Origin of the sequence: Nisaea nitritireducens (genome assembly GCF_014904795.1) — a bacterium.
Lineage (GTDB): Bacteria > Pseudomonadota > Alphaproteobacteria > Thalassobaculales > Thalassobaculaceae > Nisaea > Nisaea nitritireducens.
The window spans coordinates 56,024-169,843 of the sequence record NZ_JACZFS010000047.1; the positions used below are offsets into that span (position 1 = coordinate 56,024).

Consider the following 113,820-nt stretch of genomic DNA (forward strand, 5'->3'; position numbering starts at 1 on the left):
AGCCGGAACCCGTCTGCCATGAAAATCCGGGAGCGCATTGCCGCTGCCGTACGCATCCGTCTGGAGCAGGCGGCCCCACACAAGGAAGCGGTGCGCCGGACGCTGGCCTATCTCGCTATCCCCGGTCATGGCGGGCTCGGTACCCGCAGTCTTTACAAGACAGTGGATGCGATCTGGAAGGCCGCGGGCGATACCGCGACCGATTATAATTTCTATACCAAGCGCGGGCTGCTCGCGGCGGTCTACAGCTCGACCCTACTGTTCTGGCTGAACGATACGTCGGATGATTACGCGGAGACCTGGGCGTTTCTCGACCGCCGGATCCAGAACGTCATGCAGATCCCGAAGCTGACCGGCCGTCTGAAAGAAGCCGGCGCAAAGCTGAAGAACCCGTTCGAGGCGCTGAAAGCCTGCGCCCCGAAACGGCGTCCTCCCTTTGCAGGCGCGCGGTAGATCGGCTCCCTGTGAGCTGAAGAGGCCGGGGCTGATTATGTTGTCGGCAGATTGTCGATGCAGAGAGTGCGTTGCATTTCTTCCAGCGTCAGATTCTGGTTTTCGTTAGGCGAGGTGGAGGAAGGATCGCTGGGCGGCAGGTAGTCTCCATGCCGTTGCTTTCTCGAATCGGGAATAGGGATCTCGAGAGGTGTCTTGTCTAGATGCGTAAAAGTACCATCGCGATAGCCTTTATAGCCGAGTGCCGAGCCCGCGATATCGTCTGCATAGATAAATGCTTGCAGCAGATCGCCTGCGGGATAGGCGAAACGGAGCACCTTGTCATTCACCGATGACATGACAGTAACGCGTTTTGCTTTGGTGGCTGCTTGCCGGTACACGGCTGGATTGCTGAGGCACGTATCGTCGACGGCTCCTGCCATCAAGCAGATCTGATCAATCGATCCGTCGAATGTTCGCGGTAAGCCTTTGATGGTTTCCAAGGCAACGCGGCACCCTTTGCTGTGAGCCGTGAACGACAATGTGGGTTTCGAAAGCCTGTCCCAGGTCTCCCTTATATAGGCGCTAAAAGATGACGCCGTATCATCGGCGTCTACACCTTCGAACGAATAACCGAGGGGGCCAAAATAGCTGTCTCCGGGCCAGAGAACGCCAACCAGGGCGTCTCTTCCTGAGGTGGCAAGTCCGTCCGCCAAACGTGAAAGCGAGACAATGCCTTCGTCCCTGCTGACGTTAAATCCATGAATCAGGAAGACGATGTCCTTGGCTGCACTCAGGTCTGCTTCTGAGCAGGAACTTTCTCCGATTGGAATGAATTCCGGTCTGCTTCTAACCGCTCCACCGACACGGCTCATCCGGAAGTCCAAGATGCATTTGACCGGGCTCATCGAAGCTGTTTCAGCTGTTTGCCGTATGCCTGAAGGCTGGAGGCTATGTCTTTTGCGACTGGCGCTATCGGCACGGCAATGAAGCCAATCAGCAGGCTCAGGAAGAAGAAACTCCAGTCGATGGAGGTGGATGTGCCGGTACTGATCCCGCTTCCAAGATATTGATTTCCGCATAAACCGATCAAGACCGAGATCAGGAGGGCGAATCCAGCCGCACTGATACGGTTGAAGGCCGTGTGATGCGCCTCTGCGAGACCGAGTAGGGCTTCGATCCGTGTGTCGACGGCTGTCTCAAAGCGGGCAAGTGTATTGCGTTCCGGATCCGTAAGCTCTTCCGACTTGGAAATTTTCCCGGCGATTAACGTAAGAGCCTTGGCGTCTATGCTCCCGAGATGCGCGGCCATCACTTTAGCTGTGTCCGGAGTGAGGCCGATACGGACGCCTTGGCGCAGCGTTTTTCCTAACTCACCCTTGGCGCGTCCGTTGAGATATTGAGCCCTGATCAGTTCTTCCGATGCTTCTCCATAGGCGTATTCGAGAGCCCCTTCCAGAAACGTCAATCGATCCTTGATATGGGTGAGGCCTCTGATGGCGAATCTGGGCCAGATCTTCAGTGCGTCCACGATCCCGAAACATGCGGTTCCGAGCGCGCCCGCCGCGAGGACGACGGTCGCAAGTATTTCCACAAGGCCCATTGTGTCGGCCATGGCTCTAATCTCCCGACGTGTTCTTTATCTCCCCTGATCCGCCAGCAGAGTATCTCAGTTTGGTTTTAAATTGCATTGTTAAATACACGTAAATAGGGAGTTCCGAGTTGCAGAATGGAAGCTTTGTTTTATGCCGGGGGGGAAGAAAAACGGCGCGGAGATTCTCCGCGCCGTTTTCTCTTATCGATGTTTAAGGGGTGGTTAGCGCGTCAGAACAGCCTCAATGCCGGCGGCGACTGACAAGGTCTTCGCATCACCCATCGTCTCGCCCATGACCATCAGGCCGACCGGTGCCGTGCCTGCTTCGTGGCAGGGCAGGGAGACGGCGGAGCGGTCGAGGAAGTTGCCGAGGGACGGGTTGCGCAGCATCAGCAGGTTCGTCGTGTGGTAGAGGTGCTCGTCGGTCTCAAGGCTGGCGATGCTCGGAGCGATTTGCGGCACGGTCGGCATCAGCACGGCGTCGTAGTCCCGCGTTGCCGCATTGGCGACGGTCTGGATCTCGACCCGGCGCCGGCTCAGGATCACATAATCTGCTGCCGTCATTTTAGCGCCGCCCTGGATACGGCTGGCCACACGCGGGTCATAGGCGCTTTCCTTGCGGGACAGCAGCTCGCGGTGGATTGCATAGGCCTCGGTCGGGGCGAAACCACCCGCCTTGTTGGAAGCCGGGATCTCCAGCAGCCATTCGAAGCTCTTCTCTTCCAGCAGCGCCCCGGCGGCCGACAGTTTGTCGAGCGCGGCCTCGAAAGCCTTGGCGACATGCTCGTCCATATCGTCCATCACCATGGTGCCCGGCACCACGAGACGCATGCCCTTGACCGAAAGCGGTGCGACCTCCGATGGCGCCTCTCCGGCCATGATCGCATCCAGCAATGCGCAGCAATCGACGGAGCGGGCCAGCGGGCCGATGGAATCGAGCGCCCATGACAGCGGGAAAGCACCATCGGTCGGCACCCGGCGGGCCGTTGGCTTGAAACCGGTCAGACCGTTCAGCGCAGAGGGGATGCGCACCGACCCGCCGGTGTCCGTGCCGATGCCCGCGGCAGCCATACCGTCGGTGACGGAGATCGCGGCGCCGGAGGATGAGCCACCCGGAATGCGGCCGGTCTCCCGGTCGAACGGGTTTTTCGGCGTGCCGTAATGCGGGTTGAGGCCGAGGCCGGAGAAGGCGAACTCGGTCATGTTGGTGCGGCCGAGGATCACCGCACCGGCGGCCCGGAGGCGGGCAACGACCGGCGCGTCCTCGTCGGCTGCCGGCTCACCCTTGCGGGCGACGGATCCGGCCATCGTGACGCGGCCCCTGATGTCGAACAGATCCTTCACCGAAATAGGGATACCCGCGAGCGCGGAGGGTACTACGCCCGAAGCGCGCAGAGCGTCGCTTGCTTTCGCAGCAGCACGGGCGGGATCGGCAAAAACATCGGTATAGGCCCTGCCGCCTTCACCCTTTGCATCCCCGATCCGGGCGAGGGCTTCCTCCGTCAGTTTCTCCGAGCTTGTTTTTCCGGCGGCAAGATCGGCGGCGAGGTCTTTCAGGGGGGCGAACATGGGCTTAACTCACAAGTGGCAGGGAATGAATATCGTAGGCGTGGGAAATCGTGGCGCCGCGAACCGGGTCCTCGATCTCCATGGCAAAACGGCTGGCGGGACGAATACCGCCGATGGCGGCGAAGGTGCCGAGCATCATGACAGAACCGGATGGCAGGGCGCCATTGGCATAAAGTTCCATCATTTCCTCCGGGCGGCGCATGGCGGCAAGCGCTCCGTCCTGATAGGGGACTTCGGTACCGTCAATAGTGGCGCGAGCCCTGAGCCGGAGATCGTCCCAGTGATCCAGCAGATCGTCGAGCGGCCAGGCTTCCCGGGCGAGAATTTTTGGGCACATCTGTTTTGAGCCGGCGACCGAATAGGTCTCGGCGGCGCGGTCTGTGTGATCGGAGCCGACGGTCACCCAGATGCCTTCATCGGTGGAGACCAGCACGGCCTCGACTTCACCCGACGTATCCGGACCGACAACCTGGATGGCGTCATCCTGCATCAGCACATTGACGGCGTTGCGATAGAACAGCGGCGTTTCGCTCGGCGGGGTGACGCCAATGGCTTTCAACTCGTCGATGTGATGCTGGAGCGCGCCCGTATCACGGCCGGTCCAGCCGCCGACGATCAGGTCGGACACTGCGACAGCCAGCATGCCGCCGTCGGGTTTTTCAAATCGAAGCGTAACCGTGGCGCCGTCGCGCATGAGCGGTTCCCCCTATATCGTCGGATCGGTAGCCGATACGGCAAGAGAAGAAACGATATCCACTTCCGGTGCGTCGGGAAAGACGGCGGCGAGCAGTTTTACAAGAGTTTCACGCAGCGGCGGTCCTGGCGGCTGACCGACGGCTGCCAGATAGTGTGTCAGGTTATTTATGCCCGTCTGAAGAAGCGGTGCCTCCGGATCGGAAGACAGGGTGCTGAAGCGCTCGTAAAGTCTGCTCTGCTGGATTTTTTCAGCGTCGAACTCAAGCGCGGCAAGTTGCTTGCGGAAGCTTGCGATGTGCTCGTCTGCGGTTTTAGGTTTCAGGTGCCGGCGGATCGCGCGCAGAGGCACAATCACCGGATCCGCCCATTCTCTGGCGAGAGCAATTGCTTGATCAGTTTGGGCTCGGTCAAGAGCGGTCCCGCGGGAGCCCAGCCAGCAGCAAAGCAGGATAAGGTTCACGTCGAGCCCGAAGCGGTCCTGCAGAGCCAGGCATCCGGCGGCCACGTCTTCCCGACTATAGGTCGCGAGGGAATAGATCCAGAATGGGGTGTCAGGCACGCTCATACGTCTTGTCTAGCATGCAAAAGCGCCCTACCAAACTATTGTGCTTTGCGATATGACAGACCGTCTCATCATACAAATTGTAACGGATTGCCTTGTTGGAACAGGACCGCGAAGAACTGTCCCGCCGGCTCGAAGAGCTGAAGATAGAACACCGGGACCTTGATGACGTGATCGCGCGTCTGGCGGAAGACGGCCCGTTCAATCAGCTCCAGATCCAGCGCTTGAAAAAACGCAAGCTGCTCCTGAAAGATCAGATGATCAGGCTTGAGAGCGAGTTGCTTCCAGACATCATCGCGTGAACCGATTGGCCCTCAGCTAACGACTTCTCGGGCGGCCTGCCGAAGGATTTCGGTGGCCCTTGCAAGTTCATCCTCTGAAATGGTTAGGGGCGGTGACAGGGTGAGAAGCCGTCCGTCGGCTGAACCTGTATTGAGGCCGAGCCTGTAGCAGGCGTCTTTCAGAGCTTTTAGCTGGCTGGGATTTGAGCAAGCAACAGCCATGGAGAGTCCGAGGCCTGTTGCGGTCTCGTATGCTGGAACGTCCTCTGTCATCCGCTCCAGCGCAGACAAAGCGCTGCGACCTTTGTCGGCAGATGCAGCCACCAGATTTTCCGCATCGAGTATCTGCAGTGTCTCGATCCCGGAGCGTGCCAGGACCGGGTTTTTCTGGTGCGTGTAATGGCCGATCCCAAGATGACTGGCGACGTCAAGCTCGGCTCTGGCAATCACCGCCGAGAGCGGCAGAACGCCGCCGCCGAGGGACTTTCCAAGCACCGTCATATCCGGCGCGATGCCGGTATGCTCGCTGGCGAACTGCCGTCCGGTCTTTCCCAGACCTGTTGGTATCTCATCGAAGATCAGCAGGGTTCCGGCCTGGTCGCAAAGAGCCCGAACGTCCGGCCAGAACCAGTCCGGTGCGGTCTGCCCGGTGGACCTGACAGGCTCTGCGATGAGCGCGGCGATCTCGTTGCTTTCAATGATTCGCTTCAGGCCGTCGAATGAGCTCTGGGCGCAGATCTGCGGATCTTCCCCTCGTCGGCGAGGCCAATAGGATGGAGCGTGATGGCAGTCTTCAAGCGCCGGCAGGCCAACTCTCTCAGCGGCCGTTCCTCCAACCGAGAGCGCGCCGAGAGCGGCACCATGCCAGCTGCCGTCAAAGGCTACCGTGCCGGCCCGGCCGGTTGCGATATAGGCGAGCTTGAGGGCCATTTCGATGGCATCGGCACCAGAGGTGCCGAGCAGCACCTTTGCCGGGCCATAAGGCCAGCGGGCGGCCAGCATCTCTGCCAATTCGACTGGTGGTTCAGAGGTGAAGAGCCTTGGCGTAAAGCAGAGTGTATCGAGTTGTTCTTTCAGGGCGGCGATCAGTTTTGGGTGCCGGTAGCCTATGTTGTGGCAAGAGTTGCCATGAAAATCGAGGAAGCGATGACCGGTTTCGTCCGTCGCCCAGGCGCCCTCGCACGAGACGAAGGTATGGTCGACGGGGGTGGAACCTGCCTGATGCAGAAAGGCCGCTGCATCACGTATTTCCAATGTCGTCATTGCGCCTGCCTCCCCAGGATATCAGGTGCCGGGACTGAAGCACGAAGCCGGGGCGTGTGGAAGCGGTCAGTCCATGCTTGTAACTGCAAGCGCCGCTCCTATAATGCGGCGCTTCTTTGGCCTGCCCGGCCTGGCCCGGGGACCGGGTCGTGACGGAAGCAGGAATGCGTATATGGCCAAGGCCGGGACACCTCTTGTCGGTATCATCATGGGCAGCCAGTCTGACTGGGAAACCATGAAGGAAGCCGCACTCATTCTCGAAGCCCTCGACGTCCCGCATGAAACCCGGATTGTCTCTGCTCACCGGACTCCGGCCCGGATGGCGGACTATGCCGCGACGGCACGGGAGCGGGGGATCAAGGTGATCATTGCTGGCGCCGGCGGCGCCGCGCATCTGCCGGGTATGGTGGCCGCGCAGACCACGCTCCCCGTGCTGGGCGTTCCAGTCGAGAGCAAGGCTCTCAAGGGGATGGACAGTCTTCTCTCTATCGCCCAGATGCCCGGCGGTATTCCGGTCGGCACGCTCGCCATCGGCAAGGCGGGTGCGAAGAACGCGGGCTTGCTTGCCGCTGCGATCCTGTCGAATGAAGACGAAGCTTTGCATACCCGGCTTGATGCCTGGCGCAGGGCACAGACTGACTCCGTTGGTGACGTCCCGGTGGATGCCTGATGACTGACGTACTGGCTCCCGGTTCCGTCATCGGGATCATTGGCGGCGGTCAGCTCGGCCGTATGACGGCGCTGGCAGCGGCACCGCTCGGCTATCGCTGCCATATTTTCACGCCGGAAGAAAACAGCCCCGCTTCACAGGTGGCCGAGAAGACCACTGTCGCATCCTATGAAGACGAGAAGGCGCTGGCTGAATTCGCCGCAACCGTCGATGTCATCACCTATGAATTCGAGAATATCCCTGTCGATACGGTGCAGCGCCTTTCGAAACTGGCGCCGGTGCGGCCACGGCCGAGTGTGCTGGCCGTCTCGCAGCACCGCGTTGCCGAAAAGGATTTCGCGCGCGATTCGGGAGCGGCTACAGCGCCCTACAGGCATGTCACCGGTCTTGACCAATTGCGCGACGCTGTGTCGGAAATCGGCCGTCCCGCCGTCCTCAAGACATGCCGCTTCGGCTATGACGGAAAAGGTCAGGTCAAGATCACGGCGGAGACGGATCTTGCGGCGGCTTGGGCGTCGTTGAAGACAGACGATGCGGTGCTTGAAGGCTTCGTCTCCTTCGACAAGGAAGTCTCTGTCATTGTGGCGCGCGGCGCCGACGGTACAGCTTTGGCTTTCCCTGTGGCCGAAAACCATCATGTGGATCACATCCTCAGCACCAGCACCGTGCCGGCGAGCATTCCCGAGGCGACGGAGAAAGCTGCCCGGGCCACGGCCGTTGCTCTGGCGGAGCGGCTGGAGTTGGTCGGCCTTCTGGCTGTCGAAATGTTCGTGACCACAGAGGGCGAGGTTCTTGTGAACGAAGTTGCACCACGTCCGCACAATTCCGGACATTGGACGCAGGACGGCTGTGCCACATGCCAGTTCGAGCAACTCGTGCGCGCGGTAACGGGGCTGCCGCTGGGCCCGGTGGACGTGTTGTTCCCGACTGTCATGCAGAACCTGATTGGCAATGAGGCAGATCAGTGGCTGGATATCGCCGCCGAGCCGCACGCGAAGTTACACCTCTATGGCAAGGCGGAAGCCCGTCCGGGCCGCAAGATGGGCCACGTGAACCGGATCAAGGTTTCCTGATCGGAAGTTTTCCGTGTTGGAGGAAATAGCGGATTGCTTCACCCATCCGCTGTGCCCGGTCCGGAACAATGGTTGGGGCGGACCGCGGCTTCACCGGGTAAAGGTTCGGGAACAAAATGTCCCGTCCGTCACCGACAAATAAATATGATTTCTGCAGCCCGATGACCGGAATGCCGACCGAACACGCCAGAGCGAGCGCTGCCGTGCCGGGAGATACAGCCAGATCTAGGCAAGACATCAGCGCGGCGACGCGGTCCAGTTCCTTTGTCTGGTTCAGATCGGGAAAGTCATGAACTGTAATACCGGTTTTTTCCTGAAGCTCCCTGATTTCATCTGATGGGTCGCCGTATTGCAGATTTATCAGGGTGAAGCGTTCGGTCGGTATTTCCGCGATCAATTCCTCAAGGGTTAGATAAGCGATTTTTCGATGGTCTGTGATCAAGGTTCCGCTGCGCCAGCAGAGGCCGAGATATGGTGCGGGACCGCATTCCCTCAGGCGCTTTTGCCATTCCGACTGCATCATCCCATCGGCCTTGAGATATCCGTTTCGCGGTTCGGATTTAAGTGATCCGTGGCGATAGAGAGCCGGCAGGTCTCCGGATATCAGGCTATGGGTGAACCGGTGCTCGCTCTGAGCGTTTTGATAATTGTGAGTCGTCTCGCCATTTGGGCTGGGCTGTAATTGTTTCTCTATGAGATTCAATTTTGGAAAGCTGCGTTTCAAGAGGGGAAACAGGCGGGCGTCGGTCTCGACGGTCACTTGCTCGACCTCGTCCAGCAGATCAGGCAGGCAACTGAGATGTATGATGTCGTCGCCGATTCCCTGTTCCGACGCCACCAGGAGATGGCCGGGCTCGTCTTCGTTTGGAGTCCAGTGCATGGGCAGGTGGAAGCGTTTCGCGGCCTTGGCCATGCTCAGCCGACTTGGCCAGTATTTCCATCCTGTCTCGATATCGCCGATACTGAACGCCGAAAGGCTCAGGTTAAATCCGATGTCTCCAAACTTCGGCGAAACATTGAGGCCGTAGCGGGAGATGCGAATGGAGCTTTCGAACTGTCCGAGGTGATAGGTGGCCGTGGCAAGGGAGTTATAGGGGCCGATGAGTTCCGGGGTTAAAACCGCACCACGTTGAGCCGCCCTGGCGACGGACGCATATTTCAATTCGCTATAAAATTCGGCTGCGAGTTGTTCCCAGACCTTCGAAGACGAAGGCTTTACGATGGTCGCAAGTCGTTTTGGGAACAGGCCTTTCCAGCTGGTGGCTTGCTGGATATCGCCACCACGAAAATGGGCATAAAACTCGTGTCGACCAGGATCAAGCAGCATTCCCTGTTTAGCCACTTTGTCCGCAGCAGCGGTGTCTTTCAGGGCAGTGTGGGTTCTCTGCAAATGGAAATAAGGCTCGACGGAGTCTGGAGCCATTTTGCGAGCCTGACCGAAAGCCTCCAAGGCCATTTCGTATTTGTTGGTCGTGTAAAGGGCGGAGCCGAAGCGTAACCATGCTTCCGCATTGCCGGGCATGAGGCGAACCGCTTGCCCGGCTCTCTCCACTGCCTTGTCGGGGCGCCCTGTTTCCAGCGCAACAATGGCTGAATTCAGGAAGGCGGAACCCGATGCAGGATTGATAATGCATGCGTGTCCATAGGCTTCTTCTGCGCGAGCCAGATCGCCGGTGCTGCGGACGGCACTGCCGAAATGATCATGGTATGAAGCTGCCTCTGGCCGCTGGAGAATGGCCAATCGGATCAACCGGGCACCTTTTGTTGCGGCTCCCTGCTGAAATTCAAGAGTGCCCAGAAGGTGCAAAATGTCAGGGTTTGGCCCAACGGACGTAAGGAGTCTCTCGTAGATCGGCCGCGCTTCATCAAGGCGTCCAGCTTCATGCTGGGCGATTGCTTCGGTGAACAGTCGCTCGAGATTTCCGTTTTCCTGATTCACCGTGCCTGCTGCCGGTGTCATCGATAAGGAGCCCTGTTATTCTTCGCGTTTGAATACCCACCAGTTTGAATCACCAAACCCGGTCAGTTTATCCCAGAAGAACCCGGCTTCGACGGGGCGCCAGCCGGGGTTCCGCTCCATGAAGAGCTCGCCGTAGTCAGCTTTCCAGAGCATCTCGTTCTGGCCGCGATACTCCACCTCCTGAAGGTGTTTGGAATAATACTCCGTCATCAGCACGTACTTGTTCGCGACACGTCCAAGTTCCGAAAGGGCGGTATCCAGGGAATCCGGTTCTACATGGATCAGGACGCCCGATGTGAAAGCCATGTCGAAATGCCGGTCCGGAAACGGGATCGATTGCAGCCACCCTTCGACGATGTTGCCTTTGGCGGTTACGCCAGCAGCAATCGCTTTGGCACGAGCCTTTGCATTCGGCTCGATAGCATGCAGTTCAGCGGAGGTGATGTTCGACAGGGCGCGCAGGGCGATACCGACATTACAGCCGCATTCCAGAATGGTCGCGGGCGGATCGGCAGCCATGCACTCCCACATTTTTCCGTATGCGCGGGTGTAGTCGCGCACGCGTTCAGCTGTCGCTGAGTTGCGCTCGGCGTAGATATCGCCGAATCTGCCCCGCCATGTATCAAGCTGCGCCGTAATTGTTTTCTTGTCCACTGGACTCACTCCTGGAAACACCGAAGAATTCAAGGGCTGGTATTGGCTCACGATGGCCTGAACGAAGAATCGCTCCGGCCTGTTCTCCAGCATTTAGTAAAATGTCTACGATCGACATAAAGCTCAGGAAGCCAGAACCGCATTGTTGATAGATCGGGTGATCGTAGCGCTGGAATACTAGATTGATGCCCGCTTCCTCAAAGCACTTCATGCCGTCCAGGCCAATATAGTCGGCGGAGCCTGGAACGCTGACATAGGTATCTGCGCCGAGGAAACGGCAAATTTCGATCAAGCGCATAACCCGCCCATCGAAATTGGGCAGAGATTGAGCGCGGACTGTTTTCGTTGTTATCTTTAAACGCTCCATCGCAAAATGAATGAAGTTTATATTCATTTCTGCCAGGCTTGCGCCGTCGGAAATGCCAGACAAATGCTCTGCCAAGACTGGAAACTCGACTTCAAATGCTCGCGCGCTCGAATACTCCTGGCGCAAGGTTTTTAGGAATTTCCGCATGCGATGTTCTGGGTGGACAATCGCGGTATTGAGATTGGAATCTTTGCTGAAACGGGCGGAAACAGGCAGCGAGATCCATTTGCTACCCTGGCTGGTCTTGATTCGGTTGCGGCAGTGCCAGGATCGCTTAGTGAATTGAACGGTATCGAGAAAAACGAATAGATCGACTTGGTCGATCAAATCGAAATATCCCATCCAGGGGAGCCAAGTCGGTTGCATGATCGCAACACGCATCTTCGTCTCCTAGGCGCGCCTGCCTGCGATAAACATTGTTCGTCCAAATCCGGCTTCTCCGAAGGCTTTATAGAGGCGCCTGCGAACTTCGGTCGGGACAGATCGCTCGAACGCTACGCGTCTGTTGTGACAATCGGCGCCGATCGAACGATCCGAAATATAATCAAAGCCAAGCAAAAGCCATAGCTCCATCGGGAATTCGCCATGCCGATGAAAGGGCATGATCCCGACATCGTGCATCATGGCCTCAACGGCATCAAAGGTGAGGTAATTGATGTGCCCTGGCGGTGAGACCCACCATTCTTCCAGGCCGAGAGAATTGACCGCCGCCATCTGCAAATCGTTGAAGTCATTTCCGCTGCGGACCATCAGAACTCCGCCAGGCTTCAGTATTTGGGACGCGACCTTCAGATTGTGTGCCGGGTCATGTGTAAATTCGAGAACATTGTTGAAGATGATCGCATCGAAGCTTTCGGGCTTGATCGCGCCATTTTCAAACAGGCCGTCAATAGACCCTTCGAGAGCTTCCAATCCTTTGGATTTCACAGCTTTAACGGCATCGCCGGCCAGATCAATGCCGAGCGGTTCAAGCCCTGCCTGTTTCATGTGACCGACAAGTTCGCCGAGCCCGCACCCGACCTCTGCAACCCGCTTTCCGGGAGCGAATTCCAGAAGAATGTCGATAATGTCTTTATGGACGGTTTCCTGGAGCCAGTTCTCCTGGTCGGCCGCCTCGTCTCCGCCGCGGCTGGATCGCCCAATGTCGGGGGCAACCTTACCTTCGTTTACGAGGTTGTAGTACTGCTCAGAATAAAACCGATCGAGATCTTCCCGCGTCGGAAGCGGGTCCAGAACTCTATGACCGTATTTTGATGCCGGTTTTGTACCGTATTTTTTCAATCTTCTGAGCCTTTCATTTCCAAACCGTTTGGGCCGGAGTTGATTGCCTATTCTAGGCTTAAGCCATGGCTATTTTACGCAAACTTACGATTGCGATACCAGATTTGTTTTGAACAGGTTTACTCAAGAGTTGGCAGCTCCGTCGTTCAGTTCCGTGCGTAAAGCCCGTCCAGTCTTTCCCAGTATGTCTCGCGAATCTTGTGTCGCCTGATCTTCAGGGTTGGGGTCATCATCGCATTTTCCGTCGTGAAGGGTTCGGACGCGATGACGAAACGGCGGACTTTCTCGAGTTGAGACAGGCGGCTGTTGGCACGCTCCAGCGCAGCGCCCAAAGCCTTGCCGAACGCGTCGTTTTTCGACAGATCGGCAAGGTTTGCTTCTACACCTGAAGACTTGGCCCATTCTTCAATGAAGCTCTGTTCCGGAACCAGGACTGCGACGAGATAGGGGCGCTTGTCGCCATAGGTCATCGCCTGACTGATTTCCGGTTCGATCGTCAGCTCACCCTCGACTTTGGCAGGCGCAATATTGTCCCCGCCGGAATTGACGATGATGTCCTTCTTCCGGTCGGTGATGACGATATAACCGTCCTCGTCGATCTTCCCGATGTCTCCGGTATGCAGCCAGCCGTCGACTATGGTTTGCGCGGTAGTCTCGGGGTCCAGCCAGTAGCCTTTCATCAGGAGCTCGCCGCGTATGAGGATCTCTCCGTCCTCCGCGATTTTCACTTCGACACCTTTCAGGGGCGGCCCGACCGAGTGGATCTTGATCAGGGAGCTTCTGTTGCAGCTGACGACAGGAGAAGCCTCTGTCTGCCCATAGCCTTGCAAGACGGTCACACCGAGCGAAAGGAAGAATGTGCCGATATCGGGATTGAGCGCCGCCCCGCCGGAGACAAAGGCTTTCAGTCGTCCTCCGAACCGTTCCGCTACCTTGCGGCGAACCGCTATATCCAGGAGCCTGTTTTCCGCCCGCTCCAGCAATGTCAGGCTATGCGGATCTTTATAGGCCTTCCGGCCGAGGGCAACAGCACGGCGAAACAGTTTCGCGCTGAGACCTCCCTTGGCCTCGACACCGCGGCTGATACGATCGTGCAGCACCTCGTAAAGCCGGGGGACAGCGGTCATGATCGTCGGCCGCGCTTCGGTCAGGTTCTGCGCGACCTTCTCCGGGCCCTCCGCATAGTAAATCTGGGCGCCGATGGAGATCGGAAAATGCAGGCCACAGAGATGCTCGTAAGAGTGGGACAGCGGCAGAAGGGAGAGAAAAACCTCATTCTCCAGACCACAGCCGCGCAAGAGATCGTGCGCCCCGTCGCAGTTCGCGAGCAGAGACCCATGGGTCAGCATGACGCCCTTTGGCCGTCCACCGGTCCCCGACGTGTAGATGAAACAGCAAACCTCGTCTCGTTGCAGGGTCGCTGCCCATTCGACGGGATTGCCTGACTCGTCAGCACCCATTGCTGCGATCGCGTCCCATCCCAACACCCGAACCCCGGCCTGAGTCTCTGCGCCGGGAGCATCGATGGAGATGACCGTCTCGCAGGCGTCTGCGCTCCGCGCCGCCGGCAGGAGCTTGCGCGCCAGCTTCTCGGTTGAGACGACGGCGGCATTGGCGCCGCTATGGTCGAGAATGTAGAGAATATCGTCGGTCGTACTTGTTGTGTAGGCGGGGACCGCGACGGCGCCGATGGTAATAATGGCCAGTTCGGCGATCACCCATTCGGGCCGGTTCTCCGAGAGGAGAAGGACCCGGTCCCCTTTTGCAATCCCGAGCGCCCGGAGGCCTTTCGCGATCCGCTGCACCTCCGCGCCGACTTCTGCATAGCTCTGACTCTCGTATGTGCCAGAGCGTTTCGCCCAGAGAAACGGCCGGTCGGAATAGGTCTCGGACTGATCGAAGAACAGCGTTGCGAGATTTCGTACTGCCTTGTAGTCCATTATTAGTGTTTCCTCCCGTGGTCGCTCGTTTCTTGGCGGCTCTGGATAAGTTTAGCAGACGAACGATCTGTTGAGTGTTCGCGCTCACATTAATGAAACGAATGGATAAACAGATGGCCGAAGCCGCACAATCCGAACTTGGCGTTCTCCCCGAATGGGATCTTTCCGATCTTTATCCCGGGCCGGAGTCGGAGGCCCTGAGCAAGGATCTGGATAAACTTGCCGCGGACGCGAAGGCTTTCAAGAACCAGTATGCCGGAAAAATCGCTGGTCTGGGCGGCACCGAACTTGGCCGCGCCATCCAGGCCTATGAGAAGATGGACGAGATCACGGGGCGCATCATGTCCTATGCCTATCTCGTCTATGCCGGGGACATGAGCAGCGCCGAGAATGGCCGTTTCTTCCAGTCCATGCAGGAGAAGGTCAACGCTGCGGGAACGGACTTGCTGTTCTTCACGCTGGAGATCAACCGGATCGAGGAAGCCGCTCTTGAGGCCAGTCTGAAGGCGCCGGAACTCGCTTTCTACAAACCCTGGCTGCGCGATGTCCGGGCCTTCCGCGATCATCAGCTCTCCGACGAGATTGAGGAGAAGCTGCACGAGAAGTCCGTGACCGGAAAATCCGCCTGGGTCCGGCTTTTCGATGAGACCTTCGCCCGCCTGCGCTTCCCGTTCGACGGCAAGCAGCTCACCTCCGCCGAGGTGCTGGACAAGCTCAGCCACAAGGACGGCGCCATCCGGAAGAAAGCGGCTAAAAGCTTCGCCGGTGTGCTGAAAGAGAATATCAGCCTCTTCGCGCTGGTCACGAACACACTCGCCAAGGACAAGGCCATTGATGACAAGTGGCGTGGTTATGCCCAGCCAATTTCGGCACGCAACCTCGCCAATCAGGTCGAGGACGAGGTGGTGCAGGCATTGTCCGATGCCGTGACCGGCAGCTATCACCGATTGTCGCACCGTTATTATGCGTTGAAGGCGAAATGGTTCGGTGTCGATGCGCTGAACTATTGGGACCGCAACGCGCCGCTGCCGGATGATGACGACACGACGATCCCCTGGGCCGAAGCACAGAAAACAGTGCTTGAGGCCTATGGGAGCTTTTCAGCTGATCTCGCCGAGGTCGGCCAGCGTTTTTTCGACAATGCCTGGATCGACGCGCCGGTACGGCCAGGCAAGGCGTCTGGTGCTTTCGCGCATCCGACGGTGCCGAGCGCGCATCCCTATTTGCTGCTGAACTATCAGGGCAAGACCCGGGACGTGATGACGCTGGCCCATGAACTCGGCCACGGCGTGCATCAGGTTCTCGCCGGCAAGCAGGGCCAGCTTCTGTCCGACACGCCGCTCACTCTTGCGGAGACGGCGTCCGTCTTCGGCGAGATGCTCACCTTCCGCGCCGTCCTGGCCTCAAAAACCGATCCGAAGCAACGCCGCACCATGCTCGCCAGCAAGGTCGAGGACATGCTGAACACGGTGGTCCGGCAGATCGCCTTCCACCAGTTCGAGACCAAGGTTCATGCGGCCCGCAGCAACGGGGAGCTGATGCCGGAGGATCTCGGTAATATCTGGATCGAGACCCAGACCGCCAGCCTCGGTCCATCCATCAAATTCGACGACGACTACCGGACTTTCTGGTCCTACATCCCGCACTTCGTCCATTCGCCGTTCTATGTCTATGCCTATGCATTCGGCGACTGCCTGGTGAACTCGCTCTACGCGGTCTACCAAAACGCGGAAGAGGGCTTTGCGGAGAAGTATCTGGAGATGCTTTCCGCCGGCGGGACACTGCGCCACAAGGAACTGCTCGCGCCGTTCGGGCTGGATGCCAGCGATCCGGCCTTCTGGTCCAAGGGCCTGGATGTGATCGACGGCTTCATCACCGAACTTGAAGGTATGGAATAATGCGTGCGCCGGACGCGCTGCAACACCGATTGGATGGTTTTCCGCGCGTCCGGCTCGGACATTTCCCGACGCCTCTGGAGAAGATGGACCGGTTGGCCGGGCATTTATCGGAGGAGCTTGGCAAGCCGGTGCCGTCGCTCTGGGTGAAGCGGGACGATTGCTCCGGCGTTGCCACCGGCGGCAACAAGGTGCGCCAGCTCGAGTATTCCTTTGGCGCCGCCCAAGCCGCCGGGGCCGATACGGCGGTGATCACCGGGGCGGTGCAGTCGAACTACATGCGCACGGCGGCCGCCTTCGCGGCGAAGCTCGGCATGGAATGCCATGTCCAGCTCGAAAACCGGGTCGAGGGTATGGGCGAGGAATATCACAAGTCCGGCAATGTGTTGCTGGACCGGATGTTCGGTGCCCGCATGCATCACTTCCCGCTTGGCGAGGACGAGAAGGCGGCGGACACGAACCTGTCCCGCATTGCCGACCGTTTGAAACGGGAGGGCAAGAAGCCATATCTTTTCACCCTCTCGGCAGACAGCAAACCGACCGGTTCTCTCGGCTACATGCAATGCGCCGTCGAACTGCTTCAACAATCGGCCGCCAATGACATGCAATTCGATGCCGTAGTGGTGCCGAGCGGCAGTGCGGCGACCCATGTAGGCACTCTGCTAGGCCTGCGCCTCGCCGGATATAGCGGGCCGGTACACGGTATTTGCGTGCGCCGGGACGCGAAGAGCCAGACAGAGCGTGTCCTCTCCATCACCCGGCTGGCCGAAGACATGCTCGGCTGCGGCGAGGTCGTCCCTGAGAGCGATGTAATGTGCCTTGATGACTGGCTTGGTCCAAGCTATGGCAAGATGGTGGAGAGCACGCACGAGGCTATTGATCTTGCAGGTCGTCTCGAGGCGCTGATCGTCGATCCGGTCTATACGGCGAAAAGTTTGGCCGGTCTGATCGGCCTCACCCGCGCGGGCGCGTTCGAGGACATGGGGAACGTGCTCTACATTCACACCGGCGGGCTCCCCGCGCTCTTCGCATATCGTTCCGCGCTCTATCCGGACGGGTAAGCTAAGACTGACCGGTGAATCTACCTGTCCATTCAGAACCGCGCTTGATCACTCGGGCCCGGGCTGCGATGTTTTCTGCAGCGCCTTCTTGGCGTCCTGTCCGCGGAAAGGGCTGCGCCCATCCTGACTGATCGATAACAGATCGATTTCCTTGCCTGTTGGCGGACACAGGCGATACGCGACGAGGGAATCGTATGTCTGAAGTTAATGAGCCGGCAATGGCCGGTCCGCGGGATTATTTCGGCGGGCGGCTCAATCTCGAACAACAGAAAAAGCGTGCAAAAGAGCTTCTGAAAGCTGTCCGCGACGGCGATGCGGACGCTGTCGCACGATGGCAGGCGCATCATCCGAATGGCGTTGCCTCGGAGCGGCTGCTTGCCGATGCGCAGCTTGTCATCGCGCGGGAAAACGGCTTTCCGAGCTGGCCGCGCATGAAGGCGCATATCGACACACTGCGCATCGCCCGGCAGCGCATGGAAGCGGGACGCCCGCTGGTGCCTGACAGTCCCGACATGGTGCATATCCGCTGTGGAGAGGATATCCGTCATAGCCTCAATGTCGCGGGGTTCGCCGGTGCATTTGCAGAATTCTCCGACCCCTATTGTCAGGGGCCTGTGCCGCGCCTCGACCGGGCGGCTTTTCTGGACAAGCGCTCTGAATTCATTGTGTCCGCATATGATCGCCCGTTGAAAGAAACGAGGGTCAAGCTGGAGGCCGAGTACGACACGGTGGACGCGATCGGAGCGGGAGGTCGGGTAACGCTCTGGTTCGAGCATGACAGTTACGACCAGCTGATTCTCGCTCGCCTGCTGGCGAATTTCTCCCGCCTTGATGCCAGGCCGGACCTTCAGATGATTTGCGTCGGCGAGGTGCCGGGCGTGCAGGGCTTTGTCGGTCTCGGCCAGTTGCATCCCGAAGTGCTGCTCTGGCTCTGGGAGAACGAGCGGAAACCCGTGACAGAAGAGCAACTCGCGCTCGGTGCTGAGGTCTGGGGCGCTATTACCGATCCGGACCCTACCAGCCTTGCCCGGATTGCGCGCGACGGCACACCAGCGCTACCGCTGATGGCGCCGGCGCTGCTGCGGCACTTGAGGGAGCTACCTTCTGTGCGCACGGGGCTAGGCATGACCCAGGAGCTGGCGCTGTCGATTTTGGCCGAGGCCGAAGGGCAGAGCCTGCCGGCGGGCCGGATCTTTCATGCACTGATGACCCGACATGAGCCGCTGCCGTTCCTCGGCGACCTCATGTTCTGGCATGTCCTGAAGGATCTCGCTGACAGCACGGAGCAGGTCATCGAGCCGGACCCGGAGACAGCGGGTTTTCCATGGCCAAAACGCGGTTATGCACTGACGGAGGCGGGACAGAGGGTGCTGGCAGGTGAGTTGGATCGTCTGGGCATCGCGGGCGCGCCGCGCTGGGTCGGCGGTGTCGAAATTCAGCCGCGTGCACCGACATGGCGCTGGGATGAGGGGCGCTCCACTGTCGTCATGACCTGATCGTACGGTGCAGGGAGGCTCGTCCTTGGAACGGGCCTCCCGTGCCGTTACCATCGCCGGATGATCCGCGAATGTCTCACCTACCTCACAACGCCGTGCCCCGCGCCCTTCCGACGCATGGGCTATCTTCAGGAATGCGTCGGTATCGAGAGCCGGTACCGGCGGAACCGGGGGGCATGGGCATCGCATCTGGAAGAAAGCCGCCAGCTGATGCTGGAGGCGGCCGGACAATGCGCCGAGCGGGACACGGTGCTGATCTTCGGTGCCGGGCTGCTCCACGACATTCCCCTGACGGATCTGCTCGGCATGTTCCGGCGCGTCATTCTGGCGGATATCCTCTTTATGGCGCCTGCTCGCCGGGCGGCGGAGAGAGAACAACGGTTAGAGCTGGTCACGCTTGACGTCACCGCTTCGCTCACATCCCTCGCCGAAGGAAAGACCGAACTGACGCAACCGACCGCCTATCTGGACGACCCGTCAATCTCGCTGGTGATCTCCGCCAGCATCCTGTCCCAGCTTTTCGTCGTCCCGAACGCTTACCTCGAAAAGCACTTCGGGCAAGGTGATGCGGAAAGCGAAGTGTTGGGGCAGGCACTGGTCCGCGCGCATCTTGCCTATCTCGGCGCGTTCGAGTGTCCAGTGGCACTGATTGCCGACGAGACGCACATCATTCGCGACCGATCAGGGGCGGAAACCGCAACAGCGTCCGCCCTGCATGACGTGCCGCTGCCACTTGGCGGCAGGTCCTGGGACTGGGACATCTGTCCGCTTGGGGAGATCGACCGGGATCATGCGGTGATGCATCGGGTGCGGGGGTATCAGGATTTTCCGAAAACCTGAACCGACTTCACTTCTCGAAAACGGCTCTCGCGCTCTAGTATGATCCCCAATGAAAAAAGCGGGGAGCATCGACCAATGAAACTGATCGGAAATTATCTTTCACCCTTCGCCCGGCGGGTGGCGATCAGCCTCAATGAGCTCGGTATTGCTTACGAGATGGAAAACGTGATGGTGAGCAAGAACCCCGAAGCGGTTTCGGGGCACAACCCGCTCATCCGGATCCCAACGCTCATTCTCGATGACGGCGAGGTACTGGTCGAGAGCTTCGCTATTCTTGATGCTATCGACGAGATGGCGGGGGCCGAGAAGGCTCTTGTCCCGGCATCCGGTGCGGACCGGCGCCGTATCCTCAAGATCACCGCGATCGCGCTCGGAACCATGGATAAGACTCAGTGGGCCGCTTACGAGGTTACGTTCCATCCGGCGGAGAAAGTGCACCAACCCTGGATCGACAAGAATGAAAATCAGGCCTGTGGTGGCCTGGCCTATCTGAACGAGCTGGTCGAAAAGGCGGGAGATGGCTGGCTGGGCGGGACGGATCATATCAGCCAGGCTGATATTTCGGCCGTTGTCGCTTTCAGTTTTGCGCGGAAGATTCGCCCGAATCTGGACGTTGAGAAACGCTTCCCGGCGCTTGCGGCCTTTGCAGAGCGTTGTGAGGCGCGGGAGACCTTCAGAAAGGCGCCGGTACCGGGTTGATCAGGAGGCTTCCTCTGTCTTCAGGTTTGCAGCGACAAAGGCATCGCGTTCCGCGTCATCGACGATACCGGCAAAATCGCCGATCCCGCCCATGGTGCGCATGTAGGCGCGGCGGCTGGTTGAATAGATCCCGAAGAGGCGGCGCAGTTCAGTGACCGGTTCCGGGTGGTCGTCGACGCGGATGTCGGCTTCGGCATAAGGCTCGCTTCCCTGGATGAGCAGGGCCGCCGATTGCTTGCCGCGTTTGTCGCCGCCAGCGGCTTCCCCGGCCTCCAGAGCCGTCAGCAGGCGGTTGCCGAATTCGAGGCCCGCGTTAGCTTCGAAGCTGGCCAGGGTGTCGGCGACCACGGCAGGGCCGGCCAGCATGTTGCCGGCGACGGTGAAGTTCTCTCCTGTCAGGTGACCGCACCAGTCGACACAGTGCGCGCCGGTATGGGCGAAGGTGTTGCCTTTGGCGTCGACGCCATGCACCTGGCGAATCTCCCGGCCTTCGTCGTGGGCCAGCGTCATGGCGAGGGCTTCGGTAACAGGCAGGCCGCGCGTCATCAGGTCAATCGCGAGCGGGCCGTGCAACGGGTTCGTATGAGCCTGGGTGGAAATGGCTCCGACACCGGCACGGGACCAGGGACAGATGGCCCCGACGGCGAAGGCGCAGGTGGAGACGGCGATGCCGAAGCGGCCGCTTTTCGGATCGCGTGCGACGATTGACCACGTCATGAGCTGTTCCCGTTTTTGTCGATTCAGCCGAGATTGCGCCTATATTCTGTGCTTGGTCAAATTCGCCGGATGATAGGCAATGCGTAACGTGATCCTTCTCGCCCTGGTCCTCTTCAGCCTGCTCGCGGGCGCCCTCTGGGGTGTTTGGGAGGTGTGGTTCGCTGTCGAGGATGTCGAGATGAGCATCCATGGATTTATCGCGCTGGCCTTGGGGGCCTTCTTCACATTGCTGCTTGGCGGCGGTTTGATGTGGCTCGCCTATTACAGCTCCAAGCATGGCTATGACGAACGGACGATCCACCCTGAGGACGAAGGTTAATCCAGTCATCCGGAGGATGGGGGTTAATCCGGTGCCCGGTAGGGTATGGTCTCCACCGGCTCGTGGCTGGTGGCGCAGCATTTTTCGTGATCCGACAACACGTTGATCGCCCGGCAGTCGGCAACAGTTCCGTGTGAGCAGCTCTCCAGCATCCGTCCCAACTCACCTTCCAGGGCCTGTAGTCTGCCGATGCGCCGGCGCACCTCGCCCAGATGCCGGCGCACGATCTCGTCGGCCTCCACGCAAGACGCGGCGGGCCGGTCGGTCATGTCCAGCAACTCGCGGATGGCATCGAGGGGGAAGCCGAAATCGCGGGCGTGTTTGATGAAGCCCAGCCGATCAAGCTGATCCTGTCCGTAGACCCGCTGGTTCCCGGCGGTGCGGGCAGGCTGCGGCAGCAGGCCGATGGATTCGTAATAGCGGATGGTCTGCACCTTTGTACCGGTCTGGCGGGCGAGATCGCCGATCGGATAACGCGGCGTGGTGGTGTTCGTGGCGGCTTCCGTCATGGCATTCCCGAATTCTCTGTCGTTTGTCCTTGAACCTACAGTCGCTGTAGCTCCCATATTTGGGCTCGATGAGTTGATTTGTCGAGGAGCGCGCCATGGCCGGCTGTTGCGGTCACGATCATGAAAATGTGGTTTTCGAAGGAATGTCAGCGGCATATCGCCGGGCGCTCTGGGCCGTAATCCTGATCAACGGCGTGATGTTCGTCGTCGAGATGGCGGCAGGGTTCGGAGCGGGGTCTATGGCCCTGAAAGCGGACGCGCTGGATTTTCTGGCCGATACCGCGACCTATGCGCTCAGCTTTTATGTCATCGGCAAAGCGGCCCGGGTTCGGGCGAGTGCTGCTTTGTTCAAGGGGATCTCGCTCGCCCTGATGGGGCTCTGGGTGTTTGCCTCCACCGCCTATCAGGTGCTTGTGGTCGGTGTGCCGGAAGCAGTCGTTATGAGTTCGGTCGGTGTCCTCGCCTTCATTGCCAATATGGCCAGCGTTGGACTGCTCTATCGCTTCCGTGACGGTGACGCGAATGTCCGCTCCGTCTGGCTCTGCTCGCGCAACGATGCGATTGGAAATGTTGCCGTGGTCATCGCCGCGGGCGGTGTCTGGTATACCGGAACCGGCTGGCCTGATCTTGTCGTCGCTGGGGTGATGGCCGGCCTGTTCTGCTGGTCTTCGTTCCAGATTATCCGGCAGGGTTTAGGCGAGATGCGGGCGGCGTGCGCGACCTGATTGCGAGGCACCTGCCCACGCGATTAGTGCCCCCTCATTACGATAATATTTCGTGTTCCACGATGTGGATTCATTGACTCGTTCATGGTGCGATGCAAAAAATACTCGCTCCACACTAGGTAACAGACGAGGTCAACCTCGCGTCTCACCTAAAAATACGGAACAGGGATATTGATATGATTCGTTGGACACGACGCAGCCTGATGGCTCTCGCGGTCGTGGCCCTGCCTTTGGTAGGGACCCCGACTTTGGCGAGCGCCGAAACGGTTCTGCGGGTAATTCCGCACGCGGACCTGAAGAACCTCGATCCGATTTGGACGACGGCCTACATCACCCGCAACCACGCCTATCTCATCTATGACACGCTCTTCGCGATGGATGAGAGCTTCAAACCGCAGCCGCAGATGGTCGACACTTGGGAGACCTCTTCCGACGGCAAAGTCTGGACGTTCAACCTGCGCGACGGGCTGAAATTCCATGACGGCGCGGCGGTCACTTCCAAGGACGTCATCGCTTCGCTGAAGCGTTGGGGCGCCCGTGACGGCATGGGCCAGAAGCTCATGGAACAGATGGAAGAGATGGTCGCCGTCAGCGACAAGACCTTCCAGTTCAAGCTGAAGGCGCCGTATGGATTGGTGCTGGAGTCGATCGGCAAGATCTCCTCCAACGTGCCGTTCATCATGCCGGCCCGCATTGCCGCGACTGATCCGTTCGAGCAGATCCCCGAGCATATCGGCTCCGGCCCGTTCAAGTTCGAGGCGGACCAGTGGGTTCCGGGTTCGACCGTGGTCTATACGAAGTTCGAGGACTATGTCCCGCGCTCCGAGGCACCGTCTGCTGCCGCTGGCGGCAAGATCGCCAAGGTCGACAAGGTGATCTGGACCTACTTCCCCGATCAGACGACCGCAATGAACGCTCTGATCGCCGGCGAAATCGACTTCTTCGAACAGCCGTCCACCGATCTGATGCCGCTGCTTTCCGCGGCGGAAGACGTGACTGCGGAAGTTAACGATCCGCTCGGCTCCATCGGCTTTGCCCGCTTCAACCATCTGCTGCCGCCGTTCGACAATGTCGAGATCCGCAAGGCGGCGACTATGGCTATGAAGCAGGAAGATTACCTGGCCGGTGCCATCGGTGCTCCGGAGTTCTGGAAAACCTGTTTCTCGATCTACCCCTGCGGTACGCCCCTGGCGACCGAAGTGGCGGCCGAGACCATGAAAACCGGTTCCATCGAAAAAGCCGCCGCTGCCCTGAAAGCTGCAGGTTATGACGGAACGCCCGTCGTGATCATGCACCCGACGGACATTCCGGTGCTTTCCGCTTTCACCCTGATCTCCGCCGAGAAGCTCCGCAAGGCTGGCTTCGAGGTCGATCTGCAGGCGATGGACTGGTCCACCCTGACTTCCCGCCGGGCCAAGCGTGACCCGGTTTCCGAAGGCGGCTGGAACATCTTCCACACCTGGTGGATCGGTGCGGACGTGATCGACCCGATGTCCATCGCCTTCTCCGGCGATCCGGACAAGGGCTGGTTCGGCTGGCCGACTGATGAAGCGCTCGAGAAAGCGCGTGCCGACTTCGCCGCAGCGACAACGGCGGAAGAAAAGCTCACTGCTGGCAAGAAGGTGCAGGAGCGGGTCTGGAGCATCGCAGCCTCTGCCGAGCTCGGTCAGTTCTTCGTTCCGGTTGCTTACCGGAACAATGTGAAGGGCCTGATTAAGTCTCCGGTCCAGTTCTTCTGGAACATGTCGGTCGAGTAATCTCGCCCGTCAGAAAGCCGTCCGGATCGCCTGGTCCGGACGGCTCCTCTGCAATGCTCTGCCCTCGGGCCGGTAAAGGCCCGTACTGGCGACAGACGCCTTGAGGAGCTTACCTCTCCATGCTGACCTATGTTTTGAAGCGCGTGCTCTCGACGATCCCCGTGATGGTGATTGTCGCCGTGCTGGTTTTCCTGCTTCTGCGACTTGCACCTGGCGATCCGGCAGCTGTGATCGCAGGGGATTATGCGACGGCTGAGGATGTCGAGCGTATCCGCACTCAGCTCGGACTGAACGATCCGATGTTGGTGCAGCTCTGGCGCTGGATCCTGCAGCTCGCCTCGGGCGATCTCGGCACCGCCATCTTTTCCAAAAAGCCGGTTATGGAACTGATCGGTCAGCGGATCGAGCCGACCCTGCTGCTTTCCCTCTGCACGATTGTGTTCGCGGTCGCCGTCGCGGTGCCGCTCGGAACCATCGCTGCCTGGAAATCGGGGTCTCTGATTGACCGGTTCGTCATGTTCTTTTCGGTCGGCGGCTTCTCGGTGCCGGTCTTCGTCCTGGCCTATTGCCTGATTTATGTATTGGCGATGCAGCTGAAGATCCTGCCGGTCCAGGGCTACAAGTCTCCGTTCGACCACGGACTTTTCACCTTCCTCAGACATATGGTCCTGCCGGTTCTTGCGCTCTCGGTGATCTTCATCTCGCTGATCGCGCGCATGACGCGGGCCTCGGTCATGGAAGTCCTTGAAGAGGATTATGTCCGGACCGCCCGTGCAAAGGGCCAGTCCGAGTGGAAAATCCTGATGAAGCACGCTGTTCGCAATGCGGCGGTGCCGATTGTGACTGTGATCGGCGTCGGCATCGCACTGCTGATCGGCGGTGTGGTGGTCACTGAATCGGTATTCAACATTCCGGGCCTCGGACGGCTTGTGCTTGATGCGGTTCTGGCCCGCGATTACCCGGTGATCCAGGGGCTGATCCTGTTCTTCAGCTTCATCTACATCCTGATCAACCTGCTGATCGATCTTTCCTACACCCTGTTTGACCCGAGGATCAGGTACTGATGACAGCGACAGATCCTCAACAGATGTCCGTGGACGACGTCCTTCCGGAAAAGCAGCAGCCGTCGACATTCGCGCTGATGATGCGGAACAGGTCGGTGTTCTGGGGCGGTATCCTGCTGCTGATCATGGCGGCGATCGCACTTATCTGGCCGTTCTTCACCGGATCGCCGACCGAGCAGAACGTAATCAGCCGGCTGAAACCGCCGTCGGCGGATTTCTGGTTTGGCACGGATTTTCTCGGCCGCGATATTTTCGTCCGGGTCGTCCATGGCGGGCGGATCTCGCTCGTTGTCGGTATTTCCGTGGCGGCCATCGCAACCGTGATCGGCCTGTTCACTGGGCTTCTCGCTGGTTATGTGCGCTGGCTCGATGCGCCGGTGATGCGGGTGATGGACGGCTTGATGGCGATCCCGGCAATCCTGCTGGCGATTGCCATGATCTCGATTTCAGGCGCGACGCTGACCACGGTCGTCATTGCCATCACCATTCCCGAAATACCGCGGGTCGTGCGGCTGGTGCGCGCCGTTGTGCTGACGGTGCGGGACGAGCCCTATGTGGAAGCGGCGATTGCCTCCGGCACACGGCTTCCGGCGATCCTGATCCGGCATATCCTCCCAAACACCATCGCTCCGATGATCGTGCAGGCCACTTATATCTGCGGCGCCGCGATGCTGACCGAGTCGATCCTCGGCTTCCTCGGAGCCGGCATCCCGCCGGAAATCCCGAGCTGGGGGAACATCATGTCCGAGGGGCGGACCTATTTCCAGCTCACCCCCTGGATCATTTTCTATCCCGGTGTCGCTCTCGCGCTGACCGTTCTGGCCGTCAATATTGTCGGCGACGGACTGCGTGACACGCTTGATCCCCGTATTGCCCGGAAGATGCGCGCATGACCGATACACAAGTCGCAGCGAAGACGACGGGGGCCGCAGCGGCCACGCCCGTCCTTGAAGTCCGCAATCTCTCGGTGGCGCTGCCCAAGGGGGCGGACCGCCCGTTCGCCGTCGAGGATATCAGCTTCACCGTCGGGGCGCGGGAGATCGTCTGCGTGGTGGGGGAGTCTGGTTCCGGTAAGTCCGTGACCGCTTTCACCACCATGGGGCTGAACCCGAAGGAGGTGAAACCGGTCAGCGGTGAGATCATTCTTCAGGGCGAGGACTTGCTGAAGAAGTCGGATGCCGAGATGCGTCGCCTGCGCGGCGAGAAAATGGCGATGATCTTCCAGGAGCCGATGACGGCGCTGAACCCGGTCATCAAGGTGGGTGATCAGATCCGTGAGATGCTGGAGATCCACACCGACCTCTCGGCGGCCGAGCAGAAAGAGCGTGTGCTTGAGGTCATGGCGGACGTTTCCCTGCCGGACCATGTGAAGATGTATGACAGCTACCCTCACCAGCTTTCGGGCGGGCAGCGTCAGCGCATCATGATCGCCATGGCACTGGCGCTTGAGCCGGGGCTGCTGATCGCCGATGAGCCGACAACCGCGCTCGATGTGACCACCCAGGCGCAGATCCTCGACCTGATCAAGGACATCCAGCGCCGGCATGGTTCGGGCGTGCTGTTCATCACCCATGATTTCGGCGTGGTGGCGGAAATCGCGGACCGCATCGTCGTCATGCAGAAGGGCAAGATCGTCGAGCAGGGCACGCGGGATGAGATCCTGCTGAAGCCCCAGCATCCTTACACAAAGATGCTGATCGGTTCCGTGCCTTCCATGACACCAAGCCACCGGGTCGAGATCGACAAACGCTCGCCAGCCCTGATCGCGCAAAAGGTCAACAAGGTCTATGGCGGGACCGGACTGTTCCGGAAGAGCCGTGAGGTGCACGCCAACAAGGATGTGAACCTCGTGGTGCACCGGCGGGAAACCCTCGGCGTGGTCGGTGAATCCGGCTCCGGCAAGTCGACACTGGCCCGCTGTATCGTGCGTCTGCAGGATCCGACGTCTGGCCATATCGAAGTGGAAGGTGCGGATATCGCGACCATTTCCGAAAATGCGATGCGGCCGCACCGGCGGGATATCCAGATCGTCTTCCAGGATCCATACCGGTCGCTCAATCCGCGCCGGACGGTCGGGCAGTCGATTGTCGAGGGGCCGATGAATTTTGGCGTGAGCGAGGCCGAAGCGGATAGCCGGGCGCGCGAGCTGATGGAGATCGTCGGCCTCAGCCCGGATGCGCTGGATCGCTTCCCGCACCAGTTCTCCGGCGGCCAGCGTCAGCGTATCTGTATCGCCAGGGCGCTTGCCATGCAGCCCAAGGTGCTGATCGCGGACGAGGCGGTCTCGGCACTGGACGTCTCAGTGCAGGCCCAGGTGCTGGACCTGCTGGACGATGTCCGAGAGCGCTACGATCTCGCCATGCTGTTCATCACCCACGATCTGCGCGTCGCGGCGCAGATCTGCGACCGGATCATGGTCATGCAGAATGGTGTCGTGGTCGAGGAAGGCGAGACGGCGAAGGTTTATGCCGATCCGAAGCACGAATACACCCGCTCGCTGCTCGCAGCCGCGCCGGGCCGGGATGTCGCCTTCGCGAAGTGATCCGGATCAGGCTTCGTCAGAGCCAGCAGCACCATCGCCTGGTGCTGCTGTGGCATTTCTGAAACCTTGCTGCGCGAGCATTCCTTTGGGCTGCTAAGGCGGGGTATCAGCCGGCGGAGGTCACCTTGCTGATCAGTGCCTTGTAGGTGCCTTCGCCCATGGCGATCAGAACACCTTCGGGGCTGTAGACCTCGCAGCTGGCGAAGAATACCGAGCGTCCGCCGCCGCGCCGTTTGGCGGTGGCGTAGATTCGGCCTTCCTTGGTCGTCCCCATGAAGCTGGTGGTCAGCGACAGGGTGAGGGCGCGCTTTTTCTCGGCCCCTTCAGGCACCCAGACACCGCAATAGCCACCGACCGCGTCGATGATCGTGGCGACCACGCCGCCATGCAGGATGCCGCTGCGGTTCAGGTGCTTTTCCGTCAGCTCCAGCTCCAGCTTCGCATAGCCGTCCGCCCACTCTGTGAGGCGGAAGCCGAGGTCGGCATTGAAGCCGAGCATGGTTTCAAGGGATTGGGGCTGATCGGATGCGGAAGCGTCGGCCGATTGACTCATGGAAAGACATACCTTAGAACAAATCAAGAACATTTAGGTGGTCGAATGGGCGATCCTAAGCGCAGTAACGGCGTCGGGCAACGGGCCGATTTGGCATCTCTGCGTGCGCAGGTGCGGGCTATTGAACGCGGCACTGACGCTGGGGATCGGGCGGCGCGCTGTCCGCTCGGCCTGGAGGGTCTGGATCATCATCTTGGCGGTGGCCTCGCCCTTGGCCGTATTCATGAAATCACCGGCGAAGCGCGTACCGAAGTAAGGGACGCGAGCGTCTTCGGTTTCGCTGCCGCCATGTCGGTACGCCTGCTGGGAGCTGCGCGTGGCGGGGATATCCTCTGGTGCCTTCGGGATGCCAACATGTTTGGCGGTATGGCCTATGGCTGCGGGCTGGCGGCTCTCGGACTCGATATGGACCGGGTCCTTTTCGTCGAGGCGCGGGACGAGGCGCAACGGCTCTGGGCCATGGAGGAAGGATTGCGGTGCACCGGTCTTGCCGGGGTCGTGGGCGAATTCGGCCCGGCACATGCCGGGGAGGCGGCGCGGGTCGCCGAGCGACGCCTGCAGCTCGCGGCGGAAACAAGTGGCGTCACCGGCTTTCTGCTCCGGAGCGTTGCAGGAGAGACGGCAGCGGGAACGGCAGACAGCCGCTGGTCCGTCAGGGCCGCGCCTTCAGGCGGTGATCCGCGGCCGCTCTGGTCGCTTTCTCTCGACCGTTTGCGCGGGGGGCAACCAGCCGCTTGGCGGTTGTTCTGGGATTCGCGTGATGGACGATTCCGAATGCCGGAGGAGCGCCCGGAAGTGAGCCCTGTGTGGCCGGAAACGAGGAGCTTTGCGGCATCGGGTGCTGCCGCGTAGCCCTATATGTACTTTTTGATATTCCTCGTTAACATTACGCACACTGCTTGGTGCTGTGCCGGATCACTCTTTTGCCTGGTTGACGTAAAGATCATCCTCCGCAGCCGAAATGGCAGCAGTCGTGTACACTGTTGCCAAAGATGAAGGGGCTGACGAATGAATGCTGTCGCGGAGACAGTGATCGCTGAGGAAAGACGCAGGCACGGACGGTGGTCTGTGACTGGCGCCTATGCTTCGGTGGAAGGGCGTCGGCTTCCGCTCATTGATATTTCCATCGGCGGTTTTCTTGCCCGCCTGCCTGAAGACGGGCGGGATATCGGAACCCCTCTTGAAGGCACGATCTACTGGAAAGGTCGTGAAGAGCTGATCGAATTTCCGTTCAGTGCGGATATCGTTCGTCGTCTGCATAACGGGCAGAGTATCGCCGCGCAATTCCAGTCGCTGGCAGGCGAATCCATCGACAATTTGCTGCGTTTCCTCAGTGCCATTGAAGCGGAACGGCATCAGCGCATCGAGACCCAGCAACGCGCGGCGGAACGCCGGATCCTGTTCCGCCGGCTTGGTCTTTGGAGCGTCGTTGGCGGCAGCGTGCTGATTGCTCTCTATCTCTTCTGGCTGTTCGGCCTCTCCGGCCACTGATCTCATTTTACGAGACGCCTGTTTTCGATCGTATTGACAATGAGAACAAATAGTGAACAAATAAGGTCAACTCATTACGGGGAGACGGTTCATGGCACGGCGATTTCTGTATCTCTTCATTCCGGATTTTACTTTCGACTGGCGCTGCAACGGCGACAGCGGCCTTGCCTCGGGTGACCGGCCCCTGGTCATGACCAGACGTGTTGGGGGGGCTGAAATTATCGCTGCGGCAGGCAGTGCTGCGGTTCAGCAAGGAATACAGGTCGGGCGTTCTCTTGCCGATGCCAGGGCGATGCTGCCCGGTCTGAAGGCTTTTGAAGCCGATACGGGAGCCGATCGCAAACGGCTGGAACAACTCGCTGCCTGGTGCCAGCACTATACGCCGATGGTCGCGGTGGATAGCAGCGCGGCACCTTTCAATGGGGAAGGCGGCAGTGCTGGCCTCTACCTCGATATCACCGGTTGCGCGCACCTCTTCCGGCGGGACGGGGCGGAGGACACTCGAACGGAGGAACAGGCGCTTGGGCGCGATTGCCTCGCGGCCTTGAGCCGGTTTGGCTTTGCTGCCCGGCTCGCGGTGGCGGATACCCCTGACGCCGCCCGTGCCATCGCCCGTTTCTCCCCTTCTACCCTGACGTTGGTACCGCCGGGGAAAACCTCCATGGCGCTTGAGCCGCTGCCTGTAGCGGCGCTTGGCCTCGTGCCGGCCACAGTCGAGGCGCTCGATCGGGTTGGCTTGCGCCGTATTGCCCAGATCGTCGGCAAGCCGCGGGCCCCACTCGTGAGCCGGTTCGGCGCCGCGATGGTGGAAGCGCTGGACCGTGCCCTCGGTCACCGACCGGCCGCGCTCGACATGCGCCTGCCGGAAGTACCTTTCCGGGAACGGCTGGCCTTCGCGGAGCCTATTGCCCTTCGGGAGGACCTGGAGCGTGCGGCCCGGCAATGTCTTGCCGGTCTCTGCCGACGTCTGGAACGCGAACAAGCCGGCGCCAGGCGGGTGCGGATCCGTTTCTTCCGGGTCGATGGCACTGTGCCGCAAATCACCGTCGGCACCAGCCGGCCCTGCCGGGATGCGGATGTGCTGTTCCGTCTTCTGATCCAGCATTTCGATAAACTCGACCCGGGGTTCGGTATCGATGTTGCCGTGGCCGACGTCATCGAAAGAGATATGGCGGGTGGCGTGCAGGCTGCGCTCGGCGCTACTGCGGGACAGGACCGTGATGCCGTGGCCGATCTCGGCGACCGTCTGGCCAACCGACTCGGGGGTGAAGCGATCTACCGGTTGCAGCCGACAGAGAGCCATCGGCCCGAACGGGCGGAGCGGCGGGGGGATATCCGTCCGTCCGGCAAGGCACTTCACTGGAGCAATCTGCGCCCACTGACGCCGGAACGGGCCCGGCCTGTGCGGCTTATGCGGCGCCCGGAGCGGGTAGAGGCAACGGCGCTTTTGCCGGATCATCCGCCAGCCCGGTTCCGCTGGCGCGGCGCAGAGTACCGGGTTGCGGAGGCTGCCGGACCGGAGCGGCTGGCACCGGAATGGTGGCGTGCCGGTACTGAAGCCGCGACAGAGGTGGATGCCATGACACGGGACTATTTCCGGCTGGAGGATCAGGACGGTCGGCGTTTCTGGCTCTATCGCGAAGGTCTGGCAGAGCGGGGCGAGAAGCCGCAATGGTATCTGCACGGCCTGTTTTCCTGAGGGCTCGTATGGACCCATGGCCGGATATGCCGAGCTTCAGGTCTCCAGTAACTTCAGTTTCCTGCGGGGAGCCTCCCACCCTGAAGAACTGGTGGAGACGGCAGCCCGGCTGGGTCATGCGGCCATTGCCGTCGCCGACCGGAACAGCCTCGCCGGTGTAGTCCGGGCCCATATCGCAGCCAGGGCACATGGCATAAAGCTGATCGTCGGCGCGTGCCTCGACCTTGAGGACGGCACGCGTCTGATCTGTCTGCCGACTGACCGGCCTGCTTATGCCCGTCTTTCCCGTATGCTGAGCGTCGGCAAACGCCGCGCCACAAAAGGGGAATGCCTGCTCACCCGTCAGGATGTGATCGAGCATGGTGAAGGCCAGCTCTTTCTGCTGCTGCCGCCACCCCGTCTTCCGGAAGACTATGCTGCGGATCTCAGGTTCTGGGCGGAGGCTTGTCCCGCAGCCTGTCACCTCGCCGCCAGCATGCTCTATCACGGAGATGACGGCCGGAGACTGCGAGCGCTCGCCACGCTCGCTCGTGGAGCCGGTCTGCCTTTGGTCGCAACCAATGACGTGCATTATCACGTACCGGAGCGCCGCCCGCTGCAGGATGTATTGACCTGTATTCGCGCGCATTGCCGGATAGACGACGCGGGCTGGTGGCTCGATGCCAATGCGGAGCGTTACCTGAAACCGCCGGGAGAGATGGCGCGGCTGTTCCGGGACTTGCCCGACGCCGTCGCCGAAACTGTTCGTATTGCCGACCGCTGCCAGTTCTCACTGGACGAGCTGGCTTATGAATATCCCGACGAGATTGTCCCGAACGGCCGGCCGGTACAGGAAGAGCTCGAGGCGCAGACCCTTGCCGGTGCTGCCGAACGCTATCCCGAGGGCATCCCGCAACCGGTGCGGGCTCAGCTTCGGCACGAGCTGGATCTGATCGCCCGGCTCGACTACGCCCCCTATTTCCTGACCGTTTACGACATGGTCCGCTTCGCCCGAAGCCGGAATATCCTCTGTCAGGGGCGGGGCTCGGCGGCGAATTCTGCGGTCTGCTACTGCCTCGGCATCACCTCGGTCGATCCATCCCGGGCCGATCTGCTGTTCGAGCGATTTGTCAGCGAGGAACGCGACGAGCCGCCCGACATCGATGTCGATTTCGAGCATGAGCGGCGCGAGGAGGTCATCCAGTACATCTATCGGAAATACGGAAGGGAGCGTGCGGGTCTGGCGGCCACAGTAATCAGCTACCGTTCCCGAAGCGCGTTGCGGGATGTGGGCAAGGCGATGGGATTGTCTGAGGATGTGGTCGGCCTGTTGTCGTCTCAGGTCTGGGGGCGGCACGGAGATGGTGTCTCGGACGACCGGATCCGCGAGGTCGGTCTCGACCCGGCAGACAGGCGGCTTGCCATGGCGATGAATCTCACCCGGCAACTGATGGGCTTTCCGCGCCATCTCTCCCAGCATGTCGGCGGCTTTGTCATCACTCGCGGGCGCCTGGACGAGTTGGTGCCGATCGAGAATGCGGCGATGCAGGACCGCACCGTGATCGAATGGGACAAGGATGATCTCGATGCGCTGGGAATGCTCAAGGTCGACGTTCTCGCCCTTGGCATGCTGAGTTGCGTACAGAAGGCATTCACCCTGCTGCAGCGCCATTACGGGCTCGAATACGATCTCGCCTCCGTGCCGGCAGAGGACCCAAAAGTCTATGACATGCTGAGCCGTGGAGACAGCCTCGGTGTCTTCCAGGTGGAGAGCAGGGCCCAGATGGCGATGCTGCCTCGCCTGCGTCCGCGGAATTTCTATGACCTTGTCATCGAGGTGGCGATCGTCCGGCCGGGGCCGATTCAGGGCGACATGGTGCATCCGTATCTTCGCCGCCGAGATGGGATCGAGCCGGTAGAGTTTCCGTCCGAAGAGTTGCGGAAGGTGCTGGGCAAGACGCTCGGCGTGCCGCTCTTTCAGGAGCAGGCGATGAAGATCGCCATCGTCGCGGCCGGGTTCACGCCCTCGGAGGCGGACCGGTTGCGCCGCGCCATGGCGACTTTCAAGAAGACCGGTCAGATCGGCCAGTTCCGCGACAAGATGATCGAAGGCATGGTGGAGAGGGAGTATGAGCGCGACTTCGCCGAACGTTGCTTCCGGCAAATCGAGGGGTTCGGCAATTACGGGTTCCCGGAAAGCCACGCCGCCAGTTTTGCTCTGCTGGTTTATGTCTCAAGCTGGTTCAAGTGCCGGTATCCGGCGATGTTCGCCGCGGCGTTGCTGAATTCGCAGCCGATGGGTTTTTACGCCCCGGCACAGATCGTCCGGGATGCGCGCGAGCACGGCGTCACCGTGCTGCCGCCGGACGTCAATCGCATTGGCTGGGACTGCGATCTTGAGCCGGATGGAACGGGCCGTTTTGCACTCCGTCTCGGGCTCCGGCAGATCAAGGGCATGCGTGAGGAAGATGCCGACATGATCGCGGCCTGCCGGGGGCAGGGATACCGCGATCCCGGTGAGCTCTGGCGCCGGGCCGGGATCACGCCTCCGGTGCTGGAAATGCTGGCGCGGGGCGATGCCTTTGCTTCAATGGGGCTGGCCCGGCGCGAGGTGTTCTGGGCTGTCCGCGGCCTTGCCCGTGCTGTGACCGGCCCGGTCCGGTCGGATCGGGACCCGGGCGGCTTGCCGCTCTTCCTTGCAGCCGAAGTCCGGGAGCAGGCACATATCACGCTGCAGGAAGCGGCGGTGCATCTCCCGGCGGCGCCACTCGGGGAACAGGTGGTGGAGGATTATGCCGCGCTCCATCTGTCTCTCAAGGCGCATCCAATATCCTTGCTGCGCTCCAGTCTTGATGGCGATGACTGTATTCGCTGCGAGGATCTCGGCCGGATGCGCGACGGCAAGCGGGTCCGGCTTGGCGGTCTGGTGCTGGTGCGTCAGCGCCCCGGTACGGCAAAGGGTATTATCTTTATCACTCTGGAGGACGAGAGCGGCGTCGCAAATCTGATCGTCTGGCCAGACCGGTTTGAGCAGTTTCGCCGCATTGTGCTCGGCGCCAAGTTTCTTGGCGTCACCGGGCTGGTACAGCGGGAAGGGCGGGTGATCCATGTGGTGGTCGAAAAGCTGGAGGACCTGACCTACAGGCTCGGGTGGCTCACCGACGGTACCGTGGACGAGGCCGGGTTTAACGGGGCCATTGCCAATGCGGACGAGATCTCCCGGCCGCAGGAAGATTACCGTGAGAAACCGCCGCGTCCGAAACTGCCGCTTCACCCGGCGCCGAACCCGGAGCAGATCCGTCCGTCAAAGCCGCTCCACACTCATCCCCGTAATATGAAACCGGACCTGAAGGTGGTAAGCCGGGATTTCCATTGACCGGCCTCGTTGGCCTGGCCGATCGAAGGCCTGATGGTTCAGGAAGGCATATGAAGGCGACGCGATACATCATCTGGCGACGGCTGGATGAGCCGGGCACGGACCTTTGCCGCATCATGCGGAGCGAAGACGCGTGGCATCTCAAGGGCACCGCAACCGGGCTTCACGGCGGAATGCCGTTACATCTCGATTATCATATCGCCTGCGATAGCGACTGGGTGACCCGGAAAGCGCGTTTGCTCGGATGGGCGGATGGCCGCCGGATTGATCTCATTATCCGGCGGGACGATGACGGAGGCTGGACCTGCAACGAAAAGCCGGTCCCGGCCGTTATGGGGGCGTCGGACATTGACCTCGGCTTTACCCCGGCAACAAACACGGTTGCTGTCAGGCGGAGCTGTCTGGCCCCTGGCACTGCCGTTGAAACCACAGCCGCCTGGCTCGACGAGGCTGACTGGAGTCTGAAGCCGCTCCGTCAAATCTATCGCCGCGTGACGAATGACCGGTTTGAGTACGTATCACCCGCCAATGGCTTCAAAGCGATGCTGCTTCTGGATGAAGCGGGGCTGGTTCGTAACTATCCGGGCCTTTGGGCGGCCCTTGATCGTCGGGGCGAGGTTGCCGACGGGAGCAGCACCTAAACGCAGGCAGGCTCCCTGTCCTGGCTGATCAAGTTCCGGCTACTGTCACGGTGAGCGTGTTGAGCAATGTTGCCATAGCACTTTCGTAGTCGTCGCGGCGGGCGCCTTGTGCGATGGCGAGTGCTGCACGATCGAACGAGGCGGAGAGCAAATCCGCAAGGGCCTGCATTTCCGGATCCGGAGCCCGGCCGAAAAGTGCGGCGAGTCCGTCCAGCAACGATCCGCCGCCGGTCTCCCTGTCGATACGGGACATCTCCTCCGGACCGAGCACGGCCGGCCCGTCGAGCAGAAGCAGACGGGCCCGGCCTTCTATGGCCATCGCATCGAAATAGGCATTCGATCCCGATATCAGCGCATCTAGAGGCGTTGCGGCGGCGCAGGCGTTCCGTTCGATTTCCGCGCCTACCGTAGCCGCCTCCCGTTCGACGACAGCGCGGAACAGGTCTTCCTTGTCCCGATAATGGTGATAGAGCGCACCGCGTGTGACGTTTGCTGCCTTGACGATCTCTGGCGTGCCTGTGTCGGCATAGCCATTCTCGATGAAGAGGGTCCGCGCCGCCGAGAGCAGGGCCGCGCGAGTTTCCTTGGTGCGCTCGCGATTGGAGCGGTGGCCGGAATTTTCTTGCATACATACAGCCTGTATGTTTATTGATTTTTACATGCACACTGTATGTAAATGCGAGAGGGAGCGAAAGGGATGAAATGTACGCAGTTCTATCCGGTTATCCTGACAGGCGATGTTCCTGGAACAGTGCGGTTCTACCGGGAGCACTTCCGCTTCGAGCCGGCTTTCGAGAGCGATTGGTACGTCCATCTTCAGTCAATGGAAGACGAGTCTGTAAATATCGCCGTGCTTCAGGGCGACCATGAGACGATCCCCGAGAGCGGTCGTGGCCGTACGGTAGGGCTGATCCTCAATTTCGAGGTACCAGATGTGGATGCGGAATATGCGCGGGTTGAGGCGGCGGCGCTGCCGGTATTGCTGCCGCTGCGGGATGAGCCGTTCGGGCAACGCCATTTCATTACGCAGGACCCGAACGGAGTGCTGATCGATGTCATCACACCGATCGCGCCAAGCCAGGAGTTTCTGGCTCAGTATGCGCCGGAAGCGGTACCGTCCTAGAGGGCAGGGATTAGCAACCCAATCCCGGAAAGCCCAAGCATCCAGAGCAGCACTTTCTTGAACTGCGCGTCATTGATCCGGCGATAGAGCAAAAACCCGAGCGCGCTGCCGAGGATCAGGGCCGGGGCGGAGGCGCCGAGCAGCGTCAGAACATTGTCCGGCAGCCTGTCCTGAAGGACATAGAGGGTCAGAGTGGCGCTGTGCATGGCGGCGTTGAATAGCTGGAAGGTTGCCCGCTGCTTGTCCTTCGGCCATTTCATCAGGCTGCACCAGATCGTCGGCAACACACCGGAGAGGCCGGCGAAACCGCCCATGATACCGCCGCCAAGGCCAACCAGACCGTTCAAAAAAGGATGCTTGCCGGTGATGGCGGGAAATCGGCCGCTCAGCAGCAGGCCACCGCAATAGAGGATCAGTGTGGCGCCGACGAAGATCCGGAAGGGACCGGGATCGACCAGGGGCAGCAGGGCGACGCCGGCAGGAACACCAATCAGGCCGCCCAGGATAAACACCCAGGCCGAGCGGAAATCGATAGAGCGCCAGATCGCCGCGAAGGTGCTGAGCAGCACCAGAAGAGAGCAGATCACCACCATCGGCGCCGCTTCCGCCGGGCTCAACACATGCGCCCAGATGCCGAGCGAGGTGATGGCGAAAGCAAAACCGGCGAGCCCGGAAGCGAGTGCACCGGCAAAGGCGCCTAGTGCAATGACACCGTAGTAGAAGAGTTCGTTTTCCAAGATCAGAACCGCTCCTCGCCACGCTGGCGCTGCGGGTCCGGGAAATCGCGGTAGAGCGTGAAGCGGACGTTCTGGACCTTCGAGTTCACCGCATGATGAAAGCTCTCGACCGGCTCGCTGCGGGTCGAGACGTGGTTGAAGGCGGCATCGAGTTGCGCCAGGTCCTTCGTCTCGAGCCACATATGGAATTCGGTCCCGTCGGCGGGGCCGAGCCCGAGCTTGCGACGGGTAATCCGGGAGCCCTCGATCAGGCCTTCCTGCTTCAGGTGCGCGAAGTAGCTCTGGACGGAGTCTGCGAAATCCATGTCAGACACGTCCGGCTTCAGGTCGCAGTAAATATGGTAGAAATCCATAAAAGTTCAGTCCCAGATAAATGCCGCCCGGGAACCAGGTGCCAGAAAGGGGCGAAAATGGGAGCTGGCGAGATTAGATAACTCTGCTCCAGCCTCTGGTTACGGTCTGTTTGGATCATCCGGACGACCTAGCGTGAAGGCAACCCGTCAGTGAGAATTGATCAGTCTGTTTTGGTCTCAATTCTATAAATGAGCATACCGAAACTGTGTCGGAACCTTGTCGGACGTTGATTTTTCAGTTTTTCGAGCGATGAACAGGATAGTCCAAACTCCATCGCCCATTTTTCCATACAAATGATCTGTTGGGTTATCATAAGTATTGTAAGGTTGAATTGAAATTTTTGAATGACCGTCTTTTCCTGAGCTCTTAATTAAAGCGCAATTCAATATTTCGTATTCATTGGCTCTGTAATAGTCGAAAAAAAGAGTGGGTGAAAGTTGATAAAATCCATGATCAACAGTGTTGTTTGCTGGTCCCGCGTGAATTACTACGCCGTTTGGTTTGAGCAACTCGTGGCAGGAATTCAATGCATTTGGCACGTTGAATACATGCTCTATCGTGCCATTGTTGTAGACGACGTCGAACTGGCCAATCCATTCGGGTGGCGGGGTCGGCTCGTTGAGATCATGAATGACCTCAGACGCTTCATATGCCGATTTGTCCGAAGACAAAGCCTCGTCATATCCGAGGCATTCGAAGAAGAGGTGGTCAGGTACCGGCTCGTCCCGAGGGTGATCTTTCAGCTGCTTTGGAATGTCGAGGCCCGACGCGGAAAGTCGTTGTTCTAGATAATCGGCAGTGAGGGAAGAAGGCGATAGACGACCAAGCGCCAGAAAACGACCGCCTAGCTTAAATGTGGTCGAGCAATGGACCAACATATCACATGTAAACGGAGCGAGAGGGATGGCCGCCTCCTATTGCTTATTATGTGCTCGGAAAGGTGCTTTTGAGCGGAACCTGCTGTCGACGGTATCGAATTCTGTTTGCTTCGCACAGAAAAAACAGGCCGCCCTAAGGCGGCCTGTTTGTCGTTCTTGGATGTTGAGACTTGTTAGCCCATCGCCTTCTGCAGGTTCTCGTCCAGTTTGGACAGGAACTGCTGGGTTGTGAGCCAGGGCTGGTCCGGGCTGATCAGCAGCGCCAGATCCTTGGTCATATCGCCGGCTTCGACAGTGTCGACACAGACTTTTTCCAGAGCTTCGGCGAACCTTGCAACTTCCGGCGTCTCGTCGAACTTGGCGCGGTAGGCGAGGCCACGGCTCCAGGCAAAGATCGAGGCGATCGGGTTGGTCGAGGTTTCCTTGCCCTGCTGATGCTGACGGTAGTGACGCGTAACGGTGCCGTGGGCGGCTTCCGCTTCGACCGTCTTCCCGTCCGGGGTCATCAGCACAGAGGTCATCAGGCCGAGCGAGCCGAAGCCCTGGGCCACGGTGTCGGACTGCACGTCGCCGTCATAGTTCTTACAGGCCCAGACGAAACCGCCGGACCATTTCATTGCGGCCGCGACCATGTCGTCGATCAGGCGATGTTCGTAGATGATGCCCTTGGCTTTGAACTTCGACTCGAACTCTTCCTCGAAGACTTCCTGGAACAGATCCTTGAAGCGGCCGTCATAGGCCTTGAGGATGGTGTTCTTGGTCGAGAGATAGACCGGCCAGCCAAGATCGAGACCGTAGTTCAGGCAGGCCCGCGCGAAACCGCGGATCGACTCGTCCAGGTTATACATGGACATGGCAACGCCGCCGCCCGGGAAGTCGTAGACTTCGTGGGTGATGGCTTCGCCGCCGTCTGCCGGCTGGAAGGTCATGGTGAGCTTGCCCGGACCCTTCACCACCATGTCGGTGGCGCGATACTGGTCACCGAAGGCGTGACGGCCGATGACGATCGGCTGGGTCCAGCCCGGGACCAGCCGGGGCACGTTCTTGCAAATGATCGGCTGACGGAACACGGTGCCGCCGAGGATGTTGCGGATCGTGCCGTTCGGCGAGCGCCACATCTTCTTCAGGCCGAATTCCTCGACCCGGGCTTCGTCCGGCGTGATGGTCGCGCATTTGACGCCGACGCCGTATTCCTTGATCGCATTCGCGGAGTCGATGGTGATCTGGTCATCCGTCTCGTCGCGCTTTTCCATGCCGAGATCGTAATATTTGAGATCGACATCGAGGTACGGGAGGATGAGTTTTTCCTTGATCATCTCCCAGATGATCCGGGTCATCTCGTCGCCGTCGAGCTCGACGATAGGATTTTTGACCTTGATCTTCGCCATCTAGCTGGCTCCCTTGTGGATGGATTTCTTGAGCTGCGGCGGCAAAATATCAGCTAGGCGGCGCAATGCAAGATGCGCGCGCCGGGCCTGCTGCCATGATGCCGCGTTGTTAAGGAAGTTCAGACCCACTTTGAGTCGACACTTCCGTGTGTCACGGGAACGGCCGCGACCAATGGGAAGACCTCTTCCACGCTATTCGCGACCTGGATGATCGCGCGGTTCTCTTCCCGTGCGAACCCTGTCGCGACGAGATGGTCGACCAACGTCAGGAGCGGATCCCAGAAGCCGTTGATATTGGCGATCACCACCGGCTTTTTAGAGAGGCCGAGCTGTGTCCAGGTCACAACCTCGAAGGTCTCGTCCATGGTGCCGAGGCCGCCGGGCAGGATCACGAACGCATCGGAGCGCTCATACATGATCCGTTTACGGTCATGCATGTTGTCGGTGACGACCAACTCGTTCAGTCCCTCATGGCCGACTTCATAATCCTGCAGGAATTTCGGGATCACGCCGAGGACCGAGGCGCCGGAAGCGAGTGCGGCGTCCGCGGCAATGCCCATCAGGCCAACATGGCCGCCGCCATAGACGAGATCGTACCCTTTCTCGCCGACAAGGGTGCCGAACTGGGTTGCTGCCTGCCGGAAGGCCTCATCGACTCTCCCGGAGGAACCGCAGAATACGCAGATGGATTTTTTCTCTTTCATAAGATCGTCTATCTCACCCTCTCAGGATCCGGTCAAGCGGCAAGAAATCACAGTTTTCCGCTGCATTGCGCCCGCGATTGTAAGAGTTTATTGTTAACGAACCGCGTGTTGGAGCCCCGAAGTATGTTATCGAAGCCGTATCTGATCGGCGCTGCCGGAATCCTGGTACTCGCCTCGGCCGTGGGGCTGGTTTATTGGACCACGGATGAGGGCGGTTTGCCGCTTCCGGTGGAGACGCCGGCTGTGACAAACTCCGCCGTCGCGCCAGCGCCGAAAACGGCTGCAAAAGCGCCGGATACAACGAGTCCGCCGGCTGTCGCCGAGACGCCAGCACCTGTGGCAGAGAAACCGGATCTCGCTGAGCCGAGTTTCGACGTTGTCCGTGTCGACCCCGAGGGCAACACGGTTATTGCAGGAAAGGCGAAGCCGAACGCGAACGTCCGGATCATGGACGGTGAGCGGAAAATCGGCGAGGTGCAGGCTGACGACAAGGGGGACTGGGTCTTCCTTCCGGAGCAGAAACTGCCGTCGGGCAGCAGCGTTCTGACTCTCGAAAGCGATACCGGCACGGATACGGAAGCGCCGTCCAAATCTGATAATGCGGTGGTCGTTGTGATCCCGGAAAAGGGCAAGGACATCGCCGGGCGCGAAACCAAGGCGACGGAAAAGCCGTTGGCCATGGTGGTACCGCGCGATCAGGCTTCCAGCGCGCCGACCAAGATATTGCAGGCGCCGCAGCCGAAACCCGAACCTGCCGGGGCGGCGACAGAAACACCGAAGGTTCAGTCCTTCCCCGAAACCGAAACGGCGAAGGCGGATGGCACAGCCTCCCCGGACGCCGAAACCGATGTCACGCTTGACGTGATCGACTATGACGACACAGGCGCCGTCGTCTTCAGCGGCAAGACTGCGCCGGACACTGAAGTTCAGATTTATGTCGACAATAAACTGGCGGCGCGGGCGACGTCCGACGCCGACGGAAACTGGTCGGCGAAGCCGGAACAGAATATCGAAACCGGAACCCATCAGGTGCGGGTCGACAAGGTGACGACGAGCGGCCAGGTGGTTGCTCGTATCGAGCTGCCTTTCATCCGCGCCGTGCCGATCACGGGATTGCCGAAAGACTCGGTGGTGATTATACAGCCCGGCAACAATCTCTGGCGGATCGCCAGCCGGGTCTATGGCTCCGGCTTCCGCTATACCGAGATCTATCAGGCGAACAGCGACCAGATCCGCGATCCCGACCTGATCTATCCGGGCCAGGTCTTCGGGTTGCCGACAGTCAACTAACCGGACGGAAAACGAATGTTAAATCAGCAGGACGATGGCGTTCTGAAGGGCGTGCTGGTCCCCGTGGCACGCGAAGGGTACCCGTTCATCGCCGCTTTTGCGGTGCTGACACTGCTGCTCTACGCCGTGTGGGAGCCGCTTGGCTTTGTTGGCCTGGTGCTGACGATGTGGTGCATCTACTTTTTCCGTAACCCGGACCGGGTGACCCCGAGCCGCGAGGGACTGGTCATCACGCCCGCCGACGGCGTTGTCCAGATGATCGTCGATGCGCCGCCGCCGAAGCAGCTCGACATGGGCGACGAGCCGATGTGCCGGGTCAGCGTCTTCATGAATGTTTTCGACTGCCATGTGAACCGCATCCCGGTCGATGGGCAGGTCTGCAAACTGGCTTATGTTCCCGGCAAATTCGTGAACGCCGCTTTCGACAAGGCGAGCGAAGAGAACGAGCGTCAGCTCGTTGCCGTCGAGATGAAGGACGGGCGCAAGGTCGCCTTCGTGCAGATCGCCGGTTTGGTCGCGCGCCGTATCATCTGTTATCTTCAGGAAGATCAGGCCGTGCAGGCGGGTGAGCGGTTCGGTCTGATCCGCTTCGGCAGCCGGGTCGATGTCTATCTTCCGAAAGGCGTTAATCCTCTGGTCGCGGTCGGACAGCGCGCTGTCGCGGGCGAGACCGTGATTGCCGATCTGAATTCCGCCGAGGCGGCGCGTAAGGGCGAGATCCGCTAGGTACTGGCGGTTCCGACAACTGGACACGGATAAAAGCACCATGATCAGGGGCAGACGGCGCCGGCTTCCGGTGATTTCGATCAGCAAGCTGATTCCGAACATGATTACGGTCATGGCGCTGTGCGCCGGGCTGTCCGGGGTCCGGTTCGCCCTGAACGAGCAATGGACGCTGGCCGTCGGCGCCATCGCCGTCGCCGCCATCCTCGATACGCTCGATGGCAGCATGGCAAGGCTCCTGAAGGGGCAGAGCAAGTTCGGCGCCGAGCTCGACTCGCTCGGCGACTTCATCAGCTTCGGCGTCTCACCGGCGCTGATCCTGTTCCTCTGGTCGACCCAGGAGCTGAAAAGCTTCGGCTGGATGGCGGCGCTGTTCTTTGCCACCTGTATGGCGTTGCGTCTGGCCCGTTTCAACACGAAGACCGAAGACCCGACCCTGCCGCCCTTCACCTACCGCTTCTTCACCGGAGTCCCGGCTCCGGCCGCCGCCGGCCTTGGCCTGCTGCCTCTTATCCTGAGCTTTGAGGTGGATTTCGGCTTCCTGCACCAGCCGCACTTCCTCGCGATCTGGCAGGTCGTTGTCGGTTTGCTGATGGTCTCGCAGGTCCCGACCTATTCCTTCAAGGGCGCCCGGGTGCCGCAGAAACTGGTGCTGCCGCTCCTGATTGTGGTCGGCGGCTGTGTCGCTTGGCTGGTCAGCGCGCCCTGGCAGTTCTTTGCCGCCTTTATCTTCACCTATCTGCTTTCACTTCCGCTCAGCTACCGCTCCTATCTGCGCCTACAGCGTAAGGTGGATGTGGAGGCGGACGAAGAGAGGGATGCTGGTCATGAATCCTCCGGTCCGAGTGAGAATGTGACTCCGATTGAGAAATCTAAGAGAGAGAAATGAAATTCTTCTTAATTGGTCTTGTTTTTGTTAAATAAAAAGTGAAACCCTTAGTGCTATAAGGGAGGGTGTTTGAGTGTTTGTGAGGTGAGTGCGATTTTGGAGTTTTTTAATTTCATTCAAGGGTTTGTGTTTAGTAAAGAGTTTCAGATTTCTCTTTGGTCGGCGATTTTTTCTTCAGTTATTGTCTCTGTTTTCATTGCTTTGATTGTGAATTATTACACGAATTTCTTTAAATCTCCTGACATAACGATGTTGGTAAAACAAGGCGATGAGTACAGTGACAAATTAATGTTTGTGGAGGCGCCGAATGGAAAATATGAAGCGACCTTCAAATTTTCCATAAGAAATAAAGGCACGCAGGTTTTGAAGCCAGAAGAGGGGTATTGGCACATTTATCTTCCAAGTGGTTGGAGGATTAATGTTGATGAAGAAAAGGGAGTTCCAAGTTACATTGATCCAGGTGCGCCAAATCATCTTAGAGAATTAATTCGCCTTCCAGTGTATCCAAATTCATTCACCGATTTGGGTGAGTATTTTACGTTTTCGATAGAAAAAGTGCATTTCAATTCTCCGGAGATCCATTTCTTTTTTGAAACGAATTATGGGTTTTTTCCGGATCGTATCAAAAGAGATCGGAAAACAGGGCTTATTAAGTTCGATGATTTTGGAAAAATTAAAATTTCTGTAAGGTGAAAAATATATTTCTCCTATTTTTCTCGTCGACATGACTTTTTTGTAAAATATTCAAGCTTTTCTTGTGCAAGTGATAGTTGTTGTTTTTCGTTTGTGATTATTATTTTTGATTGGCTGTGTTTGTGTTTCCAGATTAGGTTTCCCGTGTTCGCGAATTTTATTCGGAGCTTTTGCGCGCGAGGTAGACCGTCTGCGTGAAGGGGCGGTCCTGCAGCGGGTTGTGGAAAGTCACCGGCTCGGCCCAGGCTCCTGCGAACGCACCGGATAGCCTTTCGGTGAAGGCCGGATCGGGTTTGTCGTTTGACCAGAGACCGAAGATGCCGCCGGGCTTGAGATGCGCGGAAAGCGCTCCCAGACCTTCGGGGCCGTAGAAGCCGGCACTGCGGTCGTCGAGCAGTGCTTCCGGCGAATGGTCGATATCGACCAGAATGGCGTCGAAGCGGCGACCGGGGTCGTCGGGATCGAAACCGGCTTCGCTCGCGGCTCCTGCAAAGAAGTCACCCTGGACCAGTTTGCAGCGCGGATCGTCCGCCACCTCCGTGCCGAGCGGCAGCAGCCCTTCGCGGTGCCAGTCGATCACCGCCTCCAGCATGTCGATCACCAGCAGAGAGCCGACGCTGTCATCCTCCAGGACGGCCTTGGCCGTGTAGCCGAGGCCGAGCCCGCCGACCAGGATGTCGAGCTTGTCACCGGTAAGCGGAGCAAGCCCCAGCTCGGCGAGGGCGATCTCCGAAGCCGTGAACAGGCTCGACATGAGATGCTCGTCCCCGAGCATGATCTCGAAGACATCGACGCCGAGCGACAGCTCGCGCCGCCGCCGGAGACTGATGGCGCCGATTGGCGTGGGCCGGTAGTCAAGTTCCTCGAAATACAGGCTCATACGGCTCGCGATCCTTCTCGGGCCAGCGGCTCCAGTCTGACCTGACCGGATTAATCCGGTGTGTTGGCGTTCCCGTCACCCAGCTTCTGTGCCAGTGAGGCTTCCAGGAACTGGTCGATATCGCCATCGAGCACGGCCTGTGTCGCGGAAGTCTCCACGTTGGTCCGCAGATCCTTGACCATCTGATAGGGCTGCAGCACGTAGGAGCGTATCTGATGGCCCCAGCCGATATCGGATTTCCCCGCCTCAATCTCGGTTGCCTCATCTTCGCGCCGTTGCAGCTCCGCCTCGTACAGACGCGCTTTCAGCATGTCCATGGCGGTTGCCCGGTTGCGGTGCTGCGAGCGGTCATTCTGACACTGTACGACGATATTTGTCGCGATATGGGTGATCCGAACAGCCGAGTCGGTTCTGTTGACGTGCTGACCACCAGCACCAGATGCCCGGTAGGTATCAACCCGGATATCCTTGTCTTCAATCACGATATCGATGCTGTCATCGATCACCGGATAGACCCAGATACTGGAAAAACTCGTATGGCGGCGCGCGGCGCTGTCATAGGGCGAGATCCGCACCAGACGATGTACGCCACTCTCGGTCTTCAGCCAGCCATAGGCATTATGGCCGTTTACCTTGATGGTGGCGGATTTGAGTCCGGCTTCTTCACCGGCGCTCTCTTCCAGCCAGTCGACCTTGTAGCCGTGGCTTTCGCACCAGCGCGTATACATGCGCAGCAGCATCGAGGCCCAGTCCTGAGCCTCTGTACCGCCGGCACCTGCGTGGACTTCGAGGTAGCAGTCGAATCCGTCCGCCTCGCCGGAGAGCAAACTCTCGATCTGGCGTTTGGCGCAGACTTCCTTCAACCCGAAAATCGTCGCCTCGGCTTCGGCGATGATATCGGAATCCTCTTCCATCTCACCCAGTTCGATGAGTTCGATGGCGTCGGCAAGGTCCTGTTCGAGCTGCTTAACGCCGTTGAGGTTTTTCTCAAGCTGGGTCCGTTCGCGCATCAGTTTCTGTGCGCGGTCAGCATCGTCCCAGAGGCTCTGATCCTCGACGAGGGCGTTCAGTTCCGAAAGGCGGACATGGGAAACATCCCAGTCAAAGATGCCTCCTCAGCAGCTCTATCGACTGCTTGATCTCTTCGGCGGTCGCGGTGATCTCGGCACGCATGGCCGACGCACTCCCTGATTGGATTGGAAAGACGTGGGCGCTCTTAATATAGGCCGGAGCCGCGTCCCGCAACCGGAGCCGTGTTACCGGGGCCTGTCGAGTCCCATCCGGCGGTATCGCCGCCGAACACGATCTCGCTTTCGCCGGTCGGCTCGGTGCCGCTCTTGAAGCTCTCTACCATGACGTCCCGGTCGCCCGGCTGGGCCAGGGCGCCGGTCGCGACATTGATCCGGACCTTGCGGACACCCGGCGGAATCCGGAAGGGGATGGAGGGCTGATCAGCCAGCGCCTTCTCCATGAAATGCTTGAAGAGAGGCGCGGCGACGTTGGAGCCGGTATCCCGCGGTCCCAGCGTTTTGGGCTGGTCGAAGCCGACAAAAGCACCGACCGCAAGGTCGGGGGTGAAGCCGACGAACCAGGTGTCGATATTATCGTTCGTGGTGCCCGTCTTGCCGGCGAGCGGCTTGCCGATGGTGGATATTCGCCGGCCAGTACCGCGCTTCACGACGCCTTCCAGCATGCTGACCATCTGATATGCCGAGGCCGGATCGGCGACCTGCTCGCGCGTGTCCGGGATAGCCGGGACCGGCTCGATCCGCCAACGGGTGGCGATGCAGCCGTTACAATTCCGCGCGTCATGACGGTAGATGGTGCGACCGTTGCGGTCCTGCACCCGGTCGATCAGTGTCGGCACGACACGTTTTCCGCCATTCACCAGCATGGAATAGGCGGTCGTCATTCTGATCAGGGTGGTTTCCCCGGCACCGAGCGCCATCGAGAGATGTTTCGGCATGTCCTCGTCGATGCCGAAGCGCCGGGCATAGTCGGTAACGAGATCCATACCGATGGTCTGGGCGAGGCGCACCGTCATCAGGTTCCGCGACTTTTCGATACCGAGCCGCATCGGGCTTGGGCCGTAGAACTTCTTGGTGTAGTTCGCGGGCTTCCATTTCCCGAGGCCGGGACCCTGATCGATCACGAAGGGGGCATCCAGGATACGGGTCGCCGGCGTGTAGCCGTTATCGAGCGCTGCCAGGTAGATGAAAGGCTTGAAGGCAGAACCGGGCTGTCGGGAGGCCTGGGTGACCCGGTTGAACTGGCTGTCACGGAAGCTCCAGCCGCCAGAGAGCGCCAGCACGCGGCCCGTATGCGGGTCCATGGCGACGAGACCGCCATCGACATTCGGGATCTGGCGTAGGGTAAAGGTGTTCGGCGGGTATTCCTTGCCGTCATCGTCCTTGGCAACCGCCTCGACGAAGATCACATCGCCCGGTGCCAGGACATCGGAGGCTTTCTTTACGCTGTTGCCAAGCCGCTGCTTCTCACGCCATTCCCGTGCCCAGGTCATCTCGCCGAGAGGGATCATGCCGAAGGATCCATCCTCGAAGCCGATCTGCACATGCTTTTCCTCGACGATCAGGGTGAGCGCCTTGCGCCAACCGGGCAAAGCACTTTCAGAGACCTGGAACTCCCCGAGGGCGTCGCCCCAACCGGCCACGACATCGATCTGGCCGAGTGGGCCACGCCAACCATGCCGGCGGTCGTAATGCATCAGTCCCCAGTGCAGGGCCTCGTCCGCGATACGCTGCAGCTTCGGATCAAGTGTGGTGCGGACGGAGAGGCCGCCTTCATAAAGGCCGTCTTCGCCGAACCGATCGACCAGCCAGCGCCGGACCTCTTCGGCGAAATAATCGGCCTGTGCCACCTCGGTCACCGTCCGCTTGTGTGTGGCGAGCGGCTGTTCCCTTGCCGTCTCCGCATCTTCGGCAGTGATGAAGCCGTTTTCCTGCATCTGACCGATCACCCAGTTGCGCCGGGCGATGGCGGCGTCATGTTTGCGGTCCGGATGGTAGTTGTTCGGGGCCTTTGGAAGAGCGGCAAGATAGGCGGCCTCGGCGATGCTCAATTCATCCAGGCTCTTGTCGAAGTAATTCAGCGCGGCGGCGGCGACCCCGTAGGAGCGCAGGCCCAGATAGATTTCATTCAGATAAAGCTCGAGTATCCGGTCCTTGCTGATCGCGCGCTCGATGCGCAGTGCCAGAATGGCTTCCTTGGCCTTGCGTTCGATGGAAACCTCGTTGGTCAGCAGGAAGTTTTTCGCGACCTGCTGGGTAATGGTCGAGGCCCCGCGGGGGCGTCGGTTCTGGGCAAGGTTGCGCACATTGTCGACAACCGCCTTGGCGAGGCCGATGAAGTCGATACCGGGGTGGCTGTAGAAATTCTTGTCCTCGGCCGAGAGGAAGGCCTTGATGACCCGGCGCGGCATGGCATCGATCGGCACGAAAACCCTGCGCTGGCGGGCATATTCGCTGAGCAGGCGTCCGTCACCCGCATGCACGCGGGTCATCACCGGAGGCTCGTAATCTGCCAGTTGCTTGTAGTCCGGTAACCCGCGGCCGAAATGGTGCAGGCCCCACAGGACACCGCCCACGGCGATCACGCAGCCGATCAGAAACGTCGAGAACAGAACTAAAACCCAGCGCATGCGCCGATTAATGCCTCCGGTTGCGCAGCCGACGGGCTGCATGCCAAGCGCACAATACCATTTTCAATGTGACACAATTGTGCGCGATGTCATGTGGCTATCACGTGAAGGAATATCACGGGCGTTTTTGAAATTAGTTCGCGCGGGCCGCCGACTGAACGAGGTCGAAGTAATTGTCGATGGAGCGGCGGAGCGCCCCTGCGACACGCTTCAGGTGCGCATTGGAGCGCAGCAGCTTCTCGTCGTGATTGTTGGACAGAAAGCCAAGCTCGACCAGAACCGACGGGATGTCGGGGGCTTTCAGCACGGCAAACCCTGCAAACCGATGCGCGGTCTTGAGCAGTTTGACCTCGCCACGCATCTCGCGGACCAGCATGCCGGCGAAACGGGCCGAGTGGTTCATGGTCTCACGCTGGGCGAGGTCGATCAGGATGCTGGTGACTTCCGGTGTCTCCGTGCCGAAATCCATGCCGGCGATGATGTCCGACTTGTTTTCATTCTCCGCCAGCAGGTTCGCCTCCTTGTCCGAGGCTTTTTCGGAAAGCGTATAGACAGAAGCTCCGCGCAGCTTTCGGTTCGGGATTGAATCGGCATGCAGGGAGACGAAAAGATCGGCCCCCGCGCCGCGCGCGACCGCGATCCGCTCCCGCAGACGCAGGAACACGTCGCGATCCCGGGTCAGCAAGACCTTGTACCGCCCCGTGCGTTCCAGCTCGCTCTTCAGCACGCGGGCGGCATTCAGGACGATCTGCTTTTCATAAACGCCGGAGACCCCAATGGCGCCGGGATCGACGCCGCCATGTCCGGCATCGATCGCCACCAGGACTTTCTCGTTTGCCCGGCGTTGAGGACGGGTCAGCAGGGGCGGGGCCGCCGGTTTGGGTGCGGTAAGAATGGGGCGTCGCGCGGCCTGGGCCGCTGCCACGGATTTGGCCGATTCCGTAAGGAAGGCGGCCCGGGTCGTCGGCTTCAGGTCGAGCACGATGCGCGGGCCCTGATCGCCTTTGGCCGGAAGCGCAAAAGCAGCGGCGATCGAATAGGGTTGCGCGGTATCGATCACCACGCGTGATGTGCCGGGGCGGAACAGCCCGAAACGGAAACCCTTGATTGCTTTGGGACGCCGGTCTTTCGGATGTGCGCCGCGGGAGAAGGTGACTTCGGGTAGATCGACAACCACCCGGTAAGGGTCCGCCAGGCTGAAAACCTTGAAATCGAGCGGCCGGGAAACATCCATGACGAAACGGATCTTGTCGGGATGCTGGCCGATGCGGATATCTTCAACCGTTCCGTCGACGGCCATGGCTATTGGTGTGGCGCCGAGAATGCCAAACAGAACAAGCAGAAGTGTCGTGATCCGATTTTTCATATATGCACCGGTCCGCGCCCGCATATGCGTCCATGCCACAATCCTGACTATTTTTAACCATTGCCGATTCGCATTGCAATAAAATCTCTACGAATCAGTCTTTTGAACGGGACTTCTTGAGCGTAACTTTAATTTCTGCGAGGTTTGAAGGAAATCATTGTTCCGAAAATCCAAAGTGACTATGTTACGTGAGTGCCGGTCCGTAGCGGACAGCGCAGATTTCTGCCCCGTAACTTTCGGAAACGTTGTGCCGGGGCGCCCTAATGGCGCGGGAATGCGCCTACATTCTACACAACGGGACATGTTCCGATCGTGATCCACGCTGGTTCAAATCCGATTATTCCTACGCAGAGCCGCCTGACGGTTCCGTGTGGTGAGGTCGTGGACGAGCTCTTCAGAACGGATCGAATGAACAGGGTTCCTGCTATCGAACAGAAACGCGGCGTTGGTGGCCATTGCGCTCCTGCCCCCGTTTCGCTCTCAGAGAACATGCCCGCGGACGCGGCGCCTGTACGCATCGGGAGACTGAATCCCGACGTACGGCGCGCGACACGCGTGGCCCAGGAGTCTACCTTTAATGTCAAAAAGCATGTTGATCGACGCCACACAGGCGGAAGAGACCCGAGTGGTCCTTCTGAGTGGCAATCGTGTCGAAGATTTCGACTTCGAGACAGAATCCCGAAAGCAGCTTAAGGGAAATATCTATCTCGCTCGGGTAACCCGGGTAGAGCCCTCCCTGCAGGCCGCTTTCGTGGAATATGGCGGGAACCGTCACGGCTTCCTCGCCTTCAGCGAAATCCATCCCGATTATTACCGGATCCCCGTCGAGGACCGTGAAGCGCTGCTCGCCGAAGAGCGCGCGGAAGACGAGGTCGCGGCAGCTGCTGCGGCGGGCGAGGATGTCCCCGCTCCGACGCCGGAAGAGCGGGCAGAAGCCCGGGCCAGTCACGCGACCGGAGATGAAGACGAGGACGGCCCGCCGGCCCCGCCGCCGGAAAGCATTGGTGGCGATGATACGGACGGCGACGACGATGATGTTCGTCCGCGGAAAAATATCAGCCGTCGTTACAAGATCCAAGAAGTCATCACCCGCCGCCAGATCATGCTGGTTCAGGTGGTCAAGGAAGAGCGCGGCAACAAAGGCGCGGCGCTCACCACGTACCTGTCCCTCGCCGGCCGCTATTGCGTGCTGATGCCGAACACCGCACGCGGTGGCGGGGTCTCCCGCAAGATCACCAATATAGCGGACCGCAAGCGCCTGAAGCAGATCGTCGAGGGGCTGGAATTGCCCGAGGGCATGGCGGTGATCGTCCGTACGGCCGGCAGTCAGCGCACCAAGACCGAGATCAAGCGCGACTATGAATATCTGCTCCGGCTCTGGGACCAGATCCGCGAGAAGACACTGACCTCCTCAGCGCCGTGTCTGATTTACGAGGAAGCCAACCTGATCAAGCGGTCGATCCGCGATCTCTATACCCGCGATATCGACGAGGTTCTGGTCGAGGGCGAGGACGGCTACCGGATCGCCAAGGATTTCATGCGCACACTGGTGCCCAGCCATGCGAAGCGCGTGCAGCCCTACAAAGAACAGACGGTTCCGCTTTTCCACCGCTATCAGATCGAAGGCCAGCTCGACGCGATCCATAACCCGGTCGTGCAGCTGAAGTCCGGTGGCTATCTGGTGATGAGCCAGACCGAAGCGCTGGTCGCTGTCGATGTGAACTCCGGCCGCGCCACGCGGGAACGGAACATCGAGGAAACAGCGCTGAAGACGAACCTCGAGGCGGCGGACGAAGTCGCGCGCCAGCTCCGTCTGCGCGACATGGCCGGCCTCGTGGTCATCGATTTCATCGATATGGACGAGCCGCGCAACCAGCATGCCGTCGAACGGCGCATGAAGGATGCGATGAAGAACGACCGGGCGCGTATCCAGCTCGGCCGGATCAGTCATTTCGGTCTCATGGAACTGTCCCGTCAGCGGCTGCGCCCGAGCGTTTTCGAAGCGTCGACCCAGGTTTGCGTTCAGTGCGCCGGCAGTGGCCGTGTCCGCTCTACGGACTCGACGGCCCTGCATGTGCTGCGTGCGATCGAGGAAGAGGGCATCAAGCAGAAGGCCAGTGAAATAGCTGTCTTTGTGCCCTCCGAGGTAGGCTTCTATATCCTGAACAAGAAGCGCGATGCGCTGGCCACTATCGAGGAACGCTACGGTTTCCGGGTCTTCCTGGAAGCGGATGACAGCCTTGTGCCGCCGGATATGCGTATTGAACGCATGCTGCCGAAGTCGGCCAGCGAGCGGATTGATCTCGCAGCCCCGATCGTCGCCCCGCACGTCGAGGAAGACGATGAAGAGGTCGAGATTGAAGCTGACGCCGAGGAGCAGGAGCGCGACGAAGAGCGTCGGCCCAAGCGCTCCCGCCGCCGTCGCCGCCGCGGTGGCGAAAAGCGCGCTGCGGAGCAGCAGGATCAGGGGGACAGTGTCTCCGAAGAAGCCAAAGACGCGGAACAGAGCGACGAAGAAAAAGCCGCTGCTGCTGATGGTGAGGCTGCTACCGGTGACGATGAGGACGGCAACAAGAAGCGCCGTCGTCGTGGCAAGCGCGGTGGCCGCCGCAGGTCCCGCCGTGGAAACGGTGAAGAGGGCGCCGCAGCGAACGAGAATGGCGAAGGTGTAGAGCAGACCGGCGCGGATGCGTCCGAAGGCCAGGACAGCCAGGTGGCGTCGTCCACCGAGCAGGGTGAACAGGCTGATGCTGTGACTCCTGAGGTGACCGAGGCTCCGGCCAAAGTCGAGGATGCCGCACCTGATGCCGTACCGGTTGAGGCTGCTGCGAGTGCTGAAGCCCCTGCCGTTGAGGAAGAAAAGCCGAAACGCAAACCGCGGGCCCGACGCAAGAAGGTTGTTGAGGCCGAAGCTGCTCCCGCTCCCGCGGCCGAAAGCGATGAGAAGGCTGAGAAGGCCGAAGAAAAGCCTGCAAAACCGCGTCGCCGTAGCCGGGCCAAGAAAGCTGTCGCGGCCGAGGCTGTTGATGAGGCGCCGAAAGAGGATGCCGCTCCGGTGAAAGAGACTCCGGCGGCTGCCGCTGAGGAAGTTTCTTCCGGGAACGGGTCTGACAAGATCGCTGAAACCGCTTCGCCAGAACCGGAAAAAGCGCCTGACGATGGCAACACGGTCGTCGATGTCGACAGTCCTGCCAAGGAAGGCAAGACACGCCGCGGTTGGTGGAACCGTCTGATTCCGTCTTAAGGCGGTAATCGAGATCACAAGAAAACGGGGCGCCTGACAGGCGCCCCGTTTTTGTTTCTGAAAGAGACCTCAGTGCTGTGCGGCTACTGCGCGGGCAAGGGCGCAAAATTCCTCGACGGTCAGCGTCTCCGGACGGGCTGTCGGGTCGATTCCGATGGCTTCGAGGAATTCAGCGCCGCCATAGCTTTTGAGCGAGGCCCGCAGCATTTTCCGGCGTTGCGAGAATGCGGCGGCGGTGACCTGTTCGAGCAGATCCGGGTCCGCCTCGGCCAACGGCTTTGGACGCGGTTTCAGACGGACGACCTGTGAGGTGATCTTCGGTGCGGGCGTGAAGGCGCGCGGCGGAATGTCAAACAGGGGGAATACCTCTGCGCGCCACCGTGCGGCAATGCTGAGCCGTCCATATTGCGGTGTGGACGGCGACGCCGAGATCCGCTCCGCTACTTCCTTCTGGAACATCAGGGTGAAGCTTTCGAACGCTTCGGCCCGCTTCAGCCAGCTCAGCAGCATCGGCGTGCCGACATTGTAGGGCAGGTTGGCAATCACCCGGCGCGGTGCATCTCCCAGAGTCGTGAGATCGATGTCCATCGCGTCCGCTTCGATGATCTCCAGCCGTCCGTCCGCGGCATCCACGAGGTCTTGCAGGGCTTCGATAGCGCGACGGTCCCGCTCGATGGCAATGACCTTTCGGGCCCCTTCCAGCAGCAGCGCGCGGGTCAGCCCTCCCGGCCCCGGGCCGATTTCGATGCAGGTGCCTTCGGCCAGATTGCCCGCCGCTCGGGCAATGCGCCGGGTCAGGTTGAGATCGAAGAGGAAGTTCTGGCCGAGCGATTTACGGGCGGAAAGTTGGAAGCGGGCGATGATGTCTCGCAGTGGCGGCAAGGCTTCGACTGCTGCGATGACCGGATCAGTCATTATACATCTCCCGGGCGCGTGCCATGTCACCCGCCATGGCCAGAGCGGCAATCATGCTGTCCGCATGGGCGCGTCCCGTGCCGGCCAGCTGCAGCGCTGTCCCGTGGTCCGGCGAGGTTCGGATAAAGGGCAGGCCGAGCGTCACATTTACGCCGCCCCAGAAATCCAGGGTCTTGATCGGGATTAGTGCCTGGTCGTGATACATGCATATCGCCGCATCGTAGCTCTCGCGCGCTTCGGCATGGAACATGGTATCGGCGGACAAGGGGCCGAAGGCCGCGATGCCTTCGGCTTTAAGGGCTTCCACCGCAGGTGCGACGATATCCCTGTCCTCGGTTCCAATGGTGCCATCCTCGCCAGCATGCGGATTAAGCCCGGCGATGGCCAGCCGTGGGGACCTGCAACCGAAATCCCGCTTCAGGGCCTCGGCGGTGATTCGGCTCTTGGTGACGATCATCTCGGTTGTGAGGGTCTCCGGGACCTGTTTCAGCGGGATGTGAATTGTCACCGGAACAACACGGACCGCTGGCGCTGCGAGCATCATCACGGGTGTTATGTCCGGGCCTGCAAGCGCGGCCAGGAACTCTGTATGACCTGGATACTTGAAGCCCGCTTCGTACAGTACGCTTTTCTGGATCGGATTGGTCACCACGCCGGCGGATCGCCCTTCGGAGGTGAGCTGCACAGCGCGCTCAATCCCCGCGATGACCGCGCCGCCGTTTGCCGGGTCGAGTTTGCCGGGAACTGGCGGCGTGGAAAACGCGATAGGCAGAACCGGGAGAGCTCGTTCGAAGACCCCAGCGGCGTCCTCGGGCTTGTCTATGGCCCGGACCGGTACATCCGCCCCGATCAGTCTTGCAAGCCTCTCCAGCCGCTCCGGATCATCCAGCAAGAAGAACGGGGAGAGGAGATTGCGGGCTGAGGACCAAGCCTTGAGGGTGATCTCCGCTCCAGTGCCTGCGGGCTCTCCGGGAGTGACCGCGAGAGGAAGGATGTCGGGGAGACTGGATTTCGTTGTCACTGCCCCGGCCTAGATGCGGGTATCGATGAATGCGTCCCGGCGGATGTCGCGCAGATAGCGCTGGGCAAAGGTCTCGAACTTGATGGCCCTTAGCTGACCGGCGATTTCATCGCGGCCGGGGAGGTCGCTTTCCGGCTCTTCACGGGCGCAGACCATGATGGTGCTGAACCCGCCGGGTAGCCGTACCGGTTTGGAGAGTTCTCCAGTCTTGAGATTGATAACGGCTTCACGAAGCAACGCCGACAATTGGCCGATTTCCAGAGTTCCGAGATCGGTTCCCGCCGGCGATTGGAGTTCGGCCGCAAGAGTGTCCATGTCCTCGCAGTTTTGCGCGGTTTCGGACACAGCTAAAGCGATGCTCTTCTGGCTGACTTCAGCTTCCGGGCTTGAGCCCGGCGGCACCGGTATGAAAACCTGTTTGAGAGTGACTTTGGCCTTTGCCGGATTGGCCTCGCTAAGGATACGCCGGTTCGTCAGCTGGATGATCTGATAGCCGAAAATCGTCTTGATCGGGTCGCTGATCTCGCCGGGCTGCAAGTTGTCGACAGCGGCTCCGACTTCGTCACCAAGCTGTTCTCTGGTGGTCCAGCCGATATCGCCGCCGGTTGCCGCCGTCGCGCCTTGGGAGAATTCACGCGCGATCGCATCGAACTCAGCTCCGGACCGCAACTGATTGACCAGACGTTCCGCGACTTCCTCTTCATTGACGGAGGGATCGCTTGAATCGAGGAGGATTTCCCGGATCCGGAACTGGGGTTCGCCCCTGTTCCGCTCCAACCGGTTCAGAGCATCGTCAATTTCGTCGGTCGTGACTTCGACGGTACTTTGGAACCGCCGCCGCACCAGTTTCACCCAAGCGATGTCGGCCCGCATCTGCTCCAGTACCGTTTCGCTTTGGATACCCTGGCTCCGAAGAGAGCTGTCGAACGATCCCGGCGCCAGCTTGTTCCGCTGCTCCATCGACCGCTTCGCGCGCTCAAGCTCATCGGGGCTGACATCGATTGAGAGCCGCTTGGCTTCCTGAAGCTTGAGCTTTTCATCGACGAGGCTGCGCAGGACTTGAGGCCAGATGCGCTGAAAGGTCTGGGCGTTGCGCGGCAGGTTAGAAACGGTGATGACCATCCGCACGCGGGCATCGAGATCCCGGACCGAAATGATGTCGTCATTGACAATGGCTGCGATCCTGAGCGCGTCCTGTGCCAGAACTTTCGTGCCGCCCAGGCCAGATGCACCGGCAGTGAGCACAAATGCCGTGAGGGCGATCCGCATCAGGGTCGGATAATGCCACTTCATGAATCTCAATCCAGATCTCGCCATCTTGGTTCGATGTGTACCCGTGGTTCATATGCGTCAGTTGCTGGAGAAGCCGCCGAGATGTTTGAAGGCAATTCGCAACATGACGGTTTGTTCAGGTTCGATATCGTCGTCTTCCAGCTCGCTTCTTTCATAGACAAGGCCGAATGTGAAGCACTCATCGGCATAAACCAGTCCCGATGATGCGATCAGGGTGCGGTTGGCGCCATCCGAGAAGTCCTGCACGATCCGCCCATTCGCACTCCAGAACTCGCTCAGTCTCAAGGAGCCGGAGATATCGAGCTGTTCCCTTTTCAGGAAACTGGTCTCACCCGCGATGTCGTCGGAATTGGTTTCGTCGTCAAGAAGCACATAGTCAGCATTGATCGAGAAGAGCGGATGCTGATAGCGCATGCCGATCTCGCTGCGGCGCGGGGTGAAGTCATCCTTGTCGAGCCGGAACCGTAACAGGACGTCGAGATCTTGGTTCGGACTGACATGCACCCGGCCGACATAGTCCGAAAGATCGTCATCCAGGCCCGATCCGGCCTCAAACGGGCCTTGCCCAAAGAACTGGTAACTCTGGCCGAATAGCAGGGTGGAGGAGCCGCCTCCATTGCCGTAGACGCCCGTCTTGAAGCCGTAGTCTACACGGCTGCCGCTGGTCACCAGATCGCTTCCGGTGAACCGGTTCATGCGAAACAGGTTGGTGTCGTCGAACAGGAATGACTGGCTGTCCTCGTTGGAAATCTCGTCCGGATTGCCGCCATTGGGGGAGAGCACGAGATTGACGATCGGCTCGACGGTCTGGTGATAGTTTTCCCCGGCCCGGGCCAGCGGATAGCGCCAGTTCAGCCCGACTTGGGGGAACAGCCGGCCGGTGTCTCCACCCTCGCCATTTTCAAGGTCGTCTGTCTGGTAGAAGTCGCTGTCGAGTGTCGCGGTCAGGGTGTAAATGTCGCCGGCTGGAGCGATATAGGGCAGGGACCAGCCGCTGCGTATAGCGATCTTTCTACTGTCCGCACCGGTCTCCCTGGTGAGCGACATGGCCGTTGCATCCAGTTGGAAACGTCCGCCTGCCGGGTCCGGTTCGCCAACAAAATTATATTCGAAAAGCGGTGCGACTGTCGGGGACTTGTCTCTGGAATCGCCCGGGTTGAGGCCCTGGAATTTGAGCGCTTGAACAGACGTGTAGTTGCGGCCTCTGAAGCCTTCGGCGTATGCCCGGGTGGTCAGGACTTCGCGGCTGTCGAGGCGATAACGGCGCAGATATGTGCGGCCGCTGGATTGCTCGAGATCGAAGCCGCCACGCCATGTCCGGTCGAAATCGAAACGTCCTTCAAGATCGATGCTGCCTTCGGGATCCTGCTCGCCGGTCTCGATATTGTTGTCGCGTTGATCGAGAAGCCCTGCCGTGCCCTGAAAGTCGATGATCCCGTTGACGAACCGTTGCCGGTATCTCGCCTTCAGTACCCCGCCGTCTTCGGAATAGACGATGGGCATGAGTTCCAGATCCTTGGACTCATCAATCACCTGGTAGTAGGGCTGGCCGTAGATGAAACCGAGCTCGTCCGAGGTTCCGATCAGAGGTGCGAGGAAGCCGCTGCGCCGATCCACCGTCGGATCCGGATGCGCCAGATAGGGAGTGTAGAGCACCGGGATGCCGAACATCTCCAGGGTCGCATCGCTATAGATGATGTCCTTGGCGACCTCGTCATGCACGATTTTCCGGGCCTTGATCTGCCAGAGTGGCGGCCGTGACGCGTCTTCCTTGCAGCTCTCGCAAGGTGTGAAGACGGCGCGTGACAAGATTTTGCGCTGATCGTCGGTGCGTGTTCCCCGGTTCGCGGCAAAACGAGAACCGTCCGTCATGCGGAGGCGAAGATTGTCGATGACGCCGGTCTTCAGTTCGTTTTGCAGCTCCGCATAATCACTGAAGATGACTTCTCCCGTCGGCTCCAGAAGGGAGATGTTGCCGGTGGCGATAACCGTATCTTCGCGCTGGTTGTAGGTGACGCTGTCAGCCAGCAGAACGCGCTCGTTCTGCGAGAGTTCAACATTGCCGCGCGCGGTGATGGTCCCAAGCTTTTCGTCATGAACGAGTTCATCGGCAACCATCAACACCGGGCTCTCGTCGATGGAGAATTCCTGAGCGATTGCCGGGCCGGCCTTTGGAGCCTGCGCGCTAAAACAGACAGCGGCGACCAGGACATGCCAGCAGATGGTCCCGAGATGGCGGCGTGTCCGGTTCCAGAAACGAAGGCCCAGGATCATTGATCAACCATCCTCAAGGTGAAGCAGACTGGCGCAGCCGAGCAGCGCGGTCACGGTCGCCGGTGTCCAGGCGGCAAGCACTTCCGGAATCCGGGCGGACAATCCCAGAGCGAAAACCAGATCGGACGCGAAATAAAGAAAGAATCCGGTGAACAGGCCGGCGCTGACCCAGACCATGGTGCCGCCGCGCCGGGTCAGACGGAGCGAAAAGGTCGCCGCAATCAGGACCATCGCGCAGAGCAGCAGCGGCGAGGCGAGCAGGGCATGCCAGTAGAGCCTGTGCCGCACAGCCGAAAAGCCTGCGCTCTCCAGAATCGAGATGAATTTCGGCAACTCCCAGAAGGACATGGTCTCCGGAGGGGAGAAGCTATCCTGAATGTTCTCGAGCGTAAGCGCGGTTGGAAGACGGTATACCCCGCGAGTGTCCGGAATGGCGTTCTTTGTGGTCAGAATGACGTTGTTCATCTGCCAGAAGCCGGATTGCAGTGTTGCTTCTGCTGCGTCGACCCTGGCTTCGAAATTGTCCTCGCCTTCAAAGAACAGAACGGTCAGGCCGGAGAGGCTGGCTCCGTCCGATGCCACGCCCGTGGCGTGCAGCACGAAATGGCCTGTGCTGGTCTGCTCCCGGAGCCACAGACCGCCATCTGTCAGCGCCATGAAGTTTCCCTTATCTCGCAGGATCTTGTTCTCGAGCGCTTCGTATTTGGCGGTCATCACGGAAGCGACCGGATTGAAGACGGTGATCTTGAAGACCCCGATAAGGAACGCAATCATCAGGGCAGGCAGCAGGAACTGCCAGACTGAAACCCCTGCCGCGCGGGCCACCACAAGTTCGTTCGAACGCGTCATCCGGGTAAAGGCCAGCATGGCGCCGAACAGGGTGGCGAAGGGCAGAATGGTCTGCCCCATCTGGGGGGCTTTCAGTGCGGCCATCTGCAGCATCAGGGTCAGGGTCGCAAGCTCCTTGTCAGAGCCACGTCGCAGTAACTCGATGGCATCAAGCAGGTAAACAATCCCCATGATCGCGAGGAAGGTGCCGAGTACCCAAAACAGGAACTGTTTGCCGAAATAGAGTGAGAGCGTACCTGACCACTTCATGCGGGCGTTCCCTCGACGGGGCTCTCGGGCGCTCTCGGGCGGCGCAACTTCTGACGGGCGAGAATGACCAGGCAGATCAGGATTGGCGCAATCGCGCTGCCATACATCAGCGGCAGCAATCCGAACTCTTTGGCGGCCGCGTATTTCGAGCCGAGAACGGCTGCCTGTACCAGGCCGACCAACAGGATCGCGACAATCAGACGGCGGCTCTGTCCCCGGCGGGAAAATTCACCTTTGAGAATGACGACCAGCCCGATCAGCGGCAAGGCGAGACCGAGCAGGGGAGTGATAAGCCTGCTGTGCCCCTCGGCCCTGTATTTGGTGAAGTTGCGGGGCTGGGTGATCTGCTCCGTTGGGTTCAGAAGATCATCTACGAAAAGCTCGTTCTGATCGCGCGCGGTACGTTGCGCGGCATCGCCGATACCGCCGAGATCAACCGTGTAACGGTCGAAATAGAGAATGTTTATCCGGCCGGTCGCATTGTCGCGTGCTTGCCGGTTTCCGTTGACCATCAGCACCTTTGGATCCTTGCCATCGAGGATCAGGGCGCCGCGTTCGGCCAGCAGGGTGATCGATTCATTCTCTTCACGGTCGTCCTGAACGATGATTCCGGCGAGTTGCCCGTCCGGCTGGCGGGCGCGCACGAAAACCGTCACATCGTTGCTTATCGAGTTGAAGACGCCTTCGCGCAGCAGGACGTTGGTATAATTGTGCCGGATCTGGAATTGCAGCTCCTTGAAGCCCCGGTAGGAGACCGGGACCAGGTAAAGGCTGAGCAGATAGCCGAGCAGAGTGACGATGATGGAAACGATTATAGCCGGGCGGGCGAGCCCCATCGGCCCGAGGCCGGACGCGGTGAGCACCACCAGTTCGCGGTCGCTCGCCATCCGGCTATAGACAAACATTGTCGCGGCGAAACAGGCGATGGGCAGCACCAGCGAAAGCCAGGTCGGCATCAGCAGTACCGTGAAATAGATGAATGTCGCGAGCGGCAGGCCCCGGTTCACGATCATGTCGATGAAACGCAGGGACTGGCTCAGCCAGATGACGCAGGTCAGCGAGACCACAACGATGATCATCGCGGCCACTATCTGGCGAATGACGTAGCGGTCGATCCTCATGATCCCGTTTGGCTGGTCGTGCCCAGGCGGGTTCTTGCGCAACCCGCGTCGAAAGGCGCATGATAGCGATGTTTCAAGTGTTTCCAATCACGAACTTAATCAGGATGTGAGCAGCACAGGTTCGTTACCCGCGCATGCAGGGCTATCCGGCGGCACAGCGCCCGCGGAAGTCTTCCGGTCGGCACACCAGGCACGTATGCGCCTGATCGGCGCGAGCCTTTGCTCAGAGGGAGAATCGGAATGAAAATAGGTTTTCAGAAACTGGCCTTGCCGACCAAGGGCGCGGTCGTCGTCGGTGTCATGGAAGGCTGCGTTCTGCTGCCGCTCGGCACCGCACTTGACGAGCAGCTCGGCGGCCTGCTGTCGCGGGCAATGAAGGCCAACAAGTTCACTGGCAAGCCGAACCAGACGCTCTCCGTGTTCGGAGAGACGGGTACGGTTCTTCTGTACGGCCTTGGCGACGGTAGCAAGATCGACGAGCTTTGGTCCGAGAATGCCGGTGGCTCCATCGTCGGAGCTCTGCTTGGCACGGGCGACAAGGAAGCGGCTGTGCTGTTCGAGCCGCATGGTGCTGATGGCACGGCAGATGAAGGCGCTGCGGCACGAGCCGCCCGGCTGGCCTTTGGTGGCCTGCTGCGCACCTACCGTTTCGACAAGTACAAGACCAAGCAGAAAAAGGAAGACCTGCCGGTTCTGCAAAAGCTGACGGTTCTGACCGATGAGGCGACAGCGGCGAAGAAGGCTTTTGCCGGGCTGAATGCCGTCGCGGACGGTGTCTTCATGGCCCGTGATCTGGTGAGCGAACCGGCGAATGTGCTCTATCCGGTTTCCTACGCAAAGCGCTGTCAGGAACTCGAGGATCTCGGCGTGAAGATCGAGGTGCTGGACGAGAAGCAGATGACGAAGCTCGGCATGGGCGCGCTGCTTGGCGTTGGTCAGGGCTCCGAGCGCGAGAGCCGGATCGTCATCATGCGCTGGGAAGGTGGGCCGAAGAAGCAGCAGCCGATTGCCTTTGTTGGCAAGGGTGTCTGTTTCGACACCGGCGGTATTTCCCTGAAGCCTGCCGGCGGCATGGAAGACATGAAGTGGGACATGGGCGGCTCGGCCACGGTCGTTGGCCTGATGAAGGCGCTGGCCGGGCGGAAGGCGAAGGCCAATGTCATTGGCATCGTCGGCCTGGTCGAGAACATGCCGGACGGTAATGCCCAGCGGCCGGGCGATGTGGTCACCTCCATGTCGGGGCAAACCATCGAGATTATCAATACGGATGCTGAAGGCCGGCTCGTCCTGGCGGATGTGCTCTGGTACACGCAGGATCGGTTCAAGCCGCAATTCATGCTCGATCTCGCCACCCTGACCGGCGCCATGATGGTCGCCCTCGGCCAGGTCAATTGCGGGTATTTCTCGAACAATGACGAACTCGTCGAGAAACTCGAGGCTGCAGGCAAGATGTCCGGCGAGAAGATCTGGCGGATGCCGCTTGGCGACGAATACAACAAGATGATGGACAGCGACATCGCCGACATGAAGAACGCCGGCGCGCGCTGGGGCGGCAGCATCACGGCAGCCTGTTTCCTGGAGCGGTTCGTCAACGATCTGCCTTGGGTGCACATGGACATTGCCGGCATGGCTTGGTCCTCCAAGGCATCCGCGACAGTGCCGAAGGGCGGTACCGGCTGGGGCGTGCGGCTGCTGAACGATCTGGTGCAGGCCAACTACGAATCCTGACCGGAACAGCGCTCCTTGTGATGACAGACATCAACTTCTACCATCTGACGGCGCGTCCCTTGGAATGGGCTCTACCGAAGCTGCTTGAAAAGTCGCTTCAGGCGGAGGCCCGCGTCGTCGTGATTGCGTCGAGCGAGGAGCGCGTCGCCGACCTTAATGCCCATCTCTGGGCGTTCGATCAGGATAGCTGGCTGCCCCATGGCAGCGAAAAGGACGGGAATGCGGAGCTGCAGCCGATCTGGCTGACAGTTGCAGACGAGAACCCGAACGAGGCGTGCTTTCTGTTTCTGACGGATGGCGCGACTTCGGAGCATGTGAGCGATTACGAACGCGTGTTCGAGCTGTTTGACGGCCGCAACGATGAGGCGGTGAAGGCGGCGCGGGCACGCTGGAAGGACTACAAGGCCGCCGGTCATACGCTCGCCTATTGGCGGCAGACCGAGAGCGGCGGTTGGGAGAAGGCCGGCTGAGTGCGGGTCTTGGATGAGATAAGCGAACCCTGGAGCAACAGGTGAAATACGATTTCGATCAGGAGATCCGGCGCACCGGAACCAATTCGGTCAAATGGCAGATCTATTGGCGCGGCGACAAGCGCGAGCTTTGGGAAGGTACGGACCCCGACCTTGGCGCCGATCGGACTCTTCCGATGTGGGTGGCCGACATGGATTTCCCGATCGCCGAGCCGATCCGCGAAGCCATGCGGAAGCGCATCGATCATCCGATCTTCGGTTATGTGGTTCGCACGCCTGATTATAACGAGGCGATTACCGGCTGGATGGAGCGCCGCCACGGCTGGAAGGTCGATCCGGAATGGATCGTCAACACGCCTGGCGTGGTTCCGGCCCTGAACCTGCTGGTCAGGGCTCTGACCGAGCCAGGCGACAAGGTGCTGATCCAGCGCCCGGTTTATTATCCCTTCACCTACGCCATCGAGAATAACGGGCGCGAAGTCGTCTCCAACTCGCTGGTGATGGAGAACGGCGTCTACCGGATGGATTTCGACGATCTCGAAGCCAAGACGGCGGATCCGAAGGTGAAACTTTGCGTTTTCTGCAGCCCGCACAACCCGGTCGGCCGGGTCTGGACCGCCGAAGAGCTGAAGCGCTTTGGCGAGATCTGCAAGAAGAACGGTGTGGTCGTCATCGCCGACGAAATCCATGGCGATCTGATGTTGAACGGCTCCACCTTCGTGCCGTTCGGCACGCTCGGCGCTGACATGATGGACAATGCGGTTGTCTGCACCGCGCCGTCGAAGACCTTCAACCTGGCCGGTCTGCACACGTCCAACATGATCGTCTCGAACGAGGCGCATCGGAAGGCGCTGAACAAGGAAATCGCCGCCTCCGGCATTGGCGGCATGAACAGCTTCGGCCTGGTTGCCACCATGGCGGCCTATAACGAAGGTGAGGAATGGCTGGCCCAGGTGCTCGATTACCTGAGCGAGAATGCCAATTATCTCGAAAGCTTCGTGGCAGAGCGTATTCCGGAGATCAAGGTGATCCACCCGGAAGGCACCTATCTGGTCTGGCTCGATTGCCGGGGGCTTGGTCTCGACAAGCTGGAGCTTGAAGCCCTGATGCATGAAGAGGCGAAAGTCCTGTTCGACGAGGGCTATGTCTTCGGCGTGGAAGGCGAGGGTTTCGAGCGCATCAATATCGCTTGCCCGCGCTCTATCCTGACCGATGCGTTGGAGCGGATCGAGGCGGCGGTGGCGAAACGCCGCGCCTGATCAAGCTTTTGGAGTAAGTGTTCGGGGCGAGGCAGGTCATCGCGTGGCTTGCCCCGTTCCGCGCGCACCGCTATAAGGCGCGCGCCGGGCGCTTTTGCGCCCGCTTAGCTTTTTCAAACGCATCGCGCGGATGGCTCCAGCCGTCCAGCGGAACCAGAAGAGAGATACAATGGCCATTCAGCGCACTTTCTCCATCATCAAGCCGGACGCGACCGAGCGGAACCTGACCGGTGGCGTCAACAAAATGATCGAAGAAGCGGGCCTGCGCATTGTCGCGCAGAAGCGCATCCAGATGACGCAGGCTCAGGCCGAAACCTTCTACGCCGTTCACAGCGAGCGCCCGTTCTTCGGTGAGCTGGTTGAGTTCATGATCTCCGCACCGGTCGTCGTGCAGGTTCTGGAAGGCGAAAACGCGATCGCTACCTACCGCGACGTGATGGGCGCCACCAACCCGGCCGAAGCCGCCGAAGGCACCATCCGGAAGGCATATGCCAAGTCCATCGGTGAAAACACCGTGCACGGTTCCGACGCTCCGGAAACCGCCGCGATCGAGATCGCGCAGTTCTTCAGCGGCAACGAAATCGTCGGCTGAACCACTGCTGCCGAATAGAAAAAGGGCCGGTCAGATGACCGGCCCTTTTTGATTCCGCCTTGCGGCTGGTTTGACCTGTTGCCGGTCAGACCAGGAAGATGGCCATCAGAATCAGCAGAACGACGACGCCTATGGTCGACCATTTCAGCATGCCGATGAACCACTCGTAGTTACTCTTGTATTCCGGATAATTGCTGTCCGTGGATCCGTTGCTCGCAGCCATATCGCCTCCGTAGGGATGTCGTGCCGGGCTGAACCCGGTTCGTAACTTAAGAAACTGTATAATTCAGCCGGCCCGGGGCGCCAAGCCTCTATCGTCAGTCGGCTTGCTCCGGTGCCGGGTTTAGCAGTGCGGCATCCGGCGGCGTTGCGCCGTCAAGGAACACGCGCTCACCCTCGATCCGTACCCGCCGTTCCGCGATCCAGCGCAGGCTGGCCGGGTAGATCCGATGCTCCTGCACCAAAATCCGTGCAGCCAGCGTATCGCCGGTATCGTTCTGATGAATAGGCACCACTGCCTGCTGGATTATCGGGCCAACATCCATTTCCGGCGTAACGTAATGCACTGTGCAACCGGAGAACCGCGCGCCCGCATCGATCGCTCGCTGCTGCACGTTGAGGCCCTTGAAGGAAGGCAGCAAGGACGGGTGGATATTGATCATCCGCCCGCTCCAGTGCTCGACGAATTCCGGCGTCAGCAATCGCATGAAGCCGGCAAGGCAGATGAACTCCACGCCAGCTTCATCGAGCGCTTTCTGCATGTCGGCGTCGAATGTCGCCCGGTCGGCATAGAGCTTGTGATCGATTGCCATTGCCGGAATTCCAGCCGCCTCGGCCCGATCCAGGGCGCGGACGCCGGGACGATTCGATAGCACCAGCACGATCTCTGCCGGATGGTCTGGTGCGGCGCAGGCATCGATCAGTGCCTGCAGGTTACTGCCGCTTCCCGATACCAGAACGCCGACCTTGAGTTTTCTTTCGCTCACGCGGGCCAGGTCCCAAGTCCCTGCAGTGTGACGGACGGGGCGCCTTCTGCCCGGTCAGTCAGTATTCCGATCCGGAACACGGTCTCGCCGGCTTCGGTCAGGATTTCAGTCACCGCATCCGCCCGGTCGGCCGAAACCGTCAGGGTCATGCCGATGCCGCAATTGAAGGTCCGTGCAAGTTCCTCTGCCGGCACGCCGCCGGTTTCTGCCAGCCACTTGAAGACCGGCGGAAGTGTCCAGCTTTCGACATCAATCTCCGCAGCGAGATGTTTCGCGAAGGAACGCGGTGGATTGTCCAGCAGACCACCGCCGGTGATGTGGGCAAGGCCGGTGACACCGCCGCTTGCGAGGGCCGCGAGGCAGGATTTCACGTAGATCCGTGTCGGAGTCAGTAGCGCGTCGCCGAGGCTCTGACCTTTGGCGAAGGGAGCATCGTCATCCCAGCCGAGACCGGAGCGGTCGACGATCCGGCGGACCAGCGAGAAGCCGTTCGAATGCACACCTGAAGCGGCGAGGCCAAGAATCACGTCGCCGGCTTCGGCACGCGGCTCCAGGATCAGGTTCTCGCGCTCGGCTGCGCCAACGGAGAATCCGGCAAGATCGAAATCGCCGTCCGTATACATGCCGGGCATTTCCGCCGTCTCGCCACCGATCAGGGCGGCGCCTGACTGACGGCAGCCCTCAGCGATTCCGGCAACGACAGTGCGGGCCGCTTCGACATCGAGTTTGCCGGTGGCGTAGTAATCGAGGAAGAACAGCGGCTCGGCGCCCTGCACGACCAGATCGTTCACGCACATGGCAACAAGGTCCGTGCCGACGCCGGAATAGTTTCCGGTATCGATCGCGAGGCGGAGCTTTGTTCCGACGCCATCGGTCGCTGCGACGAAGACCGGATCCTTGAATCCGGCAGCTTTCGGATCGAAGACGCCACCGAAGCCGCCGATTGCGCCATCGGCGCCCGGCCTGACCGTCGACTTGGTCAGCGGCTTGATGAAATCGATCAGCCGGTCCGCCGCATCAATGTCAACGCCCGCTTCCTTGTAGGTAAGGGGGCGGTTGGGTCTATCGGGAGCTGATATGGTCTCCTCCTCAGCCTTCCGGTATAAGGGGCGGGCAGTGTCTGCAATGCCATTGTTCTGCCCGGTTCAGGGTGTATGACGCAGGGACGTGGACCGCAAGCGTATTTGGCGGACGGCAACATAGTTCAGGGAAGATCGTGCTGATGGGTATTGGGGCTGAAAGCCGCGCGCGGGATACAGAACGGACAGCCGGAATGCCGGATGTCTGCCGTCTTTCGCTGTTTGTAATCATGCTGCTGGCCCTTACTTTCTCGGGGAACGTCGTCCGGGCGCAATCGGATACGGACCGGATTTTCGAGGTGCGCGGCGTTTCGGTGGATGCACAGGCTGCTACCGCCGCGCAGGCCCAGGCTCAGGCTATCGGGGAGGGTCGACGCCAGGCGTGGGGCCGTCTGATCAACCGTCTGGTGCCGAAGGCACAGGCCTCGGCTCTGCCGCCGCTGTCCAGCGATCTGCTTGTCGGATTGACGGTCGGATATGAAGTCGCACGGGAACGAACCTCCGATGTCCGTTATCTCGGATCGCTGAATTTCCGCTTCAATCCGCTGGCCGTACGGCAGTATTTCGCGTCTCTCGGTGTCGCCTACGCCGAAGTCGCCTCCCAGCCAATGCTGATACTCCCGGTCTATAATAACGGCAGTAAGCCGCTGCTTTGGGATGAGGAAAGCCCATGGCTCGCGGCCTGGCTTGATCGGCCCAATGCGAACGGTCTGGTGCCGGTTGCGGTGCCGTACGGGGATCTTGCGGATATCCGGGATATCACAGCAGTGCAGGCGGTTCTGGCGGATCGCGAAGCGATTATGACAATAGCCGCGCGCTACGGCGCGGAACAGGCGGTGGTCGTGAGCGCCCGTCCGATCTCCTCCGGATCGGCGGGACAGGCCATCGAACTGAACCTGACCTATGTTGGCGGCATTGCGGACGGTCAGTCCCTGGTACGGACCGTAACGCCCGATCCGGCCAACCCGGACGCGGACCTGTTGTCGGTTGCTGCACGGACAGCAACGTCGGAGATCCAGGAAGCCTGGAAGACGGAGAATCTGATCAGCCCGGGATTCGAGACGCGGGTTACTGTCATCGTGCCGATTACTTCATTCGACAATTGGCTGGAACTCCGCAAGGGATTGGATCAGGTCTCGTCTGTGTCCCGGCGCGAACTGTTACGGATTTCCCGCAACGAGGCCCTGATGGATGTCTGGATCAATGGTGACGTGGACCAGCTTGCATTGGCGTTGAAGCAGAAGGATTTCATCCTGATGGAATCGCAGGATGGCTGGCTGTTCTATAAAGAAGGAACTGATCTGCCGGAGCGCTACCTTCCCGAGCCTTCTGCCGCTCCCGTGCTTATGGAGCCGGCGGCGCCGCCTGCCAGCGTAGCGCCGCTCGTTCTGCCGCCGCTGGTGCAGTGATGCTCCATAGCAATTTCATGCCGATTTCTTGCCGGAAACGGGGAGCAAAATGACGCAGCGTGAACGCCTGACATTCTGGGGCGCGCTTCTGGTCGCTCTTGTTATTGCTCTCTATGTGCTGAAAGGCGTGCTGGTTCCGTTCGTGGCCGGCATGGCGATCGCCTATTTCCTGGATCCTTTGGTGGACCGCTGTGAGCAGGTTCGCATGTCCCGGACAGCCGGAACCACGGTCGTGCTGCTTGGCTTCTTCTGTACCGGGCTCGGCATTATGCTTCTCCTGGTGCCGCTGATACAGGCGCAGGCGGTTCTGCTCGCCAAAACGCTCCCGGGCTATCTTGAACGTCTGCTGGCCTTTGCCGATCCGATTGTCGGTATGGCCAAGGTCTGGCTCGGCAATGGCGGCGCCGAAGAGATCAATCTCTCCGCCATCGCGGCGAAGGCCGGGGAATGGCTTATTTCCGTTGCCGGACAGGTTCTGAGCGGTGGGGCGGCACTGGCCAACCTCGTGTCGTTGCTGGTTATCACACCGATCGTCGCCTTCTACCTGCTGCGGGACTGGGACCGTATCGTCGCTGCCGTTGACGGCTGGCTGCCGCGGGCGCAGGCGAAGACGATCAGGGAGCAGGCCCGAATCATCGATGAGACGCTCGCCTCCTTCGTGCGCGGGCAGGGCTCTGTCTGTCTCATTCTCGGCGGCTTCTATGCTGTGGGGCTGACGCTCGCGGGGCTCGATTTCGGTGTGATCATCGGGCTGTTTTCCGGCCTGATTTCCTTCGTGCCCTTCGTAGGGTCGATTTTTGGCGGCCTGCTCAGCATCGGCCTTGCCGCCATGCAGTTCGATTCCCTGACACCCATCGCCATTGTCGCCGCCGTTTTCGTCGCGGGGCAGGCTATTGAAGGCAATTTCCTGACACCCAATCTGGTTGGAGAGGCGGTTGGCCTGCATCCGGTCTGGGTGATTTTCGCCCTGCTGGCGGGCGGGGCGCTGTTCGGTTTTCTCGGCATTCTGATCGCGGTCCCGGTCGCGGCTGTGATCGGCGTGCTCACCCGCTTTGCTCTGTCGCGGTACCTTGTCAGTCCGCTCCATCTTCATGGCATACCGCCATCGGACGATGAGACGGATACTGAAGGACGCTGAGATAGGACCGACGGGCTATTATGATTGAACAGAACAACGGATCGCGTCTGATCGGCGGCGAAGGCGGGCAGCTGCCCTTGTCGCTGGAGCATCGCCCGGCCTTTGACCGAGGCGAATATCTCGTCTCCACCTGCAATGAGGCAGCAACGGCTTGGATCGATTCCTGGCCGTCTTGGCCGGAGGCGACATGGGGACTGAACGTGCACGGGCCCGAAGCCTCGGGCAAAAGTCATCTGGCGGAGGTCTGGGCCCGCAAAGCCGACGCCATCATGCTCCGTCCGGCGGACCTGGATGTGGATCGGCTGCCAGCGTTGCTCGGCGAGGCCCGCTATATCGTATTGGACAATGTCGACGAGAGCCTGCCGGGCGTGCCCGCCTTTCATCTCTACAACATGATTGTCGAGCGTCGGGGCGCTTTGCTGGTGTTGTCCCGAACGCCTGTCTCGCGTATGGAACTTCACCCGGCGGATGTGAAATCGCGCTTCTCTGCGTTGCCTGCCGTGGCGATCAGCGATCCCGATGATGCATTGATCTCGGGAATTATGGACAAACTCTTTCGCGACCGGCAATTGTTCGTTGCTGAAGAGGTTCTGGCCTTTCTGGTCGGGCGCATGGAACGATCGTTTTCGGAAGCGCGGGCGCTGGTCGAAACCATCGACGCCATGTCGCTTGCCGAGGGGCGCCGGATCACACTGCCACTTGCACGCCGCGCGCTGGAAGCGCGGGCTGCGGGATAGCACCGGGACTGCTAACGAAAAAACAAACAAACGGAGCACTATCCATGGATCTGGGAATTAAAGGGAAGAAAGCCCTCGTCTGCGCGTCGAGCAAAGGGCTCGGCAAGGCATCGGCGATGGCGCTTGCACAAAACGGCGCGGATCTGACGATCTGCTCGCGGACGCCTGAAGCGATCGAGGCAACGGCCGAGGAAATCCGGTCGGCCACCGGCGCGACCGTGCATGCCATCGCATGCGACATCACCACCGACGAAGGCCGGGCGAAGGCGCTGGCGCCGTTCGACTCCAAGCTCGACATCCTCGTGAACAATGCGGGCGGCCCGCCGCCGGGCAACTTCCGGGACTGGACCCGCGACGACTGGATCAAGGCTGTCGATGCCAACATGCTGACCGCCATCGAGCTGATCAAGGCGACCATTGACGGCATGATCGACCGCAAGTTCGGCCGTATCGTGAACATCACCTCCGGTGCCGTGAAGTCGCCCATCGCGATCCTCGGGCTTTCCAACGGAGCCCGCACCGGCCTGACCGGTTTCTGTGCCGGCATTGCCCGTGAAGTCGCCAAGGATGGCGTCACCATCAACGGTCTGCTCCCCGGCCCGTTCGACACCGACCGGCTGCGCGGCAACATGAAGCTGCATGCGGAAAAGGCCGGCGTCGATTTCGAGACCTATTATGCGGAGCAGGCTGCACAGCACACTGCCGGCCGGTTCGGTTATCCGGACGAGTTCGGCCAGACCTGTGCGTTCCTGTGCAGCGCGCATGCCGGCTATATCAACGGCCAGAACGTGCTGATGGACGGCGGGGCCTTCCGCAGCACCATGTAGGCGTTGGATGACGGTATTCGTCATATCGGACGGAAACCGTCATCGAACTGAAACGCGACAGGATTACGGTCCGGCCCGGGATATTCCATATCCCGGGCCGACCTGTGTTATGACAGCGACAAGCGCTGTTGGCGCTGCGAGGTCCAGCAATACAGTCATGACGAGGAGACGGCCCCGTGAGCGAGAGTCAGGCGGAAAGCACGACGCGTATCGACGCGGCATCGCCCGAGCGGTTCTTTAACAGGGAGCTGTCCTGGCTCGGGTTCAACGCACGCGTTCTTGAAGAAGCGAACAATCCCGCACACCCGCTGCTGGAGCGGCTGAGGTTCGTATCCATTTCAGCGTCGAACCTGGACGAGTTCTATACGGTTCGGGTAGCTGGCCTGAAAGGCATGGTGAATGCGGGCGTAACCACGCCCAGCGCGGACGGTCTCTCCCCCACCAATCAACTCATCGCCATTGCGGAAAAGGCGGCGGAACTTATCGCCGTGCAGCAGCAATATCTTTCCATGCTGCTGGGCGAATTGCGCTCGGTCGGGTTCCACCTGATCACGGCAGCGGACCTCACAGCAGTGGACCGGAAGTGGCTCGACGGCCATTTCATAGACCAGATTTTCCCGCTGCTGACTCCACTCGCCATCGACCCGGCGCACCCGTTTCCGTTCCTTCCGAATGGCGGTGTCTGTCTCGCCATGCAGCTCACGGATGCCTCGAACGGGATAGACATGGAAGCGTTGCTCCCGCTTCCGGCGCAAGTTGGGCGCTTCGTGCGCTTGCCGGGTCAGGATATCCGCTTCATTGCCATCGAGCAGGTGATCATCGAGCATGTCGACCAGCTGTTCCCGAATTTCACCGTCACCGGCAACGGAGTGTTCCGTGTGCTGCGGGACAGTGAAATGGAAGTGGACGAAGAGGCCGAAGATCTCGTGCTGTCGTTCGAGTCGGCCCTGAAGCGGCGGCGGCGGGGCAATGTTATCCGGCTCTCCATGAACCGGGACATGCCGGACGATCTCCGCGACTTTGTGGTCGACGAGATGAAGGTCGCCGCCGAGGATCTCTTCACTCTGGACGAGATGGTCGGCCTGGCCGATCTGTCTCAGCTGATTGTCAGTGAGCGGCCGGATCTGCTCTGGAAGCCCTTCAATCCGCGTTTCCCGGAGCGTATCCGGGACTTCGGCGGGGATTGCCTAGCGGCTATCCGAGCCAAGGACATTGTCGTTCACCATCCCTATGAGAGTTTCGACGTCGTCGTTCAGTTCTTGCGCCAGGCGGCAGCGGACCCGGCGGTGGTCTCGATCAAGCAGACGCTCTACCGAACGTCCAAAGGCAGTCCGATCGTCAATGCCCTGATCGAAGCGGCGGAAGCCGGCAAGTCTGTCACCGCGATGGTCGAGCTGAAAGCGCGCTTCGACGAAGAAGCGAATATCCGTCTTGCCCGTGATCTGGAGCGCGCGGGTGTTCAGGTGGTTTACGGTTTCGTCGATCTGAAGACCCACGCAAAGATCTCACTGGTGGTCCGGCGCGAGGGCAACGGCCTCAGGAATTACGTGCATTTCGGGACCGGCAACTATCACCCGATCACGGCGAAGATTTACACGGACCTCTCCTTCTTCACCTGCGATCCGGTTCTGTGCCGTGATGCTGCGCGCATGTTCAACTACATGACCGGCTATGCCACGCCACAGCAGATGGACAAGCTGTCGCTCTCGCCGTTGACCATGCGCGAGAAAGTGCATGAGCTTGTGGATACGGAGATCGAGTTCGCCCGGCAGGGCAAGCCGGCAACGATCTGGGCGAAGATGAACTCGCTGGTCGACCCGGACCTGATCGACCTGCTTTACAAGGCGTCGAACGAGGGCGTGAAGATCGAGCTGGTGATCCGCGGAATCTGTTGCCTGCGTCCGGGGATTCCGGGCCTTTCCGAGAACATCCATGTGCGCAGCATTGTCGGCCGGTTCCTTGAGCACTCCCGGATATTCTGTTTCGGTAACGGGCGGAAGCTTCCCTCGGATCAGGCGAAAGTGTACATGTCCTCCGCCGACTGGATGACTCGCAATCTGAACCGTCGGGTCGAGCATTTTGTTCCGATCGAGAACAGGACTGTGCATCGTCAGGTTCTTGACCAGATCATGGTGGCGAACCTGAAGGACGAGACCAATTCCTGGATCGCGGAGCCTGATGGACGGTTTGTCCGGGTCGCGGCCGATGCGGGCGCGTTCTCGGCGCATAAATATTTCATGACCAATCCGAGCCTGTCCGGCCGCGGCAGCGCTCTGAAGAGGTCGAATGAAATGCCCAAGAAGCTGAGCGGCACGGAATAACGTTTGTCAGTTCCCTTTTCTCAAGACGGCTGGATCTCCAACAACGGGCCGGATCATAGCGGCCTCGTTGGCGTCCTGGATATTGGCTCCAACTCCATCCGTCTCGTCGTTTTCGAAGGCGACGGGCGCATGCCGATCCCGCTTTTCAACGAGAAAGCGCTCTGTGGCCTCGGAACGGGGTTGCAGGAAACCGGGCACCTGTCTGAGCAGGGTGTGCGTTCGGCGATGGAAAACCTGGAGCGCTATTTCACCATTGCCAAGGGTATGGGCGTTTCCGAGGTCCGCGTGCTGGCAACGGCGGCGGTCCGCGATGCCCGGAACGGGGACGAGTTCGTCTCCGCGGTCGAAGGCCGCTTCGGAGCCCGTGTAATGGTGCTGTCAGGGGATGAAGAGGCCCGCTTGTCCGCCCTTGGGGTGATCAGTGCGTTTCCCGATGCCGATGGTGTGGTCGGGGATCTTGGCGGCGGAAGTCTTGAGCTCGTCGATGTCCAGAACAGCAAAGCGCGCCGCTTCGAGACCACGCCCCTGGGGCCGCTCCGGCTCGGCGAACTCTCCCGGCAGAACCGGGACGAGGTGACGGACAAGATCGACGCCAGTCTGAACGGGGTGCTGTGGCTTGATGCCATGTCCGACCGCGATCTGTTCGCTGTCGGTGGCGCCTGGCGCAGCCTTGCCCGCGCACACATGGAGTTGACCGACTATCCGCTGGCGGTAATTCACCATTATGCAATTGGTGCCGAGGAAGCGGTCCGTTTTCTCGACGAGATCACCCGCATGGGCCGGAAGGATCTGCGGGCTCTCGATGCTGTCTCAAAGCGCCGTGTCGAGAAATTGCCGGTTACGGCTCTGGTTCTGAAACGGGTGATCGAGCTGGGGCGTCCGCGTCAGGTCGTGTTTTCGTCTTTCGGGTTGCGGGAGGGCTGCCTCTACGACCGGCTGCCGCAGGGAGAGCAATCCCGCGATCCGCTGGTTGACAGCTGCATGGATATCGCCCGCAAGAGCAGCCGTTTCAGCCCGCACCCGGAAGTCCTTGAGCGCTGGATTGCTCCATTTTTCGAAGGTGTTCCCGCTGCGGAACAGCGGTTGATCCGGGCGGCTTGCATTCTCAGCGATTTCGCCTGGGGAGAGCATCCGAGCTATCGCGGCGAGCACGCCTTCATGCGGGTTCTACGGTTGCCGGTGGTCGGCATGAACCACGCCGACCGGGTGTTCCTCGCCTATGCGATCCTTGCCCGCTACACCGGCGGTATCGAAGAAGAGGGAATGCTGCGGGTCCGCAAACTGCTGTCGATCCGGCGGCGGGATCTGGCCTACCGGGTCGGTCTTGCCTTGCGGCTGGCATTGACCCTTTCCGGCGGTGCGACGGAGCTTCTGGAGAGCGCCCGGCTCGAGCGTGAGCGGGACATGGTGGGAGAGCGCGGCTTTGTCATCAGTATGCACGGCCATCAGGGCGGGCTCGGCGGTGACGTGGTGACGCGAAGAATTGCCGCGCTGTCAGAAGCGTTGGGTCAGGAAATCCGGATTGAGCATTAAGAAGCGATGCGGCTCTGTCAGAGCCGCATCAGTTTGATTTTTCCGGCTTCGGCGGTCAGCCCGATGCGGCCGTGTTTCAGATTGACGGCATCGGCCCCGAACAGGTCGCGGCGCCAGCCCGTCAGGGCCGGGACGTCCGCATCGTCATCCAGTGCGATGGATTCGATGTCGGCCGCATTGGCGATCAGGCGGGCGGCGACCTTTTCCTCATCCGAGCGGATTTTCAGCAACACCTTCAGGAGCTCGACAATAGGGCCGGGCGCCTCGCGCTTGTCGTCCTTTGTCGGAAGTCTGGGGCAGGCATCTTTCGGTATCGAGAGGCCTTTGTTGACGACTTTGATGATTTCCTGACCCAACCGACCGTTTGCCACCTGGGCGTTGAAGGTTCGGGTGCGGGCAAGTTCTTCCGGCGTTGTCGGCGCGTGCGCGGCTATATCCATCAGTACGTCGTCACGCAGGATCCGGTTGCGCGGAACATCCCGCTGCCGTGCCTCGCGTTCCCGGAAGGCCGCGATCTGCTGCAGCACGGCGAGAAATTTAGGCTTCCCACTGCGGACTTTAAGGCGCTGCCAGACGGTTTCGGGTTCCGGATCGTAAAGCGCCGGGTCGGCCATTTTAGCCACTTCGTCCGCAATCCAGTCCATGCGGCCGGATTTCTCGATGCTGTCCATCAATGCTCGATACACCGGGCGCAGGTGGATGACGTCGGCGAGCGCATAGCCGATCTGCTTCTCACTGAGGGGGCGATGGGACCAGTCAGCGAAACGCGAACTCTTGTCGAGTTGAACCCCGGTCAGGCTCTGCACCAGCTTGTCGTAGGAAACGGAATCGCCGAAGCCGCAGACCATGCCGGCAACCTGGGTATCGAAAATCGGCGCCGGCAGCTCTCCGCAGAGATGATAGAATATCTCGAGATCCTGGCGGGCGGCATGGAAGACCTTCAGAACATTTTTGTTCTTCAGCAGCTCAATGAGGGGCGCAAGGTCAAGCCCGTCGGCAAGGGTATCGACGGCGACAGCCTTGTCGTCGATCCCTAACTGAACCAGACAAAGCTGGGGATAGTAGGTCTTCTCACGCATGAACTCCGTGTCGATTGTCACGAAGTCTTCGGTCGCGAACTCGGCACAGACGGCGGAGAGCGCAGCGGTATCGGTAATAACGGTCATAGGGTTCTCATACACGGAAAACACCTGTAGCGGAATGCTGCCTTTGGAGCAAAACAGTCTCCTGATTTCAATGTCATAGGCGATCAGGTAAAGACACGGTAATTTAGAGATAAAATCGGAACCTTGCCTATTTTTGAGATATCGCTAAAATAAAACTACATAAGCTATTGATTCTTGCGGGGGAATCAGATGAAACGTGGTCTTTTGGCTGCGATGTTGCCGATTTTGTTGGGTGGTTGCCTTCCGGTGATCCCTCCGGCAATCAGCCTTGCGACCACCGGATTGTCCGGTCTTGCGCTCCTTGCCACCGGTAAAACTACGGCCGACCATGTCATTTCCGCTGCAGCCGATGAAGATTGCTCGATGCTGCGCGTTGTCTTCGGTGACGAGCCGTGCCGCGCCTATGATGGCGATAACACGAAGCCTCTGACGGAACTCGTGGCGCACTATCCAGGCGATTCAGACGATTGGGTGGATCGAAATTCGATCCCGGTCGGATCTGTTACGGGCACGACGATCCTTACGGCGCGGGCCGATAGAGATCTCGATGTCGAGGGACCCGCTGCATCGCCTTCTACAATACTTCTGGCCGAAAGTGCCGTTGACGAGGATCGGCTGGAGGATGTTCCGTCTTCTATTCGCGCGAGTCTGTTGCCGCTCAAGGGTGTGAGTATCGCCGGTTTTGCGCCGTTCGATCCCGGTCACACTCTGGAGCCGATAGAGCTGAAAGGCATTGTCTCGAAAGACGAACAACTTGACCTGCAGATCTCTTCTCTGGGGAGCTGGAAAGAGACGCCTGACGTAGATCGCGTCGAGCACAAGCGGAGCATGAGCCCTGCTGGCGCCGCCGAAATGACGGTTCTTCCGTTGCAGAGGCCGATCCATCGCGCTGCGATGCGGCCAGGTACTGCGCAGCCTGCGGACCATTTCGTGATGCTTGGTTCTTTCCGTGACAAGAGACGGGCGGAGCATCTGAAAGAAACGGCGCCGGACTCAGTTGGCTCGGTTCCGGTCATCATGTCGGTGCATGTCAGGGGGAGCCTGTGGCATCGGGTTGCCGTCGGGCCCTTTACTGGCAAGGACGCTCTGCACATGGCTTCCGCGCTTGGGTCGGTTTCCGGCAAAAAGCCCTGGGCGGCCAAAATCACGAACTAACCGGGCAGCGGCCTTACTGGCCGTTCCCGATTGAAGAAAACCGCACCCGGCTTTCAAGCCGGGTGTTTTTCAATGTCCGGTGCTTTTCGAGAAGAGATGAATGACCGTGACCCCGACCACGATGAGCAGCAGGCCAATGATGGCCGGAAGGTCCGGGACCTGCTTGTAAATTAAAGCTCCGGCTACGGTTACCAGCACAATCCCGCTGCCAGCCCAGATGCCGTAAGCGATGCCGACGGGAATCTCGCGGAGACAAAAGCTCAGCAGAACAAAGGCGGCGGCATAGGCGACCAGCACGACGGCCGATGGCAGGAAGACCGTGAAGCCGTTGGTTGCCTTCAGCGCCATTGTGCCGATCACTTCGGCGAAGATGGCGAGGGCGAGAAAGAGGTAAGCCATTGGGCCTGCTCCCATGAACACTCTGAAACAGCGGCTTGCCGAGCGGACGCCCGGTGCTGTAGGCGAGCAGAACCTAGGCTTTCCGATCTGTCCGGGCAACCGGAGGCATGCCGGGGCGGAAAGAAAAAAAGGGAGCTGATTGCTCAGCTCCCTTAGGTTTGCTCTGGGTGCTTGCCGACAGAGGAGGCAAATGCCCGTATCGACAAGTAGGTTGCAAGGCAGGGGCGATTACAGTGCCGAAAACGGACTGTTCTGCTTCCGCGCGTACATTGCGCGGTCGACCCTGTCGAGCAATTCGGTTTCGGTGTCGTCCTGACTGTAGGCGTCGTGACCGACACTCGCATGAAGGTGGATGGAGGACCCGTTCCACTGCAGGGTCCGCGTATTCAGTTCCTCGTCGAGCGCCGCAATCCGTGCGGCTGCTTCGTCGTCATTGGCGCCCGGCATGATGACCGCGAATTCGTCGCCGCCAAGGCGGGCGATGCTGTCGGTCTCGCGGGTTCGCGATTGGAGAATTCTTGCGACTGTTACCAGCAGTGCGTCACCGGCCATGTGGCCATAGGTGTCGTTGACGGCTTTGAACTTGTCGAGGTCGATCAGCAACAGTGCACCGGTCAGCCCCTGACGCTTCGCAGCGGCGAGCGCGCTCTGCAGCCGATCGCTGAAACCGCGCCGGTTCAACAATCCGGTCAGCTCGTCCGTGACGGAAAGGCCTTCAAGGAAGGTGATCCGCTTTTCCTGCCGCGCGATCCGGTTCTCCGCCTCGGTCATTGCGATCATCGCAAGACGGAGCGCGATTTCGGTATCGTTCAGGTCCTGATCTCGTACGATCTGAGAGGCACGATGCGCGATATCTGCCGGCATGCGGGAGAGGAGATTGCCAACGTCAAGATTTGCGAAAGCGCTCGTCAAGCTCGTGTCTTCCAGTTCCTGTGTCTGCGGGTGCATGAGGTTCGACATGTCACACCACCTAATTGTTGTTTCTCGCTCCCTAGGGAGTGCATGGGGCGTGCCATCGAGTGGCTATTTTGGAAGTGATTGAAATTAATCAAATATTTCTCTCGAAGCCCGGTTACAATTTCCTGGCGCGACGCCATATTGATGGACAGGCGGAAGGAATTGCCGGGCATGGGGCAAGCTGTGCCGGGTAAACCCCGCGACAGTGACCACCTGGTTCCGCCAGAGCCGAGGGAGGATTGTTTGAAAGCCGTTCTGAAACTGACCGCATTCGTTTTCGCTGCCGTTGTGGTGCAATGGGCTACCCCGCTTCCAGTCGACGCGGCGACCGCAAGCCAAATCGTCCCGCACAAGGCGCTTTACCGCCTTTCCCTGAAAGGGGCGCCGGGGAGTAACGATGTTTCGGCTGTCGGCGGTCAGATGGCTTTCGAGTGGCGGGACGCTTGCGATGGCTGGGCGATCAATCAACGCAATCTGATGATCCTTGAGAGCGCAGAAGGTCTGACGCGCAGTGTCGATTCCACGATGACGACCTGGGAAGCCAAGGATGGCTCGTCGTTTCGGTTCATTGTGAACAAGGATTATGGCGCCGGTGGCGGCGAAGCCCTGGAAGGTCGGGCGCAACGGACTCCGTCCGGCGCTGTAACGGCGATCTTTACGGCACCGGATGAGGTCGAGATGGAGTTGCCGGTCGACGTTATGTTTCCGAGCCAGCACACGATTGCCTTGCTCGACAAGATAGCTGCCGGCGAGAAGTTCTTTTCGGCGGCGCTGTTTGATGGCTCGGAGTTTGAGCCGGCGGGGTTTGTCTCCGCCGCCATCGGACTGGAGGTTGTTCCCGAGGGGGAGGAGGAGCCGCTGATCTCTGGGCCGTACTGGCCGGTCAGGCTGGCTTTTTACGGGCCGGAGAACAAGACCGAGTCACCGGACTACGAACTGGCCGTCGACCTGCATGAAAACGGTATCGCCCGCCGGCTCGAAATCCACTTCAAGGAATTCACGGTGGATGTCGCCTTGCAGCGCCTTGAAGGCCTTCCTCGGGATGGCTGCTGAGCAGGAGCGGCGCGCGCCGTTCAGCTGTCACCTTCTTTCTCTTCAGGCATGTGGGCATTTTCTTCGGACATGCGGGCGCTGATGCCCTGCTTCTCGACGGCTTTCTTGAAGCCGCGCCCTTTCTCGATCGCCTTGGTGCCGAGTTTTGCCCGCACGGCATCCATCGCATGTTCCACTTTCCGCCGATGCTCCATTTCAGGGTCCGCGAGATCCGGCAGGTCCGCGCCGTCAGGATCTGCCAGGTCGGAAACACCTATGCCCATCAGGCGGAACTTCCGGCCATCGGTTTCGCGTTCGAGCAGGTGCTTGCCTGCCCGATAGAGTGTATCCGCCATCTGGGTTGAGCCGTGGTGGTGAACCTGACGGGTGATTCCCTTGAAATCAGACGTCTTCAGTTTCAGGACAATGGTTTTGCCACTGAGGGCTTTGGTTTTTAGGCGCGTCGAGAGCTCCTCGCAGAGGCGCCAGAGAATGGGGTCAAGCTCGCCGAGCTCCGATATGTCATCTGCAAATGTGGTCTCACAGGAGACGCTCTTGGCGGGCGAACGCGGCTCGATCTTGCGGTCGTCCCGGCCGTGGGAGAAACGGGCCAGACGCATGCCGATGCCGCCATAGCGGCGGATCAGGGCGGCTTCTTCCATGCCCTGCAGATGGCCGACCGTTTCGATGCCGTCGCTCCGCAGTTTCTCGTGCAGGGATTTTCCCACGCCCCAGATTGTCGTCACGGAGCGGTTTTTCAGAAATTCGGTTGCCTCTTCGCGGCCGATTGCGGCAAAGCCCCGCGGCTTGTCGAGATCGGATGCCACCTTGGCGAGGAACTTGTTGTAGCTGAGCCCGATGGAAGCGGTGATCCCTGTCTCTGCTTCGATCCGGGCGACCAGCCGGCACAGGGTTTCCGAGGGCGGGGCATGATGCAACCTCTCGGTGCCGGTGAGATCTAAAAACGCCTCGTCGATGGAGATCGGTTCGATCATCGGGGTGACGGACAGCATCAGCTCGCGGATCTGTTTGCCGACACGACTGTATTTCTGCATGTCGGGTTTGATGACGACGGCGCTGGGACAAGCCTTGAGAGCCTTGAACATCGGCATCGCGGAGCGAATGCCGTAGGTCCGCGCGACATAGCAGGCGGCAGAGACCACGCCTCGGCGCCCGCCGCCGACGATGACCGGTTTGCTCCGCAGCTCCGGGTTATCGCGCTTCTCTACGGTGGCATAAAACGCGTCGCAATCGATATGGGCGATGGCAAGGGCGCGGAGCTCGGGGTGGCTGACCATGCGGGGCGAGCCGCATTTCGGGCAGCGTGCATCCCCGTGCTTGGCTGTTTCTGGCAGCCACGCAAAACAATCCCGGCATAAAACCGGGCTATCGGGCGCCTGCTCGGTCATGCTCGTTGTCCCGTCGCAGCCATTGCGGCCGGCCCTTTCCTAAAGCGAGGGCGGCCAAAGCCACGCAGCTCCCCGGACACCGCTTGAGTCGCCATGCATGGGAGGGCTCAATCTCGTTTTTACACTATCCGAAAACACGTGAGGCTCCCATAGCGTCGGGACAGTGTCATAGAGCCTGCGGATATTGGACAGGCCGCCTCCAAGTACAATGACGTCAGGGTCCAGGATGTTGATGACAGAGGCGAGGGCCCTTGCGAGCCGCTCCTCATATCGTCTCATGACGGCGTCCGCGCGCGAGTCCCCGGAGGCTGCCAGCGTTTCAATTTCATGGGCGCCAATCTCCGTGCCACAGGCTTCGGCATATTGCCGCTCGAATGCCGGGCCGGAGAGGAAGGTCTCGATGCAGCCGTGCCGGCCGCAATAGCAGAGCGGCCCCCGGCGTTCGTCGTCCATGGGGGCGGGCAGCGGATTGTGCCCCCATTCCCCGGCGATCGCGTTGCGGCCTTCGAGGCATTCGCCACGAATTGCAATCCCGGCTCCGACGCCGGTGCCGAGGATGACCCCGAACACAATCTCGGTGTCCTTGCCGGCGCCGTCGATGGCCTCTGACACGGCAAAGCAGTTCGCATCGTTCTGTAGTCGGATGGGGCGCTTCAGGGCCTCTTCGAGATCCTTCTGGAGGGGCTTTCCGATCAGCCAGGTCGAGTTGGCGTTCTTCACCAGCCCGGTTTCCCGCGACGCCGCGCCAGGCATGCCGATTCCGACCGTGCATGTCTGCCCGATTTGGTTTTCGGTACGGGTCACCAGGCCGGAAATCGTCGCGATTGTGGCCGCGTAGTCGCCCTTGATGGTCGGCACTCTTTCCTGCGCGACAACGTCGCCGGAGGGGCTGAGTGCAACGGCCTCGGTTTTCGTTCCCCCGAGATCAATCCCGATCCTGAAACCGGATGGCCCCGACTGCCTCATGCCCAGCTCCGCTTAGTTCATTGGTCACTTGCGCTGGAAGGGTTTAGACTGTTTATTCATTTGTAAGATATTCTTTTTTACCCTGCGCCTGTGGCATAGAGGGTAGCTGGGCGACAAGCTCGAATCAGCGGGTCGGATGGAGGACGTAGTGACGGCAGAAACGTCGGTCGAAAAAACAGTGCTCATCGTTGAGGATAACGAGCTCAACATGAAGCTGTTTCACGATCTGCTGGAGGCGCACGGATACAATATCCTCGGTACGCGCGACGGCATGGAAGCATTGAAGATCGCGCGCGAGAAGCGTCCGGACCTCATTCTCATGGATATCCAGTTGCCTGAAGTGTCAGGGCTGGAAGTCACGAAATGGATCAAGGAAGACGACGATCTGAATGCCATTCCCGTTATTGCCGTCACGGCTTTTGCCATGAAGGGCGATGAGGAAAAGATCAGGGAAGGCGGCTGTGAGGCTTATATTGCCAAGCCGATTTCAGTGAGCCATTTCCTGGAGACCGTTCAGAAGTTCCTCGGATAGACCGCGATGCCCGGACGCGTACTCGTCGTCGACGACGTCCTGCCGAATATCAAACTCCTCGAAGCCAAGCTGATGAGCGAGTATTTCGATGTTCGAACGGCTACAAATGGCCCCGATGCCCTGGAAATCATCCAGTCGGATACGCCTGATATCGTGCTGCTCGATGTCATGATGCCTGGCATCGACGGCTTCGAGGTCTGCAAGAGAATCCGGAGCAATCCGGCAACCGCACATCTTCCGGTGGTCATGGTGACCGCCCTCAGCGATCCATCCGACAGGGTTCGGGGACTGGAAGCGGGGGCGGACGATTTCCTGACAAAGCCGGTCGACGATACGGCCCTGTTCGCGCGGGTCCGGTCCTTGCTGCGTCTGAAGGTCATGGTCGATGAGTGGCTGCTGAGGGAGCAGACATCTGCCCATTTCGGGGTGCTGGAAACCGGCGTGAATGGCTTGGCCATGGACTATCGGGCCGGGCGCATTCTTCTGATTGAAGACAACCCGATCGACGCGACCAACACGCAGAACATCCTGAACAGGGATGACAACATGGTCTTCACCTGCCCGGGTGCCGAACATGCGCGCGAGATCGCTGCGGGTGAGGATATCGAACTCATCGTCTGCAGTCTCAATCTGGAGGACGAAGACGCGCTGCGGCTGGTGTCCCAATTCCGGTCGACAGAACGGACGCGACAGATCCCGATTTTGATGACCGGCGAAATAGACCAGATCGACAAGCTTGCGAAGGCACTCGATCTCGGTGCGAACGATTACATCATGAAGCCGCTGGACAAGAACGAGCTCGCCGCGCGTTCCCGCACCCAGATCCGCCGCCGGCGCTTCCAGGACCGGCTGCGCGAAAGTTATGAGCGTTCCCTGTCCATGGCGCTGATCGACAGCCTCACGGGGCTCTATAACCGGCGCTATCTGGAAACCTATCTGAAAGGCCTGATGGACAACGCGGTCGAGCGCCGCAAGCCACTGGCGCTCCTGATGCTGGATATCGACCATTTCAAGGCGGTCAACGATACCCATGGGCACATCGCTGGCGACAAGGTCCTGAAGGCGGTCGCGGAAGCTCTGATCAACAGCCTTAGATCCGTCGACATGATCGCGCGGATCGGGGGTGAGGAATTCGTGGTGGTGATGCCGGATACCTCGGAAGAGTTCGCGGAGGCTGTGGCCGAGCGGCTGCGCCGGCGGGTCTCCGAAACCAATGTTTCCTGTGAAGGGGTCGAAGATCCGGTCACGGTAAATATCAGCATTGGCCTGACCATGCGCACCGGCGAGGACAAGACCGTTGAGGACCTGATGAAGCGCGCGGACAAGGCGCTTTACGGGGCGAAGAACGCTGGACGAAACCGAGTCGTCTCCGATATTCCGGAAATCAGCTGAGTCCGGAAACTCCCTTTTATACCTGAAATGCAAAACGGGCCGCCAAGGCGACCCGTTCAAGAAACCGTCAGCAGGCGATGCCTACTTGATCTTGGATTCCTTGAAAAGCACGTGCTTGCGCACAACCGGATCATACTTCTTGAGCTGAAGCTTCTCGGTCTGCGTACGCGGATTCTTCTTCGTTACGTAGAAGTATCCGGTGTCAGCGGAGCTGACGAGCTTGATCAGAACTGTCGCGGGCTTGGCCATGGCCGTTCCCCATCGGTCAAAGTGAATTAGAAGGCCGCAAACATATCCATATAACAGGCGCTGTCAAGCGGAGATCAGTCGGCCTTTTTCAAGCCCCTTTATTGGGCGTTCGACGGCCATTGCGATGCGATGAGTGAGGCTTCGAAGGCGCGGTCGAAAAGACTGCGCTGTCCCAATAATTTCAAAGCGAGCGCGAGATCCAGGTCATTCCCGTCTGTAGCGGGCTTCCGGTCGCCGCAGCGTCCGAGCAAGGCCTCCTGGATGCTGTCATCGAGATCCTGGGCTATCCGCCTCAGTCGAAGGAGTTCACGGGCACGTATAGCCGCTACGCGGGCTGTGCCGGCAACCTGCTGTAGCGACGGGTCTTCAATTTCGTCCGTGCAGATCGTCGGATAGACCCCGAACGGCCCAATCGGGTAGCCCGACGGCGTATACATACGGGCCCAGGTGATGATCAGCTCGCCCTCGTTCGGCAGGTGAACAATCATCTGCACGGTGCCCTTGCCGTAAGTCCGGCTGCCGATCAGGACCGCGCGGCCGCTGTCCTGCAACGCACCGGCGACAACTTCCGACGCCGACGCCGAGTCATGGTTGATCAGCACGATCAGCGGCATGCCGGCCGCTATGTCGGGTTTGTGTGCGGTGAATTCCTTGATCGAGCGCGGGTGCCGGCCCTTGGTCAGGAGGATACGCCCGTCCCGGATGAAGAGATCGGCGATAGAGATGGCATCTCTCAGGACGCCGCCCCGGTTGTTCCTGAAATCGAGGACGATGCCGTTCATGGACGGCCCGACCTTCGCTGCCACTTGACCCAACTTGCGGGAAAGGCTGGCTGCAGTGTCTTCATTGAAACTGCGGATCTCGAAATAGGCGGTATCGCCCTTGCTGGTCGCATACACGGTCTGTTCGATCACCGGGGCGCGCGTGACAATCGCGGTTCTGTGGATTTCGTCGCTTGTTGTCGTCACCCGGACGTCGCTGCCGCTGGGACCGCGCAGCAAATCCGACACGGCAACGGCGTCAAGTCCGCTGACGGTCTTGCCATCGATCGTGACGATACTGTCTCCGACCTGAAGGCCGCTATCGGCTGCGGGGCCATCCTCGTAGACTTCTTCGATGTAGATCGTGCCGCGATTTTCGAACAGCAGGATGCCGATGCCTGAATATCCGCGGCGATGTGCCCGGTTCCGGCTGGCTGCAGCGGCGGTCGTGTATCTCGAGAAGCGGTCGAGGTCTCTGAGGGCACCCTTGAAGATCGCGTCGTAGAGGGTCTCGGGCGGTGCCTCCCGGAGCGTGTTGGATACACGGCGCCCGCTATCGACGGCGGCCGCCATAAGCATGCTCCAGCGAGCCACATCGTCGGCATCGGGGACGGTGAGGGCGGCGACTTCATGCCCGTTGTGGGCGACGACGATCAGATCCTCGCGGTCCATGACGCTGATGCCGTCGTCCAGGGTTTTCAGCCCGGTGAGACCGGCGACGGCGAGTGACGGCAGATCCGTCTCTTCGATATAGAAGCTGGTGATGCCTTCGAAGCCGGCGGAAAAGACCGCAGCCGCATCGTCGCGGTTGAACGCCTTGGGGTCTGATGGAGAATAGGGCGCGGCGCAGGCCGTGAGCAGAGCCAGGAGCAGACCACAAAAGACCACAACGATCCGGGGTTGTGCCCGCCGTTTTGGAGCACTTGGGCTCCGCTGCATCTTTTGGCTCAATGACTTATCGTTCATTTTGCCACTATAGGCGTAAAAACCGCACACGTCAGCGGGGCTTCTTGGCGCGCCCTTTTGAGTTTCCGCCATTGCGTTTTGCCGGTCCGGACCGGTTCTTCCGCTTCGAGCCCTGCCGACCCATTCCCCGGCGTTCGCCCGGTGTTCCCGGAGTACCGCCCGAGACATAGTCCAGCAGAACGCCGCCTGTCAGCGGATCGGCATCGACAAGTTTGACTACCACCGTGTCGCCGATCTTGAAGGTCAGTCCGGTCGCGCGACCGGCGAGAGAGTGGCGGTGCTCGTCGATATCGTAGAAGTCGTTGGGCAGGCGCTTCATGGGGAGCAGCCCGTCGGCACCAACACCGGCAAGCGCCATGAACATCCCGGCGGAAGCAATGCCGGACACACGCGCCTCGAACTTGTTGCCGATCTGCTCACTCAGGAAGGCAGCAACATAGCGGGCAATCGCCATGCGTTCAGCGGCTGCGGCGCGCCGTTCGGTCATCGATATATGGGCTGCCGTCTCGTAGAAAGCTTCGGTCTCTAAATCGCCCAGACCGTCTTTCCCGAACCCGTGAGCATCGATCAAGGCGCGGTGTACGAGCAAATCCGAATATCGTCGGATCGGCGACGTGAAATGAGCGTAACGTCTGAGGCCGAGACCGAAATGGCCGAGATTATCCGGGCTGTAGACAGCCTGGCTCTGGCTCCGCAGCACCAGCTCATTGACGGCGGTTTCGTGCACTTCGCCACGCACTTTTGCGAGCAGCTCATTGAAGGTCTGCGGCCGGATCACGCCGGATGTGCCGAACGGAATTTCGAGCCCCTTGAGGAACTCTGTCAGCGCGGCGATCTTCTCCGGGTCCGGTGTTTCATGTATCCGGTACATGCAAGGCCGCTTTTTCGCTTCCAGAGTTTCGGCGGCCGCCACGTTCGCCAGCACCATGAATTCTTCGATCAACTGGTGGCTGTCCAGGAGCTTCCTGAGTTCGATTGATGCAATTTTACCATCGTCCCCCAGCACCACCTTGCGTTCCGGGAGATTGAGATCGAGTGCTCCGCGCTTCTTGCGGGCGTCGAGCAAAAGTCGGAACGCGCCGTAAAGGGGCTCGATGATACCGTCCGGTACAACCTCGACATCCCCGCCATCAGCCGCTGCCTGCACCTCTTCGTAGGTCAGGCGCGCTGTGGAGCGCATCAGTCCGCGCATGAATTTATGGCCGGTTTTATGACCACGGGCGTCGATCACCATCTCGACCGCGAGACAAGCGCGATCCTCATTCGGGCGGAGCGAGCAGAGCCCGTTCGAAAGGGCTTCCGGCAGCATCGGCACGACCCGGTCCGGGAAGTAGACAGAATTGCCGCGTTTGCGTGCTTCGTTATCCAGTGCGTCGCCGGGCCGGACATAGTGTGCGACATCGGCGATGGCGACGATGATGCGATAACCGCCTTTGTTTTTCGGATCGGTATCGGCTTCGGCATAGACCGCATCGTCGAAATCGCGGGCATCGCTGCCGTCGATGGTGACGAGCGGGACATTCCGGAGGTCTGTCCGCTTGCCCAGGGTGACAGGCTTGGACGTTTCCGCCTGGACCGTGCAGGCATCGGGAAAAACAGCCGGTATCTCGTTTTCGGCGATGGCGATCAGGCTGACAGCGCGCGGCGCATTCGCGTCGCCCAGCACTTCCGTGATCCGGACATGCTGAAGGCCCATCCGCCCGCGTGGCAGGATTTCGGCCACGACCAGCTCGCCGGGTTTTGCCTCCGAGAGGTCGCCCGGTTCCACCACATAGTCGCTACGTGCTCTCCGGTCGGATGAGACGATCCGGTAGCCTCGGCCTTCCCGCTTCAGCTGTCCAACGACACGTTCGCCGGAGCTTTCGAGGCGGCGCATGATACGGCCGCGATAGCGATCCTGGTCTGTGCGCTCCAGTTTCACCAGCGCCCGATCCCCGACCCCGACAGACGGTGTACGGGAGGAGAGTGGGATGGTGATAGCCGGCGGGGCGTTCTCTTCCCGCCATGTCAGGGGGCGTGCGGACGCATTACCATCATCGTCGATGGCAGTGATGGCAACCACGGTCACCTCCGGCAAAGTGCCGGGCGCTGCCACGCGTCTATGGCGGCCGAGATCGATCATGCCTTCCACGGCCAGCTCTTTAAGCATGGCTTTAAGGGGAATGCGGTCGGCGCCTTTTATGTTGAAGGCGCGTGCGATTTCACGGCGTCCGACCGGGGTCGGGCTGTCACGAATGAATTCGAGTACCGCTTCGCGACTGGGCAGGCCGGGCGGCATCTTGCGTGGGGCCACGCGCGCCGCCGTCCTAGTCGTTGCCGGCCGCCGCGGCCGGCTTCTTTGCTGCAGGTTTCTTGGCGGCCGCCTTTTTTGCCGGAGCTTTCTTGGCCGTTGCCTTCTTCGCAGCCGGCTTCTTCGCTGCCGCGGCTTTCTTCGCCGGAGCCTTTTTCGCCGGTGCTTTCTTGGCGCCGCCGGACTTCTCCACCTTGGCCTTGATCAGATCGATAGCCTGTTCCAGCGTCACCTCTTCCGGCGTGATCGATTTCGGAATCGTCGCGTAGGTTTTCAGGTGTTTTACATAGGGGCCGAAGCGGCCGGCGCCGACGGTGATCTGCTTGCCTTCGTATTCGCCAAGCTCGCGGCCCGGGCTCTTTTTCTTCGGATTATTCGCGATCAGGTCAACGGCGCGGTTGATGCCGATGGTCAGCACATCGTCCCCTGCGGGGATCGACACATAGGTGCTGCCAATCTTCAAATAGGGGCCGTAGCGACCGATCCCGGCGAGGATGATCTCACCGCTTTCCGGATCCGGGCCTACCTCGCGCGGCAGAGCCAGCAACCCCAGAGCGGTCTCAAGCGTGACGTCTCCGGGATTCATGCCTTTGGTCAGCGATGCCCGTTTCGGCTTCGGCACTTCGTCCGTCTTCTCGCCGAGCTGCACATAGGTGCCGTACGGGCCCTTGCGGATCGAGACATCGAGACCGGTTGCCGGGTCCTTGCCGAGAATTTTCGGGCCGTTCGCGAGATCGGCGGTGCCGTCCTCACTCCCGTCGCCGGCTTGCGTCATCTGCCGGGTGAACTTGCATTCCGGATAGTTGGAGCAGCCGATGAAAGCGCCGAACTTGCCGAGCTTGAGGCCGAGACGGCCATCGCTGCAGGTCGGGCAGGCCCGGACGGTCTCGCCGTTTTCGTCGACCGGGAAGAAGTGCGGGCCGAGTTCCTCATCGAGGGCGGTCAGCACGTCGGAGATTTTCAGGTCCTTGGTCTTGTCAACCGCTTCGTGGAAGGCCTTCCAGAAGTCGGTCAGGACCTTCTTCCAGGCGATAGTCCCTTCGGCGATATTGTCGAGGGCGTCTTCTAGCTCGGCCGTGAAATTGTACTGCACGTAGCGGGTAAAGAAGTTTGACAGGAACGTGGTGACCAGACGTCCCCGGTCTTCCGGAATGAAACGGCGTTTGTCGAGAACGACATAGTTCCGGTCCTGCAGCACCTGCAGGATGCTGGCATAGGTCGAGGGGCGGCCGATGCCGAGTTCCTCAAGCCCTTTCACCAGGCTCGCTTCGCTGTAGCGCGGCGGCGGCTGTGTGAAATGCTGTTCCGGCTTGGGCTCGTCATGGGCCAGCGCTTCACCTTCCGTCATGGAAGGCAGCAGACGCCCGTCCTCATCTTGCTCACTGCTCTGCGCAGGTTCGTCCTTGGTTTCCTGATAAAGCTTCAGGAAACCGTCGAAGGTGATGATGGAACCTGTGGCGCGGAATTCCGCCCGACTGTCGGCGGCCTGGATGGTCACCGTGGTCTGGTCCAGCTCGGCGCTGGCCATCTGGCAGGCGACGGTGCGCTTCCAGATCAGCTCGTAGAGCCGGGCCATGTCCTTGTCGAGCCTCGCCGCCATTTCGCGGGGGTGGCGGCGCACATCGGTCGGCCGGATCGCCTCGTGGGCCTCCTGTGCATTCTTCGACTTGTTCTTGTACATCCGCGGGCTGTTCGGCAGATACCGGTCGCCGAAATTCTTGCCGATATCGTCGCGGATGGCGAAGACGGCATCCTGGCTGAGCTGCACACCGTCGGTACGCATATAGGTGATCAGGCCGACGGTCTCGCCGCCGAGATCGATACCCTCATAGAGTTTCTGTGCGAGCTGCATGGTGCGCGACGCGCCGAAGCCGAGCTTGCGCGATGCTTCCTGCTGCAACGTCGAGGTGGTGAACGGCGGATAGGGATTGCGCTTGGTCTGCTTCTTTTCCAGAGAGCGGACCGAATAGGCCCCGCCCTGGATGCGCTCCACAGCGGCTTTGGCTGCCGCTTCGGTGTTGATAGAGAACTTCTGCAGCTTCTCGCCGTCGAGATGGGTCAGGCGAGCTGTGAAATTCTTGCGCTCCTTGGTCCGGAACGCCGCGTCGATGGTCCAGTATTCTTCTGACCGGAAGGCCTCGATCTCGGCTTCCCGCTCGCAGATCAGACGCAGGGCAACGGACTGCACCCGGCCGGCGGACCGGGAGCCGGGCAGCTTGCGCCACAGCACTGGCGACAGCGTAAAGCCAACCAGATAATCGAGGGCGCGGCGCGCCAGATAGGCGTCGACCAGATCCTGGTCGAGTTCGCGCGGGTTATCGATGGCGTCCAGCACGGCGCGCTTGGTGATCTCGTGAAAGACCACGCGCTTCACGTCGACGCCCTTCAGGGCCTTACGGTCGGAAAGCACATTCTGCACATGCCAAGAAATCGCTTCACCTTCGCGATCCGGGTCAGTTGCGAGAAACAGACTTTCGGCGCCTTTGACGGCACTGGCGATTTCCTTGATCTGCTTTTCCGCCCGGGGCTGGGCTTCCCAGATCATGGCGAAATCGGCATCCGGATCGACCGATCCGTCCTTCGAGGGCAGATCGCGGATATGCCCATAGCTGGCCAACACCTTGTAATCACTACCAAGGTACTTATTGATCGTTTTGGCTTTGGCCGGCGACTCGACAACGACGACTTTCATGGGCTACCGGAAGTCCTTTCCTTGTGGCGGTGGCTCCGGTCCTGGCGTCGAAAACCCCTCAGATTATGGAGGGCTGTAGCGTCGCGCCACTCTGTTCCCCGGATGCCGCTCGGCTTCACCAGCCAACTCTGCTTCCAAGAGGATGGTTAGGACCACCGGCGGTGACAATTGGCATTGGCGGATGATTTCGTCAACTGCTAGAGGCGTTGCATCCAAAATGGAAAGCACCTGGGTTCGCGCTTTCTCGTCGATCTCCTCGACGGGTTGAGGGGAGAAACCGGAGATGCCGAAGAGGTCGGAGAACGGTGGCTCCTCACGGACTCCGCCGCGCAGCAACATGCTCAATATGTCATCGGCGCGTTCGATCAGATGAGCGCCATCGCGGAGAAGTCCGTTGCTCCCGGCACAGCGCGGGTCCATCGGCGATCCGGGCACCGCACAAACCTCCCGGCCCTGATCGGCGGCGAAACGGGCGGTGATCAGGGAGCCTGAGCGTTTCGCCGCTTCCACCACCAGTGTGGCGCGGGTCATACCGGCAATGATCCGGTTTCGGGCGGGGAAATGGCGGGCAAGCGGCCGGGTGCCGATCGGGGCTTCGGCGATCAGGGCGCCTTCGGCTGCAATGCGAGCGTGCAGCGCCGCATTCTCGGGCGGGTAGATGACATCGGCACCGCCAGCGACCACGGCGACCGTGCCGGTCTCAAGGGAGCCCGTATGCGCGGCAGTGTCGATACCGCGGGCAAGACCGGAAACCACGACCACGCCCCGCGCGCCGAGATCGCGCGCCAGCCTCTCGGTGAATCGCACGGCATTGCCGGAGGCATTGCGGGCGCCGACGATGGAAACAGACGGCTCCAGAAAGAGGTGAGCATGTCCAAGAATGGAAACTGCTGCCGGGGCGCCTTCTATCTCGGCGAGCATGGCCGGATAGTCCGGCTCTCCGATCACCAGCAAGCGGGCGCCTGCCTGCTCGTTGGCCGCAATTTCTTTTTCGATATCGGCTGACGCCGGAATTTTCAGTTTCGCGCGCCGGCCGCCTCGACGGGCAAGGTCAGGCAATTGTTCGAGTGCCGCCTGAGCTGAGCCAAAGCGGCTCAGCAGGTGCTGGAACGTTACCGGTCCGACATTTTCCGTGCGGATCAGGCGAAGCCGGGCGAGCCGTTCGGTCGCATCCGGCGCTGCTGATGTCTGGTGTCCTCTGGCCATCGTGATCCTCCCGTCTCATCCATGGACGGGACGGGAGGATTTCTGGAAGGAGGTGCCGGTTTCAGCTCTTCGGCTTGTCCTTGGAGAATGTGATCCGGCTTTCCTCGCCCTTGATCAGGCGCCGGATATTCCCGTGATGGCGGAAGATGACGAGCAAGGCCATGAAGAGCGCGAGTTCCGCATGCTGCCTGTCGACGAGCCACTCCATATAGAACGGCGCCGCGACGGATGCGACGAGTGCGGAAAGCGAGGATATGCGGAAGATCACCGCGATCGCGAGCCATGTCAGGCCCGTCAGTCCGCCGACCAAGGGGGACAGTGCGAGCAAAATGCCGAAGGCCGTCGCGACGCCCTTGCCGCCCTTGAATTTCAGCCAGACTGGAAAACAATGGCCGAGCATCGCGGCGCCCGCGGCGATAACGGCCATGTCCGGGCCGTACTGGCTGGCGAGCAGAACCGCTACAGCCCCTTTGCCGCTGTCGCAGATCACCGTGGCGATGGCCAGGGGTTTGCTGCCGGTCCGGAGTACGTTCGTTGCCCCAATGCTGCCGGAGCCGATGGAACGGACATCACCAAGCCCGGCGAGACGTGTCAGGACGAGGCCGAAGGGGACCGAGCCGAGAAGATAGGCGGCGAGGGCACAGGCATAGAAGGGCCATGTGTATTCGAGCGGACCCAGAAGATCAGGCATCGGGGAATCTCCGCCGCTCGGGAACCGGTGAGGTCTCGATATCGAATACCAGATTGCCGGCCCGGTAGGTCCGTTCGACGCGGCCCTGCACAGGTCGCTCGTCGAACGGCGTGTTCCTGGATTTACCGCGCAACTCGTCCCTGTCGATCCGCACGGCCCGGTTCGGATCGAACAGGATGAAGTCCGCGAGATGCCCCTTGCGGAGCCGCCCTGCCGGAAGCTTCAGCAGATCGGCGGGGGACTGGGTCAGCGCCTTCAGAACCGTCAGGAACGGCACCTGGTCGTTATGCACAAGCTCCAGAGACACGGAGAGAAGAGTCTCCAGTCCGACGCCGCCGAAATCCGCCTGGGTGAAAGGCAGGCGCTTCTGGTCCCGGTCGCCCGGGATGTGGGCGCTGACGATGGCATCGATGGTGCCGTCGGCAAGGCCTTCTATAACTGCCAGGCGGTCTTCCTCGGTGCGCAGCGGCGGGGACAGCTTGGCGAAGGTGCGGTAGCCGACCACTGCGGACTCAGTGAGCGAGAAATAGGGGGGGGCGGTGTCCGCCGTTACTCGCAGCCCGGAGGCCTTCGCCCGGCGCACGGCTTCAACAGCCGCTGCGGTCGAAAGGCAGGAGAAATGCAACCGGCCACCAGTCAGCTCAACCAGCCGGAGATCCCGCTCGATCATCATGACCTCGGCCGCTGCCGGAATGCCGGGCAGACCAAGACGTGTTGCTGTTTCGCCTTCGTTCATAACACCGCTGCCGACCATCTCCGGCATCTCCGGATGCTGGATGATCACGGTATCGAACAGTTGCGCATAGGAGAGCAGGCGGCGCATGACGAGGGGATGCGCAATCGCCTTGCCGCCATCGGTGAAGCCGGCCGCGCCGGATTCATGCAGCAGGCCGAGTTCTGTCATCACCTTGCCGCCGAGCCCCTTGGTGGCGGCGGCATAGGAATGGATGTTCACCAGTCCGACATCGCGTCCCAGACGTTCGACGAACTCCAGCACCGCGACATCGTCGACGATGGGGTCGGTGTTCGGCAAGCAGGTGAAGGTGGTGACACCGCCGGCGACAGCGGCCTGGGCTGCCGTCGCCAGGGTTTCGATATGCTCGTTCCCCGGCTCGCCGGTGGAGACCCGCATGTCGACCAGCCCCGGGGCGAGGCAGAGGCCCTTGCAGTCGACAACATGCACATCGTCCTGGACGGCATCGACAAAGACATTCGGGCCGATATCGAGGACCCGCGCCCCATCCACCAGCATGGCGCCTTGCGCGTCCAGACCGGACTCAGGGTCGAGCAGGCGGGCATTCTTGAAAAGAGTACGGCTCACTGATTCTTCGCCCATGGTTCGAGCTGCGCTTCCGCCAGAACTTCGAGACAGGCCATGCGGACGGCAACACCCATCTCGACCTGCTCACGGATCAGGCTGCGGTCAATATCGTCCGCCACGTCCGAATCGATTTCGACGCCACGGTTCATCGGCCCCGGATGCATGACCAGCGCGTCCGGCTTGGCGACGGAGAGTTTGTCGTGATCGAGGCCGAACAGCCGGTAATATTCGCGGACGGACGGCACGAAGCTGCCTTCCATGCGTTCGTTCTGCAGCCGCAGCATCATCACGATGTCGCAGTCGGCAAGCCCGGTGCGCATGTCGTGATGTATCTCGACGCCGAGCCGTTCAAGGCCGGGCGGGATCAGGGTCGGCGGGGCGCAGACCCGGACCCGGGCGCCCATGATCGAGAGCAGATGGATATTGGATCGGGCAACCCGGCTGTGGGCGACATCGCCGCAGATCGCAACCTGCAGGCCGGCCAGGTCGCCCTTGCGGCGGCGGATCGTCAGCGCATCGAGCAGGGCCTGGGTCGGATGCTCGTGGGTGCCGTCGCCGGCATTGATGACGCCGCAATTCACCTTCTGCGCCAGCAGGTGCACCGCGCCCGAGTCGCCGTGCCGGATGGTCAGTACATCCGGATGCATGGCGTTCAGGGTGACTGCCGTGTCGATCAGGGTTTCCCCTTTTTTCACCGAACTGGTGCCGACCGACATGTTGAGCACATCGGCGCCGAGCCGCTTGCCCGCCAGCTCGAAGCTGGTGCGCGTGCGGGTCGAGTTCTCGAAGAAAAGGTTGATGATTGTGCGGCCGCGCAGGCTCGACATTTTCTTGTCCGCGCGGCGGTTGATGTCGACATAGCGGTCGGAAAGATCCAGGAGCGCTTCAATGTCGGGGCGCGATAGGCCTTCGATGCCGAGCAGGTGTCGGAGTCGAAGCGCGGGCGCGTCACTTTGGGGCGAGGGCTGAGTGCTAGTCATTAAAGGCTTCTTATACGGGCCGGGCGCGGGGGGCGGCAAGGACGTTCGCGGGTACTTTCGCCTTATTAGCGCGGAGGTGGCGGATCTCCTGCCGGACAGTCAGGTGTCGGCCTGACGATTTGTGCTTGTCGGAGCTTCCGCGCGCCCGGCCGTGTGGGGGAATCGGGTGCGACTCAAAGCTCGGTTTGAAGGCTGCTTCCCTATACAATCGCGGAAGCATTGGCTAACTCTGTTTCACGAGACATATCGCCAACTGACGGGCGGCCAGTCATGAATGAACACATTCCACGGACAACAATACGGGTCGTGATTTCTGGCCGGGTTCAGGGTGTCTGGTATCGCGGATGGACTGTGAGCGAGGCGAGTGCCGCCGGTCTTGACGGTTGGGTCCGTAACCGGAGCGACGGCACGGTCGAAGCGGTCTTTTCCGGCCCGTCCGCGAGTGTCGACGCGATGATCGAAGCCTGCAGCAACGGCCCGCCTGCAGCCAAGGTAACCGGCATCGAGTGTATCGATGATGCCGATCCGCCGGGCCATTCCGGCTTCCATCAGCGGCCGACGCTCTGAGATCGCAATGCTGGTTTTCGGAAATGCTCTGCCCTCCTCAAGCGAGATGCAACGGAGACTGGATTGGATCCGTTCGCTGATCGATCGGGAGAGTCATGGCGAAGGCCTGAGCCTCTCGCCGCAGGCCGAGGCGCTTTTTGACGAGATGAGCCGTTGCTTTGCTGCCGGAGCCTGGTTGGCGGCGCTTGTTTTCGCGCAGGCGGCGCTGGATGCGGAACTGAATCAGGGGGATATCGACGGACTGATGCTGAACGAGGCCCGGTTTGGTCCCGGCTATGTCTGGCTGCGCAACAGGCGGAATCATCTACTCCACGCGGACGACCCGCGTCCGGCCGTGACGGTCTCTGATCTGGAGCAGGAGGGCCGGCGCCTTGAGCAGGAGGCACGCCGTGCGATCGGCCTTATGGTGAAAGCGGTGTTGGCTCGTTAGTCAGGTTTTTTGACTGCATAGGTGCGGTATTCCGGCTCTGCCAGAAACCAGACAGCAGCCGGATTGATCTGCAAAAAACTGTACCCTTTGGTCTCGACTTTTTGTAACAGGCGCTTTTCGAGAAGGCCGACAAGGAGATCCGCAATCGGTGTGTCGATGCGGGCAACGAATTCTCCGATGTCTTCTGATTTCGACGGATTGTAGCCGTCCAGAATCAGGTCGAACACCTCGCACTCGTCAGGCGACATCTCGCGAACAACGTCCGCTATGTTGGTTTGGTGACGCATCATTCGTAAAACAAATCGTTTGGATGAATGTCTCCATATAGTATCGATTTAATATCGTTAAGTTAATGTGAATTTTCTTTAAAATGCATTTCAGCCGTGATTCGTTTCTGGGTTCTGGCGCTGTGTGGCTGGCACGATTTTGTCCGGACGGCCGAATTGTTGGCCCGGTCCAAACACGGTCTCAAACGCGGCGTGTAATTCCAGATCCGCTTCCGCCATTGAGACGAGTTGCCCGAGATCGTGCAGGCTGGTGACGCCATGCTCGCTGATGCCGCAGGGCACGATCCCTTCGAAATGAGAAAGTTCGGGCTCCACGTTGATCGAAATTCCGTGCATTGAGACCCAGCGTTTCAGCCGGACACCGATGGCGGCGATCTTGTCTTCCCTAAGAGGCGTCCCGATATCGCCGCGTGTCACCCAGATCCCGACCCGGCCGTCACGCCGCTCTCCCTTTACATTGAAGGCCGCGAGTGTACGGATGATCCAGTCTTCCAGCGCTTGCACGTAGGCGCGGATATCCTGCTTGCGGGTTGTCAGATCGAGCATCACGTAGGCCACCCGCTGACCGGGGCCATGATAGGTGTACTGTCCGCCGCGGCCGGTCTGGAAGATCGGGAAGCGCTGGGTTTCGAGCAAGTCCTTCGGGTCCGCGCTGGTGCCGGCCGTATAGAGCGGCGGATGTTCCAGCAGCCAGACGAGTTCCGGCGCGGTTCCCGCGCGAATGGCCGCCGCCCGGGCGTCCATTTCAGCTAGAGCGTCCGGATAGGCGACCGGCTCGTCGGATATCCGCCATTCCAGATCCATCACCTTAGTCTCTCCCGGCGGATAAAGTTTTTTCACGTCCATGCTCTTTTCGGCACAATGATACTTGATCCCGTTAAAGGGATTTGCTACTCCCCCGCATCCCGAAGGCGCAAGCCTTCAGATGTCACTACATGTGCGGTCGTGGCGGAATTGGTAGACGCGCAGCGTTGAGGTCGCTGTCCTGGAAACAGGGTGGAAGTTCGAGTCTTCTCGACCGCACCATCTCTCTCTGTATCATAATGACTTAATTGCCTTTCGGCGCCACTTCAGCTGTGGCGTTATAAGGCTATGCGGTCTATCCAATGACCGGTACGGACGTGATCGGGGAGAGCCATCGTGGCTGAGGGACTGAAGGAAGCGGCACTTTATTTTCATAAGCACCCGAGACCGGGAAAGCTGACGGTCGAAGCGACCAAGCCGCTTGCGACGCAGCGCGACCTCTCTCTTGCCTATTCTCCGGGCGTTGCCTACGCCTGCATGGCCATCGTCGATGATCCGAACGAAGTCCGGAACATGACCGCCCGCGGTAATCTTGTCGGCGTGGTCACGAACGGTACTGCTGTACTTGGTCTCGGCAATATCGGCCCGCTTGCCTCCAAGCCGGTGATGGAAGGCAAGGCCGTCCTCTTCAAAAAGTTCGCCTATATCGACGTGTTCGATCTTGAGGTCGATGAACTCGACGTCGACAAGTTTTGCGATGTCGTGGCCGCACTCGAGCCGACCTTCGGGGGTATCAACCTCGAAGATATCAAGGCGCCGGAATGCTTTGAGATCGAGGAAAAGCTTCGCGCCCGGATGAACATCCCGGTTTTCCATGACGACCAGCACGGCACGGCCATCATTGTTGCGGCCGCAATCCTCAGCGGCCTGCGTTGTGTCGACAAGAAGCTGGAAGACATCAAGCTGGTCACCTCCGGCGCCGGAGCGGCGGCGCTGGCCTGCCTGAAGCTGCTCGTCTCCATGGGTGTGAAATACGAGAATGTTACCGTCACTGACATTGACGGCGTGGTCTACAAGGGGCGTTCTTCAATGAATCCGCACCTGGAGCCGTTTGCCCAGGAGACCGATGCTCGCACGCTGGGAGAAGTCATCGACGGTGCCGATGTTTTCCTTGGCCTTTCCGCGCCGGGCGTGTTGAAGCAGGACATGGTGAAGAAGATGGCGAAGGACCCGCTGGTTCTCGCTCTTGCCAATCCGGATCCTGAAATCCTGCCGGAAGAGGTGCGCGCGGTTCGCCCGGATGCGCTGATTTGCACCGGTCGCTCGGACTACCCGAACCAGGTGAACAACGTTCTCTGCTTCCCGTATATTTTCCGTGGCGCGCTCGATGTCGGGGCGACCACGATTAACGAGGAAATGAAGATCGCGGCGGTTGAGGCGATCGCCGATCTGGCCCAACAGGAAGCCTCCGACGTCGTCGCGAGCGCCTATGGTGGCGAAGCACCGTCCTTCGGGCCGGAATATCTCATTCCGAAGCCGTTCGATCCGCGCCTGATCCTGGAAATCGCGCCGCGCGTTGCCAAGGCCGCGATGGACAGCGGCGTGGCCACCATGCCGATGGAGGATTTCGACTGGTATCACGAAAAGCTGAGCCAGTTCGTTTATCGCTCCGGTCAGGTCATGCGCCCGGTGGTGCTATCCGCCAAGCAGGACCCGAAACGCATTGCCTTTGCCGAAGGCGAGCAGGAGCGCATTCTGCGCGCCGCCCAAAGCATTGTCGATGAGGGTATTGCGCGCCCGATTTTGATCGGTCGGCGCGATGTGATCGCCGGGAAGATCGAGGAACTGCATCTCCGTCTGAAGCCGGATGCGGATATCGAGATTGTCGACATGCAGAATGACGACCGGCTGGATTCCTTTGCTGCCACGTATCACGAAATGATGGCCCGGCGCGGGGTTTCGCCGGACCGGGCGCGGCAAATCATGCGCAACAGGCCGACCGCAATTTCGTCGATCATGGTGTCTCAGGGTGAGGCTGATGCAGGTATCTGCGGGGCGATTGGGCGCTGGCGCGATCATCTGGTTGAAGTCATCGATATCATTGGCCCACGTACCGATGTGCATCGCTGCACGGCGCTGAGCCTTTTGATCATGCCGCAGGGCCCGATCTTCATTCTCGATACCCACGTCAATCCGACGCCGAGTGCATCGGACCTGGTGGAGATGGTGGGGTTGGCGACGACGGAAGTGCGCAGCTTCGGCATCGAGCCGAAGGTCGCCCTGTTGTCGCATTCCAATTTCGGCTCGTCGAATCTCGAGTCCGCTGTGCGGATGCGGGAATCGGTTGCCGCGCTGAAAAAGGCTTATCCCGACATTGAGATCGAGGGCGAGATGCATGCGGACGCGGCGCTCAGCGAGGCAACTCGTGACCGGGCTTTCCCGGGCGCCGGTCTCACCGGGGCTGCGAACCTGCTGGTCATGCCGGGGATCGATGCAGCCAATATCTCTTTCAATCTGTTGAAGACGCTCGGCCGTGGTCTGTCTGTCGGACCGATCCTGCTCGGCACCGCTTATCCCATGCATATTCTGACGTCGTCGGTCACCGTGCGCGGAATTATCAACATGGCGGCCGTTGCCGTTGTCGACGCGCAGGAACATCACCGTATCCGCGCCAAAAAGGGGTGAATCAGTGAGCGTCGAAGGCCCCAAAGATCCCGTGCAGGAGCCGGTGGATTCTTTCGGCGCTCAACAGCTTTCCGGCGATGATGCGGCCGACATCCAGCGCAAGGCGCGGGCCAAGCGAAAAAAGAAAAAGCTGAAGCGGCGCATCCGGTCTCTGGAAAAAGAACTCGCGGTCTATGACAGCGTCGCGGCCTCAAAGCTCTACGGTCTGACACCGGAGCTGGAGAAGGAAGTCGCGCAGGCGCTGGCCGGCGACAAGCCGCGACAGCTCTACCGGCTCGTCCGGCCGCTGCATGCCGCGGACCATGCCGACCTGATCGAGCGTTATTCGGGACGTAACCGGGAAGCGCTTGTCACGGTTCTCGGCCGTTATTTCGACCCGGAAACCCTGACTTATCTCGACGACAAGGTGCGTGAGGAAATCATCCCGCTGCTGGATGATGAAGTTCTCCGGAACGCCATGCACATGCTCGAATCCGACGATGCCGTCGAGATTCTGGGCGAGTTGGACGATGAGGATCAGGCCCGTCTGCTTGACGCTATGCCTGATCGCGAACGTGCAATGATCGAGGAAGGGCTGACCTACGACGAGGCCAGCGCCGGCCGTCTCATGCAGCGTGAGCTGGTAACGGTGCCGGAGCACTGGACTGTCGGCCAAACCATTGATTTCCTGCGCACCACGGAACAGCTGCCGAATTATTTTTACGATATCTACGTTGTCGACCCGGCTCATCACCCTTTTGGGAAACTGTCGCTCAGCCGTTTACTGCGGAGCAAGCGGCCGGTACGGGTAGCCGACATCATGAGTACGGACTTCCACAAAGTGCCGCTCGTGATGGACCAGGAAGACGTCGCCATGATGTTCCGGCAATACGGGCTTGTCTCCGCGCCGGTTGTGGACGCCGACGAGCGGCTGATCGGTATGATCACGGTGGATGACGTGGTCGAGGTCATGAACGAAGAGGCGGAGGAAGACATCCTGCGTCTCGGTGGTGTGGCGAATGACGATCTGCATGGCAGTCTGTTGAGCACCACCCGCAGCCGGTTCTCCTGGCTGGCGGTCAACCTGGTGACGGCGATTGTCGCCTCCGGCGTGATTGGTGCCTTTGAGACCACGATCGAGAAGATCGTCGCCCTCGCGGTGCTGATGCCGATCGTTGCTTCCATGGGCGGCAACGCGGGGACCCAGACTCTGACCGTCGCGGTGCGGGCATTGTCGATGCGTGAGTTGAGTTCCACCAACGCCTTCAAATTCGTGATGAAGGAAATGACGGTGGGATCCCTGAACGGGATAATGTTCGCACTGATCGCGGCCGGCGCCTGCTGGGCCTGGTTCGGGGACCCGAAGATCGCGGCGGTGATGGCTTCCGCCATGGTGATCAATCTTTTTGTCGCGGGTCTTTCCGGTACGCTGATCCCGATCACACTTGAGCGGTTCAAGATCGATCCGGCCGTCGCCTCCACGGTATTCCTAACCACAGTGACGGATGTGGTCGGCTTCTTCACCTTCCTCGGGCTTGCGGCGCTGTTCCTGATATAACCGGTTTGATTGACGTTAGCGTCAATCGGTGATTTCCTTTTCCGATGCTGAAGGAAATCACCACGGCGGATCTTGCCCGCGAGTACGATCTGACAACACGGGCGATCCGGCATTATGAGGCTCTGGGGCTGATCTGCCCGGCCCGGCGCGGTCGCACGCGGATTTTCAGCCAGCGAGACAAGGTGCGTGTCGGTCTTATTGCGCGGGGGCGAAGGCTTGGCCTCTCCCTTGAGGAAATCCGCGAAATCATTGACCTCTATGATGCCGAACGGGGCGAGGAGCGGCAGATCCTGCTGCTCCTTGGAAAGCTCCGGGCGCGGCGCTCCAAGCTGCAGGAACAGGTGCGTGAGATGACCCTGATCCTGGACGAACTCGATGCCGTCGAGGCGAGTTGCATTGAGTCGTTGACGGATCTGGCCAAAGACGGGAATGATTGACGTGAACGTCAATGAAGGTCCGATGTCCAGATTTCAGACACCCAATCCAGATTTTGCCGGTCGTGTGCGGGAAAGCTTCGCGCGGCAGGCTTTCATGGAGCATATCGGTGCCGTGCTTTCCGATGTCGCGCCGGGCCGCTGCGTGATTGACCTTCCCTACAGGGAAGAATTGACCCAGCAGCATGGTTTCTTCCATGGCGGTATTATTGGCACGCTTGCGGACAATGCCTGCGGCTATGCTGCCTTTACGCTGGCGCCGGCGGATGCGAGCATCCTGACCGTCGAATACAAGATGAATATCGTCTCGCCCGGAGATGGGGAGCAGCTGGTTGCCAGGGCTGACGTTGTCAGGCCCGGACGCTCGCTTGTGGTCTGCCGGTGCGACGTTCTTGCGGTGAAGAACGGCACAGAAAAACTGGCCGCGACCGCGCTTGCCACAATGATGCTCATGCATGGTCGCGAAGACGACCGAAGCGGCAACTGACGCCGTAAAAATGCAAAGCGGAGGAAACAAGAATGATCCCGAATGATATCCCCTCGCTGAACTACGATCTGGGCGAGACCGCGGACATGCTGCGCGATGCGGTGCGTTCTTTCTCGGCGGACGAAATTGCGCCGCGTGCGGCGGAGATCGACCGGTCGAACGAGTTCCCGATGGATCTCTGGCCGAAGCTCGGCGCGCTCGGTGTGCTTGGCGTGACCGTGGACGAGAAGTACGGCGGCGCCGGGATGGGCTATCTCGAGCACTCCGTTGCCATGGAAGAGATCAGCCGGGCCTCCGCGTCGGTCGGTCTCAGCTATGGCGCCCATTCCAATCTCTGCGTCAACCAGATCCGGCTGAATGGCACCGAGGAGCAGCGGCAGAAATATCTGCCGAAGCTAATCTCCGGGGAGCATGTTGGCGCGCTGGCCATGAGCGAGCCCGGCGCCGGCTCTGACGTCGTGTCTATGAAGCTGCGCGCGCAAAAGAAGGGTGATCGTTACGTCCTGAACGGCACCAAGATGTGGATTACCAACGGCCCGGACGCGGACACGCTGGTGGTTTATGCCAAGACCGATCCGGACGCGCATCAGCACGGCATCACCGCTTTTCTGGTGGAGAAGGGCTTCAAGGGATTCTCGACGGCGCAGAAGCTGGACAAGCTCGGCATGCGCGGCTCGAACACGTGCGAGCTGGTGTTCGAGAATTGCGAAATCCCGGAGGAAAACGTTCTCGGCCAGCTGAATGGCGGCGCCCGGGTGTTGATGAGCGGGCTCGATTACGAGCGCGCGGTGCTGGCTGCCGGATCGCTCGGCATCATGCAGGCCTGCATGGATATCGTCGTGCCCTACATCCATGAGCGTAAACAGTTCGGTAAGTCGATCGGCGAGTTCCAGCTCATGCAGGGCAAGATCGCCGACATGTATGTGACGATGAATTCGGCCAAGGCCTATGTCTATGCTGTGGCCAAGGCCTGCGACCGGGGAGAGGTCACCCGGAAGGACGCCGCCGGCGCGATTCTCTACGCTGCCGAAAAGGCAACCTGGATGGCGCTTGAAGCAATTCAGTGCCTCGGCGGCAACGGGTACATCAACGACACCGCGACCGGGCGGCTGCTGCGCGACGCCAAGTTGTACGAGATCGGCGCCGGTACCAGCGAAATTCGCCGGATGCTGATCGGCCGCGAACTCTTCAAGGAAACCGCCTGACCGGGAGGGCCACGTGGCCATCGATCATGAAAACGGCCTGATTCATGAGGCTGACGGCAAGCCGCGCTGCTGGTGGTGTGCCGGAGACGATCTCTACCGTCACTATCACGACACCGAATGGGGCCAGCGGGCGCGGGACGACCGCACGTTGTTCGAGAAGATCTGCCTTGAGGGCTTCCAGTCCGGTCTTTCCTGGCTGACGATCCTCCGCAAGCGCGAGAACTTCCGCGCGGCCTTTGCCAATTTCGAGATCGAGAAGGTTGCTGCTTTCACCGACGCGGATATCGAGCGTTGTGTGCAGGATGCCGGGATTGTCCGGCACCGGGGCAAGATCGTCTCGACGATCAACAACGCAAAGCGGGCCATTGAGCTGATCGAGAAGGAAGGCTCCCTCTCGGACTATGTCTGGGGTTTCAGGGCGGAGCATCGCGGACCGGAGCGGCTCGACTTTGCGACACTGCAGACCATGGCAACCACGCCGGAATCGACGGCGCTTTCCAAAGATCTGAAAAAACGCGGCTGGAGCTTCGTCGGCCCGACCACGTGCTACGCTTTCATGCAGGCTATGGGCATGGTCGACGATCATGTCGAGGGGTGTCACGTTACTGTCGGAGAGCGACGGTAGAGGACGGCCAGCAAGAGCCGGAGGGAGGACAAATGATCGGAAAGCGCATCTATTCAGGATCGCCGTTCGAGGAAATGGCCGGATATGCCCGTGCCGTTGTCGATGGCGACATGGTCTATGTCTCCGGCACGACAGGCTTCAATCCGGAGAGCATGAGCTTCCCGGATTCGGTCGAGGAACAGGCCGAGCTGTGTTTCCTGAACATCCAGCGGGCGCTGCTTCAGGCGCACAGTAACCTTGAAAACATGCTCCGCGTCCGGGTCTTTGTCGCCAGCCGGGAAGAGTTCGACCGGATCAAGCCGATCATCAAGAAATATTGCGATGCCGCCCGTCCGGCGAACACGACGATCATCTGCGATCTTGCCGAAGAGCAGATGCGTGTCGAGGTCGAGGTGACGGCGAAAGCCATCCTGCGGCCTGGCAACGAACGCTGAAGGAGGCGAAAATGCCGACAGTTCTGATTACCGGGGCAAACCGGGGAATAGGTCTCGAGCTGGCGCGTGCTTACGCGGCGGATGGTTGGTCCGTGATCGGCGCCTGCCGTAACCCGGACGGGGCCACGGATCTCGCGGTTATTGAGGGGGTCGAGCTTTGCCCTCTGGATGTGAATGACGCGGCCAGCATCGCGGCCATGGCTGAACGCTACAAGGGTCGTCCGGTTGATGTTTTGCTGAACAATGCCGGGATCATCGGCGGGCGCGGCATGCTGGCAGAGATCGATTACGCGGCCTGGGCCGACACGATGGAAACCAACCTCTTCGGCCCGATCCGTATCGCCGAGGCGATGAAGGACAATGTGCTGTCCAGTGATCGCAAGCAGATGGCCTTCATCAGCTCGAAGATGGGCTCACTCGCGGAATGCACCGGCGGATCCTATATCTATCGGTCCTCCAAGGCCGCCCTCAACATGGCTGTCAAATGCCTGTCGCTGGAATTTGCCGGAAACGGGCTCACCGCCGTGATGTTCCATCCGGGCCATGTGCGCACCGATATGGGGGGCGCGGCGGCCCCGGTTCTTCCGGTGGAAAGCGCTACCGGCATCAAGTCGGTGATCGATGGATTGAGCCCGTCCGACAATGGGCGGTTCTTCAACTACGACGGGACGGAATTGCCGTGGTGACCGGCCACGGAGTTAAGGGAGCGAAACAATGACCGAGAACGGTACGGGCGGAAGCCCGATCATCTTTTATTACGACTATTCCTCGCCATTCGCCTATCTGGCGGCCCACAAGATCAACGATCTGGCGAAACTTTATCACCGGCAGGTGGATTGGCGGCCGACCTTGCTGGGCGCGGTCTTCAAGCTGAACGGTAACACACCGTTGATGGACCAGCCGCTGAAGGGAGCATATTCGCGTCGCGATCTTGACCGCTGTGCCCGCCTTATGGGGCTTCCCCTGAGTTTTCCGGAGAGCTTTCCGTTTCTTTCCGTAGCGGCGGCACGGGCAACCTGGTGGCTGAAAGGCAAGGACGAGGCTCTGGCGCAAAAAGTCGCGCTGGCCCTGTTCAATGCGGCTTTTCAGGAGATGAAAGCGATCAACAATGCCGAGGCGGTTATCGAGATTGCCGCCGCGAACGGTGTCGATCCGGACGAGCTTCGTGCTGCTCTCAACGATGCGGACGTAAAAGAAAAGCTGAAGACCGAGGTCGATGCATCGATCGAGGCCGGGGTCTGTGGCGCACCGTACTTTATTGTCGATGGCGAGCCTTTCTGGGGCGCCGACAGGCTGGATCATGTCGAACGGTGGCTCAGCACCGGCGGTTGGTAAGGGTATTTCAATGACGGTTATCAAGACTGCCCCCGTGGGCCGGGACGAGACTTTCCAGCGCAATGCGGAGCGTATGCGGACGCTGGTCGCAGATCTGCAGGAGCAGGTCGCCGGCGTCAAACTGGGGGGCGGTCAGCGCAGTCAGGAGCGGCATGTCGGCCGCGGCAAGCTGCTGCCGCGTGACCGGGTCAGGACCTTGCTCGATCCCGGCGCGCCGTGGCTCGAATTCTCCCAGCTTGCTGCCCATGGCATGTATGGCGGTGATATCTCCTCCGGCGGCATCCTGACCGGGATTGGCCGGGTCATGGGCCAGGAAGTGATGGTCATTGCCAATGATGCCACGGTGAAGGGCGGCACCTACTTTCCGGTTACCGTGAAGAAGCACCTCCGGGCGCAGGAAATCGCCTGGCAGAACGGATTGCCCTGCATCTATCTGGTGGATTCCGGTGGCGCTTTTTTGCCGGAGCAGGATGAAGTCTTCCCGGACCGGGATCATTTCGGGCGGATCTTCTACAATCAGGCCAACATGTCGGCGGATGGTATCCCGCAGATCGCTGTGGTCATGGGCTCCTGCACGGCAGGCGGCGCCTATGTCCCCGCCATGTCGGACGAAAGCATCATCGTCAAGGAGCAGGGCACCATCTTCCTCGGCGGCCCGCCGCTGGTGAAGGCGGCGACAGGCGAGGTGGTCAGTGCTGAGGATCTGGGCGGTGCGGACGTGCATTCCCGTATCTCAGGCGTAACAGATCATATCGCCCGGGATGACACCCACGCCCTCGGACTGGCGCGACGTATCGTCGGCAATCTCAACCGGGTGAAGCGTCCGACCCTCGCCGTGCGCGAGCCGGTCGAGCCGCTTTACGATGCGGAAGAAATCTATGGCGTTGTGCCGGAGGATACCCGGACGCCCTATGACGTCCGCGAGATCATTGCCCGCATCGTCGACGGCTCCGAATTCGACGAGTTCAAACCGCTTTATGGGACAACGCTCGTCACCGGCTTTGCCCATCTCTGGGGCTATCCGGTCGGTATCATCGCCAATAACGGCATCCTGTTTTCGGAATCCTCCCTGAAGGGCGCTCATTTCATCGAGCTTTGCTGCCAGCGCGGCATTCCGCTCGTGTTCCTGCAGAACATCACCGGCTTCATGGTTGGCCGGAAATACGAGTCAGGCGGTATCGCCAAGGACGGTGCCAAACTTGTCACCGCTGTGGCCTCCGCCCGGGTGCCGAAATTCACCGTCATTATCGGCGGCTCATTCGGGGCCGGAAATTACGGCATGTGCGGACGCGCGTACGGTCCCCGCATGCTCTACATGTGGCCGAACTCCCGAATTTCGGTGATGGGCGGTGAGCAGGCAGCGAGCGTTCTGGCCCAGGTGCGCCGGGACGGTCTGGAAGCACGCGGCGAAAACTGGCCCGAAGACGAAGAGGAAGCGTTCAAGGCGCCGATCCGCGACCAATACGAGACCCAGGGGCACCCCTATTACGCCAGTGCCCGGCTCTGGGACGACGGGGTCATAGATCCGGCCGATACGCGCACTGTGCTCGGCCTTTCCATTTCCGCTTCTCTCAATCGAGACATAGAGCCGACGAAGTTCGGCATTTTCCGGATGTAAGCGATGCATAGCGAATACACACCGAAGCGCCCGGAGAGCCTGATTGTCGAGGATGCGGACGGCATCGTGACCGTCACGCTGAATCGGCCGGACATCCATAATGCGTTCGATGAAATCCTGATCGGGGATCTGCACGGGTTGTTTCGTTCTCTGGCAGATCGGGCGGATATTCTGGCCGTGGTCCTGACTGGCGCCGGAAAGAGTTTTTCCGCCGGAGCCGACCTCAACTGGATGAAACGGGCGGCGGACCATACGCAGCATGAGAATTTCGAGGACGCGATGCAGTTCTCGAACATGATGGATGCGCTCTATGCATTACCCATGACGACCATCGCCATGGTCAACGGCACAGCGATGGGCGGGGGACTCGGACTCTGTGCCTGCTGCGATATCGCGGTGGCGGCGGATACGGCGCAATTCGCCCTCTCTGAAGTTCGTCTCGGGATCATTCCGGGCGTGATTAGCCCCTATGTCATTCAAGCCATCGGTATCCGGGAATCGCACCGCTGGTTCCAGACCGGGGAGGGGTTCGGCGCGGTCGAGGCATTGCGCATGGGGCTTCTGCATAAGGTCTGTGCGCCGGACGTGTTGGAGGAAGAGACCGGAGCTATCCTCAAGGAAATTAAAAAAGGCGGCCCTAACGCCATCCGGGCCTCGAAAACCCTGTTGCGGGAGGTGGCCGGGCGCGAGCTTGATGATACGACCCGGCGGGAGACTGCCCAGCGGATTGCCGGGCAACGGGCCACGCGCGAAGGCCGCGAAGGGCTGTCGGCATTTCTGGAAAAACGCAAACCGGACTGGATCGCCTGATGACGGAGATGCGCACTATCCGCACATTGCTGATCGCGAACCGGGGCGAGATCGCCTGCCGGATCGCCCGTACGGCCCGTTCGCTCGGCATCCGCACAGTCGCTGTCTATTCGGAAGCGGATGCCGCTGCGTTGCATGTTGCCGCCGCCGACACGGCCTGTCCGATCGGCCCGGCATCAGCGGCGGAATCCTACTTGCGGATTGACCGGCTGATTGAGGCAGCAAAAGCAACGGGAGCGGATGCGATCCATCCCGGCTACGGCTTCCTTTCCGAAAACCCGGAACTGGCGCGTGCCTGTTCCGCGGCCGGCATTCTGTTCATCGGACCGGATGTTCCGGCCATTGAGGCCATGGGCTCCAAAGCGGCCGCCAAGGACATCATGGCAAAAGCCGGGGTTCCTCTTGTGCCGGGCTATCACGGTGCGGATCAAAGCATGGATACGCTGGAAAAAGCGGCCGCAGGTATCGGTTTTCCGGTGCTGTTGAAGGCAAGCGCCGGTGGTGGCGGCAAGGGAATGCGCGTGGTCGAGAGCGCGGACACTCTTGCCGACGGTATCGCTGCCGCCAAGCGCGAGGCAGCGGCGGCCTTTGGCGATGACCGGTTGCTGATCGAGAAATACCTGACCCGCCCGCGTCATGTGGAGGTCCAGGTTTTCGCGGACCGGCACGGCAACGCGGTGCATCTCTTTGAGCGGGACTGTTCTGTTCAGCGCCGTCACCAGAAGGTCGTAGAGGAAGCACCGGCGCCGGGGCTCGACGAAACCGTACGCTCGGCCATGGCGAAAGCGGCGATCGATGCGGCGAAGGCGATCGACTATGTCGGTGCCGGCACGGTCGAGTTCATCATGGATGAGGATGGCGCTTTCTATTTCATGGAGATGAATACCCGGCTGCAGGTGGAGCACCCGGTGACCGAGGCGATCACCGGCGAGGATCTTGTCGCCTGGCAGATCCGCGTGGCTGAAGGCGGTACATTGCCGCTTACGCAGGATCGGATATCCGCTTCTGGCCATGCGCTTGAGGTGCGGATCTATGCCGAGGACCCCGAGCGCGAGTTCCTGCCGCAGACAGGGCGGCTCGGCCGTTTGGCGTTCCCGGAGCAAATGGATGGTGTCCGGGTGGATACCGGAGTTGCCGAAGGCGATTCGGTCAGCGTTCATTACGATCCGATGATCGCCAAGCTGATTACCCAAGGAAGGGATCGGGCGGAGGCATTGCGCCGGATGTCGCGGGCCCTCGCGGAAACCCGGATCGCCGGGTTGGCGAACAATGTTCCCTACCTCAAGCGGATCGTGGAACATCCGGCTTTTATCGCGGGCGGTGTCGATACGCGTTTCATCGAGACCTATCGTGACGATCTTGCGGCCACCGCAACGCGGGACGCGGAGACCGTGCCGATGCTGGCTGCCGCAGCGATTCTGGAGGCGGAGCGCCTGGACGTGTTGCGGCAAGCCCGCCTCGGAGGTGACCCTTATTCGCCATGGGCGATGGCTTACGGCTGGCGTCTGAATGATTCTCCCCTGCATGGACTGACCCTGTTGCACGGCGCTGACGAAGTGTTGCTGCGGTATCGTCTCGCGGCCGGCATCTACGTATTCGAGCAGGGTGAGAGCCAGGTCCGGATTACCGTTGATCTTCATGAGGACGGCAGATTGGAGGCGCGGATCGACGGGATAGCCGTGCGCGTCGAGGTCGCCTTCGAAGTCGAAGCCGTGACTGTCTTTTATGACGGTACGGCGCATCGCTATGTTTTGAAAACGGCACTGGCTTCCGGGGCGGAGGCCGGTGAAGATTCAGGTCACGTCACCGCGCCGATGCCCGGAAAACTGATCGCGGTCCATGTTGCCGACGGGGCGGACGTCGCCAAGGGCGATCCGTTGATGGTGCTGGAAGCCATGAAGATGGAGCATGTGATCAGGGCCCCTGATAACGGTATTGTCACGGCAGTGCATTTCGCGCCCGGCGATCAGGTCGAGGAGGGGGCGGACTTGCTACTCTTCGAGGCGCATGTCGCTGACTGACTGGTGCGGGGCCGGTCGGCTGACCAATTCACGACGGTCCCGCCTGTAAAACTGAAGAGTTTGCCTCGATGTCGAATCTGCAACCCCGCCACCTGATTCTTTTACCGGTTTTCGCTCTTGCCGGCTGGCTGGCGCTCCTGCCGCCGTCGGGCATGCCGGACGGTGCCGCTCCGGCGGGCGCGCTTGTGGTTCTCTGTATCGGACTCTGGGCGACCGGCGCCATCACCGAGCATCTGGTGGCGATGCTGCTTTTCTTCCTCGCCATGGTGTTTTCCGTGGCACCGCCGGAAACCGTGTTCTCCGGATTCGCCTCAGGTGCTTTCTGGCTGGTTCTGGGCGGTCTCATTATCGGGGCGGCGGTGGATGTCACGGGGCTCGGCAAGCGCCTGGCCCGGGCCATCACCGCGCGTATCTCCGGCGGCTATGGATCGGTCATTGCCGGGATCGTTATCGTCTCTGTGGTACTGATCTTCCTGATGCCGTCGACCTTGTCGCGAATCGTGCTGTTGATGCCGATCATGACCGCTCTGGCCGATAGGCTCGGCTATCCGGCCGGCAGCAAGGGCCGGAACGGCATGGTGCTGGCGATGATCCTGACCTCCTATCTCTGCTCGGTCGGCGTGCTTCCGGCGAATGTGCCGAACAATGTGCTGGTGGGCGCGGCGGAAACGTCGCACGGCGTGCATATCCGCTATTTCGACTATCTGCTGCTGCATTTCCCGGTGCTTGGTGCCGTCAAGGCGGTGGTGATTGCCGTTCTCTTGACCTGGATGTTCCGCGAACCGGGCCATGCCGATGCGACAGAACAGGAAGACACGCGCGGGAACTGGTCCGGCATGAGTTTAGCCGAGCGAAAGATGGCGCTCTATCTCGCCGCTGCGCTGGTTTTCTGGGCTACGGACGCGGTCCATGGCGTCTCGGCCGCCTGGGTGTCGCTTGGTGTGGGGGTGCTTTGCCTGATGCCCGGGGCGGGGCTGGTTTCTGCCGAAGTCTACCGGCAGAAAATATCTCTCAACCCATTGATCTATATCGCCGGTATTCTTGCCGTTGGAGCGCTCGTTTCGCAGTCGGGGCTAGGCGGCTGGATTGGAGAGAAACTGATCGCGACTGCCGGTCTCGCGCCAGGGCAGCCGGCACAGAATTTCGCGACCATTGCCGGGATCGGCACTCTGATGGGCATGATTTCCACCATGCCGGCCGTGCCGGCAGTCCTGGCCCCACTCGCGGATCAGGTGGCTGAAGCCAGCGGTTTTCCTGTGTTCCTCGTGCTCAACATGGTCGTGGTCGGCTTTTCGACCGTGATCCTGCCGTATCAGGTGCCGCCATTCATCATCGGTATGCAGCTTGGCGGCGTGCCGATTCGGGTCGGTGCGCGGGCGTGCCTTTTTCTGGCTATCGCGTCGCTCGGCCTGATCCTGCCGCTGGACTTCGCTTGGTGGTGGTTGCTTGGCATGTTCGGGTAGATCTCTGTGACAGGCACGCATCAAGACCACGAACCCGGCGGACAACAGCCATGCCCCTCAATCTGATCAAGCTCTGCGTCGGGATCGAGACGGTGGAGCAGCTTGAGCAATACCGCGCTGAGCAGGTCCGTCATGCCGCAGCATCCGGTGCGGAGCCGGTCAGCATACACAGGACGCGGTCTTTCCCGCGCCGGGCGAACGAGATTCTGGAAGGCGGTTCGCTCTATTGGGTCATCAAGGGGCAGGTCCGGGCCCGGCAGAGAATCGAACGTCTGGATGAAGTCGAGACCGGGGAAGGGCGGCCGCACTGCGGCATTGTCCTCGATCCCGAGGTCGTCAGGGTCGTGCCGCGCCCGCATCGCGCCTTTCAGGGGTGGCGCTATCTGGAAGAGGCGAAAGCCCCGCAGGACCTATACGATGCGGGAGGCGATATCGATGCCGAGATGCCCGACGAGATGCAGGCGGAGTTGCGGCGACTCGGTATTCTGTAAGGCTCCGAACGGGACGTATGCTGGCTAGCTCTTGACCATAGCTCCGGCAGACGGCGCAGGAGAACGCGGGGTCGGCAGCATGCTGCTCTTGTTGGCCAGGGGGTTGGCCGGAGCGACGGTAAAGTCGATCGCGGTGCCGCCAATGGTCCGACTCTGCAGGGTTACGGTCGCGATACGGTCGCCTCGGGAATAGGTCATGGTGCTGATCGCCGAGCGGACGCTGGTGATCTTGATCCAGCCGAAACGCGGCATCTCCCGTTCGTAGAAGGCGTACATGTCCGGCATCTTGTAGCCGGACGTCAAAGCCAGCCGGCCGATCCATCCATCCTCGGCGCCAAGAACGAGAAGATTGTCGAAATCGATTTCCGCATTGGCCGGAATCGGCACGTCGCGGAATTCCGCAAATTGCGGGCCCTCGCTGCGGCTCTGTGTTTGAGCGCCGGTTTGATTCGCATCCTTCTTTGACGGCGCACCGGTCGAGGCCGATTGCCCGAAAGAGGGAAATTCCCCGGGAACACAAGCGCCGAGCGCCAGCATTGACACGGTCGCCAGCACGGCCAGCGGGCGCGCGGTCGAAAAAATTATGCCGTGACGCTCTGTCTGCATCTCGATTTTATCCATTTCAGAAACCCGAGCAATGGCGCTTTCTGGACCGAAACACCCTATAGAATGTTTTTTTGCGCCGTTTTTATGCTATATATAGTGCCATCAATTTCGGAGGCTGTCAGGCTTTTTCGCTGTTGACAGCCCCCGGCCCGAGGTCCTATACACCGGCCCACTTCGCGGCGCCGCAGCGCTGACGCGCCTCTCGAAAGAGGGGCTTGCATCCAGCAGCGGCCTCGCCTATATTCGGGTTTCGCGAGACGTTGATCGTCCTCGCGGCTTCCACAGACGAGGAATATCCGGGACCGCCGGTAAGGCGGAACAGGGTTTCATTGTCTCTCCTCTCCGGAGGAGAAGCTCTTTGACATTGTAGATATAGGAAAGGGATGCGCAGGCGGCGGGCTTGAATTGGTTTGCCGGTTTTCGATTATATGATCGACCTGTGTA

At 60.3% G+C, this 113,820-nt stretch carries 105 protein-coding genes and 1 tRNA gene (1 of these 106 running past the window's edge); 57 read left to right on the top strand and 49 right to left on the bottom strand.

What is annotated here, in order from left to right:
* Nucleotides 1–453, top strand: the 3' portion of a protein-coding gene (locus tag IG629_RS16120) for a COQ9 family protein (protein ID WP_193172960.1). Its footprint begins 237 nt before the window's first position; only the last 453 of its 690 coding nucleotides appear in the window; its start codon lies off the left edge, out of view; it ends in the stop codon at nucleotides 451–453.
* 35 nt (nucleotides 454–488) lie between these two features.
* Here IG629_RS16120 and IG629_RS16125 read toward each other — a convergent pair whose 3' ends face one another.
* The 5 genes from IG629_RS16125 to IG629_RS16145 all read right to left on the bottom strand — a co-directional run bounded on the left by IG629_RS16125 (nucleotide 489) and on the right by IG629_RS16145 (nucleotide 4,856).
* Nucleotides 489–1,307, bottom strand: coding sequence for an alpha/beta hydrolase (locus tag IG629_RS16125; RefSeq protein WP_193172961.1), 819 nt, complete (start codon nucleotides 1,305–1,307; stop codon nucleotides 489–491).
* A gap of 29 nt (nucleotides 1,308–1,336) precedes the next feature.
* Nucleotides 1,337–2,047, bottom strand: a complete 711-nt coding sequence (locus IG629_RS16130) for a hypothetical protein (protein WP_193172962.1) — start codon at nucleotides 2,045–2,047, stop codon at nucleotides 1,337–1,339.
* A 201-nt stretch (nucleotides 2,048–2,248) separates the two neighbouring features.
* Nucleotides 2,249–3,595 (bottom strand): amidase, encoded by a 1,347-nt coding sequence (locus tag IG629_RS16135; protein ID WP_193172963.1) that lies wholly within the window; start codon nucleotides 3,593–3,595, stop codon nucleotides 2,249–2,251.
* A gap of 4 nt (nucleotides 3,596–3,599) precedes the next feature.
* A complete protein-coding gene (locus tag IG629_RS16140) occupies nucleotides 3,600–4,289 on the bottom strand; it encodes a DUF2848 domain-containing protein (protein WP_226886834.1) in 690 nt (229 codons plus the stop codon).
* A 12-nt stretch (nucleotides 4,290–4,301) separates the two neighbouring features.
* A complete protein-coding gene (locus IG629_RS16145; protein WP_193172964.1) occupies nucleotides 4,302–4,856 on the bottom strand; it encodes a TIGR02444 family protein in 555 nt (184 codons plus the stop codon).
* Nucleotides 4,857–4,948: 92 nt separating this feature from the next.
* Between IG629_RS16145 and IG629_RS16150 the strand changes: the two genes are divergently transcribed.
* Complete coding sequence (locus tag IG629_RS16150; RefSeq protein ID WP_028467380.1) at nucleotides 4,949–5,155, top strand: YdcH family protein; 207 nt, start codon at nucleotides 4,949–4,951, stop codon at nucleotides 5,153–5,155.
* Between the two features lie 12 nt (nucleotides 5,156–5,167).
* Here IG629_RS16150 and IG629_RS16155 read toward each other — a convergent pair whose 3' ends face one another.
* Nucleotides 5,168–6,397 (bottom strand): aminotransferase class III-fold pyridoxal phosphate-dependent enzyme, encoded by a 1,230-nt coding sequence (locus IG629_RS16155; RefSeq protein ID WP_193172965.1) that lies wholly within the window; start codon nucleotides 6,395–6,397, stop codon nucleotides 5,168–5,170.
* 172 nt (nucleotides 6,398–6,569) lie between these two features.
* Here IG629_RS16155 and purE point away from each other — a divergent pair, with 172 nt between their 5' ends.
* Both purE and IG629_RS16165 read left to right on the top strand, forming a co-directional pair.
* A complete protein-coding gene (purE, locus tag IG629_RS16160; protein WP_193172966.1) occupies nucleotides 6,570–7,067 on the top strand; it encodes a 5-(carboxyamino)imidazole ribonucleotide mutase in 498 nt (165 codons plus the stop codon).
* Nucleotides 7,067–8,140, top strand: coding sequence for a 5-(carboxyamino)imidazole ribonucleotide synthase (locus tag IG629_RS16165; protein WP_193172967.1), 1,074 nt, complete (start codon nucleotides 7,067–7,069; stop codon nucleotides 8,138–8,140). The genes purE and IG629_RS16165 overlap by 1 nt, the downstream gene beginning before the upstream one ends.
* Here IG629_RS16165 and IG629_RS16170 read toward each other — a convergent pair.
* From IG629_RS16170 to IG629_RS16190, 5 genes are all read right to left on the bottom strand, one after another.
* The gene (locus IG629_RS16170; protein ID WP_193172968.1) at nucleotides 8,127–10,100 is read right to left on the bottom strand and encodes a tetratricopeptide repeat protein; all 1,974 of its coding nucleotides are present in this window, start codon (nucleotides 10,098–10,100) and stop codon (nucleotides 8,127–8,129) included. The two genes, IG629_RS16165 and IG629_RS16170, sit on opposite strands and share 14 nt — an antisense overlap.
* Nucleotides 10,101–10,115: 15 nt before the next feature.
* The gene (locus IG629_RS16175) at nucleotides 10,116–10,754 is read right to left on the bottom strand and encodes a pseudaminic acid biosynthesis-associated methylase (RefSeq protein WP_193172969.1); all 639 of its coding nucleotides are present in this window, start codon (nucleotides 10,752–10,754) and stop codon (nucleotides 10,116–10,118) included.
* Nucleotides 10,723–11,502, bottom strand: a complete 780-nt coding sequence (locus IG629_RS16180; protein WP_193172970.1) for a WbqC family protein — start codon at nucleotides 11,500–11,502, stop codon at nucleotides 10,723–10,725. The genes IG629_RS16175 and IG629_RS16180 overlap by 32 nt, the downstream gene beginning before the upstream one ends.
* A 9-nt stretch (nucleotides 11,503–11,511) precedes the next feature.
* On the bottom strand, nucleotides 11,512–12,402 hold the full coding sequence (locus tag IG629_RS16185) for a class I SAM-dependent methyltransferase (RefSeq protein ID WP_193172971.1): 891 nt from the start codon (nucleotides 12,400–12,402) through the stop codon (nucleotides 11,512–11,514).
* Between the two features lie 146 nt (nucleotides 12,403–12,548).
* Nucleotides 12,549–14,342 (bottom strand): AMP-dependent synthetase/ligase, encoded by a 1,794-nt coding sequence (locus tag IG629_RS16190; RefSeq protein ID WP_193172972.1) that lies wholly within the window; start codon nucleotides 14,340–14,342, stop codon nucleotides 12,549–12,551.
* 113 nt (nucleotides 14,343–14,455) lie between these two features.
* Between IG629_RS16190 and IG629_RS16195 the strand changes: the two genes are divergently transcribed.
* From IG629_RS16195 to IG629_RS16215, 5 genes are all read left to right on the top strand, one after another.
* The gene (locus tag IG629_RS16195) at nucleotides 14,456–16,240 is read left to right on the top strand and encodes a M3 family oligoendopeptidase (RefSeq protein WP_193172973.1); all 1,785 of its coding nucleotides are present in this window, start codon (nucleotides 14,456–14,458) and stop codon (nucleotides 16,238–16,240) included.
* Entirely contained in the window at nucleotides 16,240–17,298 is a 1,059-nt protein-coding gene (locus IG629_RS16200; RefSeq protein WP_193172974.1) for a D-cysteine desulfhydrase family protein, read from the top strand. The genes IG629_RS16195 and IG629_RS16200 overlap by 1 nt, the downstream gene beginning before the upstream one ends.
* Nucleotides 17,299–17,492: 194 nt before the next feature.
* Nucleotides 17,493–18,794 carry a DUF1835 domain-containing protein gene (locus tag IG629_RS16205; RefSeq protein WP_193172975.1) on the top strand — a complete coding sequence of 434 codons (1,302 nt, stop codon included), beginning with the start codon at nucleotides 17,493–17,495 and terminating at the stop codon, nucleotides 18,792–18,794.
* Between the two features lie 117 nt (nucleotides 18,795–18,911).
* Nucleotides 18,912–19,634: a hypothetical protein gene (locus IG629_RS16210; protein WP_193172976.1), complete on the top strand. Its 723-nt coding sequence runs from the start codon at nucleotides 18,912–18,914 to the stop codon at nucleotides 19,632–19,634.
* A gap of 75 nt (nucleotides 19,635–19,709) precedes the next feature.
* Nucleotides 19,710–20,333, top strand: a complete 624-nt coding sequence (locus IG629_RS16215; protein WP_193172977.1) for a glutathione S-transferase family protein — start codon at nucleotides 19,710–19,712, stop codon at nucleotides 20,331–20,333.
* Here the strand turns inward: IG629_RS16215 and IG629_RS16220 are convergent, their stop codons facing one another.
* Complete coding sequence (locus IG629_RS16220) at nucleotides 20,334–21,050, bottom strand: DUF1028 domain-containing protein (protein ID WP_193172978.1); 717 nt, start codon at nucleotides 21,048–21,050, stop codon at nucleotides 20,334–20,336.
* A gap of 79 nt (nucleotides 21,051–21,129) precedes the next feature.
* On the opposite strand from IG629_RS16220, the gene IG629_RS16225 reads away from it, so the two are divergent.
* The gene (locus IG629_RS16225) at nucleotides 21,130–21,369 is read left to right on the top strand and encodes a hypothetical protein (protein WP_193172979.1); all 240 of its coding nucleotides are present in this window, start codon (nucleotides 21,130–21,132) and stop codon (nucleotides 21,367–21,369) included.
* 23 nt (nucleotides 21,370–21,392) lie between these two features.
* Here IG629_RS16225 and IG629_RS16230 read toward each other — a convergent pair whose 3' ends face one another.
* Nucleotides 21,393–21,878 carry a MerR family transcriptional regulator gene (locus IG629_RS16230; protein ID WP_193172980.1) on the bottom strand — a complete coding sequence of 162 codons (486 nt, stop codon included), beginning with the start codon at nucleotides 21,876–21,878 and terminating at the stop codon, nucleotides 21,393–21,395.
* A 95-nt stretch (nucleotides 21,879–21,973) separates the two neighbouring features.
* On the opposite strand from IG629_RS16230, the gene IG629_RS16235 reads away from it, so the two are divergent.
* From IG629_RS16235 to IG629_RS16255, 5 genes are all read left to right on the top strand, one after another.
* Nucleotides 21,974–22,603, top strand: coding sequence for a cation transporter (locus IG629_RS16235; RefSeq protein ID WP_193172981.1), 630 nt, complete (start codon nucleotides 21,974–21,976; stop codon nucleotides 22,601–22,603).
* A gap of 176 nt (nucleotides 22,604–22,779) precedes the next feature.
* Nucleotides 22,780–24,360 carry an ABC transporter substrate-binding protein gene (locus tag IG629_RS16240; RefSeq protein ID WP_028467400.1) on the top strand — a complete coding sequence of 527 codons (1,581 nt, stop codon included), beginning with the start codon at nucleotides 22,780–22,782 and terminating at the stop codon, nucleotides 24,358–24,360.
* A gap of 119 nt (nucleotides 24,361–24,479) precedes the next feature.
* On the top strand, nucleotides 24,480–25,424 hold the full coding sequence (locus IG629_RS16245; RefSeq protein ID WP_028467401.1) for an ABC transporter permease: 945 nt from the start codon (nucleotides 24,480–24,482) through the stop codon (nucleotides 25,422–25,424).
* The gene (locus IG629_RS16250; protein ID WP_226886837.1) at nucleotides 25,424–26,317 is read left to right on the top strand and encodes an ABC transporter permease; all 894 of its coding nucleotides are present in this window, start codon (nucleotides 25,424–25,426) and stop codon (nucleotides 26,315–26,317) included. Before IG629_RS16245 ends, IG629_RS16250 begins: the two co-directional genes overlap by 1 nt.
* The gene (locus IG629_RS16255; protein ID WP_193172982.1) at nucleotides 26,314–27,966 is read left to right on the top strand and encodes an ABC transporter ATP-binding protein; all 1,653 of its coding nucleotides are present in this window, start codon (nucleotides 26,314–26,316) and stop codon (nucleotides 27,964–27,966) included. The genes IG629_RS16250 and IG629_RS16255 overlap by 4 nt, the downstream gene beginning before the upstream one ends.
* A gap of 106 nt (nucleotides 27,967–28,072) precedes the next feature.
* Here the strand turns inward: IG629_RS16255 and IG629_RS16260 are convergent, their stop codons facing one another.
* Nucleotides 28,073–28,519 (bottom strand): PaaI family thioesterase, encoded by a 447-nt coding sequence (locus tag IG629_RS16260; RefSeq protein WP_193172983.1) that lies wholly within the window; start codon nucleotides 28,517–28,519, stop codon nucleotides 28,073–28,075.
* Between the two features lie 45 nt (nucleotides 28,520–28,564).
* Between IG629_RS16260 and IG629_RS16265 the strand changes: the two genes are divergently transcribed.
* The 5 genes from IG629_RS16265 to IG629_RS16285 all read left to right on the top strand — a co-directional run bounded on the left by IG629_RS16265 (nucleotide 28,565) and on the right by IG629_RS16285 (nucleotide 35,705).
* The gene (locus tag IG629_RS16265) at nucleotides 28,565–29,371 is read left to right on the top strand and encodes an ImuA family protein (protein ID WP_193172984.1); all 807 of its coding nucleotides are present in this window, start codon (nucleotides 28,565–28,567) and stop codon (nucleotides 29,369–29,371) included.
* A 156-nt stretch (nucleotides 29,372–29,527) separates the two neighbouring features.
* Nucleotides 29,528–30,010 (top strand): PilZ domain-containing protein, encoded by a 483-nt coding sequence (locus IG629_RS16270; RefSeq protein WP_193172985.1) that lies wholly within the window; start codon nucleotides 29,528–29,530, stop codon nucleotides 30,008–30,010.
* A 91-nt stretch (nucleotides 30,011–30,101) separates the two neighbouring features.
* Nucleotides 30,102–31,709, top strand: a complete 1,608-nt coding sequence (locus IG629_RS16275) for a DUF6504 family protein (protein WP_193172986.1) — start codon at nucleotides 30,102–30,104, stop codon at nucleotides 31,707–31,709.
* Between the two features lie 16 nt (nucleotides 31,710–31,725).
* Complete coding sequence (locus IG629_RS16280; RefSeq protein WP_193172987.1) at nucleotides 31,726–35,064, top strand: error-prone DNA polymerase; 3,339 nt, start codon at nucleotides 31,726–31,728, stop codon at nucleotides 35,062–35,064.
* Between the two features lie 50 nt (nucleotides 35,065–35,114).
* On the top strand, nucleotides 35,115–35,705 hold the full coding sequence (locus IG629_RS16285; protein WP_193172988.1) for a putative glycolipid-binding domain-containing protein: 591 nt from the start codon (nucleotides 35,115–35,117) through the stop codon (nucleotides 35,703–35,705).
* A 28-nt stretch (nucleotides 35,706–35,733) separates the two neighbouring features.
* On the opposite strand, the gene IG629_RS16290 is transcribed toward IG629_RS16285, so the two are convergent.
* Entirely contained in the window at nucleotides 35,734–36,333 is a 600-nt protein-coding gene (locus IG629_RS16290) for a TetR/AcrR family transcriptional regulator (protein ID WP_193172989.1), read from the bottom strand.
* A gap of 69 nt (nucleotides 36,334–36,402) precedes the next feature.
* On the opposite strand from IG629_RS16290, the gene IG629_RS16295 reads away from it, so the two are divergent.
* Nucleotides 36,403–36,828, top strand: coding sequence for a VOC family protein (locus IG629_RS16295; protein ID WP_193172990.1), 426 nt, complete (start codon nucleotides 36,403–36,405; stop codon nucleotides 36,826–36,828).
* On the opposite strand, the gene IG629_RS16300 is transcribed toward IG629_RS16295, so the two are convergent.
* The 5 genes from IG629_RS16300 to IG629_RS16320 form a co-directional block, all read right to left on the bottom strand.
* Entirely contained in the window at nucleotides 36,825–37,565 is a 741-nt protein-coding gene (locus IG629_RS16300; protein WP_193172991.1) for a sulfite exporter TauE/SafE family protein, read from the bottom strand. The genes IG629_RS16295 and IG629_RS16300 overlap by 4 nt on opposite strands.
* A 2-nt stretch (nucleotides 37,566–37,567) precedes the next feature.
* Entirely contained in the window at nucleotides 37,568–37,918 is a 351-nt protein-coding gene (locus IG629_RS16305; RefSeq protein WP_193172992.1) for a DUF6614 family protein, read from the bottom strand.
* A 183-nt stretch (nucleotides 37,919–38,101) separates the two neighbouring features.
* Entirely contained in the window at nucleotides 38,102–38,797 is a 696-nt protein-coding gene (locus IG629_RS16310; RefSeq protein WP_193172993.1) for a class I SAM-dependent methyltransferase, read from the bottom strand.
* A 173-nt stretch (nucleotides 38,798–38,970) separates the two neighbouring features.
* Entirely contained in the window at nucleotides 38,971–40,185 is a 1,215-nt protein-coding gene (locus IG629_RS16315; protein WP_193172994.1) for an NADP-dependent isocitrate dehydrogenase, read from the bottom strand.
* A 119-nt stretch (nucleotides 40,186–40,304) separates the two neighbouring features.
* Nucleotides 40,305–40,889 carry an LOG family protein gene (locus IG629_RS16320; RefSeq protein ID WP_193172995.1) on the bottom strand — a complete coding sequence of 195 codons (585 nt, stop codon included), beginning with the start codon at nucleotides 40,887–40,889 and terminating at the stop codon, nucleotides 40,305–40,307.
* 123 nt (nucleotides 40,890–41,012) lie between these two features.
* Between IG629_RS16320 and IG629_RS16325 the strand changes: the two genes are divergently transcribed.
* From IG629_RS16325 to IG629_RS16340, 4 genes are all read left to right on the top strand, one after another.
* A complete protein-coding gene (locus tag IG629_RS16325; protein ID WP_193172996.1) occupies nucleotides 41,013–42,179 on the top strand; it encodes a LysM peptidoglycan-binding domain-containing protein in 1,167 nt (388 codons plus the stop codon).
* A 15-nt stretch (nucleotides 42,180–42,194) separates the two neighbouring features.
* Nucleotides 42,195–42,905 (top strand): phosphatidylserine decarboxylase, encoded by a 711-nt coding sequence (locus IG629_RS16330; RefSeq protein ID WP_193172997.1) that lies wholly within the window; start codon nucleotides 42,195–42,197, stop codon nucleotides 42,903–42,905.
* 40 nt (nucleotides 42,906–42,945) lie between these two features.
* Nucleotides 42,946–43,791, top strand: a complete 846-nt coding sequence (locus IG629_RS16335; protein WP_193172998.1) for a CDP-alcohol phosphatidyltransferase family protein — start codon at nucleotides 42,946–42,948, stop codon at nucleotides 43,789–43,791.
* 69 nt (nucleotides 43,792–43,860) lie between these two features.
* Nucleotides 43,861–44,484, top strand: coding sequence for a hypothetical protein (locus IG629_RS16340; RefSeq protein WP_193172999.1), 624 nt, complete (start codon nucleotides 43,861–43,863; stop codon nucleotides 44,482–44,484).
* 157 nt (nucleotides 44,485–44,641) lie between these two features.
* On the opposite strand, the gene IG629_RS16345 is transcribed toward IG629_RS16340, so the two are convergent.
* From IG629_RS16345 to IG629_RS16360, 4 genes are all read right to left on the bottom strand, one after another.
* Nucleotides 44,642–45,364 carry a polyamine aminopropyltransferase gene (locus tag IG629_RS16345; RefSeq protein ID WP_193173000.1) on the bottom strand — a complete coding sequence of 241 codons (723 nt, stop codon included), beginning with the start codon at nucleotides 45,362–45,364 and terminating at the stop codon, nucleotides 44,642–44,644.
* Nucleotides 45,365–45,414: 50 nt separating this feature from the next.
* A protein-coding gene (gene prfB, locus IG629_RS16350; RefSeq protein WP_193173001.1) for a peptide chain release factor 2 occupies nucleotides 45,415–46,537 on the bottom strand; the annotation gives its coding sequence in 2 pieces (ribosomal slippage) (nucleotides 45,415–46,467 and nucleotides 46,469–46,537; 1,122 coding nt in all).
* Nucleotides 46,538–46,580: 43 nt separating this feature from the next.
* Nucleotides 46,581–49,022 carry a penicillin-binding protein 1A gene (locus IG629_RS16355; protein WP_193173002.1) on the bottom strand — a complete coding sequence of 814 codons (2,442 nt, stop codon included), beginning with the start codon at nucleotides 49,020–49,022 and terminating at the stop codon, nucleotides 46,581–46,583.
* Between the two features lie 133 nt (nucleotides 49,023–49,155).
* Complete coding sequence (locus IG629_RS16360) at nucleotides 49,156–50,388, bottom strand: N-acetylmuramoyl-L-alanine amidase (RefSeq protein ID WP_193173003.1); 1,233 nt, start codon at nucleotides 50,386–50,388, stop codon at nucleotides 49,156–49,158.
* A gap of 577 nt (nucleotides 50,389–50,965) precedes the next feature.
* On the opposite strand from IG629_RS16360, the gene IG629_RS16365 reads away from it, so the two are divergent.
* On the top strand, nucleotides 50,966–53,632 hold the full coding sequence (locus tag IG629_RS16365; RefSeq protein ID WP_193173004.1) for an Rne/Rng family ribonuclease: 2,667 nt from the start codon (nucleotides 50,966–50,968) through the stop codon (nucleotides 53,630–53,632).
* Nucleotides 53,633–53,701: 69 nt separating this feature from the next.
* Here the strand turns inward: IG629_RS16365 and rsmA are convergent, their stop codons facing one another.
* From rsmA to lptF, 6 genes are read right to left on the bottom strand one after another with little or no spacing between them, the layout of a single operon-like run.
* Nucleotides 53,702–54,547: a 16S rRNA (adenine(1518)-N(6)/adenine(1519)-N(6))-dimethyltransferase RsmA gene (gene rsmA, locus IG629_RS16370; protein WP_193173005.1), complete on the bottom strand. Its 846-nt coding sequence runs from the start codon at nucleotides 54,545–54,547 to the stop codon at nucleotides 53,702–53,704.
* Nucleotides 54,540–55,568: a 4-hydroxythreonine-4-phosphate dehydrogenase PdxA gene (gene pdxA / locus IG629_RS16375; RefSeq protein ID WP_193173006.1), complete on the bottom strand. Its 1,029-nt coding sequence runs from the start codon at nucleotides 55,566–55,568 to the stop codon at nucleotides 54,540–54,542. Before pdxA ends, rsmA begins: the two co-directional genes overlap by 8 nt.
* A 9-nt stretch (nucleotides 55,569–55,577) precedes the next feature.
* The gene (locus tag IG629_RS16380) at nucleotides 55,578–56,861 is read right to left on the bottom strand and encodes a peptidylprolyl isomerase (RefSeq protein WP_193173007.1); all 1,284 of its coding nucleotides are present in this window, start codon (nucleotides 56,859–56,861) and stop codon (nucleotides 55,578–55,580) included.
* A gap of 57 nt (nucleotides 56,862–56,918) precedes the next feature.
* Entirely contained in the window at nucleotides 56,919–59,135 is a 2,217-nt protein-coding gene (locus IG629_RS16385) for an LPS-assembly protein LptD (protein ID WP_193173008.1), read from the bottom strand.
* Between the two features lie 3 nt (nucleotides 59,136–59,138).
* Nucleotides 59,139–60,233: an LPS export ABC transporter permease LptG gene (gene lptG, locus IG629_RS16390; protein WP_193173009.1), complete on the bottom strand. Its 1,095-nt coding sequence runs from the start codon at nucleotides 60,231–60,233 to the stop codon at nucleotides 59,139–59,141.
* On the bottom strand, nucleotides 60,230–61,354 hold the full coding sequence (gene lptF / locus IG629_RS16395; RefSeq protein ID WP_193173010.1) for an LPS export ABC transporter permease LptF: 1,125 nt from the start codon (nucleotides 61,352–61,354) through the stop codon (nucleotides 60,230–60,232). Before lptF ends, lptG begins: the two co-directional genes overlap by 4 nt.
* A gap of 240 nt (nucleotides 61,355–61,594) precedes the next feature.
* On the opposite strand from lptF, the gene IG629_RS16400 reads away from it, so the two are divergent.
* The 4 genes from IG629_RS16400 (at nucleotide 61,595) to ndk (ending at nucleotide 65,403) form a co-directional block, all read left to right on the top strand.
* On the top strand, nucleotides 61,595–63,082 hold the full coding sequence (locus IG629_RS16400; RefSeq protein WP_193173011.1) for a leucyl aminopeptidase: 1,488 nt from the start codon (nucleotides 61,595–61,597) through the stop codon (nucleotides 63,080–63,082).
* 20 nt (nucleotides 63,083–63,102) lie between these two features.
* On the top strand, nucleotides 63,103–63,552 hold the full coding sequence (locus tag IG629_RS16405) for a DNA polymerase III subunit chi (protein WP_193173012.1): 450 nt from the start codon (nucleotides 63,103–63,105) through the stop codon (nucleotides 63,550–63,552).
* Between the two features lie 41 nt (nucleotides 63,553–63,593).
* Nucleotides 63,594–64,811, top strand: a complete 1,218-nt coding sequence (locus tag IG629_RS16410) for a MalY/PatB family protein (protein WP_193173013.1) — start codon at nucleotides 63,594–63,596, stop codon at nucleotides 64,809–64,811.
* Nucleotides 64,812–64,980: 169 nt separating this feature from the next.
* On the top strand, nucleotides 64,981–65,403 hold the full coding sequence (gene ndk / locus IG629_RS16415; RefSeq protein ID WP_193173014.1) for a nucleoside-diphosphate kinase: 423 nt from the start codon (nucleotides 64,981–64,983) through the stop codon (nucleotides 65,401–65,403).
* 85 nt (nucleotides 65,404–65,488) lie between these two features.
* On the opposite strand, the gene IG629_RS16420 is transcribed toward ndk, so the two are convergent.
* The 3 genes from IG629_RS16420 to purM all read right to left on the bottom strand — a co-directional run bounded on the left by IG629_RS16420 (nucleotide 65,489) and on the right by purM (nucleotide 67,468).
* Nucleotides 65,489–65,626, bottom strand: coding sequence for an aa3-type cytochrome c oxidase subunit IV (locus tag IG629_RS16420; protein WP_193173015.1), 138 nt, complete (start codon nucleotides 65,624–65,626; stop codon nucleotides 65,489–65,491).
* 94 nt (nucleotides 65,627–65,720) lie between these two features.
* Nucleotides 65,721–66,389: a phosphoribosylglycinamide formyltransferase gene (gene purN, locus IG629_RS16425; protein ID WP_193173016.1), complete on the bottom strand. Its 669-nt coding sequence runs from the start codon at nucleotides 66,387–66,389 to the stop codon at nucleotides 65,721–65,723.
* On the bottom strand, nucleotides 66,386–67,468 hold the full coding sequence (gene purM, locus IG629_RS16430) for a phosphoribosylformylglycinamidine cyclo-ligase (RefSeq protein WP_193173056.1): 1,083 nt from the start codon (nucleotides 67,466–67,468) through the stop codon (nucleotides 66,386–66,388). Before purM ends, purN begins: the two co-directional genes overlap by 4 nt.
* A gap of 143 nt (nucleotides 67,469–67,611) precedes the next feature.
* Between purM and IG629_RS16435 the strand changes: the two genes are divergently transcribed.
* The 6 genes from IG629_RS16435 (at nucleotide 67,612) to IG629_RS16460 (ending at nucleotide 75,433) form a co-directional block, all read left to right on the top strand.
* Nucleotides 67,612–68,877, top strand: coding sequence for a DUF2066 domain-containing protein (locus IG629_RS16435; RefSeq protein WP_226886854.1), 1,266 nt, complete (start codon nucleotides 67,612–67,614; stop codon nucleotides 68,875–68,877).
* Between the two features lie 49 nt (nucleotides 68,878–68,926).
* Entirely contained in the window at nucleotides 68,927–70,015 is a 1,089-nt protein-coding gene (locus IG629_RS16440; protein ID WP_193173018.1) for an AI-2E family transporter, read from the top strand.
* A 20-nt stretch (nucleotides 70,016–70,035) separates the two neighbouring features.
* Nucleotides 70,036–70,752, top strand: coding sequence for an HdaA/DnaA family protein (locus IG629_RS16445; protein WP_193173019.1), 717 nt, complete (start codon nucleotides 70,036–70,038; stop codon nucleotides 70,750–70,752).
* Nucleotides 70,753–70,796: 44 nt separating this feature from the next.
* The gene (locus IG629_RS16450; RefSeq protein WP_193173020.1) at nucleotides 70,797–71,579 is read left to right on the top strand and encodes an SDR family oxidoreductase; all 783 of its coding nucleotides are present in this window, start codon (nucleotides 70,797–70,799) and stop codon (nucleotides 71,577–71,579) included.
* Nucleotides 71,580–71,755: 176 nt separating this feature from the next.
* Nucleotides 71,756–73,900, top strand: a complete 2,145-nt coding sequence (locus tag IG629_RS16455) for an RNA degradosome polyphosphate kinase (protein WP_193173021.1) — start codon at nucleotides 71,756–71,758, stop codon at nucleotides 73,898–73,900.
* Between the two features lie 3 nt (nucleotides 73,901–73,903).
* Complete coding sequence (locus tag IG629_RS16460) at nucleotides 73,904–75,433, top strand: Ppx/GppA family phosphatase (RefSeq protein WP_193173022.1); 1,530 nt, start codon at nucleotides 73,904–73,906, stop codon at nucleotides 75,431–75,433.
* Nucleotides 75,434–75,450: 17 nt separating this feature from the next.
* On the opposite strand, the gene rnd is transcribed toward IG629_RS16460, so the two are convergent.
* The gene (gene rnd / locus IG629_RS16465; protein ID WP_193173023.1) at nucleotides 75,451–76,599 is read right to left on the bottom strand and encodes a ribonuclease D; all 1,149 of its coding nucleotides are present in this window, start codon (nucleotides 76,597–76,599) and stop codon (nucleotides 75,451–75,453) included.
* 189 nt (nucleotides 76,600–76,788) lie between these two features.
* Here rnd and IG629_RS16470 point away from each other — a divergent pair, with 189 nt between their 5' ends.
* Entirely contained in the window at nucleotides 76,789–77,754 is a 966-nt protein-coding gene (locus IG629_RS16470; RefSeq protein WP_193173024.1) for an SPOR domain-containing protein, read from the top strand.
* A gap of 69 nt (nucleotides 77,755–77,823) precedes the next feature.
* Here IG629_RS16470 and IG629_RS16475 read toward each other — a convergent pair whose 3' ends face one another.
* Together IG629_RS16475 and IG629_RS16480 are read right to left on the bottom strand one after the other, a co-directional pair.
* Nucleotides 77,824–78,153, bottom strand: a complete 330-nt coding sequence (locus IG629_RS16475; RefSeq protein WP_193173025.1) for a DMT family transporter — start codon at nucleotides 78,151–78,153, stop codon at nucleotides 77,824–77,826.
* Nucleotides 78,154–78,381: 228 nt separating this feature from the next.
* The gene (locus IG629_RS16480) at nucleotides 78,382–79,113 is read right to left on the bottom strand and encodes a GGDEF domain-containing protein (RefSeq protein WP_193173026.1); all 732 of its coding nucleotides are present in this window, start codon (nucleotides 79,111–79,113) and stop codon (nucleotides 78,382–78,384) included.
* Nucleotides 79,114–79,353: 240 nt separating this feature from the next.
* Between IG629_RS16480 and IG629_RS16485 the strand changes: the two genes are divergently transcribed.
* Nucleotides 79,354–80,163, top strand: coding sequence for an EipB family protein (locus IG629_RS16485; RefSeq protein ID WP_193173027.1), 810 nt, complete (start codon nucleotides 79,354–79,356; stop codon nucleotides 80,161–80,163).
* 20 nt (nucleotides 80,164–80,183) lie between these two features.
* On the opposite strand, the gene IG629_RS16490 is transcribed toward IG629_RS16485, so the two are convergent.
* Both IG629_RS16490 and IG629_RS16495 read right to left on the bottom strand, forming a co-directional pair.
* Nucleotides 80,184–81,551, bottom strand: a complete 1,368-nt coding sequence (locus tag IG629_RS16490) for a DNA polymerase IV (protein WP_193173028.1) — start codon at nucleotides 81,549–81,551, stop codon at nucleotides 80,184–80,186.
* A 39-nt stretch (nucleotides 81,552–81,590) separates the two neighbouring features.
* Complete coding sequence (locus IG629_RS16495; protein WP_193173029.1) at nucleotides 81,591–82,517, bottom strand: ROK family protein; 927 nt, start codon at nucleotides 82,515–82,517, stop codon at nucleotides 81,591–81,593.
* A 148-nt stretch (nucleotides 82,518–82,665) separates the two neighbouring features.
* On the opposite strand from IG629_RS16495, the gene IG629_RS16500 reads away from it, so the two are divergent.
* The gene (locus IG629_RS16500) at nucleotides 82,666–83,049 is read left to right on the top strand and encodes a response regulator (RefSeq protein ID WP_319025108.1); all 384 of its coding nucleotides are present in this window, start codon (nucleotides 82,666–82,668) and stop codon (nucleotides 83,047–83,049) included.
* 6 nt (nucleotides 83,050–83,055) lie between these two features.
* Nucleotides 83,056–84,441, top strand: a complete 1,386-nt coding sequence (locus IG629_RS16505) for a PleD family two-component system response regulator (protein ID WP_193173031.1) — start codon at nucleotides 83,056–83,058, stop codon at nucleotides 84,439–84,441.
* Nucleotides 84,442–84,522: 81 nt separating this feature from the next.
* Here the strand turns inward: IG629_RS16505 and rpmG are convergent, their stop codons facing one another.
* The 8 genes from rpmG to IG629_RS16545 form a co-directional block, all read right to left on the bottom strand.
* Nucleotides 84,523–84,690, bottom strand: a complete 168-nt coding sequence (gene rpmG, locus IG629_RS16510) for a 50S ribosomal protein L33 (RefSeq protein ID WP_028467442.1) — start codon at nucleotides 84,688–84,690, stop codon at nucleotides 84,523–84,525.
* 98 nt (nucleotides 84,691–84,788) lie between these two features.
* Nucleotides 84,789–86,390 carry a S41 family peptidase gene (locus IG629_RS16515; RefSeq protein ID WP_193173032.1) on the bottom strand — a complete coding sequence of 534 codons (1,602 nt, stop codon included), beginning with the start codon at nucleotides 86,388–86,390 and terminating at the stop codon, nucleotides 84,789–84,791.
* Nucleotides 86,391–86,448: 58 nt separating this feature from the next.
* Nucleotides 86,449–88,710, bottom strand: a complete 2,262-nt coding sequence (rnr, locus tag IG629_RS16520; RefSeq protein WP_319025110.1) for a ribonuclease R — start codon at nucleotides 88,708–88,710, stop codon at nucleotides 86,449–86,451.
* A gap of 13 nt (nucleotides 88,711–88,723) precedes the next feature.
* The gene (gene topA / locus IG629_RS16525; protein WP_193173033.1) at nucleotides 88,724–91,399 is read right to left on the bottom strand and encodes a type I DNA topoisomerase; all 2,676 of its coding nucleotides are present in this window, start codon (nucleotides 91,397–91,399) and stop codon (nucleotides 88,724–88,726) included.
* Between the two features lie 63 nt (nucleotides 91,400–91,462).
* Nucleotides 91,463–92,605, bottom strand: a complete 1,143-nt coding sequence (gene dprA / locus IG629_RS16530) for a DNA-processing protein DprA (RefSeq protein WP_193173034.1) — start codon at nucleotides 92,603–92,605, stop codon at nucleotides 91,463–91,465.
* 61 nt (nucleotides 92,606–92,666) lie between these two features.
* The gene (plsY, locus tag IG629_RS16535) at nucleotides 92,667–93,296 is read right to left on the bottom strand and encodes a glycerol-3-phosphate 1-O-acyltransferase PlsY (RefSeq protein WP_193173035.1); all 630 of its coding nucleotides are present in this window, start codon (nucleotides 93,294–93,296) and stop codon (nucleotides 92,667–92,669) included.
* Complete coding sequence (gene pyrC / locus IG629_RS16540; RefSeq protein ID WP_319025111.1) at nucleotides 93,289–94,617, bottom strand: dihydroorotase; 1,329 nt, start codon at nucleotides 94,615–94,617, stop codon at nucleotides 93,289–93,291. The genes plsY and pyrC overlap by 8 nt, the downstream gene beginning before the upstream one ends.
* Complete coding sequence (locus IG629_RS16545) at nucleotides 94,614–95,597, bottom strand: aspartate carbamoyltransferase catalytic subunit (protein WP_193173037.1); 984 nt, start codon at nucleotides 95,595–95,597, stop codon at nucleotides 94,614–94,616. Before IG629_RS16545 ends, pyrC begins: the two co-directional genes overlap by 4 nt.
* 270 nt (nucleotides 95,598–95,867) lie before the next feature.
* Between IG629_RS16545 and IG629_RS16550 the strand changes: the two genes are divergently transcribed.
* Both IG629_RS16550 and IG629_RS16555 read left to right on the top strand, forming a co-directional pair.
* On the top strand, nucleotides 95,868–96,164 hold the full coding sequence (locus tag IG629_RS16550; RefSeq protein WP_193173038.1) for an acylphosphatase: 297 nt from the start codon (nucleotides 95,868–95,870) through the stop codon (nucleotides 96,162–96,164).
* A gap of 7 nt (nucleotides 96,165–96,171) precedes the next feature.
* Nucleotides 96,172–96,594 carry a hypothetical protein gene (locus tag IG629_RS16555; protein WP_193173039.1) on the top strand — a complete coding sequence of 141 codons (423 nt, stop codon included), beginning with the start codon at nucleotides 96,172–96,174 and terminating at the stop codon, nucleotides 96,592–96,594.
* On the opposite strand, the gene IG629_RS16560 is transcribed toward IG629_RS16555, so the two are convergent.
* Complete coding sequence (locus tag IG629_RS16560) at nucleotides 96,591–96,884, bottom strand: hypothetical protein (protein WP_193173040.1); 294 nt, start codon at nucleotides 96,882–96,884, stop codon at nucleotides 96,591–96,593. The genes IG629_RS16555 and IG629_RS16560 overlap by 4 nt on opposite strands.
* 87 nt (nucleotides 96,885–96,971) lie before the next feature.
* The gene (lipB, locus tag IG629_RS16565) at nucleotides 96,972–97,685 is read right to left on the bottom strand and encodes a lipoyl(octanoyl) transferase LipB (protein WP_264299832.1); all 714 of its coding nucleotides are present in this window, start codon (nucleotides 97,683–97,685) and stop codon (nucleotides 96,972–96,974) included.
* Nucleotides 97,686–97,820: 135 nt separating this feature from the next.
* On the opposite strand from lipB, the gene IG629_RS16570 reads away from it, so the two are divergent.
* The 15 genes from IG629_RS16570 to IG629_RS16640 all read left to right on the top strand — a co-directional run bounded on the left by IG629_RS16570 (nucleotide 97,821) and on the right by IG629_RS16640 (nucleotide 112,770).
* Nucleotides 97,821–97,907 (top strand) — tRNA-Leu (locus IG629_RS16570).
* A gap of 114 nt (nucleotides 97,908–98,021) precedes the next feature.
* Complete coding sequence (locus IG629_RS16575) at nucleotides 98,022–100,310, top strand: NADP-dependent malic enzyme (RefSeq protein WP_193173042.1); 2,289 nt, start codon at nucleotides 98,022–98,024, stop codon at nucleotides 100,308–100,310.
* A gap of 4 nt (nucleotides 100,311–100,314) precedes the next feature.
* Nucleotides 100,315–101,847 (top strand): magnesium transporter, encoded by a 1,533-nt coding sequence (gene mgtE, locus IG629_RS16580; protein WP_319025112.1) that lies wholly within the window; start codon nucleotides 100,315–100,317, stop codon nucleotides 101,845–101,847.
* A gap of 44 nt (nucleotides 101,848–101,891) precedes the next feature.
* The gene (locus tag IG629_RS16585; RefSeq protein WP_028467452.1) at nucleotides 101,892–102,284 is read left to right on the top strand and encodes a MerR family transcriptional regulator; all 393 of its coding nucleotides are present in this window, start codon (nucleotides 101,892–101,894) and stop codon (nucleotides 102,282–102,284) included.
* A gap of 22 nt (nucleotides 102,285–102,306) precedes the next feature.
* Complete coding sequence (locus tag IG629_RS16590; protein ID WP_028467453.1) at nucleotides 102,307–102,768, top strand: PaaI family thioesterase; 462 nt, start codon at nucleotides 102,307–102,309, stop codon at nucleotides 102,766–102,768.
* A gap of 32 nt (nucleotides 102,769–102,800) precedes the next feature.
* Complete coding sequence (locus IG629_RS16595; protein ID WP_193173043.1) at nucleotides 102,801–103,973, top strand: isovaleryl-CoA dehydrogenase; 1,173 nt, start codon at nucleotides 102,801–102,803, stop codon at nucleotides 103,971–103,973.
* 13 nt (nucleotides 103,974–103,986) lie between these two features.
* Nucleotides 103,987–104,598, top strand: a complete 612-nt coding sequence (locus IG629_RS16600; protein WP_319025113.1) for a DNA-3-methyladenine glycosylase I — start codon at nucleotides 103,987–103,989, stop codon at nucleotides 104,596–104,598.
* Between the two features lie 32 nt (nucleotides 104,599–104,630).
* Complete coding sequence (locus IG629_RS16605; protein ID WP_193173044.1) at nucleotides 104,631–105,032, top strand: RidA family protein; 402 nt, start codon at nucleotides 104,631–104,633, stop codon at nucleotides 105,030–105,032.
* Nucleotides 105,033–105,043: 11 nt separating this feature from the next.
* Nucleotides 105,044–105,718 (top strand): SDR family oxidoreductase, encoded by a 675-nt coding sequence (locus tag IG629_RS16610; protein WP_193173045.1) that lies wholly within the window; start codon nucleotides 105,044–105,046, stop codon nucleotides 105,716–105,718.
* 28 nt (nucleotides 105,719–105,746) lie between these two features.
* Nucleotides 105,747–106,367: a 2-hydroxychromene-2-carboxylate isomerase gene (locus tag IG629_RS16615; RefSeq protein WP_193173046.1), complete on the top strand. Its 621-nt coding sequence runs from the start codon at nucleotides 105,747–105,749 to the stop codon at nucleotides 106,365–106,367.
* 10 nt (nucleotides 106,368–106,377) lie between these two features.
* Nucleotides 106,378–107,985: a carboxyl transferase domain-containing protein gene (locus tag IG629_RS16620; RefSeq protein ID WP_193173047.1), complete on the top strand. Its 1,608-nt coding sequence runs from the start codon at nucleotides 106,378–106,380 to the stop codon at nucleotides 107,983–107,985.
* Between the two features lie 3 nt (nucleotides 107,986–107,988).
* Nucleotides 107,989–108,795 carry an enoyl-CoA hydratase/isomerase family protein gene (locus IG629_RS16625; RefSeq protein WP_193173048.1) on the top strand — a complete coding sequence of 269 codons (807 nt, stop codon included), beginning with the start codon at nucleotides 107,989–107,991 and terminating at the stop codon, nucleotides 108,793–108,795.
* Complete coding sequence (locus IG629_RS16630) at nucleotides 108,795–110,816, top strand: acetyl/propionyl/methylcrotonyl-CoA carboxylase subunit alpha (RefSeq protein ID WP_193173049.1); 2,022 nt, start codon at nucleotides 108,795–108,797, stop codon at nucleotides 110,814–110,816. The genes IG629_RS16625 and IG629_RS16630 overlap by 1 nt, the downstream gene beginning before the upstream one ends.
* 68 nt (nucleotides 110,817–110,884) lie before the next feature.
* On the top strand, nucleotides 110,885–112,279 hold the full coding sequence (locus tag IG629_RS16635) for an SLC13 family permease (RefSeq protein ID WP_193173050.1): 1,395 nt from the start codon (nucleotides 110,885–110,887) through the stop codon (nucleotides 112,277–112,279).
* 50 nt (nucleotides 112,280–112,329) lie between these two features.
* Entirely contained in the window at nucleotides 112,330–112,770 is a 441-nt protein-coding gene (locus IG629_RS16640; protein WP_193173051.1) for a DUF1489 family protein, read from the top strand.
* Between the two features lie 24 nt (nucleotides 112,771–112,794).
* Here the strand turns inward: IG629_RS16640 and IG629_RS16645 are convergent, their stop codons facing one another.
* Nucleotides 112,795–113,391 (bottom strand): hypothetical protein, encoded by a 597-nt coding sequence (locus IG629_RS16645; protein ID WP_193173052.1) that lies wholly within the window; start codon nucleotides 113,389–113,391, stop codon nucleotides 112,795–112,797.
* Nucleotides 113,392–113,820 lie beyond the last annotated feature (429 nt).

Coding starts and splice junctions, on each gene's coding strand:
- IG629_RS16125 (WP_193172961.1), bottom strand. CDS start 1,307: ATGAGCCGTGTCGGTGGAGCGGTTAGAAGCAGACCGGAATTCATTCCA.
- IG629_RS16130 (WP_193172962.1), bottom strand. CDS start 2,047: ATGGCCGACACAATGGGCCTTGTGGAAATACTTGCGACCGTCGTCCTC.
- IG629_RS16135 (WP_193172963.1), bottom strand. CDS start 3,595: ATGTTCGCCCCCCTGAAAGACCTCGCCGCCGATCTTGCCGCCGGAAAA.
- IG629_RS16140 (WP_226886834.1), bottom strand. CDS start 4,289: ATGCGCGACGGCGCCACGGTTACGCTTCGATTTGAAAAACCCGACGGC.
- IG629_RS16145 (WP_193172964.1), bottom strand. CDS start 4,856: ATGAGCGTGCCTGACACCCCATTCTGGATCTATTCCCTCGCGACCTAT.
- IG629_RS16155 (WP_193172965.1), bottom strand. CDS start 6,397: ATGACGACATTGGAAATACGTGATGCAGCGGCCTTTCTGCATCAGGCA.
- purE (WP_193172966.1), top strand. CDS start 6,570: ATGGCCAAGGCCGGGACACCTCTTGTCGGTATCATCATGGGCAGCCAG.
- IG629_RS16165 (WP_193172967.1), top strand. CDS start 7,067: ATGACTGACGTACTGGCTCCCGGTTCCGTCATCGGGATCATTGGCGGC.
- IG629_RS16170 (WP_193172968.1), bottom strand. CDS start 10,100: ATGACACCGGCAGCAGGCACGGTGAATCAGGAAAACGGAAATCTCGAG.
- IG629_RS16180 (WP_193172970.1), bottom strand. CDS start 11,502: ATGCGTGTTGCGATCATGCAACCGACTTGGCTCCCCTGGATGGGATAT.
- IG629_RS16190 (WP_193172972.1), bottom strand. CDS start 14,342: ATGGACTACAAGGCAGTACGAAATCTCGCAACGCTGTTCTTCGATCAG.
- IG629_RS16195 (WP_193172973.1), top strand. CDS start 14,456: ATGGCCGAAGCCGCACAATCCGAACTTGGCGTTCTCCCCGAATGGGAT.
- IG629_RS16200 (WP_193172974.1), top strand. CDS start 16,240: ATGCGTGCGCCGGACGCGCTGCAACACCGATTGGATGGTTTTCCGCGC.
- IG629_RS16205 (WP_193172975.1), top strand. CDS start 17,493: ATGTCTGAAGTTAATGAGCCGGCAATGGCCGGTCCGCGGGATTATTTC.
- IG629_RS16210 (WP_193172976.1), top strand. CDS start 18,912: ATGGGCTATCTTCAGGAATGCGTCGGTATCGAGAGCCGGTACCGGCGG.
- IG629_RS16215 (WP_193172977.1), top strand. CDS start 19,710: ATGAAACTGATCGGAAATTATCTTTCACCCTTCGCCCGGCGGGTGGCG.
- IG629_RS16220 (WP_193172978.1), bottom strand. CDS start 21,050: ATGACGTGGTCAATCGTCGCACGCGATCCGAAAAGCGGCCGCTTCGGC.
- IG629_RS16225 (WP_193172979.1), top strand. CDS start 21,130: ATGCGTAACGTGATCCTTCTCGCCCTGGTCCTCTTCAGCCTGCTCGCG.
- IG629_RS16230 (WP_193172980.1), bottom strand. CDS start 21,878: ATGACGGAAGCCGCCACGAACACCACCACGCCGCGTTATCCGATCGGC.
- IG629_RS16235 (WP_193172981.1), top strand. CDS start 21,974: ATGGCCGGCTGTTGCGGTCACGATCATGAAAATGTGGTTTTCGAAGGA.
- IG629_RS16240 (WP_028467400.1), top strand. CDS start 22,780: ATGATTCGTTGGACACGACGCAGCCTGATGGCTCTCGCGGTCGTGGCC.
- IG629_RS16245 (WP_028467401.1), top strand. CDS start 24,480: ATGCTGACCTATGTTTTGAAGCGCGTGCTCTCGACGATCCCCGTGATG.
- IG629_RS16250 (WP_226886837.1), top strand. CDS start 25,424: ATGACAGCGACAGATCCTCAACAGATGTCCGTGGACGACGTCCTTCCG.
- IG629_RS16255 (WP_193172982.1), top strand. CDS start 26,314: ATGACCGATACACAAGTCGCAGCGAAGACGACGGGGGCCGCAGCGGCC.
- IG629_RS16260 (WP_193172983.1), bottom strand. CDS start 28,519: ATGAGTCAATCGGCCGACGCTTCCGCATCCGATCAGCCCCAATCCCTT.
- IG629_RS16265 (WP_193172984.1), top strand. CDS start 28,565: ATGGGCGATCCTAAGCGCAGTAACGGCGTCGGGCAACGGGCCGATTTG.
- IG629_RS16270 (WP_193172985.1), top strand. CDS start 29,528: ATGAATGCTGTCGCGGAGACAGTGATCGCTGAGGAAAGACGCAGGCAC.
- IG629_RS16275 (WP_193172986.1), top strand. CDS start 30,102: ATGGCACGGCGATTTCTGTATCTCTTCATTCCGGATTTTACTTTCGAC.
- IG629_RS16280 (WP_193172987.1), top strand. CDS start 31,726: ATGGCCGGATATGCCGAGCTTCAGGTCTCCAGTAACTTCAGTTTCCTG.
- IG629_RS16285 (WP_193172988.1), top strand. CDS start 35,115: ATGAAGGCGACGCGATACATCATCTGGCGACGGCTGGATGAGCCGGGC.
- IG629_RS16290 (WP_193172989.1), bottom strand. CDS start 36,333: ATGCAAGAAAATTCCGGCCACCGCTCCAATCGCGAGCGCACCAAGGAA.
- IG629_RS16295 (WP_193172990.1), top strand. CDS start 36,403: ATGAAATGTACGCAGTTCTATCCGGTTATCCTGACAGGCGATGTTCCT.
- IG629_RS16305 (WP_193172992.1), bottom strand. CDS start 37,918: ATGGATTTCTACCATATTTACTGCGACCTGAAGCCGGACGTGTCTGAC.
- IG629_RS16310 (WP_193172993.1), bottom strand. CDS start 38,797: ATGTTGGTCCATTGCTCGACCACATTTAAGCTAGGCGGTCGTTTTCTG.
- IG629_RS16315 (WP_193172994.1), bottom strand. CDS start 40,185: ATGGCGAAGATCAAGGTCAAAAATCCTATCGTCGAGCTCGACGGCGAC.
- IG629_RS16320 (WP_193172995.1), bottom strand. CDS start 40,889: ATGAAAGAGAAAAAATCCATCTGCGTATTCTGCGGTTCCTCCGGGAGA.
- IG629_RS16325 (WP_193172996.1), top strand. CDS start 41,013: ATGTTATCGAAGCCGTATCTGATCGGCGCTGCCGGAATCCTGGTACTC.
- IG629_RS16330 (WP_193172997.1), top strand. CDS start 42,195: ATGTTAAATCAGCAGGACGATGGCGTTCTGAAGGGCGTGCTGGTCCCC.
- IG629_RS16335 (WP_193172998.1), top strand. CDS start 42,946: ATGATCAGGGGCAGACGGCGCCGGCTTCCGGTGATTTCGATCAGCAAG.
- IG629_RS16345 (WP_193173000.1), bottom strand. CDS start 45,364: ATGAGCCTGTATTTCGAGGAACTTGACTACCGGCCCACGCCAATCGGC.
- IG629_RS16355 (WP_193173002.1), bottom strand. CDS start 49,022: ATGCGCTGGGTTTTAGTTCTGTTCTCGACGTTTCTGATCGGCTGCGTG.
- IG629_RS16360 (WP_193173003.1), bottom strand. CDS start 50,388: ATGAAAAATCGGATCACGACACTTCTGCTTGTTCTGTTTGGCATTCTC.
- IG629_RS16365 (WP_193173004.1), top strand. CDS start 50,966: ATGTCAAAAAGCATGTTGATCGACGCCACACAGGCGGAAGAGACCCGA.
- rsmA (WP_193173005.1), bottom strand. CDS start 54,547: ATGACTGATCCGGTCATCGCAGCAGTCGAAGCCTTGCCGCCACTGCGA.
- IG629_RS16380 (WP_193173007.1), bottom strand. CDS start 56,861: ATGAAGTGGCATTATCCGACCCTGATGCGGATCGCCCTCACGGCATTT.
- IG629_RS16385 (WP_193173008.1), bottom strand. CDS start 59,135: ATGATCCTGGGCCTTCGTTTCTGGAACCGGACACGCCGCCATCTCGGG.
- lptG (WP_193173009.1), bottom strand. CDS start 60,233: ATGAAGTGGTCAGGTACGCTCTCACTCTATTTCGGCAAACAGTTCCTG.
- lptF (WP_193173010.1), bottom strand. CDS start 61,354: ATGAGGATCGACCGCTACGTCATTCGCCAGATAGTGGCCGCGATGATC.
- IG629_RS16400 (WP_193173011.1), top strand. CDS start 61,595: ATGAAAATAGGTTTTCAGAAACTGGCCTTGCCGACCAAGGGCGCGGTC.
- IG629_RS16405 (WP_193173012.1), top strand. CDS start 63,103: ATGACAGACATCAACTTCTACCATCTGACGGCGCGTCCCTTGGAATGG.
- ndk (WP_193173014.1), top strand. CDS start 64,981: ATGGCCATTCAGCGCACTTTCTCCATCATCAAGCCGGACGCGACCGAG.
- IG629_RS16420 (WP_193173015.1), bottom strand. CDS start 65,626: ATGGCTGCGAGCAACGGATCCACGGACAGCAATTATCCGGAATACAAG.
- IG629_RS16435 (WP_226886854.1), top strand. CDS start 67,612: ATGGGTATTGGGGCTGAAAGCCGCGCGCGGGATACAGAACGGACAGCC.
- IG629_RS16440 (WP_193173018.1), top strand. CDS start 68,927: ATGACGCAGCGTGAACGCCTGACATTCTGGGGCGCGCTTCTGGTCGCT.
- IG629_RS16445 (WP_193173019.1), top strand. CDS start 70,036: ATGATTGAACAGAACAACGGATCGCGTCTGATCGGCGGCGAAGGCGGG.
- IG629_RS16450 (WP_193173020.1), top strand. CDS start 70,797: ATGGATCTGGGAATTAAAGGGAAGAAAGCCCTCGTCTGCGCGTCGAGC.
- rnd (WP_193173023.1), bottom strand. CDS start 76,599: ATGACCGTTATTACCGATACCGCTGCGCTCTCCGCCGTCTGTGCCGAG.
- IG629_RS16470 (WP_193173024.1), top strand. CDS start 76,789: ATGAAACGTGGTCTTTTGGCTGCGATGTTGCCGATTTTGTTGGGTGGT.
- IG629_RS16475 (WP_193173025.1), bottom strand. CDS start 78,153: ATGGCTTACCTCTTTCTCGCCCTCGCCATCTTCGCCGAAGTGATCGGC.
- IG629_RS16480 (WP_193173026.1), bottom strand. CDS start 79,113: ATGTCGAACCTCATGCACCCGCAGACACAGGAACTGGAAGACACGAGC.
- IG629_RS16490 (WP_193173028.1), bottom strand. CDS start 81,551: ATGACCGAGCAGGCGCCCGATAGCCCGGTTTTATGCCGGGATTGTTTT.
- IG629_RS16495 (WP_193173029.1), bottom strand. CDS start 82,517: ATGAGGCAGTCGGGGCCATCCGGTTTCAGGATCGGGATTGATCTCGGG.
- IG629_RS16505 (WP_193173031.1), top strand. CDS start 83,056: ATGCCCGGACGCGTACTCGTCGTCGACGACGTCCTGCCGAATATCAAA.
- rpmG (WP_028467442.1), bottom strand. CDS start 84,690: ATGGCCAAGCCCGCGACAGTTCTGATCAAGCTCGTCAGCTCCGCTGAC.
- IG629_RS16515 (WP_193173032.1), bottom strand. CDS start 86,390: ATGCAGCGGAGCCCAAGTGCTCCAAAACGGCGGGCACAACCCCGGATC.
- topA (WP_193173033.1), bottom strand. CDS start 91,399: ATGAAAGTCGTCGTTGTCGAGTCGCCGGCCAAAGCCAAAACGATCAAT.
- dprA (WP_193173034.1), bottom strand. CDS start 92,605: ATGGCCAGAGGACACCAGACATCAGCAGCGCCGGATGCGACCGAACGG.
- plsY (WP_193173035.1), bottom strand. CDS start 93,296: ATGCCTGATCTTCTGGGTCCGCTCGAATACACATGGCCCTTCTATGCC.
- IG629_RS16545 (WP_193173037.1), bottom strand. CDS start 95,597: ATGACTAGCACTCAGCCCTCGCCCCAAAGTGACGCGCCCGCGCTTCGA.
- IG629_RS16550 (WP_193173038.1), top strand. CDS start 95,868: ATGAATGAACACATTCCACGGACAACAATACGGGTCGTGATTTCTGGC.
- IG629_RS16555 (WP_193173039.1), top strand. CDS start 96,172: ATGCTGGTTTTCGGAAATGCTCTGCCCTCCTCAAGCGAGATGCAACGG.
- IG629_RS16560 (WP_193173040.1), bottom strand. CDS start 96,884: ATGATGCGTCACCAAACCAACATAGCGGACGTTGTTCGCGAGATGTCG.
- lipB (WP_264299832.1), bottom strand. CDS start 97,685: ATGGATCTGGAATGGCGGATATCCGACGAGCCGGTCGCCTATCCGGAC.
- IG629_RS16585 (WP_028467452.1), top strand. CDS start 101,892: ATGCTGAAGGAAATCACCACGGCGGATCTTGCCCGCGAGTACGATCTG.
- IG629_RS16590 (WP_028467453.1), top strand. CDS start 102,307: ATGTCCAGATTTCAGACACCCAATCCAGATTTTGCCGGTCGTGTGCGG.
- IG629_RS16595 (WP_193173043.1), top strand. CDS start 102,801: ATGATCCCGAATGATATCCCCTCGCTGAACTACGATCTGGGCGAGACC.
- IG629_RS16605 (WP_193173044.1), top strand. CDS start 104,631: ATGATCGGAAAGCGCATCTATTCAGGATCGCCGTTCGAGGAAATGGCC.
- IG629_RS16610 (WP_193173045.1), top strand. CDS start 105,044: ATGCCGACAGTTCTGATTACCGGGGCAAACCGGGGAATAGGTCTCGAG.
- IG629_RS16615 (WP_193173046.1), top strand. CDS start 105,747: ATGACCGAGAACGGTACGGGCGGAAGCCCGATCATCTTTTATTACGAC.
- IG629_RS16620 (WP_193173047.1), top strand. CDS start 106,378: ATGACGGTTATCAAGACTGCCCCCGTGGGCCGGGACGAGACTTTCCAG.
- IG629_RS16625 (WP_193173048.1), top strand. CDS start 107,989: ATGCATAGCGAATACACACCGAAGCGCCCGGAGAGCCTGATTGTCGAG.
- IG629_RS16630 (WP_193173049.1), top strand. CDS start 108,795: ATGACGGAGATGCGCACTATCCGCACATTGCTGATCGCGAACCGGGGC.
- IG629_RS16635 (WP_193173050.1), top strand. CDS start 110,885: ATGTCGAATCTGCAACCCCGCCACCTGATTCTTTTACCGGTTTTCGCT.
- IG629_RS16640 (WP_193173051.1), top strand. CDS start 112,330: ATGCCCCTCAATCTGATCAAGCTCTGCGTCGGGATCGAGACGGTGGAG.
- IG629_RS16645 (WP_193173052.1), bottom strand. CDS start 113,391: ATGGATAAAATCGAGATGCAGACAGAGCGTCACGGCATAATTTTTTCG.